This is a genomic window from Porticoccus sp. (genome assembly GCF_965660005.1).
Classification (GTDB): Bacteria; Pseudomonadota; Gammaproteobacteria; order Pseudomonadales; family Porticoccaceae; genus Porticoccus.
The window spans coordinates 1-89,349 of record NZ_CBFHYF010000004.1; the positions used below are offsets into that span (position 1 = coordinate 1).

General features: G+C 54.1%; 88 protein-coding genes, 2 pseudogenes and 1 riboswitch. Of the genes and pseudogenes, 35 read left to right on the top strand and 55 right to left on the bottom strand.

The window, feature by feature from the left end:
- The 8 genes from rpoN to ACTF5G_RS01855 all read left to right on the top strand — a co-directional run.
- Nucleotides 1-966 (top strand): RNA polymerase factor sigma-54 (rpoN, locus tag ACTF5G_RS01820; protein ID WP_438951114.1); only part of this gene is annotated, 966 nt, incomplete at its 5' end.
- 24 nt (nt 967-990) lie between these two features.
- Entirely contained in the window at nt 991-1,278 is a 288-nt protein-coding gene (gene hpf, locus ACTF5G_RS01825) for a ribosome hibernation-promoting factor, HPF/YfiA family (RefSeq protein ID WP_438951115.1), read from the top strand.
- 5 nt (nt 1,279-1,283) lie between these two features.
- Nucleotides 1,284-1,742 carry a PTS IIA-like nitrogen regulatory protein PtsN gene (ptsN, locus tag ACTF5G_RS01830; RefSeq protein WP_438951116.1) on the top strand — a complete coding sequence of 153 codons (459 nt, stop codon included), beginning with the start codon at nt 1,284-1,286 and terminating at the stop codon, nt 1,740-1,742.
- Between the two features lie 12 nt (nt 1,743-1,754).
- A complete protein-coding gene (gene rapZ, locus ACTF5G_RS01835) occupies nt 1,755-2,615 on the top strand; it encodes an RNase adapter RapZ (RefSeq protein ID WP_438951117.1) in 861 nt (286 codons plus the stop codon).
- A 25-nt stretch (nt 2,616-2,640) separates the two neighbouring features.
- The gene (locus tag ACTF5G_RS01840) at nt 2,641-2,922 is read left to right on the top strand and encodes an HPr family phosphocarrier protein (protein WP_438951118.1); all 282 of its coding nucleotides are present in this window, start codon (nt 2,641-2,643) and stop codon (nt 2,920-2,922) included.
- A gap of 90 nt (nt 2,923-3,012) precedes the next feature.
- Nucleotides 3,013-4,371, top strand: a complete 1,359-nt coding sequence (mgtE, locus tag ACTF5G_RS01845; RefSeq protein WP_438951119.1) for a magnesium transporter — start codon at nt 3,013-3,015, stop codon at nt 4,369-4,371.
- A 5-nt stretch (nt 4,372-4,376) separates the two neighbouring features.
- Entirely contained in the window at nt 4,377-4,892 is a 516-nt protein-coding gene (gene yjgA / locus ACTF5G_RS01850) for a ribosome biogenesis factor YjgA (protein WP_438951120.1), read from the top strand.
- Nucleotides 4,889-5,500: a DNA-3-methyladenine glycosylase I gene (locus ACTF5G_RS01855; protein WP_438951121.1), complete on the top strand. Its 612-nt coding sequence runs from the start codon at nt 4,889-4,891 to the stop codon at nt 5,498-5,500. Before yjgA ends, ACTF5G_RS01855 begins: the two co-directional genes overlap by 4 nt.
- 20 nt (nt 5,501-5,520) lie before the next feature.
- Here the strand turns inward: ACTF5G_RS01855 and typA are convergent, their stop codons facing one another.
- Nucleotides 5,521-7,332: a translational GTPase TypA gene (typA, locus tag ACTF5G_RS01860; RefSeq protein ID WP_438951122.1), complete on the bottom strand. Its 1,812-nt coding sequence runs from the start codon at nt 7,330-7,332 to the stop codon at nt 5,521-5,523.
- Nucleotides 7,333-7,638: 306 nt separating this feature from the next.
- Between typA and ACTF5G_RS01865 the strand changes: the two genes are divergently transcribed.
- Together ACTF5G_RS01865 and ACTF5G_RS01870 are read left to right on the top strand one after the other, a co-directional pair.
- The gene (locus ACTF5G_RS01865; RefSeq protein ID WP_438951123.1) at nt 7,639-8,373 is read left to right on the top strand and encodes a diguanylate cyclase; all 735 of its coding nucleotides are present in this window, start codon (nt 7,639-7,641) and stop codon (nt 8,371-8,373) included.
- A 35-nt stretch (nt 8,374-8,408) separates the two neighbouring features.
- Nucleotides 8,409-8,588 carry a diguanylate cyclase domain-containing protein gene (locus ACTF5G_RS01870; RefSeq protein WP_438951124.1) on the top strand — a complete coding sequence of 60 codons (180 nt, stop codon included), beginning with the start codon at nt 8,409-8,411 and terminating at the stop codon, nt 8,586-8,588.
- Between the two features lie 168 nt (nt 8,589-8,756).
- Here the strand turns inward: ACTF5G_RS01870 and ACTF5G_RS01875 are convergent, their stop codons facing one another.
- Complete coding sequence (locus tag ACTF5G_RS01875; RefSeq protein WP_438951125.1) at nt 8,757-8,969, bottom strand: hypothetical protein; 213 nt, start codon at nt 8,967-8,969, stop codon at nt 8,757-8,759.
- Nucleotides 8,970-9,380: 411 nt separating this feature from the next.
- On the opposite strand from ACTF5G_RS01875, the gene glnA reads away from it, so the two are divergent.
- The 4 genes from glnA (at nt 9,381) to glnG (ending at nt 14,114) form a co-directional block, all read left to right on the top strand.
- Complete coding sequence (gene glnA, locus ACTF5G_RS01880) at nt 9,381-10,787, top strand: glutamate--ammonia ligase (protein ID WP_438951126.1); 1,407 nt, start codon at nt 9,381-9,383, stop codon at nt 10,785-10,787.
- A gap of 107 nt (nt 10,788-10,894) precedes the next feature.
- Entirely contained in the window at nt 10,895-11,455 is a 561-nt protein-coding gene (locus tag ACTF5G_RS01885) for a DUF4124 domain-containing protein (RefSeq protein ID WP_438951127.1), read from the top strand.
- 174 nt (nt 11,456-11,629) lie between these two features.
- Nucleotides 11,630-12,697 carry a nitrogen regulation protein NR(II) gene (gene glnL / locus ACTF5G_RS01890; RefSeq protein WP_438951128.1) on the top strand — a complete coding sequence of 356 codons (1,068 nt, stop codon included), beginning with the start codon at nt 11,630-11,632 and terminating at the stop codon, nt 12,695-12,697.
- A 1-nt stretch (nt 12,698) separates the two neighbouring features.
- Nucleotides 12,699-14,114 (top strand): nitrogen regulation protein NR(I), encoded by a 1,416-nt coding sequence (gene glnG / locus ACTF5G_RS01895; protein WP_438951129.1) that lies wholly within the window; start codon nt 12,699-12,701, stop codon nt 14,112-14,114.
- Nucleotides 14,115-14,166: 52 nt separating this feature from the next.
- Here glnG and secB read toward each other — a convergent pair whose 3' ends face one another.
- The 3 genes from secB to ACTF5G_RS01910 all read right to left on the bottom strand — a co-directional run bounded on the left by secB (nt 14,167) and on the right by ACTF5G_RS01910 (nt 15,442).
- The gene (gene secB, locus ACTF5G_RS01900; RefSeq protein ID WP_438951130.1) at nt 14,167-14,679 is read right to left on the bottom strand and encodes a protein-export chaperone SecB; all 513 of its coding nucleotides are present in this window, start codon (nt 14,677-14,679) and stop codon (nt 14,167-14,169) included.
- Between the two features lie 87 nt (nt 14,680-14,766).
- Nucleotides 14,767-15,045: a glutaredoxin 3 gene (gene grxC, locus ACTF5G_RS01905; protein ID WP_438951131.1), complete on the bottom strand. Its 279-nt coding sequence runs from the start codon at nt 15,043-15,045 to the stop codon at nt 14,767-14,769.
- The gene (locus ACTF5G_RS01910; RefSeq protein WP_438951132.1) at nt 15,032-15,442 is read right to left on the bottom strand and encodes a rhodanese-like domain-containing protein; all 411 of its coding nucleotides are present in this window, start codon (nt 15,440-15,442) and stop codon (nt 15,032-15,034) included. Before ACTF5G_RS01910 ends, grxC begins: the two co-directional genes overlap by 14 nt.
- A gap of 162 nt (nt 15,443-15,604) precedes the next feature.
- Here ACTF5G_RS01910 and gpmI point away from each other — a divergent pair, with 162 nt between their 5' ends.
- The 4 genes from gpmI (at nt 15,605) to ACTF5G_RS01930 (ending at nt 20,035) form a co-directional block, all read left to right on the top strand.
- Nucleotides 15,605-17,155: a 2,3-bisphosphoglycerate-independent phosphoglycerate mutase gene (gene gpmI, locus ACTF5G_RS01915; protein WP_438951133.1), complete on the top strand. Its 1,551-nt coding sequence runs from the start codon at nt 15,605-15,607 to the stop codon at nt 17,153-17,155.
- Nucleotides 17,152-18,327, top strand: coding sequence for a murein hydrolase activator EnvC family protein (locus ACTF5G_RS01920; RefSeq protein WP_438951134.1), 1,176 nt, complete (start codon nt 17,152-17,154; stop codon nt 18,325-18,327). The genes gpmI and ACTF5G_RS01920 overlap by 4 nt, the downstream gene beginning before the upstream one ends.
- Before the next feature lie 52 nt (nt 18,328-18,379).
- Nucleotides 18,380-19,663: a S41 family peptidase gene (locus ACTF5G_RS01925; RefSeq protein WP_438951135.1), complete on the top strand. Its 1,284-nt coding sequence runs from the start codon at nt 18,380-18,382 to the stop codon at nt 19,661-19,663.
- A 138-nt stretch (nt 19,664-19,801) separates the two neighbouring features.
- Nucleotides 19,802-20,035, top strand: a complete 234-nt coding sequence (locus ACTF5G_RS01930; protein ID WP_438951136.1) for a DUF6316 family protein — start codon at nt 19,802-19,804, stop codon at nt 20,033-20,035.
- A 10-nt stretch (nt 20,036-20,045) separates the two neighbouring features.
- Here the strand turns inward: ACTF5G_RS01930 and hisF are convergent, their stop codons facing one another.
- The 16 genes and pseudogenes from hisF to ACTF5G_RS02010 all read right to left on the bottom strand — a co-directional run bounded on the left by hisF (nt 20,046) and on the right by ACTF5G_RS02010 (nt 36,697).
- On the bottom strand, nt 20,046-20,819 hold the full coding sequence (gene hisF, locus ACTF5G_RS01935; RefSeq protein ID WP_438951199.1) for an imidazole glycerol phosphate synthase subunit HisF: 774 nt from the start codon (nt 20,817-20,819) through the stop codon (nt 20,046-20,048).
- Entirely contained in the window at nt 20,816-21,430 is a 615-nt protein-coding gene (ribA, locus tag ACTF5G_RS01940) for a GTP cyclohydrolase II (RefSeq protein WP_438951137.1), read from the bottom strand. The genes hisF and ribA overlap by 4 nt, the downstream gene beginning before the upstream one ends.
- Nucleotides 21,431-21,522: 92 nt before the next feature.
- Nucleotides 21,523-22,173 (bottom strand): TIGR02281 family clan AA aspartic protease, encoded by a 651-nt coding sequence (locus tag ACTF5G_RS01945; protein ID WP_438951138.1) that lies wholly within the window; start codon nt 22,171-22,173, stop codon nt 21,523-21,525.
- A gap of 61 nt (nt 22,174-22,234) precedes the next feature.
- Entirely contained in the window at nt 22,235-22,774 is a 540-nt protein-coding gene (locus tag ACTF5G_RS01950; RefSeq protein ID WP_438951139.1) for a phosphatidylglycerophosphatase A family protein, read from the bottom strand.
- A gap of 5 nt (nt 22,775-22,779) precedes the next feature.
- The gene (gene thiL, locus ACTF5G_RS01955; protein ID WP_438951140.1) at nt 22,780-23,742 is read right to left on the bottom strand and encodes a thiamine-phosphate kinase; all 963 of its coding nucleotides are present in this window, start codon (nt 23,740-23,742) and stop codon (nt 22,780-22,782) included.
- A gap of 30 nt (nt 23,743-23,772) precedes the next feature.
- Nucleotides 23,773-24,213 (bottom strand): transcription antitermination factor NusB, encoded by a 441-nt coding sequence (gene nusB / locus ACTF5G_RS01960; protein WP_438951141.1) that lies wholly within the window; start codon nt 24,211-24,213, stop codon nt 23,773-23,775.
- Nucleotides 24,214-24,222: 9 nt separating this feature from the next.
- Nucleotides 24,223-24,693 carry a 6,7-dimethyl-8-ribityllumazine synthase gene (gene ribH / locus ACTF5G_RS01965; RefSeq protein ID WP_438951142.1) on the bottom strand — a complete coding sequence of 157 codons (471 nt, stop codon included), beginning with the start codon at nt 24,691-24,693 and terminating at the stop codon, nt 24,223-24,225.
- A 72-nt stretch (nt 24,694-24,765) separates the two neighbouring features.
- Nucleotides 24,766-25,878, bottom strand: a complete 1,113-nt coding sequence (gene ribBA, locus ACTF5G_RS01970; protein ID WP_438951143.1) for a bifunctional 3,4-dihydroxy-2-butanone-4-phosphate synthase/GTP cyclohydrolase II — start codon at nt 25,876-25,878, stop codon at nt 24,766-24,768.
- A 40-nt stretch (nt 25,879-25,918) separates the two neighbouring features.
- Nucleotides 25,919-26,527, bottom strand: a complete 609-nt coding sequence (locus ACTF5G_RS01975) for a riboflavin synthase (RefSeq protein WP_438951144.1) — start codon at nt 26,525-26,527, stop codon at nt 25,919-25,921.
- 54 nt (nt 26,528-26,581) lie between these two features.
- Complete coding sequence (ribD, locus tag ACTF5G_RS01980; RefSeq protein WP_438951145.1) at nt 26,582-27,682, bottom strand: bifunctional diaminohydroxyphosphoribosylaminopyrimidine deaminase/5-amino-6-(5-phosphoribosylamino)uracil reductase RibD; 1,101 nt, start codon at nt 27,680-27,682, stop codon at nt 26,582-26,584.
- Between the two features lie 5 nt (nt 27,683-27,687).
- Nucleotides 27,688-28,161: a transcriptional regulator NrdR gene (gene nrdR / locus ACTF5G_RS01985; RefSeq protein WP_438951146.1), complete on the bottom strand. Its 474-nt coding sequence runs from the start codon at nt 28,159-28,161 to the stop codon at nt 27,688-27,690.
- Nucleotides 28,142-28,303, bottom strand: a complete 162-nt coding sequence (locus ACTF5G_RS01990) for a hypothetical protein (protein ID WP_438951147.1) — start codon at nt 28,301-28,303, stop codon at nt 28,142-28,144. Before ACTF5G_RS01990 ends, nrdR begins: the two co-directional genes overlap by 20 nt.
- Nucleotides 28,304-28,321: 18 nt before the next feature.
- On the bottom strand, nt 28,322-29,581 hold the full coding sequence (glyA, locus tag ACTF5G_RS01995; protein WP_438951148.1) for a serine hydroxymethyltransferase: 1,260 nt from the start codon (nt 29,579-29,581) through the stop codon (nt 28,322-28,324).
- 167 nt (nt 29,582-29,748) lie between these two features.
- Nucleotides 29,749-31,755, bottom strand: a complete 2,007-nt coding sequence (locus ACTF5G_RS02000; RefSeq protein ID WP_438951149.1) for a hypothetical protein — start codon at nt 31,753-31,755, stop codon at nt 29,749-29,751.
- Nucleotides 31,756-31,768: 13 nt separating this feature from the next.
- Entirely contained in the window at nt 31,769-32,974 is a 1,206-nt protein-coding gene (locus tag ACTF5G_RS02005) for an ATP-grasp domain-containing protein (protein ID WP_438951150.1), read from the bottom strand.
- A 292-nt stretch (nt 32,975-33,266) separates the two neighbouring features.
- Nucleotides 33,267-36,697, bottom strand: a pseudogene (locus ACTF5G_RS02010) (methylmalonyl-CoA mutase family protein).
- A gap of 213 nt (nt 36,698-36,910) precedes the next feature.
- Between ACTF5G_RS02010 and ACTF5G_RS02015 the strand changes: the two are divergent.
- Nucleotides 36,911-37,672 (top strand): FadR/GntR family transcriptional regulator, encoded by a 762-nt coding sequence (locus tag ACTF5G_RS02015; RefSeq protein WP_438951151.1) that lies wholly within the window; start codon nt 36,911-36,913, stop codon nt 37,670-37,672.
- Nucleotides 37,673-37,735: 63 nt separating this feature from the next.
- Here ACTF5G_RS02015 and ACTF5G_RS02020 read toward each other — a convergent pair whose 3' ends face one another.
- The gene (locus tag ACTF5G_RS02020; RefSeq protein WP_438951152.1) at nt 37,736-38,554 is read right to left on the bottom strand and encodes a polyphosphate kinase 2 family protein; all 819 of its coding nucleotides are present in this window, start codon (nt 38,552-38,554) and stop codon (nt 37,736-37,738) included.
- Nucleotides 38,555-38,785: 231 nt separating this feature from the next.
- Between ACTF5G_RS02020 and ettA the strand changes: the two genes are divergently transcribed.
- The 3 genes and pseudogenes from ettA to ACTF5G_RS02035 all read left to right on the top strand — a co-directional run bounded on the left by ettA (nt 38,786) and on the right by ACTF5G_RS02035 (nt 42,246).
- Nucleotides 38,786-40,450: an energy-dependent translational throttle protein EttA gene (gene ettA / locus ACTF5G_RS02025; RefSeq protein ID WP_438951153.1), complete on the top strand. Its 1,665-nt coding sequence runs from the start codon at nt 38,786-38,788 to the stop codon at nt 40,448-40,450.
- Between the two features lie 189 nt (nt 40,451-40,639).
- Nucleotides 40,640-41,215: pseudogene (locus tag ACTF5G_RS02030) on the top strand (LemA family protein).
- Nucleotides 41,216-41,280: 65 nt separating this feature from the next.
- Nucleotides 41,281-42,246, top strand: a complete 966-nt coding sequence (locus ACTF5G_RS02035; RefSeq protein WP_438951154.1) for a GIDE domain-containing protein — start codon at nt 41,281-41,283, stop codon at nt 42,244-42,246.
- A 28-nt stretch (nt 42,247-42,274) separates the two neighbouring features.
- Here ACTF5G_RS02035 and ACTF5G_RS02040 read toward each other — a convergent pair whose 3' ends face one another.
- From ACTF5G_RS02040 to ACTF5G_RS02055, 4 genes are read right to left on the bottom strand one after another with little or no spacing between them, the layout of a single operon-like run.
- Complete coding sequence (locus ACTF5G_RS02040; protein WP_438951155.1) at nt 42,275-42,610, bottom strand: cupin domain-containing protein; 336 nt, start codon at nt 42,608-42,610, stop codon at nt 42,275-42,277.
- Nucleotides 42,610-42,984, bottom strand: a complete 375-nt coding sequence (locus tag ACTF5G_RS02045; RefSeq protein WP_438951156.1) for a thiol-disulfide oxidoreductase DCC family protein — start codon at nt 42,982-42,984, stop codon at nt 42,610-42,612. The genes ACTF5G_RS02040 and ACTF5G_RS02045 overlap by 1 nt, the downstream gene beginning before the upstream one ends.
- Nucleotides 42,977-43,801 (bottom strand): SPOR domain-containing protein, encoded by an 825-nt coding sequence (locus ACTF5G_RS02050; protein ID WP_438951157.1) that lies wholly within the window; start codon nt 43,799-43,801, stop codon nt 42,977-42,979. The genes ACTF5G_RS02045 and ACTF5G_RS02050 overlap by 8 nt, the downstream gene beginning before the upstream one ends.
- A gap of 32 nt (nt 43,802-43,833) precedes the next feature.
- Nucleotides 43,834-44,103 (bottom strand): DUF4404 family protein, encoded by a 270-nt coding sequence (locus tag ACTF5G_RS02055; protein ID WP_438951158.1) that lies wholly within the window; start codon nt 44,101-44,103, stop codon nt 43,834-43,836.
- A 287-nt stretch (nt 44,104-44,390) separates the two neighbouring features.
- Here ACTF5G_RS02055 and ACTF5G_RS02060 point away from each other — a divergent pair, with 287 nt between their 5' ends.
- Nucleotides 44,391-45,701 carry an ammonium transporter gene (locus ACTF5G_RS02060; RefSeq protein ID WP_438951159.1) on the top strand — a complete coding sequence of 437 codons (1,311 nt, stop codon included), beginning with the start codon at nt 44,391-44,393 and terminating at the stop codon, nt 45,699-45,701.
- Between the two features lie 90 nt (nt 45,702-45,791).
- On the opposite strand, the gene ACTF5G_RS02065 is transcribed toward ACTF5G_RS02060, so the two are convergent.
- The 10 genes from ACTF5G_RS02065 to ACTF5G_RS02110 form a co-directional block, all read right to left on the bottom strand.
- Nucleotides 45,792-46,655: a cobalamin-binding protein gene (locus ACTF5G_RS02065; protein WP_438951160.1), complete on the bottom strand. Its 864-nt coding sequence runs from the start codon at nt 46,653-46,655 to the stop codon at nt 45,792-45,794.
- 1 nt (nt 46,656) lies between these two features.
- Nucleotides 46,657-47,427 carry a heme ABC transporter ATP-binding protein gene (locus ACTF5G_RS02070; RefSeq protein ID WP_438951161.1) on the bottom strand — a complete coding sequence of 257 codons (771 nt, stop codon included), beginning with the start codon at nt 47,425-47,427 and terminating at the stop codon, nt 46,657-46,659.
- 4 nt (nt 47,428-47,431) lie between these two features.
- Complete coding sequence (locus ACTF5G_RS02075) at nt 47,432-48,421, bottom strand: FecCD family ABC transporter permease (protein WP_438951200.1); 990 nt, start codon at nt 48,419-48,421, stop codon at nt 47,432-47,434.
- A gap of 50 nt (nt 48,422-48,471) precedes the next feature.
- Nucleotides 48,472-49,065 carry a cob(I)yrinic acid a,c-diamide adenosyltransferase gene (cobO, locus tag ACTF5G_RS02080; protein ID WP_438951162.1) on the bottom strand — a complete coding sequence of 198 codons (594 nt, stop codon included), beginning with the start codon at nt 49,063-49,065 and terminating at the stop codon, nt 48,472-48,474.
- On the bottom strand, nt 49,062-50,000 hold the full coding sequence (locus ACTF5G_RS02085; protein ID WP_438951163.1) for a cobalamin-binding protein: 939 nt from the start codon (nt 49,998-50,000) through the stop codon (nt 49,062-49,064). The genes cobO and ACTF5G_RS02085 overlap by 4 nt, the downstream gene beginning before the upstream one ends.
- Nucleotides 49,997-50,692, bottom strand: a complete 696-nt coding sequence (locus tag ACTF5G_RS02090) for an ATP-binding protein (protein ID WP_438951164.1) — start codon at nt 50,690-50,692, stop codon at nt 49,997-49,999. Before ACTF5G_RS02090 ends, ACTF5G_RS02085 begins: the two co-directional genes overlap by 4 nt.
- Nucleotides 50,693-50,719: 27 nt before the next feature.
- Nucleotides 50,720-52,669, bottom strand: coding sequence for a TonB-dependent receptor plug domain-containing protein (locus tag ACTF5G_RS02095; protein ID WP_438951165.1), 1,950 nt, complete (start codon nt 52,667-52,669; stop codon nt 50,720-50,722).
- Nucleotides 52,670-52,784: 115 nt separating this feature from the next.
- Nucleotides 52,785-53,028: riboswitch (cobalamin riboswitch) on the bottom strand.
- 67 nt (nt 53,029-53,095) lie between these two features.
- Nucleotides 53,096-54,466 carry a DNA repair protein RadA gene (radA, locus tag ACTF5G_RS02100; protein ID WP_438951166.1) on the bottom strand — a complete coding sequence of 457 codons (1,371 nt, stop codon included), beginning with the start codon at nt 54,464-54,466 and terminating at the stop codon, nt 53,096-53,098.
- 80 nt (nt 54,467-54,546) lie between these two features.
- Nucleotides 54,547-56,388: a TonB-dependent receptor plug domain-containing protein gene (locus ACTF5G_RS02105; protein WP_438951167.1), complete on the bottom strand. Its 1,842-nt coding sequence runs from the start codon at nt 56,386-56,388 to the stop codon at nt 54,547-54,549.
- Between the two features lie 3 nt (nt 56,389-56,391).
- Nucleotides 56,392-56,697, bottom strand: a complete 306-nt coding sequence (locus tag ACTF5G_RS02110) for a hypothetical protein (protein WP_438951168.1) — start codon at nt 56,695-56,697, stop codon at nt 56,392-56,394.
- Nucleotides 56,698-56,735: 38 nt separating this feature from the next.
- Between ACTF5G_RS02110 and ACTF5G_RS02115 the strand changes: the two genes are divergently transcribed.
- From ACTF5G_RS02115 to aceK, 3 genes are all read left to right on the top strand, one after another.
- Nucleotides 56,736-57,836 (top strand): DnaT-like ssDNA-binding domain-containing protein, encoded by a 1,101-nt coding sequence (locus ACTF5G_RS02115; protein ID WP_438951169.1) that lies wholly within the window; start codon nt 56,736-56,738, stop codon nt 57,834-57,836.
- A gap of 16 nt (nt 57,837-57,852) precedes the next feature.
- Nucleotides 57,853-58,407 (top strand): replication protein P, encoded by a 555-nt coding sequence (locus tag ACTF5G_RS02120; protein WP_438951170.1) that lies wholly within the window; start codon nt 57,853-57,855, stop codon nt 58,405-58,407.
- 66 nt (nt 58,408-58,473) lie between these two features.
- Nucleotides 58,474-60,177: a bifunctional isocitrate dehydrogenase kinase/phosphatase gene (gene aceK / locus ACTF5G_RS02125; RefSeq protein ID WP_438951201.1), complete on the top strand. Its 1,704-nt coding sequence runs from the start codon at nt 58,474-58,476 to the stop codon at nt 60,175-60,177.
- Nucleotides 60,178-60,261: 84 nt separating this feature from the next.
- Here aceK and ACTF5G_RS02130 read toward each other — a convergent pair whose 3' ends face one another.
- From ACTF5G_RS02130 to ACTF5G_RS02190, 13 genes are all read right to left on the bottom strand, one after another.
- Nucleotides 60,262-60,660, bottom strand: coding sequence for a hypothetical protein (locus tag ACTF5G_RS02130; RefSeq protein ID WP_438951171.1), 399 nt, complete (start codon nt 60,658-60,660; stop codon nt 60,262-60,264).
- A gap of 48 nt (nt 60,661-60,708) precedes the next feature.
- Nucleotides 60,709-60,957 carry a GlsB/YeaQ/YmgE family stress response membrane protein gene (locus ACTF5G_RS02135; RefSeq protein ID WP_438951172.1) on the bottom strand — a complete coding sequence of 83 codons (249 nt, stop codon included), beginning with the start codon at nt 60,955-60,957 and terminating at the stop codon, nt 60,709-60,711.
- A gap of 65 nt (nt 60,958-61,022) precedes the next feature.
- Nucleotides 61,023-61,829: a mechanosensitive ion channel family protein gene (locus ACTF5G_RS02140; protein WP_438951173.1), complete on the bottom strand. Its 807-nt coding sequence runs from the start codon at nt 61,827-61,829 to the stop codon at nt 61,023-61,025.
- 22 nt (nt 61,830-61,851) lie between these two features.
- A complete protein-coding gene (locus tag ACTF5G_RS02145) occupies nt 61,852-62,238 on the bottom strand; it encodes a TM2 domain-containing protein (protein ID WP_438951174.1) in 387 nt (128 codons plus the stop codon).
- A gap of 3 nt (nt 62,239-62,241) precedes the next feature.
- A complete protein-coding gene (locus ACTF5G_RS02150; RefSeq protein WP_438951175.1) occupies nt 62,242-62,454 on the bottom strand; it encodes a DUF4177 domain-containing protein in 213 nt (70 codons plus the stop codon).
- Between the two features lie 36 nt (nt 62,455-62,490).
- Entirely contained in the window at nt 62,491-62,640 is a 150-nt protein-coding gene (locus ACTF5G_RS02155) for a YqaE/Pmp3 family membrane protein (protein ID WP_438951176.1), read from the bottom strand.
- A gap of 134 nt (nt 62,641-62,774) precedes the next feature.
- Nucleotides 62,775-65,030 (bottom strand): DNA topoisomerase IV subunit A, encoded by a 2,256-nt coding sequence (parC, locus tag ACTF5G_RS02160; RefSeq protein WP_438951177.1) that lies wholly within the window; start codon nt 65,028-65,030, stop codon nt 62,775-62,777.
- A gap of 120 nt (nt 65,031-65,150) precedes the next feature.
- Complete coding sequence (locus ACTF5G_RS02165) at nt 65,151-67,883, bottom strand: DUF748 domain-containing protein (protein ID WP_438951178.1); 2,733 nt, start codon at nt 67,881-67,883, stop codon at nt 65,151-65,153.
- Between the two features lie 41 nt (nt 67,884-67,924).
- Nucleotides 67,925-69,811, bottom strand: coding sequence for a DNA topoisomerase IV subunit B (parE, locus tag ACTF5G_RS02170; RefSeq protein ID WP_438951179.1), 1,887 nt, complete (start codon nt 69,809-69,811; stop codon nt 67,925-67,927).
- Nucleotides 69,808-70,389, bottom strand: coding sequence for a YqiA/YcfP family alpha/beta fold hydrolase (locus ACTF5G_RS02175; protein WP_438951180.1), 582 nt, complete (start codon nt 70,387-70,389; stop codon nt 69,808-69,810). Before ACTF5G_RS02175 ends, parE begins: the two co-directional genes overlap by 4 nt.
- 107 nt (nt 70,390-70,496) lie before the next feature.
- Nucleotides 70,497-71,294, bottom strand: coding sequence for a metallophosphoesterase (locus ACTF5G_RS02180; protein ID WP_438951181.1), 798 nt, complete (start codon nt 71,292-71,294; stop codon nt 70,497-70,499).
- Nucleotides 71,295-71,340: 46 nt separating this feature from the next.
- Nucleotides 71,341-71,799 (bottom strand): DUF1249 domain-containing protein, encoded by a 459-nt coding sequence (locus tag ACTF5G_RS02185; protein WP_438951182.1) that lies wholly within the window; start codon nt 71,797-71,799, stop codon nt 71,341-71,343.
- A 70-nt stretch (nt 71,800-71,869) separates the two neighbouring features.
- Nucleotides 71,870-72,511, bottom strand: coding sequence for an NUDIX domain-containing protein (locus ACTF5G_RS02190; RefSeq protein WP_438951183.1), 642 nt, complete (start codon nt 72,509-72,511; stop codon nt 71,870-71,872).
- A 263-nt stretch (nt 72,512-72,774) separates the two neighbouring features.
- On the opposite strand from ACTF5G_RS02190, the gene ACTF5G_RS02195 reads away from it, so the two are divergent.
- Nucleotides 72,775-74,190, top strand: a complete 1,416-nt coding sequence (locus tag ACTF5G_RS02195; RefSeq protein WP_438951184.1) for a TolC family outer membrane protein — start codon at nt 72,775-72,777, stop codon at nt 74,188-74,190.
- Here the strand turns inward: ACTF5G_RS02195 and waaA are convergent.
- Nucleotides 74,177-75,448, bottom strand: coding sequence for a lipid IV(A) 3-deoxy-D-manno-octulosonic acid transferase (gene waaA / locus ACTF5G_RS02200; protein ID WP_438951185.1), 1,272 nt, complete (start codon nt 75,446-75,448; stop codon nt 74,177-74,179). The two genes, ACTF5G_RS02195 and waaA, sit on opposite strands and share 14 nt — an antisense overlap.
- Nucleotides 75,449-75,604: 156 nt before the next feature.
- On the opposite strand from waaA, the gene ACTF5G_RS02205 reads away from it, so the two are divergent.
- Complete coding sequence (locus ACTF5G_RS02205) at nt 75,605-76,831, top strand: FAD-dependent oxidoreductase (protein WP_438951186.1); 1,227 nt, start codon at nt 75,605-75,607, stop codon at nt 76,829-76,831.
- Between the two features lie 2 nt (nt 76,832-76,833).
- Nucleotides 76,834-77,637, top strand: coding sequence for an aldo/keto reductase (locus ACTF5G_RS02210; protein ID WP_438951187.1), 804 nt, complete (start codon nt 76,834-76,836; stop codon nt 77,635-77,637).
- Nucleotides 77,638-77,645: 8 nt separating this feature from the next.
- Here ACTF5G_RS02210 and hldE read toward each other — a convergent pair whose 3' ends face one another.
- Complete coding sequence (gene hldE, locus ACTF5G_RS02215) at nt 77,646-79,070, bottom strand: bifunctional D-glycero-beta-D-manno-heptose-7-phosphate kinase/D-glycero-beta-D-manno-heptose 1-phosphate adenylyltransferase HldE (RefSeq protein ID WP_438951188.1); 1,425 nt, start codon at nt 79,068-79,070, stop codon at nt 77,646-77,648.
- Between the two features lie 83 nt (nt 79,071-79,153).
- Here hldE and ACTF5G_RS02220 point away from each other — a divergent pair, with 83 nt between their 5' ends.
- From ACTF5G_RS02220 to ACTF5G_RS02235, 4 genes are read left to right on the top strand one after another with little or no spacing between them, the layout of a single operon-like run.
- Nucleotides 79,154-79,804 (top strand): hypothetical protein, encoded by a 651-nt coding sequence (locus ACTF5G_RS02220; protein ID WP_438951189.1) that lies wholly within the window; start codon nt 79,154-79,156, stop codon nt 79,802-79,804.
- Nucleotides 79,805-79,855: 51 nt separating this feature from the next.
- A complete protein-coding gene (locus ACTF5G_RS02225; protein ID WP_438951190.1) occupies nt 79,856-81,058 on the top strand; it encodes a hypothetical protein in 1,203 nt (400 codons plus the stop codon).
- Nucleotides 81,059-81,064: 6 nt separating this feature from the next.
- On the top strand, nt 81,065-82,207 hold the full coding sequence (locus ACTF5G_RS02230; RefSeq protein ID WP_438951191.1) for a glycosyltransferase: 1,143 nt from the start codon (nt 81,065-81,067) through the stop codon (nt 82,205-82,207).
- Nucleotides 82,208-82,230: 23 nt separating this feature from the next.
- Nucleotides 82,231-82,392, top strand: coding sequence for a DUF6625 family protein (locus ACTF5G_RS02235; protein WP_438951192.1), 162 nt, complete (start codon nt 82,231-82,233; stop codon nt 82,390-82,392).
- Here the strand turns inward: ACTF5G_RS02235 and ACTF5G_RS02240 are convergent.
- The 3 genes from ACTF5G_RS02240 to ACTF5G_RS02250 form a co-directional block, all read right to left on the bottom strand.
- A complete protein-coding gene (locus tag ACTF5G_RS02240) occupies nt 82,328-83,563 on the bottom strand; it encodes an O-antigen ligase family protein (protein WP_438951193.1) in 1,236 nt (411 codons plus the stop codon). The genes ACTF5G_RS02235 and ACTF5G_RS02240 overlap by 65 nt on opposite strands.
- A 60-nt stretch (nt 83,564-83,623) precedes the next feature.
- Nucleotides 83,624-84,700 (bottom strand): glycosyltransferase family 4 protein, encoded by a 1,077-nt coding sequence (locus tag ACTF5G_RS02245; protein WP_438951194.1) that lies wholly within the window; start codon nt 84,698-84,700, stop codon nt 83,624-83,626.
- Nucleotides 84,701-84,842: 142 nt separating this feature from the next.
- Entirely contained in the window at nt 84,843-85,799 is a 957-nt protein-coding gene (locus ACTF5G_RS02250) for a glycosyltransferase family protein (protein ID WP_438951195.1), read from the bottom strand.
- A 1,092-nt stretch (nt 85,800-86,891) separates the two neighbouring features.
- Here ACTF5G_RS02250 and ACTF5G_RS02255 point away from each other — a divergent pair.
- The gene (locus ACTF5G_RS02255) at nt 86,892-87,809 is read left to right on the top strand and encodes a DUF6625 family protein (protein WP_438951196.1); all 918 of its coding nucleotides are present in this window, start codon (nt 86,892-86,894) and stop codon (nt 87,807-87,809) included.
- A 175-nt stretch (nt 87,810-87,984) separates the two neighbouring features.
- A complete protein-coding gene (locus ACTF5G_RS02260; RefSeq protein WP_438951197.1) occupies nt 87,985-88,923 on the top strand; it encodes a polysaccharide pyruvyl transferase family protein in 939 nt (312 codons plus the stop codon).
- 33 nt (nt 88,924-88,956) lie between these two features.
- On the opposite strand, the gene ACTF5G_RS02265 is transcribed toward ACTF5G_RS02260, so the two are convergent.
- Nucleotides 88,957-89,349, bottom strand: a 393-nt coding sequence (locus tag ACTF5G_RS02265; protein ID WP_438951198.1) for a hypothetical protein, incomplete at its 5' end; no start/stop codon positions are given.

The following is an 89,349-nucleotide window of genomic DNA, read 5'->3' on the forward strand; positions in this document are numbered from 1 at the left end:
GAGGACATCTGGGCGACACTTGGCGATGAGATCAAGCTGGATGAAGTACTGGCTGTACTTCACCGCATACAACAGTTTGATCCACCCGGTATTGCTGCTACCAGCCTGGCAGAATGTCTTTTGATTCAGCTGAATCAATTCTCTCCGGATACACCTCTGCTCAGCGAGGCCATACAGCTCGTCACTGATCACCTGGAGCTGGTTGGGCAGCGCAATTTCCGGCAAATGGAAAAGATGACTGGCCTTCCCCAGGAAATACTCGAGGGCGCCATTCTTCTCATTCAGACGCTATCACCCAATCCGGGGGATGCCATTCGAAACGATGATATCGAATACGTGGTACCCGATGTTCGGGTCACCAAAGTCGACAACCACTGGCAGGTTTCACTCAACGAGAATATCACCCCCCGTCTCAGCATCAATCAGCAGTACGCCCAATTGATTCGAAGAGCTGACTCCAGTCAGGACAATACTTTTCTTAAAAATTATCTGCAGGAAGCCAAATGGTTTCTGCGCAGCATGGAAAGTCGGAATAACACCCTGATGCGTGTCACCAGCTGTATTATCGAATTACAGCAGGGCTTTCTGGAACAGGGACCTGTGGCTATGAAACCGATGGTGCTGGCCGATATCGCCGACCGGCTCGAGCTGCACGAGTCCACCATTTCCAGAGTCACCACCCAGAAGTACATTGACACGCCACAGGGCGTCTTTGAACTCAAGTATTTCTTCTCCAGCCACGTCTCAACAGACTCAGGTGGGGAGTGTTCATCCACGGCCATTCGCGCTATGCTAAAAAAAATGGTGAGCGCAGAAAATCCGGGCAAACCCCTCAGTGATAACAAGCTGACAGCACTGCTTGGGGAGATGGGCATTCAGGTCGCCCGACGCACCGTTGCCAAATACCGTGAGGGGATGGGCATCCCCTCCTCCAGCGAAAGGAAACGCTACAACCCCAACACCTAACCACCACCTATTAAGGAGAACCGCATGCAATTGAACATCAGCGGACATCATCTCGATATCACTGATCCAATTAAAGAATATGTGACCAACAAATTATCAAAGCTGGAGCGTCATCACGATCGCATCACCAGCACCCATGTAATTCTTTCTGTTGACAAACTGATCCAGAAAGCTGAAGCAACAGTCCATGTCAGTGGCGGTGAGTTCTTTGCCGATTCAGAGCACGAGGATCTTTATGCCGCCATCGACATGCTGGCCGACAAACTGGATCGACAGCTAATCAAACACAAGGAAAAGAACCGCGGTAGATAATACTCATGAAACTGATTGATGTACTCACCCATAATAACACACTTGCCAGCGCCGAAGGCGGCAGCAAAAAAAGAGTATTGGAGAACCTTTCCAGCTTTCTGGCAGAGCGAATCGACGGCGTCAGTGAAAATGACCTCTACCAGGGACTGCTGGCAAGGGAACGGCTGGGCAGTACCGGGATAGGCGAAGGTGTTGCCATCCCTCACTGCCGACTGGCGGGTTGTGAAAAAATTACCGGCGCACTGATCAAACTGGCGGATGCAGTCGACTTCGATGCTATCGATGGAGAACCGGTGGACCTGATTTTTGCCCTCATTGTTCCTGAAGAGCAAAACGATGAACATCTGCAGGTACTCTCCTCCATTGCCGAACTACTTCAGGATGAAAGCGTTCGCCACGCCTTGCGGGGCGCGGGAAGTGATTCAGACCTCTACCGGATAGCAACCGGCTCCAATGGTGGCTGAGGTGAACATCTAATGCGACTGGTGGTAGTCAGCGGGCGTTCAGGTTCCGGCAAGAGCACGGCACTGAACGTTCTGGAAGATGTCGGCTTTACCTGCATTGACAACCTCCCCGCCAGTTTACTGCCCGGTCTTTTTCAGAAAGCCCTCAGCGCCAAGAGCAAACACTGGCTGGAAAAAATTGCGGTGGGTATCGATGCCCGCAACCTGGACGATGATCTTGACCAGCTACCCATAATCCTTGCCGAACTGAAAAGTACCGGGATTAATTACGAAGTACTTTTTCTCGATGCCAGAAATTCCGTGATCATCCAGCGCTTCAGTGAAACGCGGCGCAAGCACCCCCTCACCAATGACCGGATCGATATCCACGAAGCCATCGGGCTTGAAAGTACTCTGCTGGACCCTATCGCGTCCATTGCCGACCGCAGAATCGACACCAGTACCATGACCTTGCACCAGCTGCGAGACATCATCAAACAGCAAATTGTGCCCCATGGCAGGGAAGACATGGCTGTCATGTTCGAGTCTTTTGCCTTCAAACGCGGGGTACCGGTCAACGCAGATTTTGTCTTTGATGTTCGCTGCCTTCCGAACCCCCACTGGAAACAGGAATTGAGAGCCTTTACCGGCAATGACCAGCCGGTGATTGAATTTCTCGAATCACTGCCGGAAGTCATCGACATGACCAGCGACATTCAGCAGTTTCTGTCACGCTGGACGCCGTCATTTCTCGCCAATAACCGCAGTTATCTGACCATTGCGATCGGCTGTACCGGAGGGCAGCATCGCTCTGTCTATATATCCAATGCCCTGGCCCGACATTTCAGCAGTACCATGCCGAATGTGCAGGTTCGGCATAGAGAATTGTCCTGACGGGCATCACTATCAGAGGGCTTTTATGTCGAAGATAATCTGTACTGAAATAACCATCGTTAACCGTCTCGGGCTGCACGCACGAGCAGCCGCGAAGCTGGCTTCAACTGCCGGTAAATATAGCAGCGCCATCAAGACTGGTCGCAGCCCCGACAAACTGGTCGACGCCAAAAGTGTGATGTCACTGATGCTGCTTGCCGCCACCCAGGGCACCTCTCTACATTTTATTTTCGACGGGACCGATGCAGAGCGCGCTCAGCGCGACATCGAACAATTGATAGGCAACCGCTTTGAGGAAGAGCACTAACATCCCCACCAACCCCAGCGCTGTATAATTTTACCACGCCCACCTATACACTATCGGCCTTCAAACTGACGGTCAGGGAAAACTTCTCAGATGCAGGCGCCCAACGAAAAATTCAGTCATTTGTCCAGGCTCGCCAGCATCAATGAAATGATGAATTCCAGCGATGTGCGCCTGCTGCGGCACATGCTCAACAATCTTTCCCCCGGCGATATTGCCGACCAGATTGAGTCTGCGCCACCAAAAGCCCGGCGAGTGTTATGGGATCTTGTCGACCGGGAGCTGGAAGGTGAGGTGATCGGCGAACTCAGCGAAGAGTTGCGCGGTGAAATTCTTCGGGAAATGGAAAGCCATGAGGTCGCCTCACTGACCGAAGGCCTTGATCCAGACGACATTGCAGACATTCTGCAACAACTTCCCGACCAGGTAATCCCGGAAGTCCTTCAGGCGATGAGCAGCCAGGACAGGCTGCGCGTAGAGCGAGTACTTACTTACGACGAAGATACTGCCGGCGGCCTGATGAATACGGACACCATTACTGTCCGTCCCGACCTAACGATTGATGTGGTATTGCGCTATTTGCGCCGCCACGAAGAAATTCCGGATATCACGGACACTATTTTTGTCGTGAACCGGGAAGACACTTTTCTCGGCACATTACCACTCACCAAACTGCTGACCGCCAGCCCCAACATCACCGTCCGCGAAATCATGGTAACGGACACACAGGCGATTACAGCCGACATGCCCGACTCGGAAGTGGCGCTACTATTTGAGAAAAACGACTGGGTTTCAGCACCAGTGGTTGGCTCTGACCACAAACTGCTTGGCCGCATTACTATTGATGATGTGGTTGATGTCATTATCGAAGATGCCGCCCACTCACTGTTGGGGCTGGCCGGCCTGAGCGATGAGGAAGAGACGTTCGCCTCGGTTCAGCGCACGGCTCCCCGCAGAGCCATCTGGCTGGGCATGAACCTGGTCACCGCCATTCTCGCCTCATCGGTAATCAATATTTTCCAAGCCACCATTGAAAAGGTTGTCGCCCTCGCCATCCTGATGCCAATTGTCGCCAGTATGGGCGGTGTTGCCGGTAGCCAGACATTGACCGTCGTCATTCGGGGCATGGCACTGGGGCAAATCAGCAAAAACAATATGCGCTGGTTGCTGAGCAAGGAATTTGCCGTCGGTGCACTGAATGGCATGCTGTGGGCACTGGTAATGGGCGGTGTTGCCGCTCTCTGGTTTAATGATCCGGTAATTGCCTTCATCATTGCTGCCGCCATGGCTATCAACCTCATCTCTGCCGCTGTTGCAGGCACTCTGTTGCCGGTATTTCTGAAAAAATGCCGTATTGACCCCGCACTGGCGGGAAGCGTCGCGCTTACCACGGTCACAGATGTGGTAGGTTTTCTCTCGTTCCTGGGTCTCGCAACCCTGTTTTATAGCTAACCGCCATGATTGAAGATTCCTTTCCAGACCAATTACCCGATGAAGCCCCCAGCAAAAGCAAGTCGGCCGTTAAACGCGAGATGACTGCACTGCAAAAACTCGGGGAAGAGCTCGTGGATCTGGCCCCGGCGAAACTGGCCAAAATTACCATGCCAGAAGAACTTGCCGAAGCCGTGATGCTGGCGAGACGGCTGAAAAATCGCGAGGGCCGGCGCCGCCAACTGCAATATATCGGCAAAATCATGCGTGTTATCGACAGTGATGCCATACGACGGGAGCTGGAAAGCTTTCACCATGACAGTCAGATTTTCCGCCAACAGTTTCATCGTCTGGAAGGCTGGCGAGACAGATTGATCAGTGAAGGCGATACCGCACTTGAGGAATTGATCAGTGAAATGCCAGCCCTGGACCGCCAGCACCTGCGCCAGTTGATCAGACAAGTCCAGCGGGAGGCATCACAACAGAAACCACCTGCCGCCAGTCGCAAACTGTTTCAGTACCTTCGGGATCACTGCCAGTGAGCTCGTCCGGCCACTCGGGGGAACGTCCAGCAGTCGACCCCATTTTTCGGTGCCCCTGGGCGGGCAATGATCCACTCTATCGGGCATACCATGATCAGGAGTGGGGTGTCCCCTGTCGAGATGATCGGAAGCTGTTTGAATTCCTGGTGCTCGAAAGTGCTCAAGCCGGACTCGCATGGATCACCATTCTCAGAAAGCGCGAACACTATCGAAGCGCCTTTGCGGAATTTCAACCTGAACAGGTGGCCAGTTTCAATCAGCAGGACATTGCGTTGCTACTGCAGAATACCGGTATTGTGAGAAATCGGCTGAAAATTGAAAGCGCGGTCAATAACGCCCGTCTGTTTCTGGACATTCAAGCACAATTCGGCCGTTTTTCAGCATATCTGTGGGGTTTCGTCGATAACTGTCCGATTCAGAACCATTGGCAGGATGCCAAAGTTGTTCCGGTGACCACCCCGCTATCGGACACCATCAGCAAGGACATGAAAAAACGGGGCTTCCGATTTTTCGGCAGCACGATCTGTTATGCCTACCTTCAGGCCACCGGACTGGTCAACGACCACCTGACAGGCTGCTTTCGCCATCCGCAATGTGGCAGCCTGTAAAGCGGCGTCCGATTATTGTGTCAGTTTTTGCCAGCACGTTTGCGTTCATTCTCGGTCAGCAGTTTTTTGCGTAAACGAATGTGGTGGGGAGTGACCTCTACCAGCTCATCCTCGGCAATAAACTCCAATGCCTGCTCCAGAGTATGGCGAACCGGCGGACTGAGAATCAGATTTTCATCGGTACCGGCCGCGCGGATATTGGTCAGCTGTTTGGCCTTGGTGGGATTCACTGGCAAATCATTGTTGCGGGAGTGCAAACCAATGACTTGTCCTTCATAGACTTCAGAACCGTGCCCAAGGAACAACCGACCGCGCTCCTGGAGGTTGAACAGGGCATAGGCCAATGTCTTGCCCTTGATCATGGAAACCAGCACACCGTTCTGCCGACCGGCCATTTCACCCTGCTTCACCGGACCGTAGTGGTCAAAAATGCTGGTCATAATGCCCGAGCCACTGGTCAACGTCAGAAAATGTGAACGAAAACCGATCAGGCCCCGGGAGGGCACCATAAACTCGAGCCGGACACGGCCTTTACCATCGGGCTCCATGTTGGTCATATCTGCCTTGCGAAGCCCCAGCTCCTCCATCACTGCACCCTGATGCCGATCTTCAATATCAATCACGACCTGTTCATAGGGCTCATGAATTTCGCCATCCACCTCTTTTTGTATCACCTCGGGACGCGATACACCCAGCTCGAAACCCTCCCGACGCATGTTTTCGATCAATACCGACAGGTGCAGTTCACCGCGACCGGACACTACAAATTTATCAGGGGTTTCACCCTGAACAACCCGCAAGGCAACATTATGAATCAGCTCCTGTTCCAGCCGCTCCTTGATATTGCGAGAAGTAATATATTTGCCATCCTGACCAGCGAACGGTGAATCATTTACCTGGAAAGTCATGCTGACAGTAGGCTCGTCAACACTGAGAGGCACCATCGCTTCCGGCTTTTCAGGGCTGCAGATAGTGTCGGAAATGTTCAGTTTGTCGATACCGGTGATACAGACAATGTCACCCGCTTCAGCCTGCTCTACCTCGAAACGTTCGAGGCCGCGATAACCCATCACCTGCAACACTCGACCACGACGGGTTTTGCCCTCTCGATCAACCACCACCACTTGCTCATTGGTCCTGAGTTTGCCACGGGTAATTCGACCAATCCCGATAACCCCGACGTAACTGCTGTAATCCAGTGCACTGATCTGCATTTGCAGTGGGCCATCGCGATTCACCATCGGCGCTTTAACCTTATCTACCACCATCTGGAACAGCGGGGTCATGTCTTCCGCCAGATCATCCGGCTCATTGCCCGCAACACCGTTCAGTGCCGAGGCGTACATGATCGGGAAATCCAGTTGCTCATCGGTGGCACCGAGGCGATCAAAAAGATCAAACACCTGATCGACAACCCAATGAGGACGTGCACCCGGGCGATCCACCTTGTTGACCACAAGAATCGGATTGAGGCCCTGCTCGAAGGCTTTCTGGGTAACAAACCGGGTCTGCGGCATGGGGCCGTCAACCGCATCCACCAGCAGCAATACCGAGTCCACCATCGACAGAACTCGCTCAACCTCACCACCAAAGTCGGCGTGGCCGGGGGTATCGACGATATTGATCCGATAACCGTTCCATTCGATGGCCGTGTTTTTGGCGAGGATGGTAATACCGCGCTCACGCTCCTGATCATTGGAATCCATGACCCGCTCGGCGCCCATGGCCTTGCGATCCAGCGTACCGGACTGCTGCAAGAGGCGATCCACCAGAGTGGTTTTGCCGTGGTCAACGTGGGCGATAATGGCGATATTGCGGAGATTTTCGATCACAGGATTTCTCGGTGGGTAAAAAATAGGCGCGGATTATAGCGGTTATAACGCAAGAACGCAGGGATTTCTTCAATACCCCACCCAGATCGGCCCATCAACTGACAAGAGCCATCAAGGAAAGTCGTTTCGATCAGAAATGGCCAAAGATTCATAGCTTGACTTGATTGAATCCGGACCAGCAAAAAGGGTGGTAGCGCTCTCCCCGGTGTCCGCCAATGACGGCATATCGACTTCCCAAATCTGTAGCCCTATACTGCTATCCCTTAGCAAGTTACGCGCACCATATAAATAAAGGATTTGATTTTGGTGGTTCAACAGCAAAAATTTGCTGTCAGTCTCATGGAGCATCTGGTCACAGCGACTTTTGTCCTCGACCGGAATGGCTACGTCGTCATCTGGAACAAATCCTGCGAGCGACTCACCGGCGTCAAGGCCGATGAGGTTTTGGGTACCCGCGATCACTGGAAGGCTTTCTATTCAAGGCAACGGCTATGTCTCGCCGATGTACTAGTGCAGGAACGAACAGCCGAGCTCGATCAGCTCTATGCGGTTCACGCACAACCCTCAATCTATGGAGAAGGTTATAAAGCAGAAAACTGGTGCGTTATGCCTCGCATCGGCTCACAACTCTATCTCACGGTAGATGCGGGCCCTATCTACGACGTCCACGGCAGCCTGATCGCTGTAGTCCAAACGATCAGAGACAATACCAACTATAAAAATGCCCAGTCAAAACTCGAGAAAATGGCCATCACCGATGAGCTTACCGGCCTCTATAACCGACGCTATTTTACCGACCATCTCGACATGGAATGGCGACGGGGTACGCGCAGCCGGGAACCACTGGCGCTGATCTTCCTGGATATCGATTACTTCAAGCAATACAACGACCTCTACGGACATCTGGTTGGCGATGATTGTCTGAAATCCATTGCCACCACCCTGCAGCAAAGCCTGCTACGCGCTACCGACATGGCGACCCGCTGTGGCGGCGAAGAATTTTGTGTCCTGCTGCCCGACACCTCACTGGCGGGGCACTAAAAGTCGCGACCCACATCCTGTCGAACGTCAGGCGATTGCAAATCCCACACGCCGACAGCCCGATATCGTCGTCGATAACTATCAGCGCCGGTGTCGCCACCCTTGTTCCCACTACGGAAGACTGCCCTTCACGACTGACATCTCTGGCCGACAACGCCCTTTATGAGGCCAAAGGCAGGGGGCGAGATCAGACAGTTGCCAGCGATACCTGTTAACTGCGGCACTGAATAAAAAGCGCCTGTTCCACTGGCAAATTGTACATGAAGCCCGCTGAACGCAATGGTCACCATAAAGGAACACAGGAACATGCTTTTTTAATCGTGGGCAACCTGTTACGGGGAGCGGGCTCGTATTGTTTGTAGCGACGTGTTTCCGCTCGACAATTAGCTCAGCGGCCAACCAATCAATAAAACCGTTAGAGTGGCTATACCGATAAGCAAGTTCATCGGAACCCCCACACGCAGGAAGTCCGAGAATTGATACCCCCCCGCCATAAGGTTGGTCTGGTAGCCAAGCGGCGTGAGAAAGCTTGCCGAGGCGGCCATGATAATGGCAAAGATAAAGGGCTCGTTGTTCAAACCTGCCTGCTCTGTCATTTCCTCTTAGGCATGTTGCCCCTCGCCGTTACTCATCATGTCGTTAGAACCAGTAAATTTATTTCTTGAGCCTGGATTGGCGCTTTTTCAGTCACAATGGAGGCCACCAAATTAGTGTGAACAGGTCCTAAATCCGCTTATGATGGACCCACTGAAACTCGGCCCAGGCGAAAGGCGCTATTTTAGTGCATATTTTATAAACGAGGCTTCAACATGGTGCAAAAGCTGGTTTTTTCAAACAGCTAACCTCTTGTTTTACTTGACTGATAGCCCTGGTACGGTGTTTGCTTCATATTGGCACACTGCTTGCAGATCATTAAAGCAAACCCATTGAACCAATAATGTATTCAACCTCAGAGCTGTCGCTTTCGGCAACCCTACAAAACCGGATATCCATCACTGGAGGAGCCAATGTCCAACAAAACCCTTAACCTGATCAAAGAAAGTGAATCCCGCTGGGTAGATCTGCGCTTCACTGACACAAAAGGTAAAGAGCAACATGTCACTATCCCTGCCAGATATGTAAATGAGGAATTCTTCGAAACAGGGCAAATGTTCGATGGCTCATCTATTGCCGGCTGGAAAGGCATCAATGAATCGGACATGGTATTGATGCCCGATGACACCACTGCCGTTCTCGACCCCTTCTCGGACGACAGCACTGTTATTCTGCGCTGCGATATACTGGAGCCGAACACCATGAGTGGGTATGAACGCGACCCCCGCTCAGTAGCGAAGCGTGCCGAACAATACCTGGCCTCCACCGGCCTTGGGGATACCGCTTTTTTTGGCCCCGAACCTGAGTTCTTCATTTTTGATGATATCAAGTGGGGCATCGACATGAGCGGCTGCTTCGTCAAAATCAATTCCGAGGAGGCCGCCTGGTCCACGGGAAATGAATATGCCGAAGGCAACATGGGTCACCGTCCCCGCGTGAAAGGCGGGTATTTTCCCGTACCCCCGATTGACTCCCTCCACGACCTCCGCGCCGCAATGTGTACTGCCATGGAGCAAATGGGCCTGGATGTGGAAGTTCACCACCACGAAGTGGCCACTGCCGGCCAATGTGAAATCGGTGTGAAATTCAACACACTGGTCAAGAAAGCGGATGAAACCCAAATACTGAAATACTGCGTTCACAATGTGGCCCATGCCTATGGCAAAACCGCCACATTCATGCCGAAACCCATCGTTGGCGATAATGGCTCCGGCATGCATTGCCACCAGTCTTTCTGGAAAGATGGTGTTAACCAGTTTGCCGGTGACGGTTATGCCGGCCTGTCTGAAACGGCCCTGTATTACATCGGCGGCATCATCAAGCACGCCAAAGCGCTTAATGCCTTCACCAACCCCGGCACTAACTCTTACAAACGTCTGATTCCGGGTTTTGAGGCACCTGTCATGCTCGCCTACTCGGCCAGAAACCGCTCTGCTTCGATTCGCATCCCCTACGTTGCATCGCCCAAAGGCAAGCGCATCGAGGCCCGCTTCCCCGACCCGATCGCCAACCCGTATCTGGCCTTTTCTGCCATGTTGATGGCCGGCCTGGACGGCGTACAAAACAAGATCCACCCTGGCGATGCCGCCGACAAGGATCTCTATGACCTGCCTCCCGAAGAAGCAGCCGCGATCCCTCAGGTCTGCGGAAGTTTGCGCGAAGCTCTGAGCAACCTGGACGAAGACCGGGCATTCCTCACCGCAGGCGGCGTCTTTACGGATGACATGATTGACGCTTACATTGAACTGAAAATGCAGGAAGTATACCGAGTCGAACACACCACTCACCCAATAGAGTTTGACATGTATTACTCTGTTTAAGCAGGTGGTCGCGTTCAGTTGTCGTATTTGATCAATACTGAGCAAAATAAAAAAGCCCGTCATTTTTCGAATGACGGGCTTTTTCTTTTGCCTAACCAGAGTTAGTCTTGGAAACCATACAGATGGAGAAGACCATGTCGCTGCAGAAAAATAAAACAATCATCGCATTGTTGGCACTGTTCCTCTCGCTAGGAGTTGCAGCCCAGGTCTATCGCATCGTGGATGAACAGGGCAATGTAAAATACACAGATCAACCACCCGCCAATGACCCTTCTGCTGAGGCATTGCAATTACCCTCGGTAAATACCCAACCAGCTGTGTCACCGAGAGAATCTTCAACGGAAAGCGAAAAACAGGAAGTCGGTTACAAAGAAGTCGTCATTTTGACACCCGCTCAGGACTCGACAATTACGCCAGGGCAACTCGAAGTGGTAGTGCAGGTCTATCTTGAACCCGCCCTGAGATCCGGGCACCGAGTACAACTGATTCACAATGGGCAGCCGCACGGCCCGGCAGCCCCCGCCACCTCATTCGTAATAGATTCACTGATTCGGGGCGAGCATACTGTGCAAGTGCAGGTGATCGACAGCGCTGATAATCCGGTCGGTCAGTCCGCCACCGTCACCATCCACGTCAAGCGCCACTCAATACAGCACAACCCTAAATAACGCACCATATTGGTGCAAACAAACAGATATTCATCTACACTCAAGCGGCATGGACGGGGATTGAGGCCAGATCAGGCCACCCAAAAGCTGGCCCAGTAATTGCTTTATATTTACAGGGCACTGAACCATAAAGAGGCAATACTGCCCAGCTTATAGCCGCAAAGAAGTAGAGAGATGACTGACCACCAGCTCCATCACCTGTTACTGGATAACCTCAGCACAGCTGTGCTGCTGCTGAATGACGGGCTGGATATCTGTTACCTGAACCCTGCGGCAGAGAGCCTGCTGGCAGTGAGCGCCATGCGCCTGTGTGGGAACTCCGTAAACAGCCTTTTTGATGCTAGAGATGGTACCTACGATTCTCTAAAAGAGGCGCTGGCGACCAACCACCCCTTTACCCAGCGGCAAGCACCCGTAATGCTGCCCGATCAATCGCATATCACGGTGGATTTCACAGCCACGCCGATACAAACCACCTCGGCTGAATTGCTATTGATCGAAATGCAGCCCATGGATAGATTGATGAAAATCAATCGCGAAGAAGCCCTGATCACCACCCATGACACAACCCGGAATCTGGTACGTGGACTGGCCCATGAAATAAAAAACCCGCTCGGCGGTATCCGTGGCGCAGCACAACTGCTCTCGGAGGATCTCTACGACCAACCGGAACTGCGGGAGTTCACGGATATCATTTCCGCCGAAACGGACCGACTCTGCAGCCTTGTCGACAGATTGCTCGGTCCCAACACCATGCCCAAGTTTCTACCGGTCAATATTCATGAAGTCCTGGAACATGTGGCTACACTTGCCGAAGCGGAAACCCGCGGCAGCATCCTGATCAGGCGGAATTACGATCCGAGCATCCCCGAAATCAATGGTGATCGGGGACAACTGATCCAGGCCATGCTGAATATCGTCCGCAATGCTGTTCAAGCCCTGAGCAACAGCCCTCAAAAACGGCCAGTGATCAAGCTCAGAACACGGATACAACGTCAGTTCACCATTGGCAAAACTCACCACAAGGTCGTGTGCAGAATCGATATTACAGACAATGGTCCAGGCATTCCTGAAAACCTGATGGACCGTATTTTCTTTCCCATGATCAGCGGTCGGGCCGAAGGCAGTGGTCTCGGCCTGCCAATCGCCCAGTCGGCGATTCATCTTCATCACGGTTTGATTGAGTGTGACAACGAGCCTGGTGAAACGCGTTTTACGATCTACCTACCTCTGGATAAATAACATGGCCAAGCGAACTGTATGGATAGTGGATGATGACCGTTCAATCCGCTGGGTAATGGAGAAGGCGCTAAGCCGCGCTGATCTGGATGTCAGCAGCTTTGAAAACGCCAGCGAACTGCTCACCAGGCTCGACAAGCACCATCCCGATACCATCATCAGTGACATTCGCATGCCGGGCATTGACGGCTTGCAGTTACTGCAACGGATTCACACCAGCAATCCGGCACTGCCTGTGATCATCACGACGGCCCACTCTGACCTCGACAGCGCAGTGGCCGCTTATCAGGGGGGCGCGTTTGAGTATCTGCCCAAACCATTCGATCTCGATGAACTGGTGGCCGTGACGCATAGGGCAATTAACTTTGCCAATGAGCAGAATCGCGACCCGGTAGAAACTGATATTGGCATCAGCGGTGAAATCATCGGCGCGGCACCGGCGATGCAAGAGGTGTTTCGCGCCATTGGCCGGCTCTCCCATTCCAACATTACGGTGTTGATCAATGGCGAGTCCGGCACTGGCAAAGAGTTGGTTGCCAAGGCATTACATGATCACAGCCCCCGCCGAAACAACCGTTTTGTCGCACTCAATATGGCAGCGATCCCCCACGATTTGATTGAATCCGAACTGTTCGGCCACGAAAAGGGGGCTTTTACCGGTGCCACCCAGCGACGGGAAGGCAGATTTCAACAAGCCGATGGCGGAACACTTTTCCTCGATGAAATCGGTGATATGCCCCCAGAGGCGCAAACACGACTGCTGCGCGTGCTGGCCAATGGTGAATTTTATCTGGTTGGAGGACACACTCCGGTAAAAGTAGATGTGCGCATCATTGCCGCCACACACCAGAATCTTGAACAACTGGTGTTGGAAAATCGTTTTCGTGAAGACCTCTTTCATCGCCTGAATGTCATCCGCATTCATCTGCCAAAACTGGCAGACCGACGGGAAGATATCCCCATGTTAATGCAGTATTTTTTACAGCGAGCAGCCAAGGAGCTTGATGCAGAAACTAAAACACTGTCTACCGAAGTTGAACAGTTTGTCAGCCTGTTACCGTGGGCCGGCAACGTTCGCCAGCTGGAAAATACCTGTCGCTGGCTAACCGTGATGGCATCCGGGCGGGAAGTGCATCTGGACGACCTGCCACCGGAATTACGTGATAGCCCAGTGGAAAAAAACGTCACATCCGGAAGCTGGCAGCAACAACTGCGTGGTTGGGCAGATGCCGAACTGCATGCCGGCCGGCAGGACATACTTGCTTCAGCGGTGCCGATTTTTGAGCGAACACTGATCGAAACCGCATTGGGTCATACCCGCGGACGGAAACGCGATGCGGCAGAGTTGCTGGGATGGGGCAGAAACACTCTCACCCGAAAAATGAAAGAGCTGGGGATGAGCGATGCCGAAGACCAATAATCAGCCGGCCAACTGAGTTTCCGAGCGGGAGGCTGAACCGGCTGCAATCATTCTAGTGAGTCACCTCTTTATTATCCGACTCACTCTCCTGCCGCTTTTTCTCCTGGGCTTGTTCAACGGCCTGGGCAAAGAGTGCTTCAAAATTCACCGGCGGCAGCATCAGTGCCGGGAACGTCCCCTTGATAACAATGTTATCTACCACTTCTCTGGCATAGGGGAACAATGTTGCAGGACAAAGCACATTGATGACATGTGTCATCTGGGGTTTATCAAGGCCCTTGACGAGAAAAATCCCCGCTTGATGCACCTCGATCAGGTAAACCGTATCGTCGCCATCTTTGACCGTAATCGTGACAGTGACAATCACTTCAAAATGCGTCTCATCCAGCTGGTTGGTTTTAGTCGCCAGCTCCTGGGCAATCTGCGGTTTAACCTCGCGATGGAAGGCCTCTGGACCCATGGGGGTCTCAAAGGAGATGTCCTTCAGATAAACCCGCTGCAGGGCAAATTTGGGGGACTCACTACTGGCCGCAGCTGCTTCACCCGTCACATTTTCTTCTGTCATAACCATGCCTTTTATTTATTCGTTCAGTATTTTTGCCTGGCCAACCACATGCCGGGGCACTAGCGCCAAAAGGTCGGGCAACTCGTTTCAGCTGATATGGTCAGCGATAATAGTATCCAGTTTACCCTGTTGCTCGAGTCGACGCAGATCGTCATAACCGCCGATATGCATCTCACCAATCCAGACCTGGGGTACGGTGTGGTAACCGCTCAACACCACCAATTCTCGCCGCATAACCGGATCGTTATCCACAGAAATCTCGTGATAAACCAGACCTTTTGCTGCAAGAAGATTCTTCGCCGCGACACAGTAGCCACAGCTGAGGGTGGTATAGATCTTTACCAGTGCCATATCAGCTTTTGACAACGGGCAGTTGCTGATTCTGCCACTCCATCATACCGCCGGTAAGCCGAAATACTTTAAAGCCCTGTTGCCGCAATCGGCGACCCGCAGCCCCCGCATTCTGACCCACCTTGTCCGCAATAATAATGAATTTTTCACGGTGATCGTCAAGCTCGCCGAGCTTGTCTGAGAGTTTTGCCTGGGGAATATTCACTGCACCGGCAATATGCCCTGCCTTGAACTCCTTGCTGTCCCGAATATCAAGCAACAACGCCTCATCTGCATTAATCATGCGGGTAACAGCATGAACCGAAAGAGGGCGACCACTCTTGATACGCTCGTTGATGGCAAACAGATAAACCAGAATCAGAAATACGCTCACCAGCACCCACTGCTCGCTGATAAAAACAAAGAATTCCACGATAAAATACCTACTGTTAGGGACCGGACCAAACTGTCCTCGGGAAGCTGCGAAAGTATACACACCGCGTCCTGCTCAAGGAACCACCAATAGCACTGAAACCCCTTTACAGGTAAGATTCACCTACCATTCGAACCTGCTGGACAACCCCTGACTGACATCATGAGTGAGCAAAAAAAACCGCTAGTTTTACTGGTGCTTGACGGCTGCGGCCACAGCGATAGCAACGACTTCAATGCCATACAGGCTGCCAGGACTCCGGTCATGGACTCCCTTAGGAGCAGCTGCCCCACAACACTCATTGCCACCTCGGGACTTGCGGTAGGCCTGCCCGAAGGACAAATGGGGAACAGCGAAGTGGGCCATATGACCCTCGGTTCCGGCAGGGTTATCTATCAAAGTTTCACCCGTATCAACAAAGCGATTGCTGACGGTGACTTTTTCACCAACCCCGCCTACAGCCGGGCCATCGATAAAGCAGTCAGCGGCAACAACAGGGTTCACATTCTCGGGCTTCTGTCACGGGGGGGTGTACACAGCCACGAAAATCATATTAATGCCATGGTGGAGATGGCCGCACAACGGGGTGCAAAAGAGGTTTATGTACACGCCTTTCTCGATGGCCGGGATACACCTCCTCGCAGTGCAGAGCCATCACTGCAACGCACTGCTGCCAGGCTGAGCGAACTCGGGGTAGGCAGAATCGCCACTATTTGTGGTCGATTTTACGCGATGGACCGCGACAATCGCTGGGATCGGGTTCAGGCAGCCTATGACCTGCTGACACTGGGCAAGGCCGAACACAGCGCGGCCGACCCGGTCGAGGGGCTTCGCGCCGCCTATCAGCGCGGCGAGAATGACGAATTTGTTTTACCGACCCTTATTATCGATGAGACCCATCCAGCTGCCACGATTCAGGATGGCGATACCGTGTTATTCATGAATTTCCGACCGGATCGCGCCAGAGAGATGACCCGCGCGTTGGTCGATAAGGATTTCCCGGGGTTCCAGCGCATTGCCAGCCCGGCTCTCGGGGCATTTGTGATGACGACAGAATATGCAGCGGATATCGAGGCCGACTGCGCATTTCCGCCCGAAAATCTGCACAATACATTGGGCGAATACCTCAGCAGTCAGGGCAAGACACAACTACGAATTGCCGAAACAGAAAAGTATGCTCATGTGACTTTCTTTTTCAACGGCGGGCAGGAAACCCTGTTTCAGGGCGAAGATCGCATCCTGATTCCCTCTCCAAAAGTCGCCACTTATGATTTGAAACCGGAAATGAGCGCCTTCGAGCTGACGGATGAACTGGTGAAAGCGATCACAGGTCGCCAGTACGATGTCATTATCTGTAATTATGCGAACTGCGATCAGGTGGGCCACAGTGGTGTTTTTAAAGCGGCGATAAAAGCCGTGGAAGCCGTCGATATCTGTCTGGAGCGAGTGCTGCAGGCACTGCGAAAAATCGGGGGCGAGTGTCTGATCACTGCGGATCACGGCAATGTTGAACAAATGTTCGACCAAGACTCCGGCCAGGCCCATACCCAGCACACAACCTTGCCGGTACCACTGATCTATGTGGGCCAGAGGCCGTTGGCGCTGATGGAAAACGGATCACTTGCAGACGTGGCACCCACCCTGCTCAACCTGCTCGACTTACCTGCACCACCGGAGATGACCGGACACTCTCTGGTCAGTTTTGTCAGTTGACGAAAACAACCTGGCCGATGGATATGATCGGGATACCGAAGGCTCTGCTCACGCTAATGGCCCTTCTCCTGTTGAGCAACGTCAGCGCCGGAGAAAAGGAAGACCGGGCCAAGCTGGACAAGATCGGTAAAGATATCAGCACGCTTGAACAATCGATCAAAGGCCAAAGCCGACAGCAGGACAAGCTGGCGGATGAACTGAGAAAAATTGAGCTGGCATCCGCTGAGCTGAGCAATAAAATTTCCAGCATTAAAAAACAGCGGGTAGCACTGAAAAACGAGCTCGTTCAACTTGGGAAACGGCAGGCTGAACTCGAGGCACTAAAAGGCAGTCAGCAACAGCTGATCAGCAAGGAGATCGTTGCGGCTTACCGGCTTGGCAGTGAAGAGCCCATCAAACTTCTCCTCAACCAGGAAGATCCGGAAAAACTGAGCCGCACGCTAAGATACTATGATTACTTTCTGGCGGCACGCGCTGAAAAACTCGCCGCTTACCGAGCGACGAATGAACAGCTTGAAACCACCATGCTCGACATCGCATCCCGAGAGCTGTCCCTCACGGAATCACACCAGCAGCTGGCCATCGAACAACAGGCGTTGAAAGAAAATCGCCAGCAGAGAGAACAGTTACTCGCGTCGCTGGATACACAGATACAGAGCTCTCAGCAAAGACTGAATCAGCTCAGGAACGAAAGTCAGCGTCTGGAAACCGTGCTGAAGACACTGGAACAGCGCGCTATGCAATTGGCGGCCCCTGCTGCGAAACTGCCCTTCAGCAAACAGAAAGGCAGACTGCCCTGGCCTGTACCGGGAAAATTAACCCGGCATTTTGGTGCAATCCGCAATGCGGATATCACCTGGAACGGCTGGCTCATGGAAGCCAGAGAGGGGCTGCCCGTGCAGAGCGTTCACCACGGACGGGTCATTTTTTCAGACTACCTGCGGGGTTACGGCCTGCTGGTGATTATTGATCACGGTGAAGGCTACATGAGCCTCTACGCTCACAATCAGGTATTGCTCAGGGAAACCGGTGATTGGGTTAACCCCGGGGAACATATTGCCAGAGTGGGCAACACCGGCGGACAGACAGATCATGCACTTTATTTTGAAATTCGACATAATGGCAAACCCACCAATCCGAAGCTATGGCTGGCCAGCAAAATCGGCCCCTGAAGGATTTCCGGGTGACACTGACCAAATGGTTGTTAATCAATCAGGATATTTCATGAAACTGTTGACCAAATCACTGCTGACAACGCTGCTTTTACTGGTATGGCCAGTGATTTCGTATGCAAATGAAGATTCTGACAATGCCCGTTTGCCACTGGAGGAGCTGCGCTATTTCACTCAGGTGTTTGACCAGATACGCCAGGCCTATGTGGAAGAAATTGACGACCAGGCACTGTTGGAAATGGCCCTTAGCGGGCTACTGAACGGACTCGACCCCCACTCACTCTATCTGGACGAAACTGCCTTTGGTGAACTACAGGAGAGTACCAGCGGAGAATTTGGCGGACTCGGCATAGAGGTGGGAATGGAGGGTAGTTTTATCAAGGTTATCAGCCCCATCGACCATACCCCGGCACACCGCGCCGGTATTCAATCCGGCGACCTCATCATCAAGCTTGATGATCAACTGGTTCAGGGCATGACCCTGACTGAAGCGATTGAACAGATGCGCGGCCCGAAAGGCTCGAAAGTAACCCTGACAATTGTCAGACAGAATACCGATGGTCCTTTCGAGGTAGAAATTACCCGCGACATTATTCAGGTCATGAGTGTTCGGCAAAACATTCCCGAGCCCGGCATTGGTTATGTGCGGATCGCACAATTCCAGGAAAATACCGGTGCCGAATTCCGGGAGGCACTGGCTTCCCTCCAAAAACAGAAGGATGGTCTGAAAGGGCTGATACTGGACTTGCGCAATAATCCAGGCGGATTGCTCAATTCATCCGTTGATGTCGCGGATGCGCTGCTGGATGGCGGGCTGGTGGTTTATACAGAGGGGAGGATTCCCAGCTCAAAAGAGCAGTTTTATGCCACATCTGGGGATGCACTGAATGGCATTCCGGTAGTTGTGCTGATTAATGAAGGCTCGGCTTCAGCGGCTGAAATTGTCGCCGGAGCACTCCAGGATCATCGCCGGGCAGTACTGCTGGGAACCAGCAGTTTTGGCAAGGGATCAGTCCAGACGGTGATACCACTAGGAGAGAAACGGGCCATCAAGCTGACCACTGCCCGCTACTTCACACCCAACAAACGTTCTATACAAGCAGAGGGCATCCAACCGGATATCACCGTCAAGCCGGCTGAGATTCGTTTGCTTGAAACGCAAAAACAGGTCAAGGAAGCGAACCTGACCGGTCATTTGATCAGTGGCAGTGAAGATCAGACGATAGACAAGGAAGACCTGCTTCAGACCGACAACCAGTTATACGAGGCTATAAACCTGCTTCAGGGGCTCGACATTTTTTCACGTATCAACACTGGAAGCCCTGCCAATCGATAGGAAATAGCAGCGCATTGACTTTTCCAGAAAAATTGTGCTGAATTAGTGAAGTACTTGCCCTTTCGAGGTATTAGGAAATTAATCGGAATGTGTGGAGACCATTAATAAAAATGATACCGGCAGTACACGGGAGACCACATGGTAACGCCAAGAAAAGTAGAAGATGGCAGCGAAAAACCCTTAATCCGGAGTGATCGTTTTTTCAAACTTCACAATTTCTGGTTCTTCGCCACACGCGAGGGCGCGGCAGTTGGTCCATTTGATTCCAAGGAAGGCGCCGTTCAGGCAGTGGCCGACTACATTGAGTTTGCCAAAAAAGCAGACGATGAAACATTGCGGTTTTTTAAAACCGGCACGCGCTATGCCGTCTAGCGCGACCTTATCATAAACGCACCTCAATACCCTGCTCGGCCATATAGGCTTTTGCCTGCCCGATGGTGTATTCCCCAAAGTGAAATATACTCGCTGCCAATACCGCGTCAGCCTTTCCCGCGATCACGCCATCAACCAAATCTTGCAGATTGCCTACGCCACCCGATGCAATGACAGGAACATCGACAGCCTCACTGATGGCTCTGGTGAGGGGGAGATTAAACCCGCTTTTGGTCCCATCCCGATCCATGCTGGTCAGAAGAATTTCACCCGCACCAAAAGCGGCCATTTTTTCCGCCCAGGCGACCGCATCAATACCGGTGGCAATACGGCCACCGTGGGTAAATACTTCCCAGCGCAAAGGCTTATTTTCCGCGCTCACCTGTTTGGCATCAATAGCGACCACGATACATTGCGATCCAAACCGCTCCGCGGCCTGGCGGACAAATTCGGGGGTCTTGACCGCCGTTGAGTTGATGCTGACTTTATCCGCGCCGGCATTGAGCAGTGAACGAATATCCTCAAGGCTGCGGACACCCCCGCCAACCGTCAGAGGTATAAACACCTCACTCGCCATCCGCTCCACTGTCTGAATCATGGTATCCCGCTCTTCATGGCTGGCGGTGATATCAAGAAAAGTGATTTCGTCGGCACCCTCCTCGTTATAGCGTTTAGCCACCTCAACCGGGTCACCGGCATCGCGTATATCAAGGAACTTGACCCCTTTAACCACTCGCCCCTTATCCACATCAAGACAGGGAATAATCCGCTTGGCCAGCATCAGTGATTATCCTCATTTTCATTTTGTTCATCGAATAGATGCCCCATTTTGCCCGCTTTGGTCGCCAAATAGCGGAAATTGTGGGGGTTTCGACCCGATTGCAAAGCCATCCGCTCCACAACCTTAATCCCGAGATTCTCCAATGCTTGAACCTTGCGGGGATTATTGGTTAAAAGTCTGACATGGGTTATCTGCAGGTGCCCGAGCATCGATTTACAGATACTGTAATCACGCAGATCCGCGCCAAAACCGAGCTGCTCATTAGCTTCCACCGTGTCAGCTCCGGCATCCTGAAGGTGATATGCCCTGATTTTGTTGAGCAACCCTATGCCCCGCCCCTCCTGGCGAAGATAAAGAATGGCCCCGCAACCTTCGGCGGCAATGCGTCGCATCGCCTCCTCCAACTGAGCACCACAGTCGCAACGGATGCTGAACAGTGCATCGCCGGTAAGACACTCGGAGTGAATACGCAACATAACAGGCTGATCACCGGCGACATCGCCCATGGTAATGGCCACATGCTCTTTATCACTCGCCACGTCTTCGAAGCCGTGAATATCAAACACACCCCAACGAGTGGGCAGCTTGGAGCTTTCAACAAAACGTAGGGTCACCAATGACTCCTGAAATTCGGCGGGTGGGTATTTTAGCCGGGATACACGTCGAGTAAAGCACGCCAACCAGGTTTTTAGTGAAGCCCGGAAAGTTAATATTTTTTCCTCATCACCAGTACACCGGCCTCTTCACTCATTTCAATCTGGCTCAAAAAACTGTTGCCCAGCAGTACCTGTGCCGGGAAATTACCGATCACAACGGTTGATCTGACCTGATGGACAGTAATATTGCCGATACTCAGTTTGTCGAGATCGACGTGATAGGCGTTCACAATACCACCTGCTGTGCTGGCACTACCTTTAATACCGCGGCGAAAGTTCACACCCAATCGCTGGGCATCATGCATGTTCATGGCCACGGCACTGGCTCCGGTGTCGACCATAAAATCGACCGGGCGACCATTAATATAACCACTGACGTAATAATGGCCATTATCAGCCCTGGGAATTCTGATCTCGGCTTTTTCTGCCGCCTGAAAGTTGGCAGCGATATGATCTGAAAGCCCGAGAGACAATCGTGTGCCATCCACCAGCAATACGGCCTGCTGGCTATTACTCTCCAGAAGCGTAACGCCTTCCGGACTGGTCTGCCCCTGCTTCAGCAAGCGCTGCTTGCCATTGATGACCAACACCGCGCTACCACTGAACAATCCGTTCACCCGAATATCCGGCACCGACCAGGCCGGGAGGGAACCCGTCAGCCCCATCACGATCAGCAAGATTACGGCAATCTTTTGTTTCATGTCTGCTCGCGCTTACCCCAACACCTTGGCCAGTATCGGCTAAAACCCACCTGTTCGGTATCTAAAACCAGATTTGCCATACGGCAAACAGAATCAGCCAGGCAAAAGCTCCGGCCAACAAATCGTCCAGCATGATCCCGGCACCACCCTCAACATGGCGATCAAGCCAACAAATGGGCCAGGGCTTCCAAATATCAAAAAGACGGAACAGAACAAATCCCGCCATGGCCCAGGTCCAGGTCATCGGGAGTGCAGCCATGGTCAGCCAGTAGCCGACCATTTCGTCCCAGACAATCCCCTGATGGTCCTTGACCCCGAGGTCATGAGCCGTCCTGCCACAAAGGTAAAAACCCAGCAGCGCGGTCAGTCCCACGATCAGCAAATAGAGCGTTAATGGCAGAGTGGCCAGGGCCGGCCAGATCAGCACCGCCACCAGCGTCCCCGCTGTGCCCGGCCCCTTTGGAGCCAGCCCACTGCCGAAGCCAAACGCGAGAAAATGCACCGGGTTTTTCAATAACTGCTTAAACGAGGGGTTCAGTCGACGATCCACATTCATTCCACCTGAAAACCAGCGACCGAGACCAAAATCAACCGCCGACAAAAAGACTAAAAGTGCCGATAACCGGCACGATCAACATGCACCAACTCACCGCTGTCATCAATGCAGCGAACACCCACCCTCGCTGTCATCCGGCCAATACAGCTCGCAACCAATTCGCCGTCAGTTATCATACCCTCAATCCCGGCCAGGTTGGCGGGCGGCACCGTAAAACAGAGTTCATAGTCATCGCCGCCGGACAATGCCCAGCCCTGCACCGTCTCGGCATGGGCCAATTTCTTCAACCAGGGTGCCAGCGGTAACGCCGACAACTGCAACTCGGCACCGAGTGCACTTTGTTCAGCAATATGACCGAGATCCGCTAACAGACCGTCCGATACATCCAGTGCCGCCGAGGCAAGGCCGCGTAATTTCACCCCTTCCTGCAGTCGGGGGGTGGGTTGATAAAAGCGTTTTCGCAAATGCTCCCTGACTGTCCCGGTAAGTTTTAGCCCGGGCTCAAACAATTGCAACGCCGCCGCACCCTCACCCAGTGTCCCGGTGACAAAAACATGATCGCCGGCACGGGCGCCACTGCGGGTCAGCGCACGACCAGCCGGTACCAGCCCCATAAGCTGGATGGAAATACCCAAAGGCCCGGCGGTGGTATCACCGCCCACCAGAGCACAACCAAACTGCCCTGCATCCATCGCCAATGCCCGGGAAAACACCTCCAACCAACCCCTATCGGCGGCAGGCAGTGTCAGTGCCAACGTAAACCAGCGGGGGGTTGCGCCCATCGCTGCCAGATCGCTGAGGTTAACCCGTAAGGCTCGACGGGCAATATCATCGGGGGCGGCATCCAGAGGAAAATGCACACCGGCCACCAGTGTGTCCACGGAAACCACCAGGTGCTGGCCTGCCGGAATGTCCAGTAGCGCCCCATCGTCTCCGACCCCCAACACCACACCTTCGGCCTGCCCGATGGCGGAAAAATAGTGCTCGATCAACGAAAACTCATTGAGTGACATATTCACCCTGCCTGCGAGGATGGGAAAAAATCAGCGCGCCCTGGCTGCCTTTACTTCCACCGCCCTGCGCTCAACAGCCACCTTGTCGAGGATGCCGTTGATGTACTTGTACGCATCGGTCGGGCCAAAGGTCTTGGCCAGATTCACCGCCTCATTGATGGCCACTTTGTAAGGAACATCAATGCGGTAGCACAACTCATAGCTGCCCATGCGCAGCAACGCTCTGGACACCGGGTCCAGATCCTTGTTCTTGCGATCGAGATGGGCACCATAGGCCGCATCGAGCTCGTCCAGATGGCGCGGAATACCGTGCAGCAACTCGCGAAAAAACTCGACATCCACCTTCCGCATATCGTTGTCGACAAAAAATTCCGCCTCGATACTGTGCAGGTCCGAACCGGAAAGCTGCCATTGATAGAGTGCCTGAACCAGTAACTGGCGGGCTTTTCTTCGTGTTGAGGGCAATGACAAGACCATCTCCTAAAGCTGACGAAAAAGGGAAACCATCTCAAGTGCGGTCAGTGCCGCCTCTTCCCCCTTATTTTCCTGATTATCACCAGCGCGCTGTTGTGCCTGCGCCAGATCGTCGGTAGTCAGAACACCAAAGGCAACAGGCAACCCCGCTTGCAGAGCGACCTCCCCGATGCCACGGGTCGTTTCACTGCACACATAGTCAAAATGCGGTGTACCCCCACGGATCACACACCCCAGGGCAATCAATGCGTCAAACCGGCCGGTCTTTGCGACCCGGCTGCAGGTCAGCGGCAACTCAAAAGCACCGGGAACCCGAAACAGCTCAATAGCCTCTTCAGCGACACCGTGACGCAACAGCGCCCGCTGCGCACCCGCCAGCAGGCTGTCGGTAATCTGACTGTTCCAGCGCGCCACCACAATAGCGATGCGCGCACCCTTCACATTGAAACTACCCTCATCGGGGCGATACTCACTCATGTTCTTTTTTCCAGTATTGGTTTGGCCGGTGAAAACAGCTTGCTGATGGCCGGCTGAATGGTCTGCAATGGATCAATCACAATTAATGTATTCGACGACTTCCAGATCAAATCCGGAAATGCCGGTAAAGCGAAACGGTGCACTCATCAGGCGCATTTTATGGATACCGAGATCCATCAGTATCTGTGAGCCGGTGCCTACCTGCTGATACACCACCTCACTGGCCTGCTGAGGTCTGGACGGTTCGCGACTGAGCATTTCGTCGACATTGGCATCAATATCATCCGCCGTTTCCGGGTAGTAGAGAAATACCACAACACCGCGACCCTCCTCAGCAACTTTTTCCATGGCACGCGCCAGACTCCAGCTCCGGTAGCCATCACCAGGCTCCATGGCAAACAGGTCACGGGATGACTTATTGATATGTACCCGTACCAGTGGCGGCTCGCCCGACGCCACATCACCCATCACCAGCGCAAAATGCTTTTCATTGCGGGCCACATCGAGATAGGTTTTCAGGTCAAACCGGCCATACTGGGTCTCAATAGGACGGTCATTGATACAGCTGACGGTTTTTTCAGTCACCAGCCGGTAATGAATCAAATCGGCGATCGTACCCATTTTCAGCTGGTGTTTGACGGCAAAAGCTTCCAGGTCGGCTCTTCGGGCCATGGTGCCATCATCGTTCATGATTTCGACAATCACTGCCGCCGGCTGAAAACCGCCCATGCGAGCCAGATCGCAACCGGCTTCCGTATGCCCGGCACGGCTCAATACGCCACCCGGCTGGGCTTTGAGAGGAAAGATATGTCCCGGCTGCACGATATCCTGGGGTCTGGCATTACTGGACACCGCCACCTGCACCGTCCGGGCACGGTCAGCCGCAGAAATGCCGGTGGTAACCCCCTCGGCAGCCTCAATGGAAACGGTAAAGTTGGTGCCGTGACTCGCTTTGTTAGCGTCTACCATCAAGGGCAAGTTCAACTGGCAGCAGCGGTCTTCGGAAAGTGTCAGGCAGATCAGCCCACGGGCATGGGTCGCCATAAAATTAATATCTTCCGGGCGAACCATGGTTGCAGCCATAACCAGATCGCCCTCATTTTCTCGATCCTCATCGTCCATGAGGATAACCATTTTGCCCTGGCGGATGTCTGTAACCAGCTCTTCGATAGTATTCAATGCCATGATTCGATTTTCTCTAACTGTCCGTTTGTCGCGGTCGCACTTAGGCCTCAGCCGCCTTGTCACCCAGCAGCAGCCGCTCCAGATAACGAGCCACCAGATCCACTTCAAGGTTGACACGGGTGCCGGAAACATAGGTGCCCATTACAGTATTCTCCAGCGTATGGGGGACAATATTCAGCTCGAATTCCGCACCCGCCACACGATTGACTGTGAGGCTGGTGCCATCCACTGTAATTGATCCTTTTTGGGCAATGTATTTTGCCAGCGGATCGGGGGCCCGCAGCCGAAAACGCTCCGACCGCGCATCGGGGTAACGGCTCAGTACTTCACCCACCGCATCCACATGCCCCGAAACCAAATGTCCTCCCAGGCGACTCGAAGGCATCAATGCCCGTTCCAGATTGACAGACGTGCCTGCGCACCAGTCACCGATAGTGGTGTTCGCCAGGGTCTCCGAGGACACATCGGCCACATAACCATCGCCCGGCAATGCGGTCACGGTAAGGCATACACCATTAGTGGCAATACTGTCGCCCAGAGCAACACTGCCCAGATCCAGATCACGGGTTTTGATCCGCAACTGAAGATCACCACCGCGAGGCTCGCAGAACACGACCTCGCCCACTGCTTCAATAATGCCTGTAAACATAATACCTTCGCCAACCGGTGTGATTACTTGTCATCAAACTCTGTTTACTGTCTTTTATTCAAACGACGGCGGTGTTGCCGTGATCCGCAGATCGTCGCCCACCATACGAATATCCCGGATCTTCAATGGTAGCTTCTGATCCATATTTTCAAAAGGCAGCACCATCATGGGTCTCGCCAGGCTGCCGAGCAGTGTCGGGGCCATATAAATGATCAACTCATCCGCCAGCCCCTGACTGACAAATGCCCCGGCCAGTGCCGCCCCGGCCTCCACCAGCACACCATTGCATTCAAGCACCGAGAGCTGTCGCAAAAGGGCTGCCAAATCTACTCTGCCGTCACCCCTGTCGAGGTTGACCGAGGAAACATTCGCAATATTTTTTTCGCCCGCCGTCACCAGCAGCGTCCTGCCGCCATCGTTCAGCAGGGTTGTCGTGGATGACAGGGGCTTTTTGCCACAAACCACCACCCTGAGCGGTTGTCTCGTGGCGATCCTGGCCGCATTCTCAAGCCCCAGCTCGGCGGCCCGGACAGTGAGCAGCGGGTTATCGTGCAACACCGTGCCGCTCCCGGTAATAATGGCACAACTCTGTGCCCGCAACCGCTGCACATCACTGCGTGCTGCAGCACCGGTAATCCAGCGGCTCTCACCATTGGCCATGGCGGTACGCGCATCCATACTCATGGCCAGTTTCACGGTGACCCAGGGCCTGCCATGCTGATGGCGCTTGATAAATCCACGGTTGAGCTGCAGTGCTTCATCCTCCAGCACCGGCCCGTCCACTGTAATACCAGCCCGCCGAAGCGTTTCCAGACCGACACCGGCAACCTTGGGATTGGGATCCACCACCGCATACACCACCCGGGCAATACCCGCCGAAATCAGCGACCCTGCACAGGGCGGAGTGCGGCCGTAATGGCTGCACGGCTCAAGTGTTACATACGCTGTGGCACCTTTCGCCGCCCCTCCGGCCTGGCTCAGAGCGTGAATTTCCGCATGGGGTTCACCCGCGCACTCATGCCAGCCCTCACCGATCACCTGATCACCTCTGGCGATGACACAACCCACCATCGGATTGGGCATCGTGGTATAGCGACCCCGCCCTGCCAGTTGAAGTGCCCTGGCCATCAGGCTCAAATCAAGACGGCTGTTCACCGGATTCAGGTACCCTTGATCTCGGGTGGATTTTTTTCCAGCCGATCCAGTTCGGCGCGAAACTCGCTCAGGTCCTGAAAACTGCGATAGACCGAGGCAAATCGGACATAGGCCACTTCATCGAGCTCGCGCAACTGCTCCATCACACGTTCACCAATCACCCCGGAAGTCACCTCCCGTTCACCGGTGGCGCGAAGCTGATGCTGAATGTGGGAAATGGCCGCTTCGATACGCTCGATACCCACGGGTCTTTTTTCCAGAGCACGCAGCAAACCCGCCCTGAGTTTGCCCTCATCAAACGGCTCGCGCACATCATCGCGCTTGATCACTCTTGGCATCAGCAGTTCTGCCACCTCATAGGTAGTAAAGCGCTCCCTGCAGGAGAGGCACTCGCGACGACGACGCACCTGATCGCCTTCAGCGACCAGCCGGGAATCAATCACCTTGGTATCGTCAGCGCTACAGAAAGGACAGTGCATGGGTTTTGCCAATGAATACGAACAGGCGCGAATAGTACCACATCTTGCCACCCTCACCTGCCTCAGCAAACCGATCAAAGGCACAGAACAGCCCCCCCATCAGAAACAAAAAGCCCCGCTTCAGCAGGGCTTTTCGGACCATCTCATCGGTGATGACCGGTTATCCATAGACGGGGAACCTGGCGCAAATTTCCAGCACCTTTTCCTTCACCTGTGGAATGACCTGCTCGGCAGTACCGTTTTCCAGACTGTCCAGCACATCGCAGATCCAGTGGGTGAGCTGGATACTCTCAGTCTCGGTAAACCCGCGGGTCGTAATTGCCGGGGTACCAATCCGCAGCCCCGAGGTAATAAAGGGTGAACGCGGGTCATTGGGAACCGCATTTTTGTTCACTGTGATATAAGCGCGGCCAAGCGCTTCATCCGCATCCTTACCGGTGTAATCCTTGCCGATCAGATCCACCAGCATCAGGTGATTTTCGGTGCCTTTGGAGACAATTCTGATGCCCCGCTCCATAAAGGCGCCAGCCATGGCCTTGGCATTTTTCACTACCTGCTGCTGATAAGTGCGGAAGTCCTCGGTCATCGCCTCCTTGAATGACACCGCCTTGGCGGCAATCACATGGCACAGGGGGCCACCCTGACCACCGGGAAATACCGCCGAATTGATTTTCTTCGCCAACTCCTCACTGTTGGTCAGGATAATACCGCCACGGGGACCGCGCAGGGTCTTGTGGGTGGTGGAGGTGACCACATCGGCGTAGGGAACCGGGCTGGGGTAAACACCGGCAGCCACCAGGCCCGCCACATGGGCCATATCCACCAGCAGGTAGGCACCCACTTTGTCGGCGATCTCGCGGAATTTTGCCCAATCTAGCATCCTGGAATAGGCAGAGAAACCGGCCACAATCATTTTTGGCTTGTGTTCCAGCGCCAGCGTTTCAATTTGCTGATAGTCCACCAGACCCGTCTCAGGATTAAGACCATATTGCACAGCATGATAAATCTTGCCGGAGAAATTCGGTTTGGCACCGTGGGTGAGGTGGCCGCCGGCATCCAGGCTCATACCAAGGATGGTATCACCTGGCAGACACAGTGCCTGATACACTGCACTGTTGGCCTGCGAACCGGAATGGGGTTGAACATTGGCATAGCCGGCACCAAACAGCACCTTGACACGTTCAATGGCCAGCTCTTCGGTCTGGTCAACAAACTCACAACCCCCGTAGTAACGCTTGTGGGGATAGCCCTCTGCGTACTTGTTGGTGAGCTTGGTACCCTGAGCAGCCATCACAGCAGGGCTGGTGTAGTTCTCGGAGGCAATCAGCTCGAGGTGCTCTTCCTGACGCTGCTCTTCGTGCTGAATGGCAGCCCAGATTTCGGGGTCAAAACTTGCAATGCTGATATCTTTATCGAACATGGATCTCACACTGATGGCTGGAATAAAAGAGCGTGAATTGTACACAAATCCACCAGTGAATCCCAAGCTTAATAGACCGCTTTCAATGTAATGCCCAGAGCGTCTGGCTACGACTGTTCCACTCTACCCACTACTCATCAGGCCAGATGTTAGCTCACCAGAGCCCATCAGTTCATACGGTCGGCAGCCCAGCTTGAAAAGGCCATGTCTTTGACCTTCTGCAATTCTTCCTCTGCCACGCCCCAGACAGCATTGGACGTGAGCGGGTCGTCGTGGAAAATATACAGCCGGGAAGCCAACTGATTGAACGGCAACGAAGATTCGCCATAGCGCTCGCCATTGTCCTGGGTTGAAACGTTGATGCCATTGCCCCAGTTTTGCCCGCTGTCATTGTTCGGGTTATAAAAATAAACCCGCATTTCTCCCGACTGATCGAGCGCCACACGCAGGATGGTAATCGCATGCCAGCCCACAAACCGCGCTGAGCTGTCCGTCACCGCCAACCCCGCTGGCTGGGGGTGAATCACTAACTGGTTGCCATTGTTGAGTGGGTGGTAACAGGCAAAGAAATTGCGCAGAAAACCATCGTAATCGTGCAGCTTGCCGGTAGCCACGTCGACGGCAATATTAAAACCACGACCCACCCACCAGCCCTGAAACTCCGGATTGATCCAACGGTGCGGATCCTCACCGCGGTCGGCGCAGAGACGTCCCATCTGGAGATAAATACGATCGAGATGTGGCACCAGCAAATTGGAAACCGGATCGCTGTCAATTGGCACCGCTCGCGTCAGATCCACTGGCAACTCTGCAGAATTGATGGACGCACCTTCAAAATGCATCAACATGCCATCAAAGTGCCCGACCTGATCGATCAGATGCAGCAGGTAGTCGGGGGCATTGAACGACCATATGGAAATCGCCCGCACCGACTGACAGGTGGGGTTATTACCCTGTCCGAGACCCAGGGGCTGCCCAAGTACAGAAATGGTCCCGGCCAGCAAAAAGACCCGTGCGGGCAGCGCCTGACCAAAGGCCGCACTGATCGCAGCGTTGGCATTCTCGGAAAGATCGAGCGATATCTGCCGCCAAAGGCCGGGACCAATCGGCGGAATGAAGAGGACGCCGCGCTCCAGCAACATGGCTAGTCCGTAGATCGCCTGGGCGGTTTCAGGGTAGATGGCTTCTTCAATCAGCTGATAGACCAGCTTGCTGTAACACTGCAGTGAATCCAGCCCGGTATTACTCAGACCCAACGCATCGGGAATCAACTCAACCCGTTCATTTTCCAGCAGCCAGCGCAAAAATGCCGCATGGTAATCGGAGACCAGCCCCACATCGTGCATGGCCCGGGCAAACCCCCGGGCTTCCTGTTGCAGGGCATTGAAATCCATAGCGGCAAGATACGCCCGATAGTGGGGTATCCCAAGATCATCCAGGCTGGTCTTGGTCGGCCCGAACAGCGCCGAGATCAAACGGTCTGCACCGAGGCGGGCATCACCGAGGCTGTAATCGCCCCCGGCCAATGTAATCGCTATCTGGGTGATCATGGCTTTGACATGGCCGACCTGGATCGGGCGTTGGCCGAGAATACGCCAGATTTCATCGGTGAGGTTGCCCAGAATATCCTCGTAACCGACGTGCCCAACCAGAAAATGCAACAGATCATTAACCACCCGAGTCATCTCCGGCTGGTTCTGGCGTTCCGCCTCAGAAGCTCCGGCAGAAAATACTTTACTCAGGTTATGGGCCAGTACCTGGGAGAGGAAATGGTGGGCCTGCTCTGCTGAAAATCCGGCCCGGACATAACTGCCACTGGCCACTGACAACGCCCTCAACTGGCTGAGACATTCAATCACAAGCGTCTGCCGGTCACCCAGCTCGAAGGTATTGGCCACCAGACCGGCCAGCAGGGTTTTCGGATCCTGCCAGTCGGTGCCCAGGAATACCCCAGCGCGGTCGAGTCTGGGGGCCCAGAGATAGAGCTGCTCAACACCCCCCGGCTGCATCATCAACCGACGACAGAGCTCCAACACCTGTGGCGTCGCTGCGGGTTTGGCGAAATCCCGGCTGCGTTCCAGCCGGCCAACCGCCTGCTCCAGGGAGCTTTCGATCACGTCAGCCAGCTCACCTGAGCTGGCAACAGGGCCCGTCTCCGGGGAAACCTCAGACATAAAAATCCAGTTCTTACTGATGCTTCAGCAAATCGCGCATCCTGTAGGGCTCAGCACCGAAGAAATATACCAGCCCCCAATGCGTACCAAATGCCGAGCGCTTGGTCACCTTGTTTTCCTGCGGAGCCTGCAACTCATGGAACTCGAAGTACTCATGCTGTTCCGTCTCTTCCGGGATACGCAATTCACTCACTACCCGTCGGCGCGGATAGACCCCGAAACACCCGGCATGGCCTTTGGCATCCACCACTTCTTTGGGGAAAAATGCCGTAATTTCCTCTTCTGTGGTGTGCGGATCAAATGCCAGAACCATGCCCTGATAGGCGTTAAAGCCATAGGCTCGTTCAAGCAATTCAAACACTTTAAAGCCTGGCGGACGATAGGCTACCTCACCAAAGTACATTTTACCGTCTTTGGTGACAAAATATTCCGGGTGAATGAAACCGAAATCAATATCAAATGTTTCAATCAGTTTTTCTATTTCTTCCTCAATGCGGGGTCGCCATTTCTCCAGCTCGGGAGAGGCCGGCACAAACACCGAGTAACCGAGGGTAACGTATTCGGAAATATTCAGAAAACGAATTTTACGGTCGTGAATCCAGGCTTCCACGGCGAATTCCCAGCCGTCCAGATGGCTCTCCATCAAAAACGGGAACTCGTCCTCAGGAATCGCCTGGACATCATCGGGGGTTCTTACAACCCGATGACCGAGACAGCCGGCCTTGTCAAAAGCCTTCAGGTGAATCGGGTCATTGGGGTCACCATCCAGCTTGAGCAGGGCCTGATTGACCCGTTTGAGAAAATGAATAACGTCCGATTTGTCATGGGCTTCTTCAAAAATGCCAACACGGATACCACCCAGTTGCGCACGACGCTTCATCAGCGCCTTGTCGCGAAACAGCAACGACTGCCCCATCAAACTGGGATTTTTCATCAACACCGCATTGATCGCACCAGCCCATTCCACCGTTTCCTCGAACAACGGGATGGCGACATCCACACCCTCATCCTGCAAGGTCTGAGCAATTTCCATGGAGCGATCATTCAGCCGCTCAAAGTTCCAGGGAATATAGGGAATACTGTGCTTTGTCGCATATTCCTCTGCCCACGGCGGAGCAATGACCACGTAACGCCTGTCCATTCTGTCCACAGCGTCAATAGCATTTAGCGACCAGCCCAGCAAGGCAACATAGCCTTTTTCCTGATTCTTTGCTGACATAAATAAACCTCCGGGTAACACCTATTTCTGTGCCTTGTTTTCATCAAAAAAGTGAATTAACGACGCTTGATAACCAGTGAAACCTGGTCAAAGGAAAGGCACTTCAGAGACCAGTTTGGCCCATTAGGGGATTAAAGATCAAATAAGCGGCTTTATGGAAATTGCAATAGAAACAAGGAATTAGTGACGATTCAGCACCGTGGCGCAGCCGTCGACAGGGCTCGGCGCAGCCGAATAATCAGGATAAAAGTTTATCGCCAAAATGCCCGTCAGCTACGGCCATACCAACCGCTCACATGTTGCGTCGATACAATCCGCCAACCTGATACAAAGCCCCACTCATCTGGCCGAGTGAACAGCATTTGGCGGCCTCCATCAGACAGGTGAAGGAGTTTTCTCGCTGCAGAACTACCCGCTGCAATTGCTCCAAAGCGGCTTGGGATTGTCCGTTATGCAGTGTCTGGAAGGCCTTCAGATTATCCACCTGCTGCTGCTTTTCGGCATCGTCGGAGCGGGCCAGTTCGCGGCCCTCAATAGTTTCCTCTGTACCGGCTTCCGGCAAATAGGTATTGACCCCAATCAACGGCAGAGAGCCGTCGTGTTTGCGGTGTTCATAATAAAGGCTCTCTTCCTGAATCTTGCCGCGCTGGTACATAGTATCCATGGCCCCCAATACGCCACCGCGCTCGGAGATTTTTTCAAATTCGCTGTAGACAGCCTCCTCGACCAGATCTGTCAGCTGATCAATAATAAAGAGCCCTGCCAGGGGTTTTCACAGATATTCAGGCCAAACTCCCGGTTGATGATCAATTGAATCGCCACGGCCCGGCGCACAGACTCGGTGGTGGGCGTGGTGATAGCCTCGTCGTAGGCGTTGGTGTGCAGGCTGTTGGTGTTGTCGAAAATCGCGTAAAGCGCCTGCAACGTGGTGCGAATGTCGTTAAAACTCATTTCCTGGGCGTGCAGGCTGCGGCCCGAGGTCTGGATGTGATACTTCAACATCTGGCTGCGCGGGCTGGCACCGTAACGGGCCTTCATGGCCCGCGCCCAAATGCGCCGTGCCACCCGGCCCATCACCGTGTATTCCGGATCCATACCGTTGGAAAAGAAGAAGCTGAAGTTGGGTACGAAATCGTCCACTTTCATACCCCGGGACAGGTAATACTCAACCAGGGTAAACCCGTTGGACAGGGTAAACGCCAGTTGGGAAATCGGGTTGGCCCCCGCCTCGGCAATGTGATACCCACTCACCGACACGCTGTAATAGTTGCGAACATTGTGTTCGATGAAAAAAGCCTGCATGTCGCCCATCATGGTCAAGGCAAAACTGGTGGAAAAAATACAGGTATTCTGAGCCTGGTCCTCCTTGAGAATATCGGCCTGCACGGTACCGCGCACTGACGCCAGGGTTTCGGCACGGATGCGTTCGTAGGTCTCGGCATCCACCAGTTGATCACCGGTAATACCCAATAGCGCCAATCCCAGGCCATCGTGGCCCTCCGGTAATTGACCCGCATACTGTGGACGCGGTTCATCGCCAAACCAGGCATCAATTGTCTGCTGCGCTTCATCCCACAGGTTGTTGCCTTTCAGATATTTTTCCACCTGCTGGTCGATGGCGGTATTCATAAAGAACGCCAGAATGATCGGTGCCGGGCCGTTGATGGTCATGGAGACAGAGGTAGACGGCGAGCAGAGATCAAAACCCGAATAGAGTTTTTTCATATCGTCCAGAGTCGCCACCGACACACCGGAATTACCTACCTTCCCCCAGATATCCGGGCGCGGATCGGGATCAGCGCCGTACAGCGTCACTGAATCAAAGGCGGTGGACAGCCGGGTCGCCGACTGCCCCCGGGAAAGATAGTGAAAACGCCGGTTGGTTCGCTCGGGCGTGCCTTCACCGGCAAACATCCGGGTGGGGTCCTCCCCGGCGCGACGGTAGGGGAACACCCCCGCCGTATAGGGATAACTGCCGGGCAAGTTCTCCGCCAACAGAAAGCTGAGCTGCTCCCCCCAGTCGCGATACTGAGGAGTGGCAATTTTGGGAATCTTCAGGTGACTGAGGGACTCCACATAGTTATCACCGGTTATGTCCCGACCGCGCACCTGATAGCAATATTCCTGCTGCTCCACACCGGCTTTGCGCTCTGGCCACTCCTGCAACAGGCGGATCGACTCGCTGCTCAGATCACCGATGGCATCCTGATAACCCCGTCGCAGGGCACACAGCGTTTTGTCACCCTCACCGTCGCTGAGGGCCGCCACCGGGTATAGCTCCAACGATTCCGGCAACAGCGGGTCGCCCAGGGATGCCAACACCTGATAATGCTGAAACGCATTGGCCGCAAACTCTGCCTGGCGGTTATTGTCCACCTTGATCTGGCGGCCACTCTCACTGATTTCCGCCAGGTAGCGCACCCGACTGCCAGGGATCAACGCCACGGACCGCGATGCAATATCGCCATCAACGACGGGCGGCACCCAGAGATTTTCGTCCAGGGCCTTCTTTTCCACCAGCAGGCGACACAGGTGATAAAAGGCGCTGTTCAGCCCGAGGTCGTTGAACTGGCTGGCAATGGTCGGGTATACCGGAATCTGCTCCGCAGTCACGGCAAAGGCATTGTGATTGCGCTGCCACTGTTTTCGAATATCCCGCAAGGCATCTTCAGCACCGCGCTTGTCGTACTTGTTGAGAATCACCATGTCGGCGTAATCAATCATGTCGATCTTTTCCAACTGGCTCGCCGCACCGTAGTCGCTGGTCATAATATAGAGAGAGAAATCCACCAGATCGACAATCTCGGAATCGCTCTGGCCAATACCGGCGGTCTCCACCAGCACCAGATCGTAGCCGAGGGATTTCAGGAACAGGGTAACATCGCCGAGCATCTCACTGGTGGCCAGGTGCTGGCGACGGGTCGCCATGGAACGCATGTAAATCTGTGGTGAGGACAGGCTATTCATGCGAATGCGGTCACCGAGCAGTGCACCCCCGGTGCGGCGACGGGTCGGGTCCACCGCCAGCACGGCAATACGCATTTCCGGGCGCTGCAACAGAAAACGGCTCAGTAGCTCATCCACGGTGCTGCTTTTACCCGCACCACCGGTACCCGTGACACCTACCACCGGGGTTTTACCGGCGGCCAGTTGCCAGGTCTTTTTCAGTCGCGCCAATTCGGGAGGGGCAATGGTGCCCTCTTCGATAGCAGAAATCATCTGCGCCACCGCAACATCATCATCCAGTGATGGTTGTTTTGGAGAAGAGCCTGAACGACGAGCCTCGTGGGCGCGGGCCACCAGGTCATCGATCATCCCGGTCAGACCCAGCTTCATCCCGTCAGCGGGGTGATAGATACGATTGACCCCTTCAGCTTCGAGCCGGGCAATTTCATCCTGCGTTATGGTGCCGCCACCCCCGCCGAAAACCTGAATATGCGCGGCATTATTGTCACGCAGTAATTTCAGCATATAGCGGAAATACTCTATATGGCCGCCCTGATAGGAGCTGATGGCAATGGCATCGGCATCTTCCTGAATCGCCGCCCGCACCACCTCATCGACACTGCGATTGTGGCCGAGATGCACCACCTCGACGCCGCCGCCCTGAATCAACCGGCGCATCACATTGATCGCGGCATCGTGGCCATCGAACAGCGACGTGGCCGTGACGATTCGCAACGGCGTGGCATCAACCTTCGGACGCGCAGGGTTATCAGGCATTGCTTCTGTCACGGTCACCTCCTCTGGAAATCTGATCGACGGGAACCCCCATCGCCTGCCAGTTTCACGCCCCTTTAATTATAGGCATTCGCCACTGAGCACTTCTTCGAATAAATCGATGCTGACATATTGTCCGACAATATGTCAATTATAGAAAACTCTGTTATCCTTTGTACCAGTATTGCCACACACCTCAGCAATGGATCGCCAATCATGAGTCAACCCGTCAGCTTTGGCCCCCTGGCCCACCAACCCGCCTATCGGCTGATCAGCGAGAAAATTCGTCACGCCATTATTTCCGGCGATATTCAGGCGGGGGAATTGTTGCCCACCGAAACCAATCTGGCCGAACAATTCGGCGTCACCCGTTCCACTGTCCGGGAGGCAATCCGCCTGCTGGAACACGTCGGTATTCTCGGTCGAGCCGACCGAAAGCGGCTGGTGGTGACACTGCCCGGCACCGAGGCTGTCGGCCGCTCCGTCAGCGCCGCCATGCTGATGCATCAGGTGACCTTTGAGGAACTGTGGCAAGTGGCGATGGGGCTGGAACCGCTGGCAGGCAAACTGGCGTGCCTATCTGCCACCGATGTCGAGAAACAATTACTGGCAGACAATCTGACACGTACCCGCGAGGTGATCGATGATCACGACGCGCTGCTGGAAGTGGAAATCGACTTTCACAATCTGGTGGCGGCAGCTACCCACAACCATGCCCTGCTGCTGGCCCGCGCGCCCCTCAACGAACTGTTCTATCCCGCCTGGGGCGCCATCATTCGTGCCCTGTCACCGGGGGAGCCCATCTTGGTCGCCCACCGGCATGTCTACGACGCTATCTGTGCCGGCGACCAGGAAAAAGCCGAGGAGTGGATGCAAAAACACATGCGCGACTTCCGCCGCGGCATCGAAATGGGCAAACTGGGATTCGGTAAACCCGTACAGGATCAGGTACCACCCCCGTACTGGAATAAAGAATAAAGGAATGAAGAATAAAGGGGTCGGTGACAACTGAGAATGATTCTTAATTGTCACCGACCCCTTTTAGGATCCCTTTAGCTCCCGATGCAGCATTTCGATGGCCTGTTTCATCAGTTTCTGGTCCATCAATGGTACTGAAATATCGACCCCCTGGGCCAGCATTTCAGTGACCACTTTCAGCGCTTCGATGCGGGCAAACCATTTTCGGTTGCCGGGAATCAGGTGCCAAGGAGCGCACTCCGTCGAGGTTTTGTCCAGCATCTCCTGAAACGCCAGCTGGTAGTCATCCCAGCGGTGCCAGTTGCGAATATCCTCGCTGGTAATTTTCCACTGCTTGCGGGGATTGCGCAGGCGCTCTTCGAAGCGCCGCATTTGCTCGACTTTGGTAATCACCGGCAACAGTTTGACGACCGGTACGCCATCGTCATGAAGCATCCTCTCAAAGTCATTAATCTCGGCATAGGCACGCTGCCAGGCAGATTGACTGCAGTAGCCTTCGATACGTTCCACCAGCACCCGGCCATACCAGGAGCGATCAAAGATCGCTATGGACCCCGACGATGGTAGTCGCCGCCAGAGGCGTTGCAAATAGTGCTGCCGATGCTCCTCAGCGCTGGGCGCACCGATCGGACAGACCTGCACACCGCGCACATCCAGTGGTTGCGTGAGTCGACGGATAATACCACCCTTGCCAGCACAGTCCGTCCCCTCGAGCACAATCACCGCCCGTCGACCCTGGGTGTAATAGGCCAGTTGGATTTGCAGCATCTTTTCCTGCAGCTTATCCAGCAGGTATTTGTATTCCTCCCTGTCCCTGAGCGCCTGATCCGGATCAATATCCCCGAGCTGGCTCCCCGTCAAGGTTTCGATCGACCTCGTCACCGGTCTGCCCCCGTTGATTGTGTGCCCATTATGCGATTCACCCGTTGTGAGCTTTCAGTTTACTGCCTGCATGCGGCAGACCAAAACCCAACCATTGCGGACTTCTGACCCCCGGCAGATTGAGCTACAATCCCATGCCTGATGGCAAGAGCCCTGTCGATGCTTGTCGACAGTCCCTCATAGGCATCACGTATTCTTTTTAGTCGAAACCAGCAGACCAGGCAATCAGCAATGGCTCAATACGTATACACCATGAACCGGGTGGGCAAAGTCGTTCCACCCAAACGCCAGATCCTCAAGGATATCTCACTGTCCTTTTTTCCGGGCGCCAAGATCGGTGTGCTCGGCCTGAACGGTTCGGGTAAATCGACGCTGCTGAAAATCATGGCCGGACTCGATACCGACATTCAGGGGGAGGCGCGGCCGATGCCCGGGATCAAGGTGGGCTATCTGCCCCAGGAACCGCAACTGGACCCGGGCAAGGATGTTCGCGGCAATGTGGAGGACGGCGTCCGGGAAGCGGTGGATGCACTGAAAGCACTGGACGAACTGTACGCAGCCTATGCCGAACCAGATGCGGATTTCGACAAGCTGGCCAAGCGCCAGGGCGAGCTTGAAAACATTATCGAGACCTGGGACGCCCACAACCTGAATCACACCCTGGAAGTGGCAGCCGACGCCCTGCGCCTGCCGCCCTGGGAGGCCGATGTCAGTAAACTGTCCGGGGGCGAAAAACGCCGGGTGGCCCTGTGCCGTCTACTGTTGTCAAAACCCGACATGCTGCTGCTCGATGAACCCACCAACCACCTGGATGCCGAGTCGGTATTCTGGCTGGAAAAATTTCTCGAGGAGTTTTCCGGCACGGTGGTGGCAGTCACCCACGACCGCTACTTCCTCGATAATGTGGCGGGCTGGATTCTGGAGCTGGACCGCGGCCACGGCATTCCCTACGAAGGCAATTACACCACCTGGCTGGAGGCCAAGGAAAAACGACTGGAGACTGAGCAGAAGCAGGAGGATGCCCGTCAACGCACCATAAAAAATGAATTGGAATGGGTGCGACAGAACCCCAAAGGCCGCCACGCCAAGAACAAGGCCCGCTTATCCCGCTTCGAGGAGATGAGCTCCCAGGAATTCCAGGCCCGCAACGAAACCAACGAAATCTATATTCCCCCGGGGCCCCGACTCGGCGACAAGGTCATCGAGCTGGAAAACGTCTGCAAGCGCTTTGGCGACCAACTGCTGATCGACAACCTGACCCTCAGTATTCCGAAGGGCGCCATTGTGGGTATCGTCGGCGGCAATGGTGCCGGCAAGTCCACCCTGTTCCGGATGATCGCCGGCACCGAGCAGCCCGACAGCGGCTCCATTACACTGGGCGATTCGGTGAACATTGCCTTTGTGGAGCAGAGCCGGGAAAACCTGGATGACAAAAAAACCGTTTGGGAGGCCATATCCGACGGGCAGGACATCCTGCAGATCGGCAACTATCAGGTGCCGTCGCGGGCCTACCTCGGCCGCTTCAATTTCAAGGGCAGCGATCAGCAAAAACGGGTTGGCGAATTGTCCGGCGGGGAGCGCGGCCGCCTGCATCTGGCGGACACCCTGAAACAGGGCGCCAATGTGCTGCTGCTCGATGAGCCTTCCAACGATCTCGATATCGAAACCCTGCGGGCGCTGGAAGAAGCAATTCAGAACTTCCCCGGCTGCGTACTGGTGATCTCGCACGATCGCTGGTTTCTCGACCGCGTAGCCACGCACATTCTGGCTTACGAGGGCGACAGCGAAGTGGTGTTCTTCGAGGGCGACTACACCGAATACCATGAAGATCTGATCAAGCGAAAAGGTCAGGATGCGCAACCCAGACGACTGAAATACAAGCGGCTGAAAACCTGATTCTTCCCCATACAATAGCAGGGGTTCGTGCCAACAAAGGGTGTGAACCCCCCGCAACCCTCTGCCACGATCATTCAGATACCTGCTTACAGCATTGCCAGCCAACGCAGAGGTTTTGTTGCCGCCAATGGCCAAAGCCCCTATTCTCGGACTCTTTCATCAGACCCTTATTGAACACAGGTGAACGTCATGGGTGTATTCGGTTTTATTGTGCTCGGCTTGCTGGTACTGGGTATCGGTTACGGCATCATCATCTACAACAATCTGGTGGCTCTGAAGCACCGGGTGGCACAGGCCTGGTCAAATATCGATGTGCTGCTGAAACAGCGCTTTGAGGAGCTGCCCAAGCTGGTGGACACCTGCAAGCAGTACATGCAGTACGAGCAGACCACTCTCGAGCAGGTCATCAATGCCCGCAATCAGGTATCCGCAGCCGCGCAGGGTGGCGATATGCAGGCGTTGGGCATTGCCGAAACAGCCCTGCGCAAGGGACTGGGTTAGCTGTTTGCACTGGCGGAAAATTACCCGGAGTTGAAGGCCAACGACTCATTTCGCCATTTGCAGCTGCGCATTTCCGACCTGGAAAATGGCATCGCCGACCGCCGGGAGCTCTACAATGAAGTGGTGAACCAGAACAACATTCGCATTGAGCAGTTCCCGGACCGGCTGATTGCCGGTTATTTTCAGTTTGGCCCACACGATCTGCTGCGCTTCAGCGAAGAGCAGCTCGCCGATGTGGATATCAAAGGGCTGTTTCATTCGTGATGCGACAGCTCACCGTGTCTCGCCATGCACCCCCGATTTTTGGATGACGATCAGGGGTTAAACCAATGGCCGACAACAGCCTGTTTTGTGCCGAATGCGTGGCAGAGTTATCCTCGGGGGAGTTTGCCCTGTGGTTGACAGTGACCATCGCAGTTTCGCTGCTCTGTTTGCGAAAGAGTTATCGCCTGCTGAAACGCGCCCGGCTGGTGGAGGACATGCCCACCTCAAAAGTCCGTTCCGCCAGTCAGGGCTACACCGAGCTGATTGGCATCGCCACCCTGCAGGGCCACCCGCAACTGGCGCCACTGAGCAGCACCCTGTGTCTGTGGTGGCGCTACACTATTGAGCGATACCAGCGTTCCGGAAAATCCAGCCGCTGGAGCACGGTGGAAGAGCGCGCCTCCAGCCAACCTTTTTATCTGCAGGACAGCACCGGGATTTGCCGGGTGGATCCGGCGGGCGCCGACATCAGCACCCGGCACCGCCAGGTCTGGTATGGTGCCACCCGCCGCCCGATTGGCGTGCCAAAACCCGCGCAGCTCAACATCAGCTTTTTCAATTTCGGTGGCAGGATCAGCTTCGGCAGCCGCTATCGCTACACGGAATACTTGATCATGACGGGCGATCCGCTCTATTCACTTGGGCATTTCACCACCGACAGCACGGGCCTGAAAACACTGTCGGCAGACCAGCTGGCCGGCGACCTTCTGAGAAGCTGGAAGACGGATTTTCCCACTTTGCTGGAAAAGTTTGACCACAACAATGACGGAAAGCTCGACCGCAGAGAGTGGCAGATAGTGCGGAAGGCGGCTCTTGAAGAAGCCCGACGGCATCAGCTAACGGTGGCTGACCAGCCACCGGATCACCTGTTGAGCCAGCCTGAGGACAGCGGCCTGCCCTTTATTGTCGCCAGTGTCGAGCAGGAACACCTGAGCACAGGTTTTCGCCGGGGAGCGCTATTCTACTCCATGGGGTTTCTGCTGGCGGGGTCTGCTGCCACCTGGCTGCTGGCCAACCGGTTTATCGGTTAGTTCTGCCGCGGCCCAAGGTCTGTTCACACTAATAAAAAATAGCTAGCCAGATCGTTTCGGTATCGGGGTCGGTCCAGGCCACACGGTGTTTGCGATGCGCCGGAATAGCGGCAAAATCACCCACATCCATCTCCAGTCGATCGCCATTGTCGAACTCCAGTACGCCCTTCCCCTGAATGATCACCACCAGCTCATTTTCCGGCTGGTCATACCAGAAGCCCTCAGGGGAGCTCTGCCCCCTGGACACAATCCGCTGAATGCGGGTGAAATCAGTGACAATGACGTCTTCAAACAGCTCGCCCAGCGTCAACACCGGTATGTTCGAAAACAGGTTGCCCACCATCACCTCGCTGTTGGTTGCCATCAAAGCCTCCCGTCATGTGTTAACCGGCGGTGAACCCACCAGTGGTAAAGTCTGCTGAGCACCGGGCGCACCAACGGCAACCCGATCAACCAACCGATAGGCTTCAGCAGCGGCACCCTGGCCATCAGCAACCGGTAGGCATCTATCTCCGAAAAGATATTGCCCGCTCCATCCTGCACATGCAACTCGGTGAGCGCTTTTCGTGCATCGATACCGGCTTCCCGCAATTGCGCTTCCGCGCCCGTGATATCCACCCAGCAGACGTTGTTTTGCGTACCCGCCAGTTTTTCATAGGTTCGGCGATCTCGAATACAGGTCGGGCAGGCACCATCGTAAAACACAGTGAGTTTCTCAGCGGAGGATTGGTCAACCATCCACTGCTGCTCGTTGACCGGATGGCGTGTCCAACGAACTCATTGATCTGACCCAAGGGTCGATGCCGGGATATTGCCGGGCGATCGCCCGCCAGGCTTCGCGCGCCTCAACAGGACTTTCGAATGCCCCCCAGACCAACAGTTGGCATTGCCGTTTCTGGCTGTACGCTTGAAACTGTTGCACCGCCAGATCACCGAGCCGGTGCCGTTCAATAAAGGCATTGAGCTGGTCAGTGTCCTCAAAGGCCGCCAGTTGCAGTGTATACCCGGCTTTTTCAGTATCGACGGACAAACCACTGCCAGCACTGCCACCCATGGCATAGGCCACCGGTTCGGAAACGGAAGACTGGGGCACCGGGACGCCCTGGGGAGGCGGGGGTGATGGCGGTGTTTTCTTGATCACTGTAGAGGGCACCGGCTCGGGAGTCCGGGGCGGTCGGCTTTTCAGTTTACGTTCGGCCGGCGACAACGCTTCCGCGTCCGATATGACGGATTCACTATTGAGACCGGGCAACTGGTTTCGCCAGCTCTGTTTGGGTGGGGTGACAATTTGCAGGTTGTGTTGCTGATCCTGCCCGGAAGGCCGACTGGTATCCTGTGCAACGGCGGGGGTCGCATCACTGGCCGCTGTCACTGCTGACCTGGCGACCGCCCGGCCGCCCTTGATTTCACGCATCTCACAGGACCAGTCATCACTTTGTCTGGCCCCATCACAGACCCAGCCAATGTAGTCATACTGCTCTTCCTTTGCACCGGAGCCAGCACAGCCGGCAATCAGCACGCCGATTGCAATAAATCCACACAATCTGTTTTCCATTCTTGAATCCACTCCGTCAACAGATCAGCAGGCTAGATACCCATTTTGCCCAGTGAATCCAGCAGCTGACGCACAACACCTGCCAGACGTGGGTGGTCGAGATCAAATTCGCCGGCTTTTCTCTCAAGCTGCTCTCGCATCGTCTCATGGTGAGACTCTTGCCGGAGATTTCCCTGAGCAATGCGAATCATCTCAGACATCAAATTTCCCAACATATCCCGGTCTTCAGGGGCCAGTGTCTTTGCCTTCTCCAACTCGTTGTGCAGTGTGGTCAGTTGGTCACGCAAATCATCATTGGACATGGTTATCACTCCTCCGGACACAGAACCGCGACGATACTGTGTATTGCTTTTCTGCTAACCCTGAATCACCGAGAACAGGCATTTCAGGGTGCACCCGGTGTGGGGCCGGGAACATTCAAGCTCCATAATAACGCCAAACCTTATTTTCTGGCACAGCAATTGCGAAACCTTATTTGAACGCCTCATTAAAGGCAAATAACAAAAAAATTGCTCTATTCTGATGCAGATGCACTGACACGAGCCTATATATTGCACAAATACAGTGCATAAACTGAGAGGAATTGATTATGTTCTGGCCTGCTAGACGCTGCTCCACCCTTTACGCCCTGCTATTAAGCACACTTGTGCCCACCATAGGCCACACAGAGTCCCTTAATAGTGCAAACACGGCGTGGATTTTGACCGCCACTGCGCTGGTGCTGTTCATGACCATTCCCGGGCTATCACTTTTCTATGCCGGGCTGGTCAGGGCAAAAAATGTGCTGTCAGTCTTGATGCAATGCTTTGCCATTACCTGTGCCGTATCATTGATATGGCTGATCTGCGGCTATAGTCTGGCCTTCGGTGATGGCGGCTCAATGAATGCCTGGATCGGCAACCTGCAGAATGTCATGCTGGCCGGTGTCACAGAGGACAGTCTGGCCGGCGATATTCCCGAGACTGTATTTTTCATGTTTCAGATGACCTTCGCCATTATCACCCCGGCGCTGATTGTCGGCGGTTTTGCCGAGCGTATGCGCTTTTCGGCGGTCATGCTGTTCAGCTGCCTGTGGCTGCTGGTGGTCTACGTACCAATTACCCACTGGGTATGGGGCGGTGGCTGGCTCGGCGAAATGGGACTGCTGGATTTTGCCGGCGGCACGGTGGTGCATATTACCGCAGGGGTTGCCGCACTGGTGACAGCGATTGTGCTGGGACGCCGCCGCGGGTTCCAGCAGCAGCCAATGATGCCGCACAACCTGACCATGACGGTCACCGGAGCGGGAATGCTCTGGGTTGGCTGGTTCGGTTTTAATGCCGGCTCCGCCCTGGCCGCCAATGGCGACGCGGGCATGGCCATGCTGGTCACGCACATTTCTGCGGCCACCGGATCACTGGCCTGGATGATGATGGAATGGATCAAGCACGGCAAACCGTCGGTACTGGGTATCGTCACCGGCATGGTGGCAGGCCTCGGCACTATCACCCCGGCATCGGGCTTCGTGGGTCCTGGCGGTGCACTGCTGATCGGCTTCAGCGCGGGAATCATCTGCTATTTCGCAACCCAGGCGATCAAACTGAAGTTCCGGATTGACGATTCGCTTGATGTCTTCCCGGTACACGGTATCGGCGGCATTCTCGGCACCCTGCTGGCCGGGATATTCATCTCTGCGGATCTCGGTGTTTTCAGTGGCCAGGGCTATGCAGAGGACATGGCGATGGACACACAGCTAAAAGTCCAGTTTATCGGGGTGCTCAGTACGCTTGCCTATACCGCCGTACTGACGTTTGTATTACTGAAGCTGGTTAACCTGATGGTTGGCCTGAGAGTCGGCGACGAGGAAGAACTCCAGGGCCTCGATATCTCCCAGCACGATGAAAGGGGCTATGATATCTGAAGACTGCTTACCGACAGCGTTTCCTGTCGAAGAAAAAAGCCACCTCAGGGTGGCTTTTTTTTCGTGTAAAAGTCAAGGTCAAGCGGTCTGTCACCTGGCGCGATCAATAGCCTGACAAAGTTGCCGGGCACCGATGACAATACGCGGCGTGTGGCGGTGCAACAGATAGGGATCTACGCCATAAAGATGCCCACTGGCGACAGCCTGCAGCTGCGGCCACTGACGCCAGTAATCAAACGCTGTCTCGGCTTCCGTGTACTGCCCCACCACAATCACCTCGGGGTCGGCAGCCAGTACCGACTCCACACCCAGTCTGGGCACCAGCCCTGCGGTGTCAGCAAACGCATTGCGTCCCCCACACAGGGCCATCACATCCGAGACCAGGTGGCTGCCACCGAAGGTCATCAGCGGCGACTGCCATATCTGGTAATAGACCTCCACAGTCCGTGACTGGCCATATTCACTACCCAGTGCATCCATGGCCTGACCAAACCTGTCCGCTACTTCCACAGCAGCCTCTTCACGACCCAGCAACCTGCCAATATTCATCACACTGCGGGGAATATCGTCCAGATGACGGGGCTTGTTGACATAAACATTCAACCCCAGGGATTTGAGCCGACTGATCATGCTCTCACCATTGCCGCTCAGCCAGACGAGCACCAGATCCGGTCGATATTGCAGCAATGCCTCATAATTGATTTTATTGTTTGAACCGATCACCGGCAGGGCTTTCGCCGCTTCCGGGAAGTCACTCCAGGCCACAGTGGCAGCCATTTGGTCCCCACCACCTACTGCGTATACCAGCTCGGTCAGGTGAGGGGCCAAAGTGATCACCCGCCGGGCCGGTTGTTCGAGGACAAGCTGTTCGCCGATATCGTCCTGAACACGGATTTCAGCGAACACCGCAGCTCCATACAGTACCAGCAATAGTGGTAGTAGAGTTCGGGGCATCTCAGGCAATCACCAGCGGTGTGCCCGTCAACGGGTTGATACCGATGGACACATCGACATTGAACACCTGCTTGATCGTCGAGGCTGTGAGCACCTGCTGCGGCGAACCGGAAGCGGCAATCCGGCCACAACTCAATACCAGCAACTGATCGGCACAGCGAGCTGCCATGTTCAGGTCGTGAATCACCACCAGTACGCCCACCCCCTGGGCGGCAAAGCTGCGCATATTGGCAATGGTCAGTTGCTGGTGTGCGAGATCAAAAGAGGAGGTGGGCTCGTCAAGGATCAGCACCCGGTCATGATCGTCAACCGGCTCCCAGATCTGGGCCAGCACCCGAGCCAGCTGGACGCGCTGTTTTTCGCCGCCGGACATGTGAGTATAAAAACGCTTATCCAGATAACTGCCATCCACCGCGGCCAGTGCTGCATCGACGATGGCGGTATCGCGAACCAGCCCGGTGGCGTGGGGAATCCGCCCCATCATTACCACCTCTCGGGCGGTAAACGGAAAATCCAGCCGCGAGCTCTGGGGCAACACAGCCATGACACGGGCCAGTCGTTTTGACGACCAATCCCCCAGTGGCTGACCGCTCAATGCAACATTGCCCGCAGTCGGGGTCTGTTCGCCGGTCAGCAGGCGCAACAGACTGGTTTTGCCGGCCCCGTTGGGACCAATAATGGCTGTGACCTTGCCGGGTTCCATACGCAAATCAATATCCCGCAACAGCGAAAACTCGGCGACGGACAATGACAATCCCTGCGCTTCCAGCATCGCGCTAACTCACCAGATCCCGACGTTGCCGCAGCAACAGGGCAACAAAGAACGGCGCTCCCAGCAGGGCGGTGATCACCCCGGTCGGCAGTTCAGCCGGCGACATCAGAGTGCGTGCGCCGGTATCCGCCAGCAACAGCAACACCGCGCCCAACAGGGCAGACCCGGGGATCAGGTAACGGTGATCGGGGCCAATCAGCAATCGCACCAGATGGGGCACGATCAGTCCGACAAACGCAACCACACCCGATGCTGCCACCGCCACTCCAACCCCGAGCGCAGTCAGCACGATCAAGCGGCGCTTCAACTGCTCAACGCCAATCCCCAGATGGCGGGCCTCGGATTCCCCCAGCAACATGGCATTCAGCGCACGGCCTTCGCGCGGCAGAACCAACACCAGAGGTATCACCACTGCGGCAATTATCATCACACGTTGCCAATTGGCATTGTCCAGATTGCCCATTTGCCAGAGACTGATGCGACGCAACATTTCATTGTCGGCAAAGAAACTGAACAGACTGGTGACCGCCCCCGCCAATGCCGTGATGGCAATGCCGGCCAGCAACATAGTGGATACGGAGGTGCCGGTTACCGAGGTTGCCAGCCTGTAAACCACCGCGGTGGCGGCCATACCGCCGAAAAAGGCGCCGATCGCAATGGCTGGCAGACCCAATCCGGAACCCAGGAATCCAAAACCGCCGAAAAAAATCACACAACTGGCCCCCACCGAGGCGCCACTGGAAACGCCAATCAGAGAGGGGTCGGCCAATGGATTGCGAAACAGGCCCTGCATCACAGCGCCGCAACTGGCCAGACAGGCGCCCACCAGTGCCGCCAGCAACACCCTCGGCAGACGAATCAGCTCCAGCACCCGGCTGTCCATATCCTGGTCTGCCGACCACAGCGTCAGCAGTTTTACCGGAGCAATCTCTACCGGGCCCACGAGCAAGCCAAGCAATACCGCCAGTACCAGCAAAACCAGGGCAACCACCATAAAGGCCCGAGGGAGAAGACGATGCACAGTACCGCTCCTCCGTTGACCCGTCAGAAGTCCACACCGCGCCGCGCCATAATACCGGCGCGATAGGCGTGTTTGACTTCCTTTATCTCGGAGACAGTATCCGCCAGCGCCTGCAGCCCCGCCCCACCGCCTCGACCGGTCACCACAACGCTCTGGCTGAACGGTCGATTGCGCAGCGCATCCAGCACTTCAGCTTCGTCGAGATACTGAAAACTGAGCATGTAGGTCAGCTCATCCAGCACCACCAGATGGAAACTTTCATCGGCCAGCATTCGCCTGGCCACCAGCCAGGTACGCAGGGCGGCCTCCATATCACCCCGGCGATCCTGGGTGTTCCAGGTAAAGCCGGTGCCCATCTGATAAAAGTCCACTTCCGGGCACTTTTCCCGCAGGTAAAGCTCTTCCCCCGAGAGCTGCTCACCCTTGATAAATTGCACCACGCCCACTTTGTAGTGATAGCCCAGCGCACGCATCACCATGCCAAAAGCAGAGCTGGATTTACCCTTGCCGTCACCGGTGAGCAAAATCATCACACCGCGCTCCTGATCGGCGGCGGCGATGCCAGCGTCCACTTTTTCCTTGAGCTTCTGCATTTTCTGTTGGTGTTTGTCCGTCATTGGGTTTCCTCAGGGGTAGTGGGAAGTTTGATTGCACCAATAATGCCCGGGGGCAGGGGGTGAGTTGCTGGGTGTAGCAAGTTCGCGAGCAATTCCAGGCTGTCCACCAGCCGGGGGCCGGGGCGACTGAAATAACTGTTGCCGTCAACCATATAGACCTGATCGGACACTGCCGCCGGGAGCATGCAGTAATCCGGCCTGTCTGTCAGCAGGGGAATGTCCATGGCGGTGCGCTGCAGATCAAATCCGCACAGGGAAGCTATCATCACATCCGGTGCCGAGGCCACCAGTTCTTCCCAAAAACGGCGACGGGATGGCAACTGCTGTTCGCCAAAACAGGGGATGCCGCCTGCCAGTTCAATCAGCTCCGGGTACCAGTGCCCGCCATCGAAGATCGGATCAAGCCACTCCAGAATGGCCACCCGTGGACGTCTTGCTGCCGGTATCGCTGCCGTCCGCTTTGCCACCCGATCAACCCGATGGCTGAGCTCGGCGTAATAGGTAGCAGCCGCCTCGGTACAGTCCGTGGCCTCACCCACCAGCAACACCGTATCGAGCACATCCCGCAGACAGCTGGGCTCAAGATTGATCACCCGGACATCACCGGGCAACTGACAGGCCATGTCGTTCACCTCACCGGCAGAGACCGCACAGACATCACAAAGGGCCTGGGTAACGATCAAATCAGGGGCGAGCTGCCGCAACACCGGCTCGTTCAAACTGTACAGCGCCGTGTCCATTTCCAGCTGGTTACTGACCAGCGTATCGATCTCACCGCTGGCGAGCCCCTTGGGAATTCTGGAAGCAGTCACCACCGGCAATCCCGCCACGTTGGGTGGATAATCACATTCGTGGGTCACACCCACCAGGCTGTCACGAAGTCCGACGCCACAGATAATTTCTGTGGCGCTGGGCAACAGCGAGACAATCCTCAATCCACCAACTCCGTCAGATCAGTGTACACAAACCCCTCGCGGGTCACTGTTTCACCCACGGCAACCCGTATCGGCCATTTGAACATCGGTCCGTTCCAGGCAAAACTGTGGAATTCACCGTTCTCCCCACAGGGATCGACCGTTGCCGGCAACTGCACCAGAAAATCCAGATCAAACGCGGCACCCGCCAGTGACTCGGGCATCCTGGCGGGATCCAGGCAGGTGACAACGGCCTGCAGGCCGCCGCTGATCATGGTCCGGGCCAACTGATCCGTCGGCGTGCCCCAGATCGGAAACAGCACGTCGAGTCCGGTCTGTGCCATACGGCTTTCGCGGTAGGCGCGAATGTCCTCCAGAAACAGATCGCCGAAGGCAATCGCATCCGGTACGAATCGCTGCATGGCTTCATCCAGCCCGGCACGCATGGCCTGCTCATACTGTTCGTTGCTGCACGGCCACGGCAGAGGAATTTCAACCAGCGGCAACCCGGCGGCCTCCGCCTGGGCGCGCACCAGGGTCAAGCGAACACCGTGGATGGCCGAGCGGGCAAACGCCTGATTATAGGTGGTCAACAACCCGACAACCTCCACGGTGGGATCCCGCTGCAACCGATAAAGCGTCCAGGCGGAATCCTTGCCACTGCTCCAGGACAGCAACACCCGGGTTTTCCCTGGTCTACTCAAATCAGTCACGAAAATCTGCTCCCCCAGGTCTGCAACCTATTGGCTGAAACTGTAGCGAACACCCACCATGGCGCCAAAACCGAGGGATTCATAACCAAAAACCTCCTCATAATCTTCATCCAACAGGTTTTCCAGCCGGGTATAAAAAGTCAGCGAATTGCTCGCCCGATACTGGGCACTCAGGTTCACCAGTGTGTAATCATCCAGCTCAACCCGCGCTGAGGGCTGCGGCCAGGGCGGGAAATACTGGTCATCCTGATGGCCATTGTACTGGGCGTTCAAAACGATATTGAGGCGCTCAGCCAGCTGCCAGCTCAGCGTCGTACTGCCGAGATGGCGGGGCCGACGCAGCTCATCCACATCCCGATCATCGCTATTTGGCTCGGTGGCATCCGTGTAGGTATAGCTGCCCTTGAGGGACAGGGTCGGGGTGAGACTGGCATCAAAGGTCAGCTCCACACCCTGCCGGTCGCTATTACCATCGACATTTTCTGCTGTGAAGGCAAAGGCAACCGGATCATAGACAAAGCCGTTGATTTCATTTTCCAGGCGGGCACGGAAATAGGTCAAGCCGAGCATAAAGCGGTCATCAAACAGTGACCGGTCGATACCCATATTCCAACTGGTGGATTTTTCCGGACGGAGCTCGGGGTTGCCGATGAAATTTGTAAAAAAACCAAAACGCTCCGAGAACGTGGGGTTTTTCACCGCTGTGCCCCAGCTGGCACGCAAACGAGTGGCCGATTCTGGGATGCGGTAACTGGCATCGAAGCGCCGCGTGTAGGCATTCTGAAACTCGCTGTTGTCATCGTGGCGCAGACTGGCGCCCAGCGTCAGGTCATCCCACAGCACCACCCGGTACTCCAACGCCATACTGTCGGTTTCGCGGCTTTGGTTCTGGTTCGGGTCGCCAAAAAGAATGGGGCCTCGCTGCCGAAAATCCTCGGTTTCCCGCTCCAGTAGCAGCGACAGGCGCTGGGACTGATCATCCCAACTAAAACTGGTGAGGTAGCTGTACTGCTTTTTACGCGTGGCGTTCGAACCGGTGGTCACACCGTCCGTGTAGTTTTCATTGTTGTGGCGACTGACCGCCATAGCCACCCGATGCTGCCAGCGATCATCCAGCAGGGATAAGTCTGCCTGGGCGCGGATAAAACGCTGGCGGAAATCCGACTCAAAATCGCCGTCATCCGGCAAACCGGTGATTAGGTCATCAATGCCATCAAATTCATTTTCACCCTCTGCCTGGCGGGCCGTCAGGGACAGGCCGAGATTATCCAGCGGTCGCCAGCCAGCATTGAGGTTAAGTGTGCTGTTGCGGTAGCCATCGTCTTCACTGCCGGAGCGGGAAATGTTGTCGCCGTCGGCAGACAGATGTGAACCACTGAGGTTGATGTGGGCCGTCCCGGCACTGGCACCGAGCGTAAAGCCTGTGTGATTGGTGCCATGACTGCCGCCCTCGGAGAACACCTGTGTCTGAAAGGGCTGGGCTGTCCGGCGGGTAATAATATTGATCACCCCTGCCACCGCATCACTGCCCCAAAGCGCACTCTGTGCACCACGCACCACCTCGATCCGTTCGATGCCGGCGGTGGACATGTGCGCCCAGTTAAACTCATCCGCTTGCGCACCATCGTTCACTTCAACGCCGTCCACCAGTACCAGCACATGATTGCCCTCGGCGCCGCGCATTCTCAATTGGGTGGTCGAACCGACCGGACCACTTCGGTTGATGGCGATACCGGGCACATCGCGCAACAAATCACTGACCACCGCTGCGCCGCTGGCGTCGATATCCCGAGCGGAAATAATATGAATGGCATTGCCCGTCTGCTGCAACTGAACCGGTGCCAGGGACGCGGTGACAACGACTTCCTGAAGATTATTTTTACCGGTTTCAGTATCGGTGGCTGGTTCAGTGGCCTGGGCGCTGGCAATAGAAACAATAAGAAGTGCCAGACAACTGGCGGGAGGAAACTTTTTCATTAACAAGTCTCCGGCGTTCGACCCCGAACGCGTGCTGAGTGAGATCAGTCCACGGAGTTGTGATTGGCTATGAGACAGAAAAACTGCCGATACCAACGCAACCACACCCCGTGGTTCGTTTGCGTAGCGACAGGCCGGTCTCCGGACTCATGAGCGGTTTCCCCTGCCGGATCGCCTTCCCATGCATGTGCACAGTGGCTGTGTGATCTGGCGTTTGAACCCGTACTGCGGGTTCACTCAATTACCGTTGCGGGGGCAGTGTCGGGGTTGCCTTTGACTGACGTCATGAAGCGCACCGACTTCCCGTTTCACCCGACGCACTGAACGGTGCGTCGAGAACCTATTGCCTAAGCAAGGTGGACGAATTTACGCCCGGAACCGGGCAAAGTCAATTTGGGGATTTCTGTCAGTGAAGCCGGAAGGGGATTAACCGAGAGCATCCAGCGCATCGGTCAGTTTGCGGACGGGGATCACGTCCATCCCTTTGATCGGTTGGCGAGGCGCATTGCCAAAGGGAATTATCGCTCGCGAGAAGCCGTGTTTGGCGGCCTCTCGCAATCGCTCCTGACCATTTTGTACCGGCCTGATTTCACCGGACAGACCCACCTCGCCAAAGACCACCAGGTCCCGAGGCAACGGGTGATCCCGAAAACTGGAGATAACCGCCAGAATCAGCGCCAGGTCGGCACTGGTCTCCAGGACCTTCACCCCACCCACTACATTCACAAACACGTCCTGATCGCCGACCATGATCCCGCCGTGACGGTGCAACACCGCCAGCAGCATCGCCAGCCGATTGTGCTCGAGCCCCACGGTCACCCGCCTCGGGTTGCTCAGGTGGCTGTCATCCACCAGTGCCTGCAACTCTACCAACAGGGGCCGGGTGCCCTCCCAGACCACAATGACCACACTGCCGGAAGCCACCTCATCGCCCCGTTGCAAAAAGATGGCGGAAGGGTTTGCCACTTCGCGCAGCCCCCTGTCCGTCATGGCAAATACGCCCAGCTCATTGACCGCACCGAAGCGATTTTTGTGACTGCGCAGGGTGCGGAAATGGCTGTCGCTGGTTCCTTCAAGCATCAGCGAACAATCGATCATATGCTCCAATACCTTGGGACCTGCCAGACTGCCATCCTTGGTGACATGGCCCACCAACAGCAGCACTGTGCCCGACTGTTTCGCGTAACGAACCAGCATCGCGGCACACTCCCGCACCTGCGATACGCTGCCGGGTGCAGAGGCAATCTCTTCGAGTTGCATCACCTGAATGGAGTCGACTACCAGAATCTTCGGTTGCACCCGCGCCGCGGTAGCACAGACCGTTTCCACAGAGGTTTCCGCCATGATTTGCAAACGGTTTACCGGCAAACCGAGACGATGGGCACGCATGGCCACCTGTTGCGGGGATTCTTCACCAGTGACATAGAGCGCCACCTGGCTTTCTGCCAACTTGCAAAGGGTTTGCAACAACAGCGTGCTTTTCCCGGCACCCGGCTCACCGCCTACCAGAACGCAGGATCCCGGAACCAGCCCGCCACCCAGCACCAGATCCAACTCCTGACTACCGGCACTGATACGGGGGATATCGGCCAGATCGATCTCAGCCAGCGTGTTCACCACACCATCGGCCGCCCCGGCAAAACCACCACCACTGCGACTGCCCGAAGCGACCACAGCACCGAGACGCACTTCAGTCAGGGTATTCCATGCCCCGCAGTCGGGGCACTGCCCCTGCCACTTGGTGTAATCTGCACCACAGTCATTACACACATAAGCCGTCGTTTTCTTTTTGGCCAAGTAACCATCTCCCGAAAATGTTTTTAGTCTACCACGCCATTGCCGCTACCTTTGAGCAGGGTGTTTCGGGCGTAGGAATCTCAGTGAAACTGCAGCGTGGCACGCAGAAATGTCCGGGTTTCAAAACGGTTGGCTTGCTTGAATTCGACGTAATCACCGCCGAGGTTCTGACCGATCAATTCCAGCTTCAGGTCAGCGCCCTGCAATGTAAAATGACGGGCAATCCGCGCATCAAATCGCCGGTAGGCCTCGGTTTCGGAGCCCCACAAGATCCAGACCATGTCATCGAGATAGTAATAGCCGGCACTCACCTGCCATTGGCGACCGAAATCATGGGACATCAACAGGCTGGCGGTATGGCGCGGTGTCGCCGATGTTTGGGAGAGACTGCGAAATGCCATGGGCAAACTGGACTGATCGGCATCCGCGTAGGCATACGACAGCCAAACGCGGGTGTGCTCGGACACCAGCCAGCGTGTCCCGGTTTCAAAGCCATCGATATCGGCACGACCGCCATTGATATCGAGGATGGCACCGGGATTAAAAATTGATGCCACCTCTGGATAAGTAGGATCCCAGACAAATTCGATCTCGTCTTCGAACTCCTCGCGGTAGAATTTCACCTTGGTAGTCAACCGTTCATCCAGCCAGTTACCGATATAACCGAGCTCATAACTGCGCAACCGCTCTGCATCGATCGGTTCCGGTGCTACCTGGACAGTTTCGATTTCGGTGCCGTCATTCAACCGCACCGCAATATTCTGGAAGTTCTCCACCAGAAATGGCTGCCGCCAGCTTTCTGCGACCGATACCCGGAACATGTGCCCCTCTATCGGGGTGTAGTTCAGGCCCAGCCGCCAGGACAGTTCACCGGGATTTATATTGTTTTTTTCGTAAATGGCACCGGCATTCAACAACAGCTGGTCGGTCAACCGGTATTCGACATTGCCCTGCGTCCGGTAGGTCTCCATGGACTGCCACTCCTGGCGCCCGACAACCTCCAGACTATTGACCATGTCCTTACGGTACCCCAGACCCCAGGCGATCCGGTAGCGCTGTCCACTGAGCAGTTGCTGGAACTCGATATCGCGCCGATTGACCTGATAGTCAAAAGTGCGGCCAATGACGTCCTGCTCCTGTTGACCGGGAATCAATTCAGCGACGTCGTCGGGGTCGACTCCCAGTAATTCCGACAGCAATCCGGCAGAGAATTTATCGTGCTCTTCACTGGAACTGAACCCGAACTGCAGATACCAGGCACTGCCGGGATCCGTGGTGCGGGTCAAACGAACGCTACCATATTGCTCATTGGCCTCTTTGGTACCGACAGGATCCACAGCAACACCACTGCCTCCTCGACCCCAGGGACCCTCGGCATACCCCAGCTGAAAATCCAGCGCAGTTTCAGGCGTAGCCTGAAAATTTCCCTGAAAGCGCCCCGAGCGGGCAATTGACTCGTCATTGACACCACTGAAACCATCGGTATTGAAATAACACAGAGAAGCCCGGTAATCAAACTGTTCGCCGGTATGGGCACAGCGTGCCGCAAGCAGACTGGTATCGCGACTGCCAGCCGTTGCACTGAATCGCCAGCCGGGGTTGTGGAAAGCTTTTTGGGTCACAATGTTGATAACACCGACGAACGCATTGGAGCCGAAGGAAACCCCCGCCGGACCGCGAACCACCTCTATCCGTTCAATATCGTCGACGGTGATTCCCAGCCGATCCCAATCCACCAACCCAAACAGTGAACCCACCACCACACGACCGTCGAGCAATACCTGCATACGCCGCGAGAGGCCATCGGACTGACCATGATAGGTCACCGATGCATGGTGATCGCGCCAGCTGAGCCCGACCTGAAAGCCCGGCACAAGACGCAATAAATCGGGGATTTCGATAAACCCGGACGCTTCGATCATGGATCAGTCAATCACCGAAACAGTCATTGAGGTATCGGTCACGGATTGGGGCAGACGGGTGACTGACAGGGCCACCGGAATGCTCCCTATCAGATCATCCTCGGTATAGCCTTGTGCCGCTACTGACAGGGTCGGTAGCAGCAGTGTGAGCGACAGCAGGGGAACACAGGGCCAGCTCGCTGGTCGTTTCCTTAACCTGCCGGCCTGTTTCGGAACCATTCCATTGCCACCTTGCTGATTTTTATTTTTTGAGAGGCCATTGTAACGATGCTGCAACCACATGGAAAACCACATCTGATCCAATGTCACCGATAAACTTGCCGATCGCTTTCTGATAAAGTGTCAGCATGTCGCTGCTTCCGGAAAAACCGCTCGTTATCTCTCCCTCGCTGGCTGCCACCATTGGCCTCGAGGAGACGGTTTTGCTGCAATTGCTCAATGAGCTGATGTGCCATGGCAAGCCAGAACGACAGGGCAATTACGATTGGCTCGATATCGACAGCGGGCAACTGCAAAAATTTGCTCCTTTCTGGTGCCCCGCCGATCTGCAACGGGTCGTCGGCAGTCTTCGCGACAAGGGTATTCTTTTGATTGCATCGCCACCCCTGACAGAAGGCAACCTGTTGCGTTTTGCCTTTAATGAGCAGTGCACTACTGATCAACAAAGGCCACTTCCCGTTGCACCGGCACACCAAAGCACCCGCCCCCTCTCGCCAGACTGGCGACCGGAAAATGATGTGTTGCAGCAACTTGCCCAGTACAATATTCCGGCGGATTTCATTGCCGATCAATTGCCGGAGTTCATTACCTACTGGACGGAACGTGGCGAGCCGCGCTACAGCTGGGGCTCGAAATTTATCAAGCATGTGCTGCGTCTCTGGCGGGCACAGCAGACAGAAACCGCCAGGCGAGGGCAGGACACACCTATGAGCCGGGATTGGCAGCCGTCACAGGATGCCATGGATATTCTCACCCGGCAGGCGGCCATCAACTGTAATTTTGTCGAGGATGCCATTCCCGAGTTTGTTCTCTACTGGCTGGAGCGGGGGGAGTCCTCCAGCACCTGGAACAGTCGCTTCATCATGCACGTGAAGCGCCAGTGGGCCAGATTCACCTGCACGATGGAGCAGGACACCATGCCCCGGCCACTGGCGGCGGACTGGCGGCCCAGGGAAGAGCTGTTTGAGGTACTGACGCTGGCGAATATTCCCCGCGATTTTGCCGAGCGGCTGGTACCGGAATTTGTTTTGTACTGGCGGGATAGCGGCCAGCTCTACGGCTCCTGGAACACCAAGTTCCTGCAACAGGTAAAACGGGAGTGGTCGCGCCACCAAACACAGACCCAGGACTCAAACAATGGAAAACCACAACGATCTGATCGACCGGGCAGTACGCGGAATCGCACCCTCGTCGACGAGCTCAGCGACCGCAGCTGGGCAGCCTCCTGAGCGCCCAGAACACTTGGTGGACACCATCAACCAGGTGTTCGCCCTGTTCCGGCTGAACTTTCACAACCAGTTTTACAGTGCCTACGCCGATACCGACCTGCTCAATCAGGTGAAACGTCTGTGGCTGGATGCACTGGCACACTTCGACCGGGACCAGATTCTGCTGGGCGCCAAACGGGTAATCGAAACATCCGACTACCTGCCGACACTGAATCGCATGCTGCAATGCTGCGAAGCATTTCAGAACCCGGCAGGGCTGCCGTCGCCACAAAGTGCTTACCTGGAAGCCTGCAATGCCCCCTCACCAAAAATAGCGCACCGCTGGTCCCATCCGGTTGTCTATCACGCCGGGCTCGCCACCGGCTGGTATCTGTTGATCCATGAGGCAGAGGCCGTCAGCTATCCCCTGTTTCTCGATCATTACCGGCGGCTCTGCCGGGAACTTGGCAAAGGCCGGCAGCTGCCATTGCCGAATCCCACCGGGGAGGCGACCGAGAAACCCCCATTGAGTCGCGAGGCATCGCGGCAGCGGCTGGCAGAACTAAAAGCGGATTTAAAGCTCAATGAATAACACAGCGGGATTGATTTTGTGACCGCTCCGGATCCCCGTTTTTTCCGCAACAGCACTGCGCGACGGATGTCGAAAACCATTCTCAATGGCTTCCGCAGCTATTTTGCCGATTACCTGAATATGACGCTGGGTGCCAAGGCGCGCTTTGAAAAAGCCGACTGGCACGCCGTGCAACGCGCCAATGTAGACCGACTGGAACTCTACAAGACCAAGGTGCGCCAGGTGTCCGAGCTACTTGCTACAGTGACCAACAAGGATATTACCGATCTGGAGTTATGGCGCCAGGCCAAGGCCGTTTACACCCAACTGGTCTTCAACTTCCCCAATTACGAAATTGCCGAGACCTTTTTCAACTCTGTGTTCGGCTGTATCAATGATCACGACAAGATAGATGACGACCTGATCTATGTCCTGTCTTCACAAATGGCGTCGATACCGGAAGCGGAATACAGCATTTATGTCCGCTATGAGGGCATTGACAATATCGCCGCGGTATTTGAACAGATTCTGCTGGACGCCGAGTTTTCCACACCGCCGGAAAACCTCGCCAGGGATGTGAACTTCATCGTTCAGGAGTTCAACGAGCAGTTACTACCCCATCTGAAGAATCCTGTCTCGGCACTGAAATTTGATACGCTCGACTCGGTGTTTTATCGCAGCAAGGCGGCCTATATCGTCGGTCGTATCATTGACGGCGACCGGCTTTTCCCACTGGTGCTGCCCGTGTTGAACAACGAAAAAGGCGGGTTGTTTATCGACACGGCCATTTTCAACAAGGAAGAAATGAGCGTGGTGTTCAGTTTTACCCGAACCCATTTCATGGTGGACGCACCGCTGCCCTATCTTTACCTGCATTTTTTAAAGCAATTGATGCCGCACAAGGGCGACAACGAGATCTATACCTCGATCGGCTTTCCCAAACACGCCAAGACGGAATTCTATCGGGAGTTTGTCAGCCACCTGAGAAATTCTCAGGATCAGTTTGTCATCGCTCCCGGAATCAAGGGGATGGTGATGTCCGTCTTCACGCTGCCGTCCTACGATATTGTGTTCAAAATCATCAAGGATCGCTTCGATCCACCCAAGGAGGTCACCCACGAAATCGTGAGGGAGAAATACAACATGGTTTCCCGGCACGACCGCATCGGGCGAATGGCCGATACCCAGGAGTTCGCCAATTTTTCGTTTCCAGTGGATCGTTTTTCCGACGAACTACTTGCCGAATTAAGGAAAGTGGCACCCTCACTGCTCGCCTTCGAGGGCGACCGGTTGATCATCAAACACCTCTACACCGAGCGTCGCATGACCCCGCTCAATCTCTACCTGCAGCGAGCCGATGAACAACAAACCTGCAACATCATCGAGGAATACGGCAACGCCATCAAGCAACTGGCGGCGGCGAATATTTTTCCAGGAGATATGCTGTTGAAAAATTTCGGCGTCACTCGCCACAATCGGGTAGTCTTTTACGATTACGATGAAATCTGCCCATTGACCGAGTGCCATTTCAGACGCATTCCACAACCTCAAACTACCGAGGAAGAAATGTCGGCCACGCCCTGGTATACCGTGGGGACCAACGATATTTTTCCAGAGGAATTCCGGCTGTTTTTTTCCGGCAATCCGGTTGCCAGGGAAGCCTTTCAGGAGCTGCACAGCGACATTTATGATGTGGAGTTCTGGTGGGCGTTACAGGAACAGATTCGCAACGGAAAAATTGTCGATGTGTTCCCCTATCGCCGCAAGCGGCGCTTTGATCGCTCCCGTTAACCATCCATGCGAATATTGAAGCGTCAAAAAAACGCAGCTGGACGGGCTGCGTTTTCTGTATGACAGGGGCTTAAAAGACCGCGATCAATCCCAGAAGCGCCACCACTTGCGGCTGTGTTCCTGGCGCAGGTCCTGGCCCTGCTCAGAGCCTTTGCCAAGCTCTTTGCGCTCCTGCTCTGCTTTCATTTCCCGCTGTTTTTCCATCTCTCTGGACATTTCCCTGTCACGATCCTCGCGGGGATCATGGTCATCGCGGTCAGGATCACGCAGACGCCGCTGCTCCTCTGACATATCCCTTTTCTGCTCCATTTCCCTGATCAGTTTTTTTTCCTGCTGTTGCCCGGTTTCACGAATCACCGACGCCTCGTCTTCCATAACACCTTTACCACCCCCGGCACCCTCCGGCTTTTTAGCCAGGGTCATGGAGGTAACACCAACGCCCAGTATGGCAACCGTTGCGATCGACATGACTACCTTTTTCATCCTGTTCTCCTCGATTTTTTTCAAACAGCAGTGGCCCTGTCGGGTTCACTATTTTTGCAATTGTCGGTAAAGCAGCAAAATCAGAATGGCACCCACAGTCGCTGTGGCGATACCTGCCAAACTGAAGCCACCGGCACCACCGAAGCCCAATAGTGAACCCACCCAGCCACCGACAAAAGCACCGGCAATACCCAGCAGCACCGTGAGAATAAACCCGCCACCATCCCTGCCGGGAATGATCCATTTGGCAAGAATGCCGGCCACCAGACCAAGTACAACCCACAAAAGAATACCCATTTGTGTCTCCCTGTAAGTTATAGAATAAAAAAGGCTCCTCAGTTGGAGCCTTTTCCTAAGGGCTGTCAAGCGTTCTCAGCCACCTGGTATAAATGCACATCGCGCTGCGGGAATGGAATGGAAATCTGCTCCTGATCGAGGCGCTTCTTGATGGCCTCGGTGAGATCCCAGTAGACCCCCCAGTAGTCTCCAGTAGCAACCCAGGGACGAACAATGAGATTGACACTGCTGTCCGCCAACTGGGTGACCGCGATATTCGGGACCGGATCTGCCAGCACCCGCGTGTCCGCTTCAACGACGTCACGCAGTACCGCCTTCGCCTTGTCGATATCATCACCGTAACTGATACCGATCACCAGATCGACCCGGCGGGTATCGTGGGTGGAATAGTTGGTAATAGTGCCACTCATCACCTGGCCATTGGGAATTACAATCCTTTTGTTATCCGGGGTGTTCAATTCAGTTGTGAACACCAGTATTTTCGCCACCGTACCACCGACACCAGCCACTTCGACATAATCTCCGACACGGAGGGGGCGGAATATCAGAATCAACACACCAGCGGCAAAATTGGCCAGCGAACCCTGCAGAGCCAGGCCAACGGCAAGACCGGCAGCACCGACGACCGCCACCAAGGAGGCCGTATGCACACCCAACTGACCCAGGGCTGCAATACAGACAAACGCCAACAGTGCATAGTAGACCATTGCAGAAACGAACTGCTGGATCGCCACATCCATGTCTTTCTTTTTCATCAAATTGGCGACCAGGCGCCTCAGCCAAGCCGCCACAAATTTACCCACAAAAAAGATAACGGCTGCTATGACAACCTTCAGGCCATAAAACAGAATGGCATTGCCTATCGTTTCCATCACACTCTCCATCAAGTAAACATCAGTTTCGGCTGCAATCAGTCTCCGCTAACAGCGATTCAGCCAGATCGTTGTTATATCGCAAAACGATGCGTTGAGAGTAAAACAGCGCCGGCAGCTCGATCAGGGTGATCGTGATCAGCAAACCAAACCCCCAGGACCACTGACCATTGAGCAGGCAAACGAGGCCCGCCAGAAAAACAACCAGATTGGTCGTGCCACGAATCCAGCGCCCGAGATAAAAATGGTGCAGCCCGGCGAGAAACAAATAGTTCAGCACCGCGTAGCTGTCCGGATCTTTGAGGCGCCGCACCATGCGCCCGTAAAGAATTTTGCGCTGTATCGCGGGGAGCACTGCAATCCGATTGCGAAGCTGGTCTTCCCGGTATTGTTCGTCGCGCAGGGTCACCCGTTACTTACCCAGGGTGACAATAACGGTTTCCCGTGCCCAGAAAAGCCAGAAGCGACGCTTTTCCACTACCTGAAACACCAGTTGCCAACCCTCGGCCACCTGCTCGTTGAGTACCGCTTCCATTTTTTTCAGGAGGAAACCGGACGCGCCGAGAAAAACCGTTCCCAGCGCGCCCTCACTGATGGCGATCACCTTGTATTGACTGAATGCCATGCGGGTTTTCTGTCTCCTCTCCTGCCAAAACCCGGTTTAAGCCAACGTCACCCAAAGTGCATGCAGGATACCTGGCACCCAGAAAAACAAACAGAGCACAACATTGATAAGCAGGTCCTTCCCGGCACCTTTTTTGAGAAACACTGCCAGTGGTGGCAGTAACAGTGACGCAATAATCAACAACACTTTATTATTATCTATCTGATCATCCTCTGAACGAGATTTATACGTTGGGCCGCAGCCCTGCCTGAACTGTTTTTAATATAGTGAAAATAACCCTGCCGGTAAACAGCTAACCGGACAGCAAGCCCAAATGGAAATTAATCAATCCCGACCACCTCCACCCTGTCCACTTTCTGAAAGCCCCGGGGCAATTTATTGCCACGACGGCCCCGTTCACCCCGGTAATGTTCAAGATCACCGATCTTGATATTCAGATGGCGCTTACCTGAGTACACCAACAATTGCTGCGCCGGGGTCACGACCGCCACAGCCACCATAAACTCCTCCCGGGACTGAACTCTGGATGAGGAAATACTGATGATTTTGTTGCCTTTGCCACGGGCCAACCGGGGCAGATCCGCCAACGGAAAAGCCAACATGCGGCCCTCGTTGCTCACGGCGACTACCAGGCTGTTTTCACGGTCAAAAATCGCCACCGGTTTTACTACCCGGCCACCCCTGGGAATCGTCAGAGTAGTTTTACCCGCCCGATTTTTACTGTGCAGATCGGCCAGATTTGCCATAAAACCGTAACCGGCATCGGTCGCCATCAGTACCTGCTGCGAATCATCTCCCATGATCACGCTCACAAGATTGGCACCGGAGGGAGGGTTCAGGCGGCCGGTGACCGGCTCACCCTGCCCCCTCGCCGAGGGCAGACTGTGGGCTGCGAGTGAATAGGTTCGGCCAGTGGAATCCAGTAACACCGCCGACTGGTTACTGCGCCCCCTGGCCGCACAGAGAAAGCGATCACCGGACTTATAACTGAGCGACAGGCAGTCAACCTCATGGCCTTTGGCAGCCCGTATCCAGCCTTTTTCCGATAACACCACCGTGACCGGCTCGGACACCAGCAGCTCGGTTTCAGAGAATGCCTTTGCCTCCTCTCGACGGGTCAGTGGCGAGCGACGCTCATCGCCAAACTCATCGGCCACGGCCAGTAGCTCGTCGCGCACCAGGGTCTTGAGGCGCTTTGCAGAACCGAGAATTTTTTCCAGCACGATTTTTTCCACTGCCAGTGCTTCCTGCTCGGCACGAATTCGAACCTCTTCCAGCCGGGCCAGCTGGCGCAGCTTGGTATCGAGAATATACTCTGCCTGGGTATCACTGAGACCGAAACGCTGGATCAATACCGGTTTTGGCTCGTCCTCACTGCGAATAATATGAATCACTTCATCGATATTCAAAAAGGCGATCAACAGGCCTTCCAGCAGGTGGAGTCGGTGATCCACTTTGTCCAGCCGGAATTGTAGGCGACGGCGCACAGTATCCATGCGATAGGCCAGCCACTCGGCAAGAATTTTGTTGAGCGGTTTTACTTCCGGGCGACCATCCACCCCGATCATATTGAGATTAACCCGATAGTTTTTTTCCAGATCCGTGGTGGCAAACAAATGTTGCATCAGTCCGTCCAGATCAATCCGGTTGGAGCGGGGCACAATCACCAGCCGGGTCGGGTTCTCGTGATCGGATTCATCGCGCAAATCCGCGACCATCGGCAACTTTTTGGCCTGCATCTGGGCGGCAATCTGCTCCAGCACCTTGGCTCCTGACACCTGAAAAGGCAGCCCGGTAACAATGATGTCGCCCTGTTCCGGCTGCCAGACGGCACGCATCTTCAAGCTCCCCCGGCCCGTCTCATAAGTTCTGAGAATTTCTTCACGGGGCGTGATGATTTCCGCCTCCGTGGGATAATCCGGTCCCTGGATATGCTCACACAATTCCGCCGTGGTAGCGTTGGGTTGATCCAGCAAGCGCACACAGGCACTGATGAGCTCTCCAAGATTGTGTGGCGGAATATCCGTGGCCATGCCCACGGCAATACCGGTCGTGCCATTCAACAGCACGTGGGGGGCGCGGGCCGGTAGCGTGATGGGCTCATCAAGGGTCCCGTCAAAATTGGCTTTCCAGTCAACCGTACCCTGGGCCAATTCCGCCAACAGCAGCTCGGCAAAATGCGCCAGTTTCGATTCCGTATAACGCATCGCTGCAAAAGACTTGGGATCATCGGACGAACCCCAGTTGCCTTGACCGTCCACCAGCGGATAACGATAGGAAAAGGGCTGCGCCATCAATACCATCGCCTCATAGGCAGCACTGTCGCCGTGGGGGTGGAATTTGCCGATAACGTCACCCACCGTGCGGGCGGATTTTTTGTGCTTGGCAGTGGACTTGAGTCCCAGTTCGCTCATGGCATAAATGATTCGCCGTTGAACCGGCTTCAACCCGTCACCGACGTGTGGCAATGCCCGGTCAAGAATCACATACATGGAATAATCGAGATAGGCTTTTTCCGCATAGTTGCGCAGCGGTATCTGCTCGATCGCCGGATTAATAGTCGTGGTCTCTGTCATAAATTTTACTGCTCACGGTGTTACAACGGGCTGTTCAATTATGTATTACTGGCCGATGCTGATGGACATTTCCGGCCGCAAGGTGCTGCTCTGGTCAAATTTACCGGTACAGAGAATCATTTACCCCGGATCAACATTGCGATCAATCAGGTACTGCTTCGCGGCGGCCGTGCGCTGATTGGCCAGCGCAGCGAGCTCGGCAGATTGCTCCGTCGTGGTTTCGGGAAGCGGGAAATTTTCCGCCGATGACTGCAGGGTTACCAAATCATCCGATGAAAATTGCGCGGCCCAATCCCGCAAAGTTGCGGGTGCGCAGAAGATCAGTTGCAGCTGCCGACGTTTTTGCAACATATCCGAAAGACGATTCAGGTTGGCTTCGCCGGCATCATCCAGCACCGTCGTACCCGGCTCAAACCCCAAAGGTTCAAACCCCATTCCGGCCAGACCATCACCGATCAGGGTCTTCATCACCAGTCCAAAGGGCAAGTAGTAATTAATCACTGTCTCCTTAATCACTTTGAACATGACTTTGTTGACAATATGCCTGATGGAAAAGCTCGGTGAATTGACATTGCCACTGATCGGCAGTTTCAGTTCAATCATGCCATTGTCATCGCGCAACAATGACAGGGCGAACTCCAATGGCACACCCAATTCACTGGCACCGGCGTCGAGATCGGCTTTGCTCACCGGTGACACCTGTAGCTTGTGGAACTGTGTAGTGACTGTTGCATCAATAGCATCGTCGCGAATATCGACCCTGATGTCGGCATCTACCAGTCCCTGATCGAGGTTATACCCGCTGAATTTCTTTGCGTAACCGGAAATATCACGCACATCAATACCTTTGATTTCACCATTAATCAGGGTGGACAATGTGTCACCAAAGGGGACGAGCTGACCGGACATGGACAATGCGCCAAACTGATTCAGGGCCATGTTCAGACTCACATCGGCACGGGCATCCGGCCGGGTACCGTCAAGATGGGCGACATGCAAATCAAGCCCGGTAAAGCGTTGATCCAGCGGTGGCGATACACTTTCATCCAGTATGCGCAACTGCCCCTGGCGGCCAAGCAGCAGCGATCCCAACCGTATCTTTAGTGGCGGATCGCTATCTGTTACAGCCTGCCCTGGCCGATCCTCCGACTCACCACCCTGCCCCAGCAAAATAGCGAGTTCGCTGAGCATCAGCAGGATTCCGTCAGCATCGCGGTGCACAAAAACCTCGGGGTCACTCAACTCGATCCTGCCCAGACTGAGCGTGGCAGCATTTTTTGCCAGCTTATCCAGCAATAATCGCGGAATTTGCACATAGTGATCTGCTTGGGAAGTGCCTGAGGCAGGTGTGAGGAAAGCCACCGTAGAGGCTTCCAGCCGGGCCAGCTCAATCTGATCGCCAGCAAGTTTCAGCTGTTGCAGCCCGAGCGAATCCAGTGACAGCAACTCACGATCGGCGAAAACAGCCAGCGAACCCAATTGCAAGTCACCCAGCTCAAAACCCATGGCAGCCGAGTTCCCGGCTGACGAATCAACCGCTTCTGCGACATCAGTATTTTTTTCCGACGCCGGCACAAGCTGGCGAATCAGTGTTGGCGCAAACACTACTTTCCCCTGCGGGTCAGTCTGGAGGCGCACCTGAAGATCGCCCAGCGACAGCCCGGCGACAGCAATATCCCGGTCCACATCAAGGTTCTGTATCTCGAGACGATCCAACGCCAATGCATCCTCTGTCCCGGGGAGCAGGCTGAGACGACCGAGGATCAGGGCATCCAACGCCACCGCGCTACCCGCCAGTTGCAGATCGCTGAACCGCAGTTCTCCGGCGGACAATAGCGGCCGGTCGGCACCGATATCGAGTTGCCGCAGGGCAAATTGCTTTAACGTAATCTGCTTTCCGTCAGTATCTTCACCCTTATCGGTGGCCGTCTGGGCGGGGGTTTCGGGAGACAGCTGACCGATACGCTTCAGCAGTGCCGGCGCAAACACCAGACGAGTGGCCTGATCGAGCTCCAGTCCAACAGCAATGGTATCGAGCGAGAGACGCTCCAGTGCCAGATTTTCCGCTGCATCCAGTCCAATCAGCGTCAACTGATTCAGTTGCAGTGCCGCAGTATCTCCCGGCAACAGTCCCAACGATTGAAGATGGATCTTGTCCAGCTGCCAGCGAGCCATATCAAGGCTGTTGACGCCGGTAACGGCCAGTGATTCAACGGCCGCCAATGCCAACGGGTCGAGCCGATCAAACCAGCGCAACCCCGTAACCGATACACCGGGTAGCGACAGGGAGGGTGTCTCGCCCAAGGTCATGGCGAGATCATCGAACGATAATGCCTCCAGCCCGGCACACTGATTTGCCTGCTGCTCCCCGCGTTCATTGATCACCAGATAACAAAACGTCAGATCACGAAGCTGAAACTGTCTCAACTGCAATTGCTGAAACAGTGGCGAGGTTTCCACCTCCTTTTCTGCCTCCTCGTCAGTGGCGGGTAACGCGATACCACCTACCCGCCAGCCAGAGGCTGTCGCGGCCAGATCAACTGCCACGCCATCAAGCAATACTTCCTCGATGTAAAGACTGCTTTCAAACAGGGGATTCCAGTCAATATTCAATAACAGCTGGTCGAGCCTCAGTCGCTCTCCATCAGGAGATTCGATTCGGACATTATTGATCTGAACCGTACCCAACATCGAGCGAATTTCCACATAGCCAATAGTGGCATCCAGCCCCTGCTGTTCCAGCCAGGCAACACCTTGCCAGCGAATCATAAATGGCAGCAGTGAAAGCGTCAGAACCACCAACAGCACTGTACTGATCAGGCTCCAGCGGAGGAATATCAGTAATTTTTTCATGATTTTTTCTCCCTGAAAAAACCCACTGAAATCATGCCCGGTTACTGCACATCGGCCAGATTTCCGCTTTGCTCCAGCCATTCCTTGCGGTCTGGCGCCCGCTTCTTCGACAACAACATGTCCAGCAGACTGTTGGTATCGTCACCGGCATCAATCGTCAACTGAACGAGCCGCCGGGTATCCGGGTCCATGGTGGTCTCCCGCAACTGGATAGGGTTCATTTCACCCAGCCCCTTGAATCGCTGCACATTGACTTTGCCGCGCTTCTTCTCCGCCTCGATGCGATCCAGCAGGCCCCTTTTTTCCCCTTCATCCAGTGCGTAGTACACCTCCTTGCCCACATCAATCCGATACAGCGGTGGCATGGCCACATACACATGCCCCGCCGCCACGAGAGGCCGGAAGTGTCGCACAAACAGGGCGCACAGCAAGGTGGCAATGTGCAAGCCATCGGAATCCGCATCGGCAAGAATACAGATTTTATGGTATCTCAGTGCCTCCAGCCCCTCACTGGCCGGATCGATACCCAGCGCCACAGAGATATCATGCACCTCCTGGGAGGCGAGAATTTCCTGACTGTCCACCTCCCAGGTATTAAGAATTTTACCCCGCAATGGCATGATCGCCTGGAACTCCCGGTTGCGGGCCTGCTTGGCGGAGCCACCAGCGGAATCGCCCTCCACCAGGAACAATTCCGACAGCTCGGGGCTGGCGCTGGAGCAGTCTGCCAGCTTGCCGGGCAACGCCGGTCCCGCCGTTATGCGCTTGCGTGCGACCTTTTTGCTGTCCTTGAGCCGCCGCTGGGCGTTGTTGATGCAAAGCTCGGCAAGTTGCTCTGCATCCTCCGTATGCTGGTTCAGCCACAGACTGAAGGAATCCTTGACCACGCCTGATACAAAAGCCGCTGCCTCGCGTGAGGATAGACGCTCTTTGGTCTGGCCGGAAAATTGCGGGTCTGCCAATTTCGACGAGAGGACAAAACAGCATTTATCCCAGATATCGTCCGGTGCCAACTTGATACCACGCGGCAGCAGATTGCGGAATTCACAGAATTCCCGCAGGGCTTCCAACAAGCCGGTACGCAACCCGTTGACATGGGTGCCACCCTGCAAAGTGGGGATCAGGTTAACGTAACTTTCCTGGGTCAACTCACCACCTTCCGGCAGCCACTGCAGCGCCCAGTCCGCGGCCTCACTCTCCGACGAATAACTGCCGGTGAAGGGCATTTTTGGCAACACTTCCCAACCCGCAGTCGCCCCTTGCAGATAATCGGCGAGGCCATCCTCATAGCACCAGCTATCGGTTTCACCGCTGTTCTCATCGGTAAAATTCACCGTCAGCCCGGCACAGAGCACAGCCTTGGCACGTAAAACATGCCGCAAGCGGGGAACCGAATATTTGACCGTATCGAAGTACTTCGGATCTGGTAAAAAGCGCAACTCGGTACCGGTATTGCGCTGACCACAACTGTCCACCACTTTGAGATCGGAAACCTTGTCACCGCCGGCAAAACCCATGCGATAAACCTGGCCATCGCGGCGAATCGTCACTTCCAGCTTGCTGGATAATGCATTCACCACCGAAACACCGACACCGTGCAGACCGCCGGAGAACTGATAATTTTTGTTGGAAAATTTGCCTCCCGCGTGCAGCGTGGCAAGAATCACTTCCACCCCCGGCAAGCTCTGTTCCGGATGCATATCCACGGGCATGCCGCGGCCATTGTCAGCCACCGCGAGAGAGCCATCGCGGTAGAGCGTGACGTCGATCTTGCTGGCGTGACCGGCAAGGGCTTCGTCGACACTGTTGTCGATAACCTCCTGGGCAAGATGGTTGGGGCGGGTGGTATCCGTATACATTCCCGGACGCTTTCTGACCGGATCAAGGCCTGTGAGAACTTCAATATCTTCAGCGGTATACTTATTCATGAAACCCCGGTTGCTAACCCCAAAAATTCGATAATGGCAGGCAGATGTCGCTCATAGTGTTGAAAGCTGTGATCACCACCCTGCTCAATGGTCACTCGGCAGCCATTGTATCGGGACTCGGCCAGTCTGTAGTTCAGCACCTCGTCGCCGGTTTGCAGCAGTACCCAGTAATTGGCGAGATTCTGCAATACCGGCACCTCCAGGTCTTTTACGGCATTCACATGGCACTGCTCCAGATGATAGCGCTCGCCGGTATGGTAATTGGCATTGACACCCAGATAATCCACCATCAAGTCATAGGGCTTTACGGCAGGGTTTATCAGCACCGCCTTCAAGCGATATTTTTCTGCCAGCCAGGTGGCATAGTAACCACCCATTGAGCTGCCCACCAACCCCACCGGCCCACCCGTTTTTTCCACTTCCAGCTGTAATTGAGCAATGGCTCTTGCCGGATCGCTGGCGAGCGCCGGGCAGACAAAAGAGACCGCCGGACAGTTTTTCTGCAGCCAGGCCGCCGTCTGACGCGCCTTGAGCGAGGCAGGCGAGCTGTTGAAACCATGAATGTAGACAAGGGGCATGATTGAAGTACAGCCTGCAGCAGCAATCGAGAAGGGATTATAACGCTATCGACGGACAGTGACAGACTGTGACGGTCATGCCCAACTGCCCTAACGATCAGAAAATATCAGTACCCACTGCAACGGTGGTCCACCTGCTGCCCAGCACCGGCGACAAACCCCTCACCGGTTTTCAGCTGACCATCGGCGTACAGTTCAATCCAGCGATAACCCGGGGGTTGCTCGGACAACTCGAAACCATCACTGCCGGGTAAAAACTGGAAGCAGGTGGAGGGTGTACTGTGTACAGCTATACCCTGCCAGGATGTCGAGAATGGTTGGTGCACGTGTCCGGCAAAAAGTGCTCTGACTCCGGGAAATTTCGTCACCAGGTCAGCCAGTTGCCGATGGTTGGCAATCCGGTGTTTATCGAGCCACTGGCAGCTGATTTCAACCGGCATGTGGTGCACGAACAACAGCACATACTGATCGCGGTGACGATGCAGAAGATCTTGCAACTCAGTCAGCTCTGCATCTGCCAGCTGCCCTGACACCTCACCCGGCTGTGCACTGACCAGGAAAATTGCCACCCAGTTACCCAGCTCGATAACCCGCCTGAACGGTTGATGGAGTACTTGATGCATCAGGGGAAAGTTGTCGTGATTCCCCGGCAACCAGGCAAACGAGCGGGGCTGCTCGGCCATGACTTGATTGAATAAATGGTAGGCGGCTTCGTCACCATCACCGGCAATATCCCCCGTCACCGCCACCAGATCAGGGACAGCATCCCGGTCAGGTAAGGCCTCCAACACCTGGCAAAAACTCTGGTAGGTATTGATTCCCGCCAGCCGAAAGTCCCGGCTTGCCCCAAGATGGCTATCCGATAATTGCAGGATTCGGGCAACGGGCCGGTTGGTATGCTGCAAGATGATTTGACTCCCTTTTAATGCTTACGCTGACAGCAGACTACTCTCATCCGTATGGCATTTCGCCGAATAACGGCTCCAGATGATAACCGTATTTCAGGCAGTGGGATAACCACTCTCCCAGAAAGCGGTTCCACTGTGCCTTCTCATCCTGATGGTACATTTGCCGGTTGGGATAATCGTAGCGAGGCTTGATTTGCCGCACCCCCTCCCAGGACACCACTTCAGCAACGCGGGCATCGTGATAGAGACGCAGCATCAGTCTTGGCAACTTGAACCAGTCGTCACTGCAACCATTACAGGCTACCAGACATAGTTCAAGGAGCGTGGTGTAGGTGGTCTGCTCTCGTACAATCAATCGCAGAATATGCTCGCCGTTGTGACACAGACCTATTCTGCGCTCGCCACCATCCGTCATGCCGGGAAACAGCTTCATGAGCCGCATGTAATTCGCATCACATTCGGCCATATACCCGATCAGGTCTACTTTGTAGCGTACTTTCATCTTGGCAATCACTGTACTCAGTCACATTTTTAGAGGCTTTGTTCCCCGGGATCAGAAATGGCGTACCCCGTCACACAATATGTGGATAGTTCATGCGCAACCACATCAGACTGATTGTTGTTGCTGCATTATTGCACTGGCCTTCATCAAGTAGGTCAAAAGCCTCCGCCCGCGACATAACATGGAGCTTAATATCCTCCGACTCATGATCCAGCCCGTAAATGCCACCCGCTGCACTCAAGTCCAGCAGTGCGCAGAACAGGTACATGCGCTCACTGGTATTGCCGGGGCTAACCCAGTAATCGCAGATCGGTAACAACCGGTCGGGTATCAGTCCTGCCTCCTCAAGCGTCTCGCGCCTGGCCACCTCTTCGAGTTGTTCCCCCGGTTCAACCATCCCGGCGACCACTTCATATAACCAGGGGCTTTCAGCATTTTCCATTGCCCCCACACGAAACTGTTCCGCCAGAGCCAGCAGTTCATGTCGAGGATCATAGAGCAGCACACCCACGCAACTGCCCCGCTCAAATAACTCCCGCACGATGGGCTCTGACCACTGGCCGGAAAACAGCTTGTGCCGCAGAGTCAGTTTTACCATCGAGAAAAAACCGCGAAACAGCTGTTCACGGCCGAGCACGTCGACATCTTTCCGTGTGTAACGACCAACCTTGAACATTCCGCCCCCTTTTTTCTTACTGTAACCGATACCCATTGACGGGTCATGCTTTCACAGGGCAATAAATAGCTGCACCCGGGGCCAGGGGTTTTTGTCCGCCACAGATTCATCCCGACGTCGATAAAATATCAGTCGTCGTTTTCTCCACTCAAATCCATTCTGCCATCTGGAGCGCAACCCTTAACACTCATCAATTGCTCCGGCTATTTTGGCAGCCCTGCCGCGGACAGGGCCATGTTCCACCGGGCAAAATCTGCTAGACTCATGGGCTGACAAGCCAACTGATGAAAGGATTTCCGATGCACCCCTTGAAACATCTACGCCTTCTGGCATTGGTCCTGGTCAGCCCATTTGCTGTCGGCGAGACACTGTCTCAGATTTATGAACACGCTGTGGAGCACGATCCACAATTGCGCGCAGCCCAGGCCGCATTCCGGGCAGACAGCGAATCAAAAAATATTGGCCGTGCCGGGCTGTTGCCACAGATCACCGCCACAGGAGAGTATCAGGAACAAGAGTCCAATGGCTCGTCGAGAACCGTATTGAGCCAGACGGTTACACCGGGGCGCGATGGCGACACAGATACTGACACCAAGGGCTATTCCATCAGCTTGACGCAGCCGATTTTCGATCTGCCCGCCTGGTTCAGCTTCCAGCAGGGCAAGGCACTCAGTGAACAGGCACGACTGCAGTTTGCCGCCGATCAACAATCCCTGATCCTTCGCAGTGCAGATGCCTATTTTGAGGTTCTCAGGGCCAGAGAGAATCTGGAAACCGCTCTCGCGGAAGAAAAGGCCATCCAGCGGCAACTCGAGCAAACCACAGAACGCTTCGAAGTCGGCCTGCTGCCCATCACCGATGTCCATGAAGCCCAGGCTGCCTTTGATAGTGCCAGGGTGAACACCCTGGAAGTGCGCGGTGCGCTGGACATCGCTTTCGAAGGTTTGACCGTGCTCACCGGCCAACAACATGAGCAGCTTGCAGGCCTGATGCCGGACTTCCCCATTGTCGATCCCCAACCCCTCAGCCTCGAAGACTGGGTTCAGTTTGCCCTGCAGAACAATTTCGTGCTGCAGGCAACCAGATATCAACGGGATGCCGCCGAAGAAAACGCCAACTCAAAAAAGTACGAACATGCACCCACTTTGTCTGGCTCGATCTCCTATTTTGACGATCAGTCAAAAAGTGAATTTAGAGGACGGGATCTCGACGACCCACTTAACCAGTCGTATGTCCGCCCTTCGGAAACCAAGCAGGACGGCCATGTGGTGGGGCTGCAACTGACTATTCCCATTTTTACCGGGGGGCTGGTCAGCGCCGAGCGCCGGCAGGCCTTCCATCAATCGGTTGAAGCAAAGGAAATCTTTACCGGTGCCCAACGCAACACCGTGCAACAGGCCCGCTCGCAACACCTGTCAGTCCTGACCGATAAAGCCCGGGTGAACGCCAGAAACCAGGCCATCACCTCGGCGGCCAGTGCACTGGAGGCGACCCAGGCCGGTTATGATGCGGGGACTCGCAATATTGTCGATGTGCTGTTGGCCCAGCAAAATCTCTACCAGGCGCGTCGCGATTACGCCAATGCGCGCTTTGATTACATCGGCAGCCTGTTGCGTCTAAAAGAAGTGGCTGGGCAGTTGAGTCCGGAGGACATTTACCAGCTCAACGCCTGGCTGGACCCCGCCATCAGCGTCACCAAGGCTAGCGTTCAATAACCGTCAATAACCGGTCAAGTGCACCACGATTCTTCTCGGCTACTGTTTTAGCTGCCGCCCCCATCCGGGCGGCGGCATCGGGGTCGCCCAGCAACACTACCACGTTGTCGGCAATTGACCGGGCATCTTTGCAGATGGCCATGCCACCTGCTGCCAGCAACAACCTCGAAACATCGGCAAAATTAAAGAGGTGTGGGCCACTCAGTACCGGCACCTGCCAGACGGCCGGTTCAATCAGGTTGTGGCCACCGGTGGGCACCAGACTGCCACCGATGAAGGCGATATCGCAGGCACCAAAAAACACCAGCAGTTCGCCCATGGTATCGCCGACCAACACCTGATCCGTTGTCGCAGGAGACGTGCCGCCGCTACGACGCACTGTGTTTAATCCTCTCGCCAGACAGCGCTTCACTACATCGTCAAAACGCTCCGGGTGCCGCGGCACCAACACCAGTAACAGCGCCGGGAATTGTTGACGGATCTGCTCAAAAGCATCCAGCAAAATATCGTCTTCCCCGCGATGTGTGCTGGCGACCAGAAGAATCGGGCGCTGACTCCCTGCTTGCCACTGCGTCCTGAGTTGCGCGGCCCGAGCCCGCAAAGGTTCATCAAGGGTCAGATCAAACTTGATATTCCCCGTCACAAGCAATTGTGGTGCCGGCAAACCCAGCAACAGAAAGCGCTGGCCATCCTCCTCATGCTGCGCAGCAACGGTATTTATACATTGCAACATCGGCCCCGTCAGGGCGGCAAATCGCCGGTAACCCCGAGCCGATTTTTCCGACAGGCGAGCATTGGCCAGAACGATGTGGATATTCCGCTCGGCACAACCGTGAATCAGGTTGGGCCAGAGTTCGGTCTCCATGATGATCAACAAATCTGGACGGACCCGCTGCAAAAAACGCTTCACCGCACAGGGTAGATCGTAGGGAGCATAGACATGATAGACCGTATCACCAAAAGAATTTTTGACACAGGCGGAGCCGGTGGGCGTCATGGTGGTCACCACCAGTTGTGCCTCGGGATAGCGCTGCTGCAAGCGGCGAATCATGGGCACTGATGCAAGCGTTTCCCCCAGCGACACCGAGTGAACCCAGATAGTCTTTGCCGTCTGAGTCTGATCAACGCCCGGCACAAAACCAAACCGTTCCGGCCAGCGCCGACGATACTCTGGCGCCCTGGCACCTCGCCACAACAGGCGCAGCAGAATCAGGGGTGTCAGCAGGTAGAACAATACTGAATAAAAGAAGCGCGCCAAAAAACTGTCTCCTGCCTGCGCCGCAATGCGCGGATTTGCGTAAAGCATAAAGATATTGGGCAGGGTATACTAGCGCCTGTCAGGCCTGCCAAAAACAAATGGCTGACCAGCCCACAACTCATCGTCTGGCAAGCGACAACAAGACCTTCTATTTCTATGGAAAAAAGCCAAAACCACACCGACCTCAGTTGCGATATTGCCATTATTGGCGGTGGAATCGCTGGTCTCTGGTTGCTCAACCGGCTGGTAAAGGCTGGCTACAATGCAATACTGTTTGAACAAACGGCACTGGGCGGGGATCAGACTGCCGCCAGTCAGGGTATGATTCATGGTGGCATTAAATATACGCTCGGTGGCGGCCTCACCGGTGCCTCGGAAGCCATTGCGGATATGCCTGATCACTGGCGAGCCTGCCTCGCGGGCGAAGGCGATGTTGACCTCCGTGGCGCGGCCATTCTCAGCGATCATTTTTACCTCTGGTCCAGCAGCAGCGCACTGTCGCGGATGACCACTTTTCTCGCCAGCAAGGCGACCCGGGGGCGGGTCAATAAGGTGGCGAAGAATAATCGACCCGCCATTTTCCAGCACAGCGCATTCAAGGGCAGCCTCTACCAGTTGGTGGACATGGTTCTCGATGTCCCCACGGTAGTCAAGGCACTAACCGATAACTGCGCGGAACGCATTTTTCACATTGACTGGCGGCATGCGCACTGGCTGCGTAACAGCGACCAATCCGCAGCCATTAACTTTGAGCACAACCAGCAGACCCGTCGGCTCGACGCTCGCCAGTTCGTACTGACCGCGGGTCAGGGCAATGAAGCCATGCTCAACGAACTCGGCATCAACACCCCACAAATGCAGCGCCGACCACTGCATCAGGTCATGATCAAACACCATTACCCCCATCGGTTTTACGGTCACTGCCTGGGAACAGAAACCACGCCCCGACTCACAATATCCAGCCACCCCTGCGCCGACGGCGCACAGGTCTGGTATTTGGGGGGCAGTCTGGCAGAAAAGGGGGTTCACCAGACGGCTGAACAACTGATCGGGGCAGCCAAAGATGAGCTAGCTGCATTGATGCCCTGGGTCGATTTCGGCAACGCGCAGTGGGCAACCCTGCGGGTGGACCGCGCCGAACCCCGGCAGCGCAATTTTGCCCGCCCCGACAAGGCGTTTGTCTCTCGGGCAGAGAGCTGCCCGAATGTCATGGTCGGCTGGCCCACCAAGCTGACCCTGACCCCCAACCTTGCCGACGAAGCCATTGCGTTGATACAGGGGCAATCCTTGCTGCGACCTTCAGCAGAACCGATTCCAGCGCTTGGCTTTCTGGGACATCCACCACTGGCTGCCACGCCGTGGCATACGGTTTTCGGAGGATAGTGGTGCTGCCCAGAAGACCTTTTGGAAACACCGGTATCGACGTGAGCATTCTCGGTCTCGGCACCGTCAAACTCGGCCGGGATCAGGGGGTGAAATACCCCAATGACTTTGCCATACCGGATGACCAACAGGCCGCGCAACTGATCGACATGGCTCGGCAGCAGGGCATTAACCTGATCGATACCGCACCCGCCTACGGCACCAGTGAAACCCGGTTGGGCCAACTGCTGAAGGGACAGCGAGAGGCATGGGTCATCTGCAGCAAGGTCGGCGAGGAATTTGAGCAGGGAAAATCCTTCTTTGACTTCACCCCGGAACACACCCGCTTCAGCGTCGAGCGGAGTCTGAAACGCCTGCGCACGGAAATGATTGATATTGTGCTGGTTCATTCCGATGGTAACGATGAAACCATCATACGGGACTACGGTACCCTGGAGATGCTGGCGGACCTCAAGGCCGAAGGAAAAATTCGCGCCTTTGGCATGTCCACGAAAACGGTCGAGGGCGGGCTGTTGGCCGCCGAAAAATCCGATGCGGTTATGGTGACCTGGAATCTTCTGTACGACCGGGAGTTACCGGTGATCGATTATTGCCTGGCACAGCACAAGGGCATCCTGATCAAAAAAGCACTGGCCAGCGGCCACGCCACCCTGGCCACAGGCGAGGATCCGGTGCAGAAAACCTTTCAAATGCTTTTTCAGCATCCCGGCGTGAGCAGTGCAATTATCGGCACCATCAACCCCGCGCATTTGCGGGACAACGTAGACAAAGCTGTCCGGGCAGCAGCGCCAGGAAACAGAAAGTAAGTAACTGCTTACTTTTTCTGTATCTTACCGACAATAGCCGTTGTAGAGCAGTCATCAAGAAAGTCCAATACAGCGATCTGGCCGCCATAGCCCTCGACAATCTGCCAGCCCACCACCTGCTCGCGGCTGTAATCCCCCCCTTTCACCAGGATGTCGGGACGGATCATTTCCAGGAGTCGCTCCGGGGTATCGTCTTCAAAAGACACCACCCAATCGACCGCCTCAAGGCCCGCCAAAACCGTCATGCGCCGGTCTGCCGGGTTGATCGGCCGCCCCTCACCCTTGAGCCGGGTCACGGACGCATCGGAATTGATCGCAACAATCAGTCGGTCACCCAATTTGCGCGCCTGCTCCAGATAACCCACATGACCGGCATGGAGAATGTCAAAGCAACCATTGGTAAAAACAATTCGCTCGCCGTGGGCACGGGCATCCGCCACATCGGCGGCCAGCTGCTCTTCATTGACCACCCCTCGCTCGAATCCCTGCTCCTGTTGAATGGCACGGCGCAACTCCGGCATGCTGACGGTTGCCGTGCCCAATTTACCCACCACGATACCGGCGGCAATATTGGCCATGGCCACGGCTTCGGGCAAACCCTCACCGGCGGCAAGGGCAGCGGCCAGCACCGATATAACAGTATCCCCGGCACCCGTGACATCAAACACCTCCCTCGCCCTGGCGGGGAGATGCAACTCCCGCACGCCCCTGCGCAGCAGCGTCATGCCCTGCTCACTGCGGGTAATCAGCAGGGCTTCGATATCCAGTTGCTCGAGTAATGCGGCGCCCCTGGCCTCTATGGTCTGCTCGTTTTCACAGGTCCCGACCACAGACTCGAACTCGGCGAGGTTTGGTGTCAGCAGCGTCGCCCCACGATAACGCTCATAATCGGTCCCCTTGGGGTCCACCAGTACAGGGATACCGGCGTCACGGGCAGCACGGATTAATACCCCGGGTTGCTGCAATGCCCCTTTCGCGTAATCGGATAAAACCAATACGCCGACATTGGCCAATAATGATGCAACTTTGGCGGGCAGCTGGTCACAGTCCGTCTCCGCAAAACTTTCCTCAAAATCGAGACGCAGTAATTGCTGATGCCGACTGATCACGCGCAATTTTGTAATCGTGGGTTTCGTGGGAGAAACCTGCAGATCCGCGTGGATACCCGCAGAATCGAGGCGGGCTTTCAGTGCTGTCGCCGCCTCGTCCCGACCGACTACAGCCACCAGAGTCGCTCCAGCCCCCAGGGTCGCGATATTCAGGGCCACATTGCCTGCACCACCCATACGGTCTTCACACTGAGTCACGTTGACCACGGGGACCGGTGCTTCAGGGGATATCCGGGAAGTATTGCCCTGCCAGTAGCGGTCCAGCATCAGATCACCGACCACCAGAACCTGAGCCTTGTCAAATCGTGGAACCGTCAATTTCATCGGTATTGTCCAAGGGTAAATTGAGGGTATCTTACCATAGGGGACGGCCTTTATAATGGGCCTGCAGCAGGGACCGGAGTGTTATGAAAAAACTGACCAAGCAGGAGTATCAGGTCCTCCACGAAGGTGCCAACGTAATCGAGGCGGATCCTTTCGGTGAGAAAGTGCTGCTATTGTCTGACGGTACCTATCTGAAACTGTTTCGGGCAAGACATCTCTTTTCATTGGCCCGGATATACCCTTATTCGAAACGGTTTGCCCGCAATGTACAGAAGCTGGCCGAAAAAGGGGTTCCCACAGTGACAGTTATTGATCTGTTTCGCATACCCTGCATTCATCGTACCGCCGTTCATTACTACCCGCTAACCGGCAAGACCCTCAAAAAGCTGGCCACTAACATTGATCTCATCGTCATCAATAAACTGGGCAGGTTTATCCGGGAACTGCATGAAAAAGGCATTCATTTTCGCTCTCTGCACATGGGCAATATTATTGTGACCCCTGAAAATCGGCTGGGTCTCATCGATATTGCCGACATGAAGATATACCGCAAGCCGCTGGATAGGGAACTGCGACTTAGAAACTTTCAGCACACCGCCCGCTATCATGAAGATATGGCTGCGCTGATGCGGTTTCTCCCCAGTTTCATTCAGGGATACCAGGCCAGCAAAGGCTCCCCCTTTTCAACCACAGAGCTACAGGATTTGTTAACTGCAATTTACACAAAACAGTAACGGCCTCGCCTGTTTTTTCCCCTAAAAAACCGTTTTGGATTTAACATCACAATGATTGCGACTTCGCCCTTTGAAGAAAAAACAAAAACGCTCTTTTTTTACAGTATTGTTTTTTTTCTGGCGGGTATTTTTTTCATCCCCGAAAAAAATCTTCATCTGAAATTATTCATACTTTTTGCCTGTATTGCTTTTCCATTAATCACCTTCAAGGGCCTGTGCAAATGGTCCGCAGTATTTGAATCACGGATTGTGATCACCTCCTCTCTGTTTTTGGGGTTTTCCCTGCTGAGTCTTTTCTGGTCCGGGCCGGAAAGCAGCCGCGATATTCTCAATCCAATAAAAAATGTTTTTTATCTGGCGAGTTTCTGGTTGATTTTTTTATTCACCTTTAATGGCGCAGAGCACCGCTTAAAACTGCTCGTCAGGTGCCTGATAATTGCCGGCAGTGTTACCGCCGTCTGTTATGCAGCCTACCACTACCTGCATCTCGATTACCCCCTCACCAGGCGCTTTAGCATTCCCGGACCCCTGGTCGATAAAGTTCGAACCGGGTTTTGTCTGGGTGCTGGAGCCCTGCTCTGCTTGGGTAGCCTGCTTTATGAACCGGCCAACCGGGAGCGGAAGCTCACTGTCACACTGTTGTTGGTCGCACTAACCGTTTTTCTGATAACCCTGGTTCTGACCCATACCCGCTGGGCCATTGCAGGAACACTGTTTTTTGGTTTTGCCATGGTGGCTCTGTCCCCCATCAAGAATCGAAACAAACTACTATTGATCGGGCTTGGCACACTGTTACTGGTCACCGCCGGCATACTGCTGGCACCACTCATTGAGGCCTATATCGAAAAGGGCCAAAGCTCCAGGCTGGATCTTTGGACGGGCTATCTGAAGGCGTTCCATCATTACTGGCTCGGTCACGGCCATGGAACAACAATTTACATTGCTGAAGGCCGGCTGGCCGGTTGGTATGCCTACCACAGCGTCTATCTCGGTGCCCTGCTGTCCGGGGGCATTGTTGGCCTCGGCCTGTTGTTACTGATGATGTTGACGGTATTGTTCACTGGCTGGAAATTGCGGGCCAATCCCTATGCAGTCGTGGCCACTGTTCTGTTTGCGTTTGCCTGCGCGATGGGCCTGCTTAATCTCGATTCCGTGATTTCAAAGCCCCGCGGCTATTGGCTGATTTTCTGGCTGCCACTTATTGTATTATCACTCTACGAACTGAAATCATTGCCCCGAAAAGCATTTGTGTAAACGAAAATGAACAGCGATCAACAATATATCCTGCAACTCTGTCACTGCTACTACGATCCCTTTCTGGATTGCGCCCGGCAGTACGCAGCCTTGTTCAAGGACACACCCTATAAGGTAATTACCGTTTTCATGACCGGGGAACCAGACCCGGAGGTCGCAAAAAAAGCCTGCTCGGATGAAGTTATCTTTCTCGGCCACAAAAGTAGTGTACTGGCAGGGGCCAAACTGAAAGTTATCCGGGAAGTGAAAGCAATCGCCCGTCAATACCCTTTCTCTGCCTGTATTGCTCACCGCGCCAAATCCGCCTATGTGGGACTACTGGCAACGAACCTGCCCATTTTCAGTGTGCGCCACTCATTTGGCGATTTTGACCGCTTTGGCCGACGCCTCATGGGGAACCTGTTCAAATCCCGATTGACCTTACTTGCCGTCTCGAATGCCGTGCGCGATGAAATACGATCCCACCTGCCCGACTGGCCCGAGGAAAAAATCATCACGCTCTACAACCGTATTGATGTAGATGCCGCACGTCAGGGCCTGTTTGACCGCCGGGAGGCACGACAGAAACTCCGGCTACCCGAGAACAGCTGGATACTGGGCAGCGTTGGCCGACTGCACCCCGACAAGGATCCGCAGACGCTGATCAAAGGGTTTGCCCGGGCACTGCCCCATCTTCCCGTCGGCGCACTGCTGGTTATGCTTGGGGACGGAAAACTGCGGCAAACAATGAAAGCGCTCGCCGCTGAACTCGATATCAGCGACAGTGTTCTGCTTCCGGGCAATGTGATTGAGGCAAGACGCTACTTCAGCGCCTTTGATGCCTTTGCCCTGACCTCCGATCACGAGCCATTCGGCATGGTTCTTCTGGAGGCCATGGCCGCAGAGCTGCCGATTATCTGTTCAGACTGCGGCGGTGGCCCCGAGGTCGTTGGCGATACCGGCGAACTGTTTCCCTTCGGGGACGCTGACGCGCTGGCCCAACGACTGATACGGGTTTCACAAAAGCAGCTGACAGGCTCCGACCACAACCGGATCTTCCAACGATTACAGAACCATTTCTCCGATTGCGCAGTCAGGAAGCAATTCTGGCAACTGCCCCAGGTAACCTGCACCCTCGGCAACCCCGCTATCTACGATTCAGCACAATAATTCAAACAGGGTAGAAAACCGGCTTGAAAACTACATCCATTCTTAAAATTATTCCCTACTTTGGCAAATGGCCGGAGTGGATCGATTTTTATCTTCAGAGCTGCCGGCATAACCCGGATATCAACTGGCTTTTTTATACGGGTTGCGGAAAGCTGCCAACTGAGCCCGATTTACTGCACCCATAGTAAATGCCAAGGGGAACCAGAAAATACTCCAGAAGAGGCCGGGACGGGTAATGACATGCTGTACATCCACCATCATCGCCGTCAGTATATATATTACCAACGCAAATGCGGCCAAAACCAGCTTATCTTCCCGGTAGCGCCATACACCCGCAAATACCGAGGTCAACATAAAAAAATAGCAAATCAATCCAAGCAGCCCTTGCTCGAAAAGGACTTGTAGAAGAAAGTTGTGCGCATGTGCATAGGGTGTTTCCGGCCAGAATGAATGATCAAATCCATGGCCCAATAGAGGGCGTTCAAGAAAATGCTGCAATGTCCACAGCCAAATTTGCACCCGCCCGGAAAGCTGCCTTTCTGTTACTTCCACAGCTATTTGATTTTGGTAAATAGCGATCATTACCAATGCAATACACGCCAAAATTGTTGCCAAAGCAATAGTCGCCCTGTGTCGAAGCACCACCATCAGATAGCAGATAGCTGCCGCCCAGGCAATCCAGGATGTTCGAGAAAAAGTCAAAAAAACATAGGTCAGCAATACCAGTATCACTAACATCAGCACAAAGTTTTGGGAACGGTTCTGCTGTCCCAGCGCCACCAAACTGGCTGCCAACACCCCAAACAGGGCGAAGTAAATCCCGGCAATTACCGGATAGCCTAAATCTATCCACTCACCATGGCCCATTCGGTAGATTCTGAAAGTTCGCCAACCAAATGATTCATCGAGGACAACTAATTGATAGCAAATAGACACCAATGCACCCACTGCAGCAACAACACATAGCATCATGATAAAAAACTTGATGTGCTGCCATTTTGCTACCGTAACCAAATAGATGATGGCTGAGAGGTAGAAGAAAATAACCAAGCTCTTCCTCAGGACGTATAAAACAGATTGGCCACTGTCACTCCAATAAGCAGACACGCTACAAACTGTCATGAAGAGACCGGCAGCAATGAGAAATCTCTTTACTTCCACTGAAAATAGGCTCTCTTTTCTCAAAAAGCTCCAAACTGTCAGCAACAATGCAGGAAGAATCAGTAACAAATATACATGCACACCATTTGCACTGCCTGAGCTGTACAGCACTTCACTGCTCAGTTGAAGAAATAGTCCCGCGCCCATTAGCCAATAAACCACTCTATGGGCCTTGCTCTCTGTAATACTCTGCATTGAAATTAACTATTCCCTTTCAAAATGGGGAGGCGAACCCCAAGACCAAAATTTAAGGTTTCAGGACTTTTTAGGGTGCAACTCAGAAACCAATCTGAAATATCCCAATGAAAACTGCTCGTATCGGGTTTTCAAATCACAGACAGCCTCCCCACTAACCACTGAGGACAAATGCTCGGCACAACCTTCTATATCACCAACATCAAAGAAAGCAGCATGATGTTCGAGTGCGTCCTCATGAGCTGACAACCTAGAGCAAACCACAGGCAACCCAGCGGCACGGGCTTCCAGAACAGACAGTCCAAAGCCCTCTGCAGTCGATGCCGAGACAAACAGGTCAAAAGCTCTAAGATATTGGCTAGCAGAATTAACCCAACCCAACCAGATCACATGGGACCCCATACCCATATCTGCTACCAGCCGCGTCAAAGCCGGTCTTTGCGGCCCATCACCCATAATTACGAGGAAACGATTTTCTGAAACGACCTTGGCGAAGGCTTGAATAACCAATGAGACATCTTTTTTTTCCGTAAGACGAGAAAGCACAACAGATATGTGTCCCGATTTGGGGAGGTTCAAGATAGACCTTGCCAAGCCTCTATCAAGTAGGTTCGCCTGAAAATCCGGACTTAGGCTATTGGCCACAGCACTCGTAATTTTGCGTATGGAGGGATATTCTGCTTTCACTTCTATTGCCAAGGAAGGCGAAACTGCAACCAACCGGATTCGCTCTGAATAGCGCTGCAAAAAATCCAGGTCTTCTGCTTTAAATTTAACCAGATTATGAAGAACTACCAGTAGACTTAACCCCTCAAGGTGTCTCATGACGGGAATCAAGGTCCGCATAACCCCCAAGCCATCACAGACGACAACATCCACCCTCCGAAAAACCAACAAACGCTCTATCTTGCCCGAAAGCATGTTTGGGAGATAACGCCAGATTCCTTTTTTCCTTGCGACCCGCGCACTGGTGATGGTCGGAACATGCGAATCAGCTAATTCCGGCTTTTCTCCTTTCACCAGGAAATACTCATCGACGGGCACACCCTTCTCCTGCAATGCCCGGGTAATTAATCTGTGGATAGACTGAGTAGCCTTGTGGCGCTCATCCGAGCTGTACATCATGTTCGCTATCAAAGAAGTTTCCTTTTCCTTTCCGCCTTCATTTTAGTAAGCATTAATCCACTAGGATCTTGTGGACCATTAATACGGCAAAAAAACAGACAAAACGTTGAGCGCCGTCTTAAACCCCATCACGCGTTCAAGTCAGCTATCACATTTAAGTGACGAGTGAATAATGCTTAAGTCCCATAAAGCGTTCCACACGTTTTTTACGCAAAGGCAATTGGACTGCTTTAGCTACCTTGCCCCCCAAAACCTCCCAACTGTAGTACTGTTCCACCAACCGTTGGCCCGCTGAAGCGATACTCTCCGCCATACCGGGTGTTGTGCGAAGCACAACCAGCTTTTCCCGTAGTTCGTCGATGGAACTATAGAGCACCACATTTTCCATATCCCGAAAGCCCAACACCTGGTTTTCCTCTTCTCCCTGGCTCCAGGTCAGCAACAGGCAACCACAAGCCATAGCTTCGAAATTCTTAATCATATATTCGCCAAACCCCAAATCTGCACTGACAAAAATACGAATTCGGTTCAACATCGCGGCATAGTCAGCGCCGGACTGGGTACGGGTGACCACCAAGTTTTCCTGTTCAGCCAAGGCCTCCAACAACAACCTGCGCTTATCGTACACCTGATTGCCGATACTACCCACGAATCCTAGTTCAATGTCCCGCTCCAAGCCCCGGTTGCCCAACAACGTCTGATCGTATCCCTTTGGCACAAACTTAACATCGAACCCTTCGGCGCATAATTTTTTAGTTACCTCGTAACCTGAACAAATCACCCTTGCCCAAGGTAACTTATGATAATGCTTACTGAATTTTCCTCGGTACTTACCAATAATATAGTTCTGGAAAGCATCATGCTCGAGAATAACCAGATTTGGGATGCTCTGTATGAACCGTACCTGTCTGATTTCTTTTTTAAAGCGCAAAAAGAAAATAATGCGCTCATAAGCATGCACATCAATATTCTGAAAATACTGTTTCAAATTATCCTGTTCTCTCGAGGTCAGCCAGCGCACCTCACAATCTCTCAGATGACGACAGATGGAATCGTAAAGACGGTGAAGAATTACACGTTGTTCTTTCTGCACAAGAAATAGTACCTTCATCTCAACACAGATTCCTTGTAAAGGGCTGGCCACAAAAGCCCACGCACAACGCAATCGGCAAAGAAAGCTTTCAGACGATCTAGCAACGCTTCAGACATAGCCGCACGCATCTTACGTATTCACTCCCGTAGAGCTGAACCAGCTCTACGGATAGCATTCTCACATTCACGACAATAAACAATAGCCCCTCGGCCTCAGTCCCTCAAGACACCACCACAACTAGAATTGATAGCCGCCAATCGTACCGCCATCGCCTTCAACAAAACCATACCAAACGGCTCAAAATCAGAAGAAAATTGGGTACAGGTCAGTGGCACAGCAAACAGTATGCCTCAAAAAACCGCCCTTTCAATTTGACAAGACCTTTCTAGCGTATATTTTTGATCAACGCTTCCAGTTTAACTTTCAAGCGACCTTCGCCAACCAAGCACTTAGCATATTTGGCAAGGCTCGCGCAAAGACCGCCAGACTAGGTTCAAGAATTAAAACAAGTGATTGAATGGCGTGGCGAACTTGCGGCCATACACGGTGATAGTGGCCTAGAATTTCATCAGCTACCGATTGATTGAACAAATGTCCAGCCACAATATTACGCTGATGTATATTCAACCTAGCAAGCTCCTACAGAACGCTGATGTTGAGTAATTTAACCACACTAAGCACCACCTATACCTCTTTGAAATTATTGAACAAGCTCAATATCTGGCCACGCAATGGCAGGGGACATACAATATCGAATCAGCTAACTCAGCGATTGGTAGAGTGCCGTCTAGATACTTACTGGATGAGCCGATACTATTATAGGGGTAGAACCCGAGATTAAAGACATTACCTAAGGCTGCTTATTATCTGCCTTCAATCAGAAAGAACTTGTAAGCTCGGCTTTAGGCCTGAAAGATATGGACAGCATTGTACATTACAAAAAAGGTTGAATGTCTCAAAAAATACCACACTATTAGCCATATATTACTGCCACGGGCCAACAATATGTTGAGCAAAATTAAGCATTGATAAATCCATCGTAGAGAATCTTCGCCAGCTCCTGCGCCGACCCACAGATTATCTCTTACTATTACTATGGCAGATCTTTCCATGACGCCAGCTCCAACCTCTATTTGTATTATTATTCCCTACTTTGGCAAATGGCCCGAGTGGATCGACTTTTATCTTGAGAGCTGCCAGCATAATCCGGATATCAACTGGCTTTTTTATACGGATTGCGAAAAACCGGCAATATGTCCAACCAATGTCCGATTTATCGAAACCACGTTTAAAGACTACAAACAGCTGGTCAGTTCGTCCCTAGACATTGAGTTCAACCCGGCTAACCCCTACAAGCTTTGTGACTTGAAGCCGGCATTGGGTTTTATCCACCAGGATCAACTAACCGGATACGATTTCTTCGCCTTTGGCGACATTGATATCATTTATGGCAGATTGAGGGCTTTTCTTACGGAGCCTGTACTACAGAAATATAATGTGATCAGCAGCCATGAACGGCGTATTTCAGGGCACTTTTGCCTGCTCAGAAATAGCGAGAAATATCGCAACGCCTTTCGAAAAATACCGCACTGGCAGCAACTGCTTGAAAACGATCAACACCTAGGAATTGATGAATCGAAATTTTCAAGGGTATTCCTGCCGCACCGAAAGCATCCCAAATGGCTGCAGGCGCTATGGTCACTGTCGTCCTCGTACCAGCGAAACACGCTCTACCGGGAACAGCACTCCACGATCCTTTCCCCAATGCCATGGTGGGACGGACGCATGGATCACCCCCAGTATTGGTTTTGGCAAAACGGAAAGCTGACCAATAATCGCGACGGCGAACGGGAGTTCATGTACCTGCACTTCATGAACTGGAAATCCAATACCTGGCTGCCGAAACCCCCTCGCAACCAGCCCTCTGCTTGGATGAAACTGAATAAGCTCGTTCACGTTGCCATTGATATCGCGGCCAAAGAGGGCTTCAAGATTTCACCGAAAGGCTTTACAGCTATTGAGTCTTGAAACAACCCCCGCTGCAGAAATACCGACATTTAAAGAGTCATTCCCTCTATACCTCGAGGAATGTGAGCTCAGATTCAACTACGGAATCGTACAAGAACAACTAAAACACTAGAGGCGTTGGAAGATATTCAGGGATTATCCACTTCAACCCTTCGTCTTAAATTATGGAGCTGCAATGAAACTTATTTGCGTGATAAACAGATACAACGACCCGAATTATGGTGATATAGGAATTTGTCGGTCGATTACTCATTTTCTGGAGGATAATGGCTACACAGTCAAGAATTTCGACTTCATAGGCCGGCGACTAAAATTTCAGTTCACCCGCACGATTCACATTCTCTCGAAGATTTATGCTGCTCGAAAGGAAAAGCCCGAGTGTCTACTTGTGGGGGGCGGACAATTATTGCTTAACAACAGAAACTTTCCTTATGCTTTGTTAGGCTGGTATCTGGTATCAAAAATATCTGGAATTCCACTGGTAGCCTACTCAGTTGGTGGTGAGATATCAGAAAAACAGGGGAGGTTTTACAGATGGGTACTGAGGCTATTCTTATCGCAGGCGAAAACAGTCTACTTGAGGGATGATATCACGGTAAAACTGGTCTCGCAGCTTGTTGGTTTTCACTTTGAAACCGTTCCTGACGCCGTTTATCTTTCATATCAGCATATAGATGTATCCGGTTTGGAATGTTCCGATACCGTAGTTTTTGTCTCTACAAATTCAGTACCAAAACAGGAAGTGCATGCGCATTACAACCGAATTCTGGCTGTGTGTGGGCAGGCTGCTTCCAGCAGGGTAAAAATATCAGTGAGCTCCGAACAGGATATCAAAGCTGCAGAAAGGTTTTATGATTACGCGCAACAGTCCGGTATTGACATTAGCATCGAGCCCGCTCAGAGCTTTGAGCAGTTTATCCGGCAAATCTCTGCAGCGAAGCTCGTGATTTCATCCCGAATGCACCCACTGATTTACGCACACCTCCTGGGCAAACCATTTGTTGCAATCCCTACCAATAACAAAACACAGTCAATGAGCGAATTTTTGCTCAAAAAATCACCAGAAAACCTGGCAGATGAAGCAAAGAAAAAACTGTTAATAGCATTGAAATAATCAGATGAATTTCAAAATTCATAATTATTTAACTCAGAGGTTTTTATTCAGTCTTCGCTGTTTACGCGCCAACCTAAAACGCCTGATAAATGGAATATTTTTTAAGGTTTTATTACCTAATTTAAAACCCTTCCTTCCCGCCCCAATAATATAGTCAGTTATCTTTACCTGCATTTTTAACCCTGACTCCTTTGCCAAATAAAAAGCTTCTTTGGCAAGCGGGTCGCCATCCAGCATTTTAAAATACAGATTTCGATAAAATTTGCATTTCTCCTGTTTGTAGACAGATAAATCAAAAACGGAGCCGAACTTGTCTATAATTCCCAACGCCTCTAGAGTGATTAGAGTTCTTTGGCATTTCCAACATACTGAACAATTCGGTTTTAGTAATTTTTCTCTCGTTTCAGCACTGGCTGCGCACACATC

Coding starts and splice junctions, on each gene's coding strand:
- hpf (WP_438951115.1), top strand. CDS start 991: ATGCAATTGAACATCAGCGGACATCATCTCGATATCACTGATCCAATT.
- ptsN (WP_438951116.1), top strand. CDS start 1,284: ATGAAACTGATTGATGTACTCACCCATAATAACACACTTGCCAGCGCC.
- rapZ (WP_438951117.1), top strand. CDS start 1,755: ATGCGACTGGTGGTAGTCAGCGGGCGTTCAGGTTCCGGCAAGAGCACG.
- ACTF5G_RS01840 (WP_438951118.1), top strand. CDS start 2,641: ATGTCGAAGATAATCTGTACTGAAATAACCATCGTTAACCGTCTCGGG.
- mgtE (WP_438951119.1), top strand. CDS start 3,013: ATGCAGGCGCCCAACGAAAAATTCAGTCATTTGTCCAGGCTCGCCAGC.
- yjgA (WP_438951120.1), top strand. CDS start 4,377: ATGATTGAAGATTCCTTTCCAGACCAATTACCCGATGAAGCCCCCAGC.
- ACTF5G_RS01875 (WP_438951125.1), bottom strand. CDS start 8,969: ATGACAGAGCAGGCAGGTTTGAACAACGAGCCCTTTATCTTTGCCATT.
- glnA (WP_438951126.1), top strand. CDS start 9,381: ATGTCCAACAAAACCCTTAACCTGATCAAAGAAAGTGAATCCCGCTGG.
- glnL (WP_438951128.1), top strand. CDS start 11,630: ATGACTGACCACCAGCTCCATCACCTGTTACTGGATAACCTCAGCACA.
- glnG (WP_438951129.1), top strand. CDS start 12,699: ATGGCCAAGCGAACTGTATGGATAGTGGATGATGACCGTTCAATCCGC.
- secB (WP_438951130.1), bottom strand. CDS start 14,679: ATGACAGAAGAAAATGTGACGGGTGAAGCAGCTGCGGCCAGTAGTGAG.
- gpmI (WP_438951133.1), top strand. CDS start 15,605: ATGAGTGAGCAAAAAAAACCGCTAGTTTTACTGGTGCTTGACGGCTGC.
- ACTF5G_RS01925 (WP_438951135.1), top strand. CDS start 18,380: ATGAAACTGTTGACCAAATCACTGCTGACAACGCTGCTTTTACTGGTA.
- ACTF5G_RS01930 (WP_438951136.1), top strand. CDS start 19,802: ATGGTAACGCCAAGAAAAGTAGAAGATGGCAGCGAAAAACCCTTAATC.
- ACTF5G_RS01945 (WP_438951138.1), bottom strand. CDS start 22,173: ATGAAACAAAAGATTGCCGTAATCTTGCTGATCGTGATGGGGCTGACG.
- thiL (WP_438951140.1), bottom strand. CDS start 23,742: ATGTCACTCAATGAGTTTTCGTTGATCGAGCACTATTTTTCCGCCATC.
- ribH (WP_438951142.1), bottom strand. CDS start 24,693: ATGAGTGAGTATCGCCCCGATGAGGGTAGTTTCAATGTGAAGGGTGCG.
- ribBA (WP_438951143.1), bottom strand. CDS start 25,878: ATGGCATTGAATACTATCGAAGAGCTGGTTACAGACATCCGCCAGGGC.
- ACTF5G_RS01975 (WP_438951144.1), bottom strand. CDS start 26,527: ATGTTTACAGGCATTATTGAAGCAGTGGGCGAGGTCGTGTTCTGCGAG.
- nrdR (WP_438951146.1), bottom strand. CDS start 28,161: ATGCACTGTCCTTTCTGTAGCGCTGACGATACCAAGGTGATTGATTCC.
- ACTF5G_RS01990 (WP_438951147.1), bottom strand. CDS start 28,303: ATGGTCCGAAAAGCCCTGCTGAAGCGGGGCTTTTTGTTTCTGATGGGG.
- glyA (WP_438951148.1), bottom strand. CDS start 29,581: ATGTTCGATAAAGATATCAGCATTGCAAGTTTTGACCCCGAAATCTGG.
- ACTF5G_RS02000 (WP_438951149.1), bottom strand. CDS start 31,755: ATGTCTGAGGTTTCCCCGGAGACGGGCCCTGTTGCCAGCTCAGGTGAG.
- ACTF5G_RS02005 (WP_438951150.1), bottom strand. CDS start 32,974: ATGTCAGCAAAGAATCAGGAAAAAGGCTATGTTGCCTTGCTGGGCTGG.
- ACTF5G_RS02015 (WP_438951151.1), top strand. CDS start 36,911: ATGAGTCAACCCGTCAGCTTTGGCCCCCTGGCCCACCAACCCGCCTAT.
- ettA (WP_438951153.1), top strand. CDS start 38,786: ATGGCTCAATACGTATACACCATGAACCGGGTGGGCAAAGTCGTTCCA.
- ACTF5G_RS02035 (WP_438951154.1), top strand. CDS start 41,281: ATGGCCGACAACAGCCTGTTTTGTGCCGAATGCGTGGCAGAGTTATCC.
- ACTF5G_RS02040 (WP_438951155.1), bottom strand. CDS start 42,610: ATGGCAACCAACAGCGAGGTGATGGTGGGCAACCTGTTTTCGAACATA.
- ACTF5G_RS02045 (WP_438951156.1), bottom strand. CDS start 42,984: ATGGTTGACCAATCCTCCGCTGAGAAACTCACTGTGTTTTACGATGGT.
- ACTF5G_RS02050 (WP_438951157.1), bottom strand. CDS start 43,801: ATGGAAAACAGATTGTGTGGATTTATTGCAATCGGCGTGCTGATTGCC.
- ACTF5G_RS02055 (WP_438951158.1), bottom strand. CDS start 44,103: ATGTCCAATGATGATTTGCGTGACCAACTGACCACACTGCACAACGAG.
- ACTF5G_RS02060 (WP_438951159.1), top strand. CDS start 44,391: ATGTTCTGGCCTGCTAGACGCTGCTCCACCCTTTACGCCCTGCTATTA.
- ACTF5G_RS02065 (WP_438951160.1), bottom strand. CDS start 46,655: ATGCCCCGAACTCTACTACCACTATTGCTGGTACTGTATGGAGCTGCG.
- ACTF5G_RS02070 (WP_438951161.1), bottom strand. CDS start 47,427: ATGCTGGAAGCGCAGGGATTGTCATTGTCCGTCGCCGAGTTTTCGCTG.
- ACTF5G_RS02075 (WP_438951200.1), bottom strand. CDS start 48,421: ATGGTGGTTGCCCTGGTTTTGCTGGTACTGGCGGTATTGCTTGGCTTG.
- cobO (WP_438951162.1), bottom strand. CDS start 49,065: ATGACGGACAAACACCAACAGAAAATGCAGAAGCTCAAGGAAAAAGTG.
- ACTF5G_RS02095 (WP_438951165.1), bottom strand. CDS start 52,669: ATGAAAAAGTTTCCTCCCGCCAGTTGTCTGGCACTTCTTATTGTTTCT.
- ACTF5G_RS02105 (WP_438951167.1), bottom strand. CDS start 56,388: ATGATCGAAGCGTCCGGGTTTATCGAAATCCCCGATTTATTGCGTCTT.
- ACTF5G_RS02115 (WP_438951169.1), top strand. CDS start 56,736: ATGTCGCTGCTTCCGGAAAAACCGCTCGTTATCTCTCCCTCGCTGGCT.
- aceK (WP_438951201.1), top strand. CDS start 58,474: ATGTCGAAAACCATTCTCAATGGCTTCCGCAGCTATTTTGCCGATTAC.
- ACTF5G_RS02130 (WP_438951171.1), bottom strand. CDS start 60,660: ATGAAAAAGGTAGTCATGTCGATCGCAACGGTTGCCATACTGGGCGTT.
- ACTF5G_RS02135 (WP_438951172.1), bottom strand. CDS start 60,957: ATGGGTATTCTTTTGTGGGTTGTACTTGGTCTGGTGGCCGGCATTCTT.
- ACTF5G_RS02140 (WP_438951173.1), bottom strand. CDS start 61,829: ATGGAAACGATAGGCAATGCCATTCTGTTTTATGGCCTGAAGGTTGTC.
- ACTF5G_RS02150 (WP_438951175.1), bottom strand. CDS start 62,454: ATGGCATTCAGTCAATACAAGGTGATCGCCATCAGTGAGGGCGCGCTG.
- parC (WP_438951177.1), bottom strand. CDS start 65,030: ATGACAGAGACCACGACTATTAATCCGGCGATCGAGCAGATACCGCTG.
- ACTF5G_RS02165 (WP_438951178.1), bottom strand. CDS start 67,883: ATGAAAAAATTACTGATATTCCTCCGCTGGAGCCTGATCAGTACAGTG.
- parE (WP_438951179.1), bottom strand. CDS start 69,811: ATGAATAAGTATACCGCTGAAGATATTGAAGTTCTCACAGGCCTTGAT.
- ACTF5G_RS02175 (WP_438951180.1), bottom strand. CDS start 70,389: ATGCCCCTTGTCTACATTCATGGTTTCAACAGCTCGCCTGCCTCGCTC.
- ACTF5G_RS02185 (WP_438951182.1), bottom strand. CDS start 71,799: ATGAAAGTACGCTACAAAGTAGACCTGATCGGGTATATGGCCGAATGT.
- ACTF5G_RS02190 (WP_438951183.1), bottom strand. CDS start 72,511: ATGGGTATCGGTTACAGTAAGAAAAAAGGGGGCGGAATGTTCAAGGTT.
- ACTF5G_RS02195 (WP_438951184.1), top strand. CDS start 72,775: ATGCACCCCTTGAAACATCTACGCCTTCTGGCATTGGTCCTGGTCAGC.
- ACTF5G_RS02205 (WP_438951186.1), top strand. CDS start 75,605: ATGGAAAAAAGCCAAAACCACACCGACCTCAGTTGCGATATTGCCATT.
- hldE (WP_438951188.1), bottom strand. CDS start 79,070: ATGAAATTGACGGTTCCACGATTTGACAAGGCTCAGGTTCTGGTGGTC.
- ACTF5G_RS02220 (WP_438951189.1), top strand. CDS start 79,154: ATGAAAAAACTGACCAAGCAGGAGTATCAGGTCCTCCACGAAGGTGCC.
- ACTF5G_RS02225 (WP_438951190.1), top strand. CDS start 79,856: ATGATTGCGACTTCGCCCTTTGAAGAAAAAACAAAAACGCTCTTTTTT.
- ACTF5G_RS02230 (WP_438951191.1), top strand. CDS start 81,065: ATGAACAGCGATCAACAATATATCCTGCAACTCTGTCACTGCTACTAC.
- ACTF5G_RS02240 (WP_438951193.1), bottom strand. CDS start 83,563: ATGCAGAGTATTACAGAGAGCAAGGCCCATAGAGTGGTTTATTGGCTA.
- ACTF5G_RS02250 (WP_438951195.1), bottom strand. CDS start 85,799: ATGAAGGTACTATTTCTTGTGCAGAAAGAACAACGTGTAATTCTTCAC.
- ACTF5G_RS02255 (WP_438951196.1), top strand. CDS start 86,892: ATGACGCCAGCTCCAACCTCTATTTGTATTATTATTCCCTACTTTGGC.
- ACTF5G_RS02260 (WP_438951197.1), top strand. CDS start 87,985: ATGAAACTTATTTGCGTGATAAACAGATACAACGACCCGAATTATGGT.